Origin of the sequence: Streptomyces sp. NPDC091377 (assembly GCF_044757045.1) — a bacterium.
Taxonomy (GTDB): Bacteria; Actinomycetota; Actinomycetes; order Streptomycetales; family Streptomycetaceae; genus Streptomyces.
In genome coordinates this window covers 476,288-589,447 of sequence record NZ_JBIVUE010000003.1, presented here as the reverse complement: position 1 = coordinate 589,447, position 113,160 = coordinate 476,288, and the positions used below count along the sequence as shown (strand labels likewise).

The 113,160-nt window shown below is 72.0% G+C and carries 95 protein-coding genes and 3 pseudogenes (1 of these 98 running past the window's edge); 44 read left to right on the top strand and 54 right to left on the bottom strand.

Features of this window, described 5'->3' with window-relative positions:
* Positions 1–456: the 3' portion of a VapC toxin family PIN domain ribonuclease gene (locus ACIQNG_RS10320; RefSeq protein WP_401483819.1), read on the top strand. Its footprint begins 48 nt before the window's first position; only the last 456 of its 504 coding nucleotides appear in the window; its start codon lies off the left edge, out of view; the stop codon is at positions 454–456.
* A gap of 82 nt (positions 457–538) precedes the next feature.
* Here the strand turns inward: ACIQNG_RS10320 and ACIQNG_RS10315 are convergent, their stop codons facing one another.
* On the bottom strand, positions 539–1,438 hold the full coding sequence (locus tag ACIQNG_RS10315) for an aminoglycoside phosphotransferase family protein (protein ID WP_401483817.1): 900 nt from the start codon (positions 1,436–1,438) through the stop codon (positions 539–541).
* Positions 1,439–1,740: 302 nt separating this feature from the next.
* Here ACIQNG_RS10315 and ACIQNG_RS10310 point away from each other — a divergent pair, with 302 nt between their 5' ends.
* Complete coding sequence (locus ACIQNG_RS10310; RefSeq protein ID WP_401483815.1) at positions 1,741–3,249, top strand: alkaline phosphatase family protein; 1,509 nt, start codon at positions 1,741–1,743, stop codon at positions 3,247–3,249.
* Positions 3,250–3,351: 102 nt separating this feature from the next.
* Here the strand turns inward: ACIQNG_RS10310 and ACIQNG_RS10305 are convergent, their stop codons facing one another.
* Positions 3,352–5,724: an RICIN domain-containing protein gene (locus ACIQNG_RS10305; protein ID WP_401483813.1), complete on the bottom strand. Its 2,373-nt coding sequence runs from the start codon at positions 5,722–5,724 to the stop codon at positions 3,352–3,354.
* A gap of 320 nt (positions 5,725–6,044) precedes the next feature.
* Complete coding sequence (locus ACIQNG_RS10300; RefSeq protein ID WP_401483811.1) at positions 6,045–7,490, bottom strand: RICIN domain-containing protein; 1,446 nt, start codon at positions 7,488–7,490, stop codon at positions 6,045–6,047.
* A 386-nt stretch (positions 7,491–7,876) separates the two neighbouring features.
* Between ACIQNG_RS10300 and ACIQNG_RS10295 the strand changes: the two genes are divergently transcribed.
* Complete coding sequence (locus ACIQNG_RS10295; protein ID WP_401483809.1) at positions 7,877–8,872, top strand: LacI family DNA-binding transcriptional regulator; 996 nt, start codon at positions 7,877–7,879, stop codon at positions 8,870–8,872.
* 184 nt (positions 8,873–9,056) lie between these two features.
* On the opposite strand, the gene ACIQNG_RS10290 is transcribed toward ACIQNG_RS10295, so the two are convergent.
* From ACIQNG_RS10290 to ACIQNG_RS10275, 4 genes are all read right to left on the bottom strand, one after another.
* The gene (locus ACIQNG_RS10290; protein ID WP_401432021.1) at positions 9,057–10,388 is read right to left on the bottom strand and encodes an ABC transporter substrate-binding protein; all 1,332 of its coding nucleotides are present in this window, start codon (positions 10,386–10,388) and stop codon (positions 9,057–9,059) included.
* 82 nt (positions 10,389–10,470) lie between these two features.
* On the bottom strand, positions 10,471–11,460 hold the full coding sequence (locus tag ACIQNG_RS10285; RefSeq protein WP_401483806.1) for a carbohydrate ABC transporter permease: 990 nt from the start codon (positions 11,458–11,460) through the stop codon (positions 10,471–10,473).
* Positions 11,457–12,389: a carbohydrate ABC transporter permease gene (locus ACIQNG_RS10280; RefSeq protein ID WP_401432017.1), complete on the bottom strand. Its 933-nt coding sequence runs from the start codon at positions 12,387–12,389 to the stop codon at positions 11,457–11,459. The genes ACIQNG_RS10285 and ACIQNG_RS10280 overlap by 4 nt, the downstream gene beginning before the upstream one ends.
* Before the next feature lie 969 nt (positions 12,390–13,358).
* Positions 13,359–15,110, bottom strand: a complete 1,752-nt coding sequence (locus ACIQNG_RS10275; protein WP_401483805.1) for a glycoside hydrolase family 35 protein — start codon at positions 15,108–15,110, stop codon at positions 13,359–13,361.
* Positions 15,111–15,613: 503 nt separating this feature from the next.
* Between ACIQNG_RS10275 and ACIQNG_RS10270 the strand changes: the two genes are divergently transcribed.
* From ACIQNG_RS10270 to ACIQNG_RS10260, 3 genes are all read left to right on the top strand, one after another.
* Positions 15,614–18,172 (top strand): NPCBM/NEW2 domain-containing protein, encoded by a 2,559-nt coding sequence (locus ACIQNG_RS10270; protein ID WP_401483803.1) that lies wholly within the window; start codon positions 15,614–15,616, stop codon positions 18,170–18,172.
* 93 nt (positions 18,173–18,265) lie between these two features.
* Positions 18,266–21,025, top strand: a complete 2,760-nt coding sequence (locus ACIQNG_RS10265) for a beta-galactosidase (protein ID WP_401483801.1) — start codon at positions 18,266–18,268, stop codon at positions 21,023–21,025.
* Between the two features lie 119 nt (positions 21,026–21,144).
* On the top strand, positions 21,145–24,000 hold the full coding sequence (locus tag ACIQNG_RS10260) for a glycosyl hydrolase family 95 catalytic domain-containing protein (protein ID WP_401483799.1): 2,856 nt from the start codon (positions 21,145–21,147) through the stop codon (positions 23,998–24,000).
* A gap of 267 nt (positions 24,001–24,267) precedes the next feature.
* Here ACIQNG_RS10260 and ACIQNG_RS10255 read toward each other — a convergent pair whose 3' ends face one another.
* The 4 genes and pseudogenes from ACIQNG_RS10255 to ACIQNG_RS10240 all read right to left on the bottom strand — a co-directional run bounded on the left by ACIQNG_RS10255 (position 24,268) and on the right by ACIQNG_RS10240 (position 26,354).
* Positions 24,268–24,903 carry a class I SAM-dependent methyltransferase gene (locus ACIQNG_RS10255; protein ID WP_401432000.1) on the bottom strand — a complete coding sequence of 212 codons (636 nt, stop codon included), beginning with the start codon at positions 24,901–24,903 and terminating at the stop codon, positions 24,268–24,270.
* Positions 24,904–25,098: 195 nt separating this feature from the next.
* Complete coding sequence (locus tag ACIQNG_RS10250) at positions 25,099–25,224, bottom strand: hypothetical protein (protein ID WP_401483797.1); 126 nt, start codon at positions 25,222–25,224, stop codon at positions 25,099–25,101.
* Positions 25,225–25,265: 41 nt separating this feature from the next.
* Positions 25,266–25,475 (bottom strand): annotated as a pseudogene (locus ACIQNG_RS10245) (MerR family transcriptional regulator); the annotation flags it as partial.
* A 24-nt stretch (positions 25,476–25,499) separates the two neighbouring features.
* Positions 25,500–26,354: an alpha/beta fold hydrolase gene (locus tag ACIQNG_RS10240; protein WP_401483796.1), complete on the bottom strand. Its 855-nt coding sequence runs from the start codon at positions 26,352–26,354 to the stop codon at positions 25,500–25,502.
* Between the two features lie 347 nt (positions 26,355–26,701).
* Here ACIQNG_RS10240 and ACIQNG_RS10235 point away from each other — a divergent pair, with 347 nt between their 5' ends.
* Positions 26,702–27,208, top strand: a complete 507-nt coding sequence (locus tag ACIQNG_RS10235; protein ID WP_401431992.1) for a DUF6624 domain-containing protein — start codon at positions 26,702–26,704, stop codon at positions 27,206–27,208.
* 19 nt (positions 27,209–27,227) lie between these two features.
* Here the strand turns inward: ACIQNG_RS10235 and ACIQNG_RS10230 are convergent, their stop codons facing one another.
* On the bottom strand, positions 27,228–27,638 hold the full coding sequence (locus ACIQNG_RS10230) for a VOC family protein (RefSeq protein WP_401483793.1): 411 nt from the start codon (positions 27,636–27,638) through the stop codon (positions 27,228–27,230).
* Positions 27,639–27,750: 112 nt separating this feature from the next.
* Positions 27,751–28,110, bottom strand: a complete 360-nt coding sequence (locus tag ACIQNG_RS10225; protein ID WP_401483892.1) for a helix-turn-helix domain-containing protein — start codon at positions 28,108–28,110, stop codon at positions 27,751–27,753.
* A gap of 243 nt (positions 28,111–28,353) precedes the next feature.
* Between ACIQNG_RS10225 and ACIQNG_RS10220 the strand changes: the two genes are divergently transcribed.
* Positions 28,354–29,205 (top strand): alpha/beta fold hydrolase, encoded by an 852-nt coding sequence (locus ACIQNG_RS10220; protein WP_401483791.1) that lies wholly within the window; start codon positions 28,354–28,356, stop codon positions 29,203–29,205.
* A gap of 170 nt (positions 29,206–29,375) precedes the next feature.
* Entirely contained in the window at positions 29,376–30,002 is a 627-nt protein-coding gene (locus ACIQNG_RS10215) for a GntR family transcriptional regulator (protein ID WP_401483890.1), read from the top strand.
* 135 nt (positions 30,003–30,137) lie between these two features.
* Here ACIQNG_RS10215 and ACIQNG_RS10210 read toward each other — a convergent pair whose 3' ends face one another.
* Both ACIQNG_RS10210 and ACIQNG_RS10205 read right to left on the bottom strand, forming a co-directional pair.
* Positions 30,138–30,929, bottom strand: a complete 792-nt coding sequence (locus ACIQNG_RS10210; RefSeq protein WP_401483789.1) for a carbon-nitrogen hydrolase family protein — start codon at positions 30,927–30,929, stop codon at positions 30,138–30,140.
* Positions 30,930–30,984: 55 nt separating this feature from the next.
* A complete protein-coding gene (locus tag ACIQNG_RS10205) occupies positions 30,985–32,340 on the bottom strand; it encodes an MFS transporter (RefSeq protein WP_401483787.1) in 1,356 nt (451 codons plus the stop codon).
* A gap of 143 nt (positions 32,341–32,483) precedes the next feature.
* Here ACIQNG_RS10205 and ACIQNG_RS10200 point away from each other — a divergent pair, with 143 nt between their 5' ends.
* A complete protein-coding gene (locus tag ACIQNG_RS10200; protein WP_401483785.1) occupies positions 32,484–33,170 on the top strand; it encodes a DUF2848 domain-containing protein in 687 nt (228 codons plus the stop codon).
* 493 nt (positions 33,171–33,663) lie between these two features.
* Here the strand turns inward: ACIQNG_RS10200 and ACIQNG_RS10195 are convergent, their stop codons facing one another.
* Positions 33,664–34,497: an aldo/keto reductase gene (locus ACIQNG_RS10195; RefSeq protein ID WP_401431977.1), complete on the bottom strand. Its 834-nt coding sequence runs from the start codon at positions 34,495–34,497 to the stop codon at positions 33,664–33,666.
* Positions 34,498–34,715: 218 nt separating this feature from the next.
* Between ACIQNG_RS10195 and ACIQNG_RS10190 the strand changes: the two genes are divergently transcribed.
* Together ACIQNG_RS10190 and mgrA are read left to right on the top strand one after the other, a co-directional pair.
* Entirely contained in the window at positions 34,716–36,695 is a 1,980-nt protein-coding gene (locus tag ACIQNG_RS10190) for an ATP-binding protein (protein ID WP_401483782.1), read from the top strand.
* A gap of 111 nt (positions 36,696–36,806) precedes the next feature.
* A complete protein-coding gene (gene mgrA / locus ACIQNG_RS10185) occupies positions 36,807–37,850 on the top strand; it encodes an L-glyceraldehyde 3-phosphate reductase (protein WP_401483780.1) in 1,044 nt (347 codons plus the stop codon).
* 90 nt (positions 37,851–37,940) lie between these two features.
* Here the strand turns inward: mgrA and ACIQNG_RS10180 are convergent, their stop codons facing one another.
* From ACIQNG_RS10180 to ACIQNG_RS10160, 5 genes and pseudogenes are all read right to left on the bottom strand, one after another.
* Positions 37,941–40,850: a hypothetical protein gene (locus tag ACIQNG_RS10180; protein WP_401483778.1), complete on the bottom strand. Its 2,910-nt coding sequence runs from the start codon at positions 40,848–40,850 to the stop codon at positions 37,941–37,943.
* 32 nt (positions 40,851–40,882) lie between these two features.
* Complete coding sequence (locus ACIQNG_RS10175) at positions 40,883–42,013, bottom strand: AAA family ATPase (RefSeq protein ID WP_401431968.1); 1,131 nt, start codon at positions 42,011–42,013, stop codon at positions 40,883–40,885.
* A 98-nt stretch (positions 42,014–42,111) separates the two neighbouring features.
* The gene (locus ACIQNG_RS10170; RefSeq protein WP_401483775.1) at positions 42,112–43,683 is read right to left on the bottom strand and encodes a VWA domain-containing protein; all 1,572 of its coding nucleotides are present in this window, start codon (positions 43,681–43,683) and stop codon (positions 42,112–42,114) included.
* A complete protein-coding gene (locus ACIQNG_RS10165; protein WP_401483888.1) occupies positions 43,680–45,071 on the bottom strand; it encodes a hypothetical protein in 1,392 nt (463 codons plus the stop codon). Before ACIQNG_RS10165 ends, ACIQNG_RS10170 begins: the two co-directional genes overlap by 4 nt.
* Before the next feature lie 129 nt (positions 45,072–45,200).
* A pseudogene (locus ACIQNG_RS10160) lies at positions 45,201–45,707 on the bottom strand (hypothetical protein); the annotation flags it as partial.
* A 307-nt stretch (positions 45,708–46,014) separates the two neighbouring features.
* Here ACIQNG_RS10160 and ACIQNG_RS10155 point away from each other — a divergent pair.
* Entirely contained in the window at positions 46,015–46,650 is a 636-nt protein-coding gene (locus ACIQNG_RS10155; protein WP_401483773.1) for a hypothetical protein, read from the top strand.
* Positions 46,651–46,719: 69 nt separating this feature from the next.
* Here the strand turns inward: ACIQNG_RS10155 and ACIQNG_RS10150 are convergent, their stop codons facing one another.
* The 5 genes from ACIQNG_RS10150 to ACIQNG_RS10130 form a co-directional block, all read right to left on the bottom strand.
* Complete coding sequence (locus ACIQNG_RS10150) at positions 46,720–47,178, bottom strand: SRPBCC family protein (RefSeq protein ID WP_401483770.1); 459 nt, start codon at positions 47,176–47,178, stop codon at positions 46,720–46,722.
* 30 nt (positions 47,179–47,208) lie between these two features.
* A complete protein-coding gene (locus ACIQNG_RS10145) occupies positions 47,209–48,420 on the bottom strand; it encodes a serine hydrolase domain-containing protein (RefSeq protein WP_401483768.1) in 1,212 nt (403 codons plus the stop codon).
* A 357-nt stretch (positions 48,421–48,777) separates the two neighbouring features.
* On the bottom strand, positions 48,778–50,274 hold the full coding sequence (locus tag ACIQNG_RS10140) for a tripartite tricarboxylate transporter permease (RefSeq protein WP_401431955.1): 1,497 nt from the start codon (positions 50,272–50,274) through the stop codon (positions 48,778–48,780).
* A 1-nt stretch (position 50,275) separates the two neighbouring features.
* Positions 50,276–50,815 carry a tripartite tricarboxylate transporter TctB family protein gene (locus ACIQNG_RS10135; RefSeq protein ID WP_401431952.1) on the bottom strand — a complete coding sequence of 180 codons (540 nt, stop codon included), beginning with the start codon at positions 50,813–50,815 and terminating at the stop codon, positions 50,276–50,278.
* The gene (locus ACIQNG_RS10130; protein ID WP_401432116.1) at positions 50,812–51,795 is read right to left on the bottom strand and encodes a Bug family tripartite tricarboxylate transporter substrate binding protein; all 984 of its coding nucleotides are present in this window, start codon (positions 51,793–51,795) and stop codon (positions 50,812–50,814) included. The genes ACIQNG_RS10135 and ACIQNG_RS10130 overlap by 4 nt, the downstream gene beginning before the upstream one ends.
* Before the next feature lie 593 nt (positions 51,796–52,388).
* On the opposite strand from ACIQNG_RS10130, the gene ACIQNG_RS10125 reads away from it, so the two are divergent.
* Positions 52,389–54,044 (top strand): ATP-binding protein, encoded by a 1,656-nt coding sequence (locus tag ACIQNG_RS10125; protein WP_401483766.1) that lies wholly within the window; start codon positions 52,389–52,391, stop codon positions 54,042–54,044.
* Entirely contained in the window at positions 54,041–54,748 is a 708-nt protein-coding gene (locus tag ACIQNG_RS10120) for a response regulator (protein WP_401431947.1), read from the top strand. The genes ACIQNG_RS10125 and ACIQNG_RS10120 overlap by 4 nt, the downstream gene beginning before the upstream one ends.
* 39 nt (positions 54,749–54,787) lie before the next feature.
* Here ACIQNG_RS10120 and ACIQNG_RS10115 read toward each other — a convergent pair whose 3' ends face one another.
* Positions 54,788–55,240 carry a flavodoxin family protein gene (locus tag ACIQNG_RS10115; protein ID WP_401431945.1) on the bottom strand — a complete coding sequence of 151 codons (453 nt, stop codon included), beginning with the start codon at positions 55,238–55,240 and terminating at the stop codon, positions 54,788–54,790.
* 128 nt (positions 55,241–55,368) lie between these two features.
* Here ACIQNG_RS10115 and ACIQNG_RS10110 point away from each other — a divergent pair, with 128 nt between their 5' ends.
* Entirely contained in the window at positions 55,369–56,007 is a 639-nt protein-coding gene (locus ACIQNG_RS10110) for a class I SAM-dependent methyltransferase (RefSeq protein WP_401483763.1), read from the top strand.
* A gap of 23 nt (positions 56,008–56,030) precedes the next feature.
* On the opposite strand, the gene ACIQNG_RS10105 is transcribed toward ACIQNG_RS10110, so the two are convergent.
* Positions 56,031–56,759, bottom strand: coding sequence for a lipoprotein (locus ACIQNG_RS10105; RefSeq protein ID WP_401483761.1), 729 nt, complete (start codon positions 56,757–56,759; stop codon positions 56,031–56,033).
* A gap of 315 nt (positions 56,760–57,074) precedes the next feature.
* Between ACIQNG_RS10105 and ACIQNG_RS10100 the strand changes: the two genes are divergently transcribed.
* Both ACIQNG_RS10100 and ACIQNG_RS10095 read left to right on the top strand, forming a co-directional pair.
* Positions 57,075–58,634 carry an APC family permease gene (locus ACIQNG_RS10100; RefSeq protein ID WP_401431938.1) on the top strand — a complete coding sequence of 520 codons (1,560 nt, stop codon included), beginning with the start codon at positions 57,075–57,077 and terminating at the stop codon, positions 58,632–58,634.
* Between the two features lie 73 nt (positions 58,635–58,707).
* Positions 58,708–59,637, top strand: coding sequence for a GNAT family N-acetyltransferase (locus ACIQNG_RS10095; RefSeq protein ID WP_401483758.1), 930 nt, complete (start codon positions 58,708–58,710; stop codon positions 59,635–59,637).
* Between the two features lie 152 nt (positions 59,638–59,789).
* Here ACIQNG_RS10095 and ACIQNG_RS10090 read toward each other — a convergent pair whose 3' ends face one another.
* The 3 genes from ACIQNG_RS10090 to ACIQNG_RS10080 form a co-directional block, all read right to left on the bottom strand.
* Complete coding sequence (locus ACIQNG_RS10090; protein WP_401483756.1) at positions 59,790–61,031, bottom strand: MFS transporter; 1,242 nt, start codon at positions 61,029–61,031, stop codon at positions 59,790–59,792.
* A 25-nt stretch (positions 61,032–61,056) separates the two neighbouring features.
* A complete protein-coding gene (locus ACIQNG_RS10085; RefSeq protein ID WP_401483754.1) occupies positions 61,057–61,818 on the bottom strand; it encodes a hypothetical protein in 762 nt (253 codons plus the stop codon).
* Positions 61,819–61,879: 61 nt separating this feature from the next.
* Positions 61,880–62,437: a hypothetical protein gene (locus ACIQNG_RS10080; RefSeq protein WP_401483752.1), complete on the bottom strand. Its 558-nt coding sequence runs from the start codon at positions 62,435–62,437 to the stop codon at positions 61,880–61,882.
* A gap of 394 nt (positions 62,438–62,831) precedes the next feature.
* Between ACIQNG_RS10080 and ACIQNG_RS10075 the strand changes: the two genes are divergently transcribed.
* The 4 genes from ACIQNG_RS10075 to tgmB all read left to right on the top strand — a co-directional run bounded on the left by ACIQNG_RS10075 (position 62,832) and on the right by tgmB (position 67,567).
* On the top strand, positions 62,832–64,196 hold the full coding sequence (locus ACIQNG_RS10075; RefSeq protein WP_401483750.1) for an FAD-dependent oxidoreductase: 1,365 nt from the start codon (positions 62,832–62,834) through the stop codon (positions 64,194–64,196).
* Positions 64,197–64,523: 327 nt separating this feature from the next.
* The gene (locus ACIQNG_RS10070) at positions 64,524–65,678 is read left to right on the top strand and encodes a hypothetical protein (protein WP_401483748.1); all 1,155 of its coding nucleotides are present in this window, start codon (positions 64,524–64,526) and stop codon (positions 65,676–65,678) included.
* Positions 65,679–66,377: 699 nt separating this feature from the next.
* Positions 66,378–66,569, top strand: a complete 192-nt coding sequence (gene tgmA / locus ACIQNG_RS10065; RefSeq protein WP_401431920.1) for a putative ATP-grasp-modified RiPP — start codon at positions 66,378–66,380, stop codon at positions 66,567–66,569.
* 17 nt (positions 66,570–66,586) lie between these two features.
* Positions 66,587–67,567 (top strand): ATP-grasp ribosomal peptide maturase, encoded by a 981-nt coding sequence (gene tgmB, locus ACIQNG_RS10060; RefSeq protein ID WP_401483746.1) that lies wholly within the window; start codon positions 66,587–66,589, stop codon positions 67,565–67,567.
* Between the two features lie 4 nt (positions 67,568–67,571).
* On the opposite strand, the gene ACIQNG_RS10055 is transcribed toward tgmB, so the two are convergent.
* Together ACIQNG_RS10055 and ACIQNG_RS10050 are read right to left on the bottom strand one after the other, a co-directional pair.
* On the bottom strand, positions 67,572–67,820 hold the full coding sequence (locus ACIQNG_RS10055; protein WP_401431915.1) for a DUF5133 domain-containing protein: 249 nt from the start codon (positions 67,818–67,820) through the stop codon (positions 67,572–67,574).
* Positions 67,821–68,062: 242 nt separating this feature from the next.
* A pseudogene (locus tag ACIQNG_RS10050) lies at positions 68,063–68,389 on the bottom strand (ATP-binding cassette domain-containing protein); the annotation flags it as partial.
* Between the two features lie 268 nt (positions 68,390–68,657).
* Between ACIQNG_RS10050 and ACIQNG_RS10045 the strand changes: the two are divergent.
* Positions 68,658–69,545, top strand: coding sequence for a Gfo/Idh/MocA family protein (locus ACIQNG_RS10045; RefSeq protein ID WP_401483743.1), 888 nt, complete (start codon positions 68,658–68,660; stop codon positions 69,543–69,545).
* A 244-nt stretch (positions 69,546–69,789) separates the two neighbouring features.
* Here ACIQNG_RS10045 and ACIQNG_RS10040 read toward each other — a convergent pair whose 3' ends face one another.
* A complete protein-coding gene (locus ACIQNG_RS10040) occupies positions 69,790–70,692 on the bottom strand; it encodes a GNAT family N-acetyltransferase (RefSeq protein ID WP_401483740.1) in 903 nt (300 codons plus the stop codon).
* A 485-nt stretch (positions 70,693–71,177) separates the two neighbouring features.
* Here ACIQNG_RS10040 and ACIQNG_RS10035 point away from each other — a divergent pair, with 485 nt between their 5' ends.
* The 5 genes from ACIQNG_RS10035 to ACIQNG_RS10015 all read left to right on the top strand — a co-directional run bounded on the left by ACIQNG_RS10035 (position 71,178) and on the right by ACIQNG_RS10015 (position 76,458).
* Positions 71,178–71,384 (top strand): hypothetical protein, encoded by a 207-nt coding sequence (locus tag ACIQNG_RS10035; RefSeq protein ID WP_401483738.1) that lies wholly within the window; start codon positions 71,178–71,180, stop codon positions 71,382–71,384.
* 81 nt (positions 71,385–71,465) lie between these two features.
* On the top strand, positions 71,466–72,869 hold the full coding sequence (gene sthA / locus ACIQNG_RS10030; RefSeq protein ID WP_401483736.1) for a Si-specific NAD(P)(+) transhydrogenase: 1,404 nt from the start codon (positions 71,466–71,468) through the stop codon (positions 72,867–72,869).
* Between the two features lie 414 nt (positions 72,870–73,283).
* Positions 73,284–74,756: an APC family permease gene (locus tag ACIQNG_RS10025; protein ID WP_401431864.1), complete on the top strand. Its 1,473-nt coding sequence runs from the start codon at positions 73,284–73,286 to the stop codon at positions 74,754–74,756.
* Positions 74,757–74,767: 11 nt separating this feature from the next.
* Complete coding sequence (locus ACIQNG_RS10020; RefSeq protein WP_401431861.1) at positions 74,768–75,721, top strand: hypothetical protein; 954 nt, start codon at positions 74,768–74,770, stop codon at positions 75,719–75,721.
* Positions 75,722–75,741: 20 nt separating this feature from the next.
* Positions 75,742–76,458, top strand: coding sequence for a Type 1 glutamine amidotransferase-like domain-containing protein (locus ACIQNG_RS10015; protein WP_401431858.1), 717 nt, complete (start codon positions 75,742–75,744; stop codon positions 76,456–76,458).
* Between the two features lie 18 nt (positions 76,459–76,476).
* Here ACIQNG_RS10015 and prcB read toward each other — a convergent pair whose 3' ends face one another.
* Positions 76,477–77,334, bottom strand: a complete 858-nt coding sequence (prcB, locus tag ACIQNG_RS10010; protein WP_401431856.1) for a proteasome subunit beta — start codon at positions 77,332–77,334, stop codon at positions 76,477–76,479.
* Between the two features lie 89 nt (positions 77,335–77,423).
* Positions 77,424–78,440: a lysylphosphatidylglycerol synthase domain-containing protein gene (locus tag ACIQNG_RS10005; RefSeq protein WP_401483732.1), complete on the bottom strand. Its 1,017-nt coding sequence runs from the start codon at positions 78,438–78,440 to the stop codon at positions 77,424–77,426.
* Between the two features lie 166 nt (positions 78,441–78,606).
* Here ACIQNG_RS10005 and ACIQNG_RS10000 point away from each other — a divergent pair, with 166 nt between their 5' ends.
* Positions 78,607–79,008: an NUDIX domain-containing protein gene (locus tag ACIQNG_RS10000; RefSeq protein ID WP_401431852.1), complete on the top strand. Its 402-nt coding sequence runs from the start codon at positions 78,607–78,609 to the stop codon at positions 79,006–79,008.
* A 27-nt stretch (positions 79,009–79,035) separates the two neighbouring features.
* Here ACIQNG_RS10000 and ACIQNG_RS09995 read toward each other — a convergent pair whose 3' ends face one another.
* The 3 genes from ACIQNG_RS09995 to ACIQNG_RS09985 all read right to left on the bottom strand — a co-directional run bounded on the left by ACIQNG_RS09995 (position 79,036) and on the right by ACIQNG_RS09985 (position 83,124).
* On the bottom strand, positions 79,036–81,378 hold the full coding sequence (locus ACIQNG_RS09995) for a glycoside hydrolase family 65 protein (protein ID WP_401483730.1): 2,343 nt from the start codon (positions 81,376–81,378) through the stop codon (positions 79,036–79,038).
* Entirely contained in the window at positions 81,375–82,172 is a 798-nt protein-coding gene (locus tag ACIQNG_RS09990; RefSeq protein WP_401483728.1) for a beta-phosphoglucomutase family hydrolase, read from the bottom strand. The genes ACIQNG_RS09995 and ACIQNG_RS09990 overlap by 4 nt, the downstream gene beginning before the upstream one ends.
* Before the next feature lie 217 nt (positions 82,173–82,389).
* Entirely contained in the window at positions 82,390–83,124 is a 735-nt protein-coding gene (locus ACIQNG_RS09985; protein ID WP_401483726.1) for a TetR family transcriptional regulator, read from the bottom strand.
* Between the two features lie 81 nt (positions 83,125–83,205).
* Between ACIQNG_RS09985 and ACIQNG_RS09980 the strand changes: the two genes are divergently transcribed.
* The 3 genes from ACIQNG_RS09980 to ACIQNG_RS09970 all read left to right on the top strand — a co-directional run bounded on the left by ACIQNG_RS09980 (position 83,206) and on the right by ACIQNG_RS09970 (position 85,925).
* A complete protein-coding gene (locus tag ACIQNG_RS09980) occupies positions 83,206–84,108 on the top strand; it encodes an SDR family NAD(P)-dependent oxidoreductase (protein ID WP_401483724.1) in 903 nt (300 codons plus the stop codon).
* 166 nt (positions 84,109–84,274) lie between these two features.
* On the top strand, positions 84,275–85,189 hold the full coding sequence (locus tag ACIQNG_RS09975) for a MurR/RpiR family transcriptional regulator (RefSeq protein WP_401483722.1): 915 nt from the start codon (positions 84,275–84,277) through the stop codon (positions 85,187–85,189).
* A 358-nt stretch (positions 85,190–85,547) separates the two neighbouring features.
* The gene (locus ACIQNG_RS09970) at positions 85,548–85,925 is read left to right on the top strand and encodes a hypothetical protein (RefSeq protein ID WP_401431832.1); all 378 of its coding nucleotides are present in this window, start codon (positions 85,548–85,550) and stop codon (positions 85,923–85,925) included.
* 64 nt (positions 85,926–85,989) lie between these two features.
* Here ACIQNG_RS09970 and ACIQNG_RS09965 read toward each other — a convergent pair whose 3' ends face one another.
* Positions 85,990–86,817: a hypothetical protein gene (locus ACIQNG_RS09965; RefSeq protein ID WP_401483719.1), complete on the bottom strand. Its 828-nt coding sequence runs from the start codon at positions 86,815–86,817 to the stop codon at positions 85,990–85,992.
* 144 nt (positions 86,818–86,961) lie between these two features.
* On the opposite strand from ACIQNG_RS09965, the gene ACIQNG_RS09960 reads away from it, so the two are divergent.
* Both ACIQNG_RS09960 and ACIQNG_RS09955 read left to right on the top strand, forming a co-directional pair.
* Entirely contained in the window at positions 86,962–87,699 is a 738-nt protein-coding gene (locus ACIQNG_RS09960) for a TetR family transcriptional regulator (RefSeq protein ID WP_401483717.1), read from the top strand.
* Between the two features lie 266 nt (positions 87,700–87,965).
* Positions 87,966–88,379, top strand: coding sequence for a Zn-ribbon domain-containing OB-fold protein (locus ACIQNG_RS09955; RefSeq protein WP_401431823.1), 414 nt, complete (start codon positions 87,966–87,968; stop codon positions 88,377–88,379).
* A 7-nt stretch (positions 88,380–88,386) separates the two neighbouring features.
* On the opposite strand, the gene ACIQNG_RS09950 is transcribed toward ACIQNG_RS09955, so the two are convergent.
* Positions 88,387–88,776 (bottom strand): PPOX class F420-dependent oxidoreductase, encoded by a 390-nt coding sequence (locus tag ACIQNG_RS09950; RefSeq protein ID WP_401483715.1) that lies wholly within the window; start codon positions 88,774–88,776, stop codon positions 88,387–88,389.
* 53 nt (positions 88,777–88,829) lie between these two features.
* The gene (locus ACIQNG_RS09945; protein ID WP_401483713.1) at positions 88,830–90,026 is read right to left on the bottom strand and encodes a MalY/PatB family protein; all 1,197 of its coding nucleotides are present in this window, start codon (positions 90,024–90,026) and stop codon (positions 88,830–88,832) included.
* Positions 90,027–90,227: 201 nt separating this feature from the next.
* Here ACIQNG_RS09945 and ACIQNG_RS09940 point away from each other — a divergent pair, with 201 nt between their 5' ends.
* Positions 90,228–91,598: an alpha-lytic protease prodomain-containing protein gene (locus ACIQNG_RS09940; RefSeq protein ID WP_401483711.1), complete on the top strand. Its 1,371-nt coding sequence runs from the start codon at positions 90,228–90,230 to the stop codon at positions 91,596–91,598.
* Between the two features lie 133 nt (positions 91,599–91,731).
* Here ACIQNG_RS09940 and ACIQNG_RS09935 read toward each other — a convergent pair whose 3' ends face one another.
* The 3 genes from ACIQNG_RS09935 to ACIQNG_RS09925 all read right to left on the bottom strand — a co-directional run bounded on the left by ACIQNG_RS09935 (position 91,732) and on the right by ACIQNG_RS09925 (position 93,707).
* Positions 91,732–91,917: a hypothetical protein gene (locus ACIQNG_RS09935; protein WP_401431811.1), complete on the bottom strand. Its 186-nt coding sequence runs from the start codon at positions 91,915–91,917 to the stop codon at positions 91,732–91,734.
* 142 nt (positions 91,918–92,059) lie between these two features.
* Entirely contained in the window at positions 92,060–92,755 is a 696-nt protein-coding gene (locus ACIQNG_RS09930) for a L,D-transpeptidase (RefSeq protein ID WP_401431808.1), read from the bottom strand.
* Positions 92,756–92,909: 154 nt separating this feature from the next.
* Positions 92,910–93,707 carry an SDR family NAD(P)-dependent oxidoreductase gene (locus ACIQNG_RS09925; protein ID WP_401483709.1) on the bottom strand — a complete coding sequence of 266 codons (798 nt, stop codon included), beginning with the start codon at positions 93,705–93,707 and terminating at the stop codon, positions 92,910–92,912.
* 50 nt (positions 93,708–93,757) lie between these two features.
* On the opposite strand from ACIQNG_RS09925, the gene ACIQNG_RS09920 reads away from it, so the two are divergent.
* Positions 93,758–94,306 (top strand): hypothetical protein, encoded by a 549-nt coding sequence (locus tag ACIQNG_RS09920; protein WP_401431802.1) that lies wholly within the window; start codon positions 93,758–93,760, stop codon positions 94,304–94,306.
* Between the two features lie 85 nt (positions 94,307–94,391).
* Here the strand turns inward: ACIQNG_RS09920 and ACIQNG_RS09915 are convergent, their stop codons facing one another.
* The 3 genes from ACIQNG_RS09915 to ACIQNG_RS09905 all read right to left on the bottom strand — a co-directional run bounded on the left by ACIQNG_RS09915 (position 94,392) and on the right by ACIQNG_RS09905 (position 97,345).
* Positions 94,392–95,306 (bottom strand): SDR family oxidoreductase, encoded by a 915-nt coding sequence (locus ACIQNG_RS09915; protein WP_401483706.1) that lies wholly within the window; start codon positions 95,304–95,306, stop codon positions 94,392–94,394.
* A gap of 324 nt (positions 95,307–95,630) precedes the next feature.
* Positions 95,631–96,260 (bottom strand): MBL fold metallo-hydrolase, encoded by a 630-nt coding sequence (locus ACIQNG_RS09910; protein WP_401483704.1) that lies wholly within the window; start codon positions 96,258–96,260, stop codon positions 95,631–95,633.
* Positions 96,260–97,345 carry an S-(hydroxymethyl)mycothiol dehydrogenase gene (locus ACIQNG_RS09905; RefSeq protein ID WP_401431793.1) on the bottom strand — a complete coding sequence of 362 codons (1,086 nt, stop codon included), beginning with the start codon at positions 97,343–97,345 and terminating at the stop codon, positions 96,260–96,262. Before ACIQNG_RS09905 ends, ACIQNG_RS09910 begins: the two co-directional genes overlap by 1 nt.
* Positions 97,346–97,568: 223 nt before the next feature.
* Here ACIQNG_RS09905 and ACIQNG_RS09900 point away from each other — a divergent pair, with 223 nt between their 5' ends.
* Positions 97,569–98,975 carry a rhodanese-like domain-containing protein gene (locus ACIQNG_RS09900; protein ID WP_401483702.1) on the top strand — a complete coding sequence of 469 codons (1,407 nt, stop codon included), beginning with the start codon at positions 97,569–97,571 and terminating at the stop codon, positions 98,973–98,975.
* Positions 98,972–99,721, top strand: coding sequence for a sulfite exporter TauE/SafE family protein (locus tag ACIQNG_RS09895; RefSeq protein WP_401483700.1), 750 nt, complete (start codon positions 98,972–98,974; stop codon positions 99,719–99,721). Before ACIQNG_RS09900 ends, ACIQNG_RS09895 begins: the two co-directional genes overlap by 4 nt.
* 41 nt (positions 99,722–99,762) lie before the next feature.
* Here the strand turns inward: ACIQNG_RS09895 and ACIQNG_RS09890 are convergent, their stop codons facing one another.
* Positions 99,763–100,050 carry a metal-sensitive transcriptional regulator gene (locus ACIQNG_RS09890; RefSeq protein WP_401483698.1) on the bottom strand — a complete coding sequence of 96 codons (288 nt, stop codon included), beginning with the start codon at positions 100,048–100,050 and terminating at the stop codon, positions 99,763–99,765.
* Positions 100,051–100,129: 79 nt separating this feature from the next.
* Between ACIQNG_RS09890 and ACIQNG_RS09885 the strand changes: the two genes are divergently transcribed.
* A complete protein-coding gene (locus ACIQNG_RS09885; RefSeq protein WP_401483696.1) occupies positions 100,130–100,720 on the top strand; it encodes a rhodanese-like domain-containing protein in 591 nt (196 codons plus the stop codon).
* 182 nt (positions 100,721–100,902) lie between these two features.
* Positions 100,903–102,693 (top strand): ABC transporter ATP-binding protein, encoded by a 1,791-nt coding sequence (locus ACIQNG_RS09880; RefSeq protein WP_401483885.1) that lies wholly within the window; start codon positions 100,903–100,905, stop codon positions 102,691–102,693.
* A 9-nt stretch (positions 102,694–102,702) separates the two neighbouring features.
* On the opposite strand, the gene ACIQNG_RS09875 is transcribed toward ACIQNG_RS09880, so the two are convergent.
* Complete coding sequence (locus tag ACIQNG_RS09875) at positions 102,703–103,005, bottom strand: hypothetical protein (RefSeq protein WP_401483694.1); 303 nt, start codon at positions 103,003–103,005, stop codon at positions 102,703–102,705.
* A gap of 200 nt (positions 103,006–103,205) precedes the next feature.
* Between ACIQNG_RS09875 and ACIQNG_RS09870 the strand changes: the two genes are divergently transcribed.
* Both ACIQNG_RS09870 and ACIQNG_RS09865 read left to right on the top strand, forming a co-directional pair.
* Complete coding sequence (locus tag ACIQNG_RS09870) at positions 103,206–103,580, top strand: nuclear transport factor 2 family protein (protein ID WP_401431776.1); 375 nt, start codon at positions 103,206–103,208, stop codon at positions 103,578–103,580.
* A gap of 146 nt (positions 103,581–103,726) precedes the next feature.
* A complete protein-coding gene (locus ACIQNG_RS09865) occupies positions 103,727–103,849 on the top strand; it encodes a hypothetical protein (RefSeq protein ID WP_401483693.1) in 123 nt (40 codons plus the stop codon).
* Positions 103,850–103,941: 92 nt separating this feature from the next.
* On the opposite strand, the gene ACIQNG_RS09860 is transcribed toward ACIQNG_RS09865, so the two are convergent.
* Positions 103,942–105,912, bottom strand: a complete 1,971-nt coding sequence (locus ACIQNG_RS09860) for a GTP-binding protein (RefSeq protein WP_401483691.1) — start codon at positions 105,910–105,912, stop codon at positions 103,942–103,944.
* Positions 105,913–106,132: 220 nt separating this feature from the next.
* Between ACIQNG_RS09860 and ACIQNG_RS09855 the strand changes: the two genes are divergently transcribed.
* Positions 106,133–107,257 (top strand): XdhC family protein, encoded by a 1,125-nt coding sequence (locus tag ACIQNG_RS09855; protein ID WP_401483689.1) that lies wholly within the window; start codon positions 106,133–106,135, stop codon positions 107,255–107,257.
* A gap of 105 nt (positions 107,258–107,362) precedes the next feature.
* Here the strand turns inward: ACIQNG_RS09855 and ACIQNG_RS09850 are convergent, their stop codons facing one another.
* The 3 genes from ACIQNG_RS09850 to ACIQNG_RS09840 form a co-directional block, all read right to left on the bottom strand.
* On the bottom strand, positions 107,363–108,166 hold the full coding sequence (locus ACIQNG_RS09850; RefSeq protein WP_401431766.1) for a class I SAM-dependent methyltransferase: 804 nt from the start codon (positions 108,164–108,166) through the stop codon (positions 107,363–107,365).
* A 100-nt stretch (positions 108,167–108,266) separates the two neighbouring features.
* A complete protein-coding gene (gene rfbB, locus ACIQNG_RS09845) occupies positions 108,267–109,235 on the bottom strand; it encodes a dTDP-glucose 4,6-dehydratase (RefSeq protein WP_401431764.1) in 969 nt (322 codons plus the stop codon).
* An 87-nt stretch (positions 109,236–109,322) separates the two neighbouring features.
* On the bottom strand, positions 109,323–110,390 hold the full coding sequence (locus ACIQNG_RS09840; protein ID WP_401431762.1) for a glucose-1-phosphate thymidylyltransferase: 1,068 nt from the start codon (positions 110,388–110,390) through the stop codon (positions 109,323–109,325).
* Between the two features lie 417 nt (positions 110,391–110,807).
* Here ACIQNG_RS09840 and ACIQNG_RS09835 point away from each other — a divergent pair, with 417 nt between their 5' ends.
* A complete protein-coding gene (locus tag ACIQNG_RS09835) occupies positions 110,808–112,934 on the top strand; it encodes a SpoIIE family protein phosphatase (RefSeq protein ID WP_401483686.1) in 2,127 nt (708 codons plus the stop codon).
* The last annotated feature ends 226 nt before the right edge of the window (positions 112,935–113,160 follow it).

The window sequence follows — 113,160 nt, the reverse complement described above, 5'->3', positions numbered from 1 at the left end:
CTGCTCTGGCGGTTGCTGTTCGGCACGGTCGGGGATCCTTGGCCCGCCCGGGTCGCCGAAGGGCTCGTGACCATCTGCCCCGTGGCCCACGCCGAACTCCGGCACGGGCTGCGCCCCGGTGTCGCCCCCGCGCCCTTCCATCTGGCGCTCGACCGGGCCTTCGGCTCGGTTCCGCTGAAGCACTGGGACCGGCAGCCGGAGGCCGCCGACGTGCACAAGCGGCTGCGTGCGCTGGGCGTCCGGCAGGTGCCGTCCCTCATGGACATCGTGACCGTGCTCACCGCCCGGGACCACGGTCTGACCGTCGTCCACACCGACGACCGCTTCGAGGTCATCGGCCGGGTGTGCCCGGGCATCCCCATGATCAAGGTGGTGGCGGACCGCCCGCCGCGCCCCGCGCCCGACCCGAACACCCACCGGAGGCGGGGCCTGCTCCGCCGTCTCCTGGACGACTGAGCCCGCTCCGTCCGGTCACGACCGGCCAGGCCGATCACATGGGCGGGCCACAAGGGGCCCACCACGTCCCGGAGCCGGTGGCTCAGCCGATCAGAGCCTCGTTGATCTGGCGGGTGGTCTGCTCGGCGACCCGGGGACTGACGGCGGCGTAGGCGGTGTAGGCGTTCAGGCCGGTGGCCAGGGCCCAGCCCCGGCCCCGGGTCCAGGTCGCGGCGTCGACGCCGAGCGTGGCGCGGAAGGCGGCCCGGCTGCTGGCGGACATCAGGGTGAAGGCGATGGTCAGATCGCGGGCCGGGTCGCCGATGCCCAGTTCGCCGAAGTCGATGACCGCGCTGACCCGGCCGGCGAGGGTCAGCAGGTTGCCGGTGTGGAAGTCGCCGTGGAACCAGACCGGCGGGCGATCCCATCCGGGGGCACTCAGCGCCGCTTCCCACAGTTCGGTCATGGCTGCGGCGTCGAACACTCCGTCGGTCTCCGCGATGGCGGCCCGCGTCGCCCGGTCCCGGTCGGCCAGCGGTCGGCCCGTGAGGCTTTCGCGGGTGTCCTCGACCGGCACGTCCCGGGACGGGAAGGCTTGCAGGGCGCGGAGGAACTCCGCCAGTTGCACGGCGACCCCGGACGAGCCGCCCAGCGACTCGGCGGTCGCCACTTCGCCGTCCAGCCAGCGGGACACCGCCCAGGGCCACGGGTAGCCGAGGGCCGGCTCACCCACCCGGACCGGTACGGGGATGGCCAATGGCAGGTGCGGGGCGAGCCTCGGCAGCCACTCGGACTCTTTGACGGCCTGTCCGATGGCCCCCGCGTGGCGCGGCAGCCGGACGGACAGGTCCTCGCCGAGCCGGTAGATCACATGGTCCGAACCGGCCGGGTCGACCCGTTGGAGAGGCAGCCCGGCCCACTGCGGAAACTGCGCGTCGACCAGGCGCCTGGCCAGTGCGGCGTCGATCACGGGGCGGGGCTCCGCGGCACTACCGGTGGCCAAGAGCAACTCCTGTGGTGGGCCCGCTGCACGCGGCGGGCGGTCGGGACCATCACAGTGCCTCGCGGGCGCGTCTGTCGATCGGTTTTCCGACGTCGCTCCGTCAGGTCCGCAGGCTCTCCCCTCGCATGACCGAACCCACACTTGAAATAACGACATCATAACGGGTCTAGCCCAGAATCTTTCAGGTGTTCACTCATGTGGGGTCCTGTGGTCAGCTGTTGGAGCCCCCGCGCCGCGCATCATCACCGCACGGCCGCGCTCGGCGCGGCGCGAGCAACTCCCCCACCCCCACGGGAGGAAACGTGCACCGTTCCCGATCCCTCCGCAGCACCCTGGCCGCCGTTCTCGCCCTCACCGCCCTGCCGTTCCTGTCCGCGGTGAGCGCGGACGCCGCGACGGGCGGCGAGTCCGTCACCGCGGCTCCCCAGCGCCCCAAGTCACTGGTGATCGGCATCGACGGCGCGACCTTCGCCACGTTCGGCAAGGCGCGCATGCCCCACCTCAAGTCCCTGATGGCCCAGGGGATGACAGCGACGAGCAACTACTACGCCCAGCCCATGGCACCCACGTCCTCGGGACCCGGCTGGTCCTCGATCGCCACCGGTGTGTGGCCGGACAAGCACGGCGTCGTGGACAACTCCTTCGACGGCGCGAACTACGACCAGTACCCGGACTACGCCACCCGCGTCGAAGCCTCCTCCTCCCCGCTGGACACACTGGTCGTGGGCACCTGGAGCCCGATCCCCGACACCGTGTTCGGCCCGGCGACCGACACCCGGCTCCGCGGCGTCGACGACGCCGACACCACCGCCACCGCCGCGTCCAGGCTCGCCCGCACCCGGGCGGACGCCACCTTCGTCCAGCTCGACGAGGTCGACAGCGCCGGTCACCACTCCGGTGCCGGGTCCCAGCGGTACCTCGACGCCCTGAGCACCGCCGACGCCCAGGTCGGCCGGCTCCTCCAGGCCGTCGCCTCGCGTGCCGACTACGCCGACGAGAACTGGCAGATCATCGTCACGACCGACCACGGCCACACCGACAGCGGAGGCCACGGCGGCAACACCCCGCAGGAACGGCAGACCTTCGTCATCGCCAAGGGGTCCGGCTTCTCCCCCGGGTCGGTCCGCCATGATGTCAAGGTCACCGACATCGCACCCACCGTCCTGACGCACCTCGGGATATCCGTCGACCCGGCATGGCACCTGGACGGCCGGGCCGTCTCCGCGAGCGTTCCCGACAGCTTCGACCCCCTGCGCTCCTCGCTGCGCCCCGCGGTGGACGAGACGGGCCTGCCGAGCACCCTCAAGGGCTGGACGAACACGGCACCGTCCGGCTGGAGCATCGACAACTCGGCCATGCCCGCCGGTGGCGTGACCGAGTGGCGCGGCTGGGCGTTCGCCACGGACGAGTTCTGGACCAACACCCAGACCGGCCAGGGACGCGAGACCAATGTGCGGGCCCGTGACGTGTTCGCCGTGGCGGACTCCGACGAGTGGGACGACAAGGCGCACGGTGCCGGGCCGTTCGACTCGACCCTGACCAGCCCCGCGTTCCCGGTGCCGGGCGGAGCGACGGCCCACGTCTCGTTCGTCTCGTACTACCGGACGGACGGCCCCCAGAGCGGCGACGTGCTCGTCTCCTACGACGGTGGCGCTCCCCGGCCGCTGACGTCCTACCGGACCCCTCACCACCGTACCGAGAAGCTCTCCGTCGACGTGCCGGCCGATGTCACCTCGCTGCGTCTGCACTTCCGCTACACCGGCACCAACAGCGCCTTCTGGACGGTCGACCAGGTCACCGTGACCCGCTGACACGTCCGTGGGCCGGGGCCCGGAGCGCGCGTCGGCTCCGGGCCCCGACCCCTGCCCACCGCAGCGCGGGAATCCGGCTGGGCGGAGTCCGGTCCTACGGCGTCAGCCCAGCCGGAAGCGTTGAGCTGAGGCGCCGTCGCAGGTGCCCTGCACCACGCGCGCGCTGTCCGCCGCGGCGGCGCCGCTCACTTCCAGGCACTTGGCACTGTGCCGGGCCATCAGTGTCACCCCGCCGTCACCGGAGTCACGTACGGCCCACTCCTGGTTCCGGCCTCCGTTGCAGGTGTACGGGAAGACCTCGGCCCCGTCGGCGGTGGACAGCCCGCTCACGTCCAGGCACTTGCCGCTGTGGCGGGCGACCATGTTCACGTAACCACCGCCGGTGGAGCGCAGCGACCACTGCTGGTTCGTGCCGCCGTTGCAGCCGAACTGGCCGACGGCCGCGCCGTCGCCGGTGTCGGCGCCGCTCACGTCCAGGCACTTGCCGCTGTGCTGGGCGGTGAGTGTCACCCAGGTGTCGGGGGCGCTGCTGGGCAGGGTCCATGACTGGTTGCCGCCGGTCGTCGGCTGATGGACCCCGACGGGGGCGCCGTCGCCAGTGGACGCGTCCAGGACGTCGAGGAGCTTGCCGCTCGCGCTGTTGATCAGTGTGTTGTGGCCGTCGCCCCTGGTCGAGCGCATCCACCGCTGCGCGGCGGACGCTCCCGGTGGGGCGAAGGTCAGGGTGCCGCCGGAGACGGAGAGGGCCTTGCCGGTCCTGGCGTTGGTGATGCGGTAGGTCGCCGTGCTGCCCCAGTCGGTGGGGGACAGTTTGGTGAAGTTCCACTGCTGTGCGGGGTCCGCCGGGTCCGGGGTGCGCTGGACGGGTGTGCTCCTGCCGTCGGAGGTGGCCACGGCGAGGGCTTTTCCGCTGTTGTCGTTGAGCAGTTGCCGTGGTGCCCCGGTCGGCGCGGTGGTCGCCGTCGGCTTCGTTCCGTGGACGGAGGGCATGACGAAGGTGGTGACGGAGTGGGCCCCCACGGTGGCCTTGACGGTGCGTCCGGTCACGGCCGCGTCGCTGTCGCGCCGTAGGTCCTTGGAGCCGTCGGTCGTCCAGCGCTCGACCGGGCCGTCCGCGGCCGTCCCGAAGCCGTCCAGGTCGAGGGTGATGTCACGGGCGGATCCGGTGGGGTTGGTGTGCACGACGACCACGCCCCCGTCCTGGGGCCTGACGGCGGCCAGGGTCTGGGGGTCGTCCGTGTTCATGATCCGCGCGCCGGGCCGGACGAAGCGGCTGTAGTTCGCCATGGCCCAGTACTTCTTGTTCTTGCGCAGCGGCTCGGTCGCCGCGTCGCCGGGGGTGAAGTCCGTCTGGATGAGGCCCCAGTTCGAGTTCTCGTGGGCCGGGGTCATGTTCTCGTAGTCCTCGACCGCCTGCCACAGGACCCAGGCGCGGGGCTCCAGCTCACGTATGTCGTCGTTGATGCGCTGGGCGAGGTCGAGGGCGGGGCTCATGTCGGTGAAGCTCTGCGGGACGCTGCCGCCGAGGTCGACCTCGGACATCCACAGCGGCTTGGTCTCCCCCTTGGCGATGTCGCGGACCCCGGTGCGTCCGTTGGTGCCGTAGGTGTGGGTGTTGAGTCGCCTGACCGCGTCGCGGGCGGTGGGGCCGTACGCCTCCCAGTTGGACCGGAACGTGTCGGGGTTGGTCTCGTCCATGGCGGCGATCGGCGTCCTGACGCCCTGGGCGTCGAGTGCCGCGCGCAGTGTGGTGATCATGCGGGCCTGGGAGGCGGGGTCCCAGTGCGAACCCTCCTGGCGTCCGCCGGCCCGCCAGTAGTCGGTGTCGGGTTCGTTGACCGGGGAGATGGAGTCGAAGGTGACCCCCGCGGCGGACTGGGCGCGCTGGAGCGAACCGGTGAGGTAGGCGGCGAAGCGCTCGTACTGGTCCGAGCGGAGGTTGTCCTCCCAGGCGTTGACGGCTCCGGAGGCCAGGCCGCTGCGGGTCATGAAGTACGGGGCGGAGTTGGAGAACGCCTCGAAGGTCTTCGCCCCGCGTCTCTTGGCGGCCTTGAGCCACCAGCGTTGATGGGCGTCGGCCTGGGGGTTCCAGTGGTCCGGGCGCGCCGGGTCCCACCAGTCGGGGGCTTCCGGGCCGGGCCGGTTCCAGTAGCCGGGGACGGCTCCTCCGGCGCGCATGTAGGGGGTGGTCTCCGGGCTGTCGCCGCCGCCGATGTTGTAGCGGGCGATGGTGAAGCCGAGGCCGTCCGCGCCGTAGAGGGCGTCCGCCAGGCGGTTGCGCTGTGCGTCGGGCCATCCGCCGGTGACGTTGGCGAACCAGGCCAGCGCGGTGCCCCAGCCCTGGAAGGACGGGTGCTGGTAGCTGGGGTCGAGGCGTACGGTCAGCGTGGCGGTGGGCTCCTCGGCCGCGCCGGCGGTGGCGGGGAAGGGCTCGACGGCTGTGAGCGCGGTGGCCGCGAGGAGGGCGGCGACCACGGCCGCCGTGGTCCTTCGGGCCGGCCGTGCGGGTCCGGGTCCGGGTCCGGAGACAGGGGGAACGGAGACGGGGGTTGCCGATCGACTGGGGCTGGGGGGCACGACCTGCTCCTTGGCGGGAGGGACGAGGGGTGGGGGAACCGACCGGCGCCGCATCGCCCGCCCGGTGGTGGTCGGACGATGCGGAGGGCCCGGGGAGGGGGTGGTCCTGCGGGGGTCTCCTGGCGGCCGGTCATGCTGGTCGTACGGCCGGCCATGGACGCGGGGTGTCGGCCGCGTCCATGGCGTGGCTGCCGGTCGCTGTGTGGCGGAGCGGGGCTTCAGGCTGCCGCGCGCCGCCACTTCTGGTTGTCACCCGCGTTGCAGGTCCACTGTTCGAGCGCGGTGCCGTCGGACGACGACTGGTTGACGACGTCGAGACACTTGCCGCTGTGCCGGGCGACGAACTGGACGTGGTCGCTCACGTCCGTCGTGCGGATCCGCCACTGCTGGGACGCCGACCCGTCGCAGGTGTTCTGCACGGCGTACGCGCCGTCGGCGGTCGAGGCGTCGGCGACCGCGAGGCACTTGCCGCTGTGCCGGGCCATGATCTGTGCGTAGCCGGAGCCCAGCTTCTTGATCCAGAAGTGCTGGTTGACGCCGGTGCCGCAGCCCCACTGGACCAGTTGCGCACCGTTTCGGGTGTCGAAGTTCGACACATCGGCGCACTTGCCGCTGTTGCGGACGGTCAGGGTCTCCCACAGGCCGTTCATGCCGGTCACCGTGCCTCTGGCGGTGTCGATGGTGATGCTCGGGGAGTAGCTCATGGTCATGGTGGTGCTGGTGGGGAAGGTCAGCGGAAGCCAGACGTACTGGGAGTCGTTGACGGTGCCGCCCATGGAGTTGCCCCAGCGGTCGCCCATGTAGAGGTAGCCGGTGCCGCGGGTGCCCTGGACCGGGAGGACGTACGCGGTCTGGCTCCGGTAGGTGACGGAGTCGCCGATGTCCTTCAGATCGCTCCAGGTGCCGGTGATGCTGGTGGCGGTGGCGTACTTCTGCTGGTTGGGGGACCATCCGGTGGCCCCGGAGGTGAGGAGGAAGTAGACGCCGTCGCGCTTGAACATGGCGGGCGCCTCGCGCCATTGGCCCGGCCACAGCTTCTGGACCTGCTTCTCCACCGCCGTGTAGTCGGCGGTCAGCCGGTACACGTGCAGGTCGGCGTTCTCGTTGGCGGCGGAGATCATGTAGCCGGTGCCGTCGGTGTCGACGAAGGTGGTGATGTCCCGGGACATGTGGTCGAGGGGCCGGGAGCTGCCCCGCCAGGTGTAGTCGCCGTCCACCGTGGAGGACACGGCGACCGCGGCGCGGGCCTCCCCGTAGTCGGAGCCGTTCTCCTTGTGCATCCACATCACGAACTGCTTGGTGGTGCTGTTGTAGATGACCTTGGGTCGTTCGATGTTGGCCCAGTCCAGCTCCGGGTCGGATGCCTCGGTCAGGACGTGGTTGCGGAACTCCCAGGTCTTGAGGTCGGTGGAGCGGTAGGCGGAGACGTACCGGAACGTGTTGTCGGGGTTGCGGTTCTCCCCGAACCAGTAGTAGTAGCGGTCGACCTTGATCACACCACCACCGTGGGCGTGCACCGGGTTGCCCTGCGGGTCGGTGAACTGGATGCCGTTGTCGGTGGTGGCGGGAGCGGCCTGGGCGGTGCCCACGGCGGTGAGGAGGGAGAGCAGCAGGGAGGCGAGGGCGGCGAAGAGTGCCGTTCTCCCGAAGGTCTTGAGTCGCATGGAGCGATACCTCGTGGTCGTCGCCGGATGGGCGCTCGGTGCGAGCGCGGGGCAGATGAACGCCGCATCGGACGGGCGGGGAAGGTGGGTGGGGGCCGGTGTCCTGAACGCCCGGGGTGACCGGTGGTTTCAGGACTCGGGTGGACCGGGCTGCGTTATGTTTACGTAAACACCACGTTGCGGGAAGTTTCCGAGCGAGGCGGGTTCATGTCAAGGACTTGAGCGCAGACTGCCGAAGTTTTTGACCGAGGGTTATGTTTGCGTCAACATGGCTGGGGGGCCGCACCACGCACGCGCCTGTCATGAACCTCGGGGAAGGATGGTCGACGGTGGCGGACAAGCGAAAGGGAATGACGCGCACACGCCCTGCCCGCACGTGGCCGTCCATGGCGGAAGTCGCGGCGAAGGCGGGCGTCTCGTCGCAGACCGTCTCACGGGTCGCCAACAACCGCGACAACGTGGACGAGGCCACCCGGGAGAAGGTGCTGGCAGCCATGCAGGCCCTGGGCTACCGGCCCAACGCGGCGGCACGCGCGCTGGTCACGGGCAAGTTCGGCGCCCTGGGCGTGGTCAGCTTCGACGTCGGCGCACACGGGAACGCGCGGACCCTGGCGGCCATCGCGGAGGCCGCGCGCGAGGCCGGGTTCTCGGTGAATTTCATGGGCGTCCGCGCCCAGACCGAGGCGGCCGTGCGGCAGGCGTTCCGCCATCTCACGTTGCAGTCCGTCGACGGCATCGTGCTGATCGAATCGCAGATGCTGGACACCTCGTCACTGCATCTGCCGGCGAACATGCCGGTGGTCGTCGCCGACGGGGACACCGGGCATCAGTACCCCAACGTCGACTTCGACCAGGCCCGCGGCACCCGGAGCGTCGTGCGTCATCTGCTGGAGCTGGGGCACCGGACCGTCTATCACCTCAGCGGCCCGCACGACTCCTTCGCGGCGCAGCGCCGCGCAGCGGCGTGGGAGCACACCCTCGTCGCGGCCGGGGCGCCGGTGCGCCCGGTCCTGTACGGAGACTGGACGGCCGAATCCGGGTACCTGGCCGGTCGGACCCTGGCCCAGATCCCCGACGTCACGGCGGTCTTCGCGGCCAACGACCAGATGGCGCTCGGGGTGCTGCGGGCCCTGCACGAGGCGGGGCGGACGGTACCGGACGAGATCAGCGTGGCCGGCTTCGACGATGTCCCCGAGGCACGCTTCTTCGAGCCTCCGCTGACCACCGTCCATCAGGACTTCGACATCGTGGGCCGACACTGCGTCACCCTGCTGCTGGAACAGATCGAGCGGCGCAGCGGCGGTCCGGGCAAGCTCACCGTGGAGCCGACCCTCGTGGTGCGGGCCAGCACCGCGCCGCCGTCCGGCGCCGGGGAGCGATGAGCGTCCGGCACCAGCGGCGCGTGCGGGATCGAACGGCCCTGTCGCGTCGCGGGCCGCAGCCCCGGACGGTGGAACGGCCGGGGCTGCGGTCTCGCCGGCGGCCGTGGCGTGGGGGTTCCCGGCGGCCGGCGAAGGGAGAGGCCGGGGCAGCGGTGGGGCTGCCGTCACCGGACCTCGGTGCGGGTCACTTGTTGACCGTGAACCCCTGGTCGTTCCCGTACTTCACACTGGTGTCCTGCCATGCCTTCAGACCGTCCGCGAGCGGCTTCGAGGAGACGTAGGACTTGCCGACCGTGTCGTTGAAGACCGAGTTGGCGTACACCTGGTAGGGCAGATACGACCAGTCGGAGCCGACGTTGCGCGCGGAGTCGGCGAAGATCTCGTTGGCCCGCTGGCCGCCGAAGTACGGGAACGCGGTCTTGAGGAACGTGTCCGACTCCAGGTCGGCACGGGTGGCGGGGAAGGCGCCCTCGGCGACGCGGCCACTCGCTCCGGGGCCCGTCGTGGCGTACTCCATGAAGGCGTAGGCCAGATCCTTGTTCCCGGCCGCCTTCGGCATCGCCAGTGAACTGCCGCCGTTCTCCGCGCTGGCGGTGCTGCCCTTCGACCACTGGGGCAGCGGGGCCACCCGCCAGTCGCCGGAGGCCCCGGGGACCCCGGTGGTGAAGTTGGCCGGCATCCAGGCGCCGATGGCGAGGGTGGCGATCGAGCCGTCGGACAGGCCCTTGTACCAGTCGTCGCTCCAGGAGCTGATGGGCGCGACCAGGTCCTCGTCGAGGAGCTTCTGCCAGGTGGCCGTGTACTTCTCGGTACCGGCGTCGCCGAAGTCGACGGTGACATCGGCCCCGTCGGCCTGGTAGGGGCGACCGCCGGCCTGCCAGATCAGGCTGGTCGTCGCACCCGCGTCGCCGGTGTCGTTGGTGATGAAGCTCTTGGGGTCGGCCTTGTGCAGCTTCCGCCCGGCGTCCACGTACTCGTCCCAGGTGGTCGGCACCTCGATGTCGTGCTTGTCGAAGACCCGCTTGTTGTAGAACAACGCCATCGGCCCGGAGTCCATCGGCAGCGCGTGCACCGACTTGTCCGAGGACACGGCGTTCCACGGGCCGGGAGTGAACGTCTTGCCGAACTTCCGCGCCCCGTAGGCGGACAAGTCCTGCACCGCGTCGGAGATGGAGAACTGGCCCAGGGCGTAGTACTCGATCTGCGCCACGTCGGGGACTCCGGAGTCGGCCGCGATCGCATTCTGCAATGCGGTGTACTGCTTGTCCCCGGTGCCCGCGTTGACCAGTTCCACATCGACCTCGGGGTACTTCTTCTCGAAGTCCGCGGCGGCCTTCTTCAAGGTGGGCTCCCAGGCCCACACGGTGATCTTGCCGCCCTCGGCCAGCGCGGCCTTGATGTCGCCGGGCCCGTCGGAGGAGTTGTCGTCGGAGGATCCGCAGGCGGTCGCGGCGAGGGTGAGGGCCGAGGCCATGGCGAGCGCGCTGAACAGTCTGCGGGTGGAGTGGGTTCTCATAGGGCTGTGCTCCTGGTCGGGTGTGCGGGTGGGACGGGCACGGAGCGGGCGGGGAGAGGGGGGAGAAGGGGCGGGAAGGCGGTCATTCCTTGACGCTCCCTGCGGCCAGGCCGGACTGCCAGTACCGCTGGAGCAGCAGGAACGCGGCGACGATCGGCACGATGGTGAGCAGTGAGCCGGTGATGATCAGGTCGAAGACGGCTTCACCGCCGGCGGTCTGGGCCTGGGCGTTCCAGGTGTTCAGGCCGAGGGTGAGGGGGTACCAGTCGGGGTCCTTCAGCATGATCAGCGGCAGGAAGTAGTTGTTCCAGGTGGCCACCATGGAGAAGAGCAGCACGGTGACGGTGCCGGGCATGAGCAGCGGCAGGACGATCCGGAAGAAGATCCTGACCTCGCCGGAGCCGTCGATGCGGGCGGCCTCCAGCAGTTCCGTGGGGACCGCCTCGCCGGCGAAGACCCACATCAGGTAGAGCCCGAACGGCGAGATCAGGGACGGGACGATCACCGCCCAGGGCGTGTTGGTCAAGCCCATCGAGCTGAACATCAGGAAGGTGGGGACGGCGAGGGCCGTGCCGGGTACGGCGACGGCGCCGATCACCACGGCGAAGACCGCCCGACGCCCGGGGAAGTCGAACTTGGCCAGCGCGTAACCGCCGAGCACGGCCAGTACGGTGGAGCCGCCCGCGCCGAGAGCGACGTACAGCAGGGTGTTCGCGAGCCATCGCAGGAAGACGCCGTCGTCGTAGGAGAGGGTGCGGGTGATGTTGTCCCAGAGGTTGAAGTCGTCGGCGAACCACAGCCCGAAGGAGTCCTGCAGACCGGTCTGTGTCTTGGTCGCGCTGATCACCAGCCAGGCCAGTGGCAGCAGGGTGTAGAGGAGGACCAGTCCGGTCAGCAGGGTGAGCGGCACACTGCGGCGGGGTGCCAGGGGGCTGCGGGGGGTGCGGGAGCGGCGGTGCGGCGTCGCGCGGGTGGTCGCGTCGGGCCGCCGTCGTGGGGCCGGCCGGGTGGAGGCGTCGGTGGTGGACACGGCGGTGGTGCCGTCCGCGAGGTCAGGGGGGTAGGAGGTCATCGCTCAGCCTTCCGCATCCCGCGCAGCTGGACCGCGTAGGCGACCACCGCCGTGATGACGCCCATCACCATGGCGACGGTCGCCGCGTAGTTGTGCTGCTGACCGGAGAACGACAGCGAGTAGGTGTAGAGGTTGGGGGTGAAGTCGGTGGTGATGGCGTTCGGCGCGAGCTTCTGGAGAATGCTCGGTTCGTTGAAGAGCTGGTAACTGCCGATGATCGAGAAGATGGTCGCGATCAGCAGGGCGCCGCGGATGGCGGGCAGCTTCACCGAGGTCACGATCCGCCACTCACCGGCACCGTCGATGGCAGCCGCCTCGTACAGCGAACGGGGTACGACCTTCAGGGCCGAGTAGAAGATCAGCATGTTGTAACCGACGAACTCCCAGGTCACGATGTTGCCGATGGAGGCGAGCACCAGTGACGGGTCGAGCGGGTCGGGCAGCGTGACACCGAAGGCGTCGTTGATGTTGCCGACCAGACCGAAGCGCGTGCCGTACATGAAGCCCCACAGGAGGCTGGCGACGACGGCGGGGACCGCGTAGGGCAGGAAGATCGCCACGCGGAAGAAGCTCTTGCCGTAGAGCCGGCCGCTGTCGATGGCGAGTGCCGCCAGCAGTGCGATGCCCAGCATCACGGGGACCTGGATCACCAGGAAGAGCGACACCCGGAACAGGCCGTCCCAGAACCGGGGGTCGGTCAGGGCCTCACGGTAGTTGTCCAGCCCGACGAACGACGTGCCTCCGATCAGTCGGTCCTGGAAGAGGCTGAGGTAGATCGCATAGCCGATCGGGGCGAGGAAAACGAGTGCGAAGACGGCGACGAACGGGCCGGCGAAGCCCCAGCCCGCCCATGCCTCCTTGCGGAGACCGCGTCGGGGGCGACTGCGGGGCGGTGGTGTCGCCTTGGCGGGCGTCGACTGGAGCGTCATGGGTGGTCCTTGTGTCGTGTGACCGTCCGGTTGAAGCGGAGGGACCGATGTCCGAAGACTGATGACCGGCCCGGCGGAGAGTGGCGGCCGATGGTCCATGTTTACGTAATCATCAGGTGACGTGATGGTGGCATTCCCTGTGTGGGGCGTCAAGCACGAGGACGCGCTGAAGCAACGGGGTTGAGGTGGTCGGGAGGGGTCGGAGTGGGGGCCGGAACAGCCCGGCCCGACCGCGGGGGCGACGGGAACGGGGGGTTCCAGAGGGGGCGATGGGAACGGGGGGCTTCCGGCGGGGGCCAGGGGAACGGGGGCTCCCAGCGGGGGCGAGGGGCGGGAGGCGGGTCGTATACGTGGGCGGCCTGGTCGGTGGGGGGCGAGCGGCCAACTCGGGGGGCGCCGGGGAGGTGTCGGTGCGGGGGGCGGTGCCGGCGCGGCGATGCCGGGGGCGCGTCGGTGTGCCGGTGGCGGTGCCGGTGCCGGGGCGCGTCCCAGCCGAGGTCGGTGCCGGGGCGCGTCGATGCGGAGGCCGGTGTCGGAGCGCGCCGACGCCGAGGCCGGTGCCGAGGGCGTCCTGGTGGGACGTGCCGTTCGGCCGGCCCGGGGCCGTCTCCCGCTGGTCATGCGGGGGTTCGGCGGGTAGGTCTGCCTTCGTCGGTCTGCGGTTCGGGGGTGAGGCCGCCGTCGGGGCGATCGTTGAGGAGCCGCCCTGACACCCCGACACCGGGACGGTTGACCGCTGCGGGGGCCGTCCGCCCCACTCCGAGACCCCACCCGACTCCGGGACGTTCGCCCCGCTGCGGGGCGCCCGCCCAACTGCGGAGCCCCTCCGCCCGGCCCCGGGCCCGTCCCTGCGGCGGGCCCGTTCGGCGAGGCGCGGCGACCGTAGGGGCGGGCGTCGGAGGTGCCCGGCCGTTCGGGCCGGGGTCCCCCGGTCGCCCCGCCCGCCGCAGCTCAGCCGCCGGCGCCCCCTCACTCCTCGGTGGGTCCGAGGTCCGCGGTCTCGCGGAGCGAGACCGTGCGCGACAACAGGGCCGCGTGCAGTTCCAGCAGCACGACGTCGTTGGTACCGGTGCGCAGTACCGGGGCCGGTACGTACAGGGACCGCTGCGGGCCCCGTGACCAGTAGCGGCCCAGGGCGAACCCGTTGATCCAGGCGTTGCCCTTCGTCCAGCCGTCGAGATGGAGGAAGGTGTCGGCCGTCCCGGTCAGCTCGAACGTGCCCCGGTACAGGGCCGGGCCGGTGGGGGTGGCGGTGATCGGGGCGAACGGCACCTCCGCCAGGGACGTCAGGGGCAGCGGGCGGCAGGTCCAGCCGGTGAGTTCCACCCCGTTGAGCAGGACCCGGCCCGGCAGCCCCTTGCGGTCGTGGATGCCGGGGCCGTAGTTCACCCGCCCCTGGTTCTCCACCAGTACGGTCAGCCGGGTGCGGCTCCGCGGCACGGTGAAGGCGAGGGCGTGTTCGTGGTTCTCGCGCTCCAGAACGCCGACCGGCTGCCCGTCCAGGAAGACCTGGGCGCGGTCGCGCACCTGGTCGATCTCCAGGAGTGCCGGTCCCGCGTCCCGCAGGACGGTCTCGTAGAGGACGAACCCGAAGTCCTGGCCGAGCCGCTCCATCGTCAGCGGCCGATCCGACACGACCCCCTCACCGAGTACCTCGGCGCAGTCCAGCAGCGGCGCGCTGTCCGTCATCCGTACGGCGTCCACGGCGAGTTTGGGGGCGGGCGGGGGCACCGGTTCGGCGCGTACGGGGGCGTACTTGGCGATGATCTCGCGGAAGGCGGCGAACTTCTCGGTGGGGTCGCCGGCCTCGTCCAGCGGGGCGTCGTAGTCGTAGGAGGTGACGGTGGGACGGTAGGTGTGCTTGTCGTTGGCGCCGTTGGTGAAGCCGAAGTTGGTGCCGCCGTGGAACATGTAGAAGTTCACCGAGGCGCCGGTGGCGAGCAGTTCGTCCAGTTCCCGGGCGGCCTGGTCGGCGTCGCGCACCACATGGGTGCCGCCCCAGCGGTCGAACCAGCCGATCCAGAACTCGGTGGACATCAGGGGTGACTCGGGGCGCTGGGCGCTCAGTACGGCGAGGTGGTGGGCGGCGCGGCTGCCGAAGTTGGCGGTGGCCAGGACGTCGGGCAGCGCGCCGCGGCTCAGGTCGGCCGACTGGTCGCAGGTGAACAGCGGTACGTCGACTCCGCAGCGGTGGAGCGTCGCGGCGAGGTGTTCCAGGTAGGCGGTGTCCTCGCCGTACGCGCCGTACTCGTTCTCCACCTGGACGGCGAGCACGGGGCCGCCCCGGGTCGCGAGATGGCGGCGCAGCGGGGTGAACAGGCGGGTGAAGTAGGCGTCGACGGCGGTGAGGAACCGGGGGTCGCGTGAGCGCAGCCGGATGTCGGGCTCGGCGAGCAGCCAGGAGGGGAGTCCGCCGCCCTCCCACTCGGCGCAGATGTAGGGGCCGGGCCGCAGCAGGACGTACAGGCCCTCGGCGGCGGCCAGGTCGAGGAAGCGCGCCAGGTCGAGCGGGCCGTCCAGGTCGAATCGGTCCGGGCGGGGTTGGTGGAGGTTCCAGGGTACGTAGGTCTCCACGGTGTTGAGGCCCATCAGGCGTGCCTTGTGCAACCGGTCGGCCCACTGCTCGGGATGGACACGGAAGTAGTGCAGCCCGCCGGACAGGAGGCGGAACGGCTCTCCGTCGAGCAGGAAACCGGTGTGGTCTATCTGAAGTACGGACATGGGCTGCGCGCTCCTGACAGGTCAAGGGGTGCCTGCGGCAATGCCGCACCGGTTTAATGTTTGCGTAAACATCCAGCGGGAGCAAGCCCTGGATCACCGCTTGTGCCCAGCTCAAGGGGAGCGCGCCCGCAGGGGCGTCGACATGACCTTGCCCCGGGGGGAGCGACCGCCCGCGGTGCGACCACAGCCCGACCGGCTTCGGCACCCCATCACCCCTCCGGCGCGGCGGACGTGAGGGAGAGTCACCTTCTCGCACTTGTTGATTCTTGTTGTTTCTCTTGCTCTTTTGATTGATGCCTCCTAGTTTCTCGGCCATCGAGGCACTGGCTCGGGCGCCGTGTCTCCCTTTCCCGGAGGTACCTCTCATGAGAGCTGCGTGGCCACGGGTGGCTTGGGTGCACCGAAGGACGCGGGTCGGCACCGGCCTTCTGGCAGCCGCAGGTGTCCTGGCCTTACTGGCTCCGCTGCCCACGGCTTCGGCCGGGGAGCGGACCCTCAGGCCGGTGGCCGACGTCGACAGCACCGGACGCACGGTGGTCGATGTCACCGCCTTCGGTGCCGATCGCACAGGTCAGAAGGATTCGGCGGCGGCGGTCGCGCAGGCGGTCGCCCATGCGAAGAAGGTGGGGGGACCCACCACGATCCACTTCCCGAAGGGCACCTACCACCTGTGGCCGGAGCAGGCTCCCAAGCGTGAGCTGTATGTCAGCAACACCGCGGGCACCGATCAGGCGCTCAGGACCAAGAACATAGGGATCCTCCTGGAGGACATGCGGGACGTCGTGGTCGACGGCGGCGGGTCGAAGATCGTCAACCATGGGCAGCAGACCGTCTTCGCCGCGATCCGCTCCAGCGATGTGCGCTTCACCAACTTCTCCCAGGACTGGGTCGCCCCGAGGACCGTCGACATCACGGTCACCGACACCGGTGTCGCCGACGGTCGCGCCTACCGCGTCATCGACATACCCGAGACCTACCGCTACACGGTCGACGGCACCTCGGTGCGCTGGTCGGGCGAGCGAAGTCCGGTGACGGGTGAGCCGTACTGGACCGGGGAGAACGCCCTCGGCTACACACAGGTCCACGACCCGGCGTCGAAGCGGACCTGGCGGACGTCGAACCCCGTCTTCCAGAACGTCGCCGGGATCAACGACCTGGGCGACGGCCTGCTGCGCATCAGCTACTCACAGGGAGACCCGCCCAAGGACCGGGGGCACGTCTACCAGATGCGCGAGACGACGAGGGACACCCCGGGTGCGCTGTTCTGGGAGTCGGCGCGGGTCACGGTGGACCATGTCCAGCTCGGCTACCTGCATGGATTCGGCATCGTGGGCCAGTTCAGCGAGGACATCACGATCGACACCGTGACCTTCCGGGCCGACCGCGCCACGGGCCGTGTCACCTCCGGCTTCGCCGACCACATCCAGATGTCCGGCGTCAAAGGCACCGTGCGCGTCAAGAACAGCGTCTTCGACAACCCGCAGGACGACCCCATCAACATCCACGGCACCTACCTCCAGGTGACCGCCGCGGAACCGAGGAAGCTGCGGCTGCGCTACATGCACCACGAGACGGCCGGCTTCCCGCAGTTCTATCCGGGTGACAAGGTCGAGCTGGTCGACAAGCGCACCATGCTCGCGGTGCCGGGCGTGACGGCGAAGGTGGTCTCGGTGGAGGGCCCGTCGGGGACGGGGGTGCCCGGCGGCGCGGACCCGGACACCCATCTGCGGAACATGACGGTGACCCTCGACCGGCCGGTGCCCGCCTCGGTGCTCGCGAACCCCGGTGACCACGTCGCCGAGAACATCACGTACACACCCACCGTCGAGATCACCGGGAACACCTTCCAGTCCGTCCCCACCCGGGGGATCCTGGTGACGACGCGCAAGCCGGTCCTGATCGAGAACAACCGCTTCGACGGTATGAGCATGGCCAGCATCTACGTCTCGTCCGACGCCTACCAGTGGTACGAGTCGGGTCCCGTGCAGGACGTCGTCATCCGCGGGAACGTCTTCGACCGCCCGGCGAGCCCCGTCATCTTCTTCGACCCCACGAACCGCGACACCGTGGCCGGACGGCCGGTGCACCGCAACGTCCTCATCGAGGGCAACACCTTCAACCTCACCGGCGGGACGGTGATCTCCGGTCGCAGCGTGGGCGACCTGACCTTCCGCAACAACAAGATCGAGCGGTACGCGCAACTGCGCCTCGAAGGTCCCGGGCAGTCGCTCGACACCGGTGACACCGCCACCCTGTCCACGGACGCGCCCCCCGCGAGCCACACCTCCGCGCTGTTCGCGTTCGACGGCGCCGACGACGTCGTCATCGCGCGCAACACCTACGATCCCGGCTTCAACATGCGGATCGACACCGCCGGTATGGCCACCTCCGAGGTCACGGTCCGCCGGGACCCCCTCACCCTCAACTCCGACAACATCACGACAGCGCCCGTGAACCCCACCTACACCAGCTCCGCCCCGGCCGTGGCGGCCGTGGACCCGAAGGGTGTCGTGACCGCGCTGCGCACGGGCACGGCCGTCGTCACCGCCCGGGCCACCATCGGCGGCGAACAGGTCACGTCCAACCCCGTCACGATCTCCGTGGCGGACGGCGCCGCACCACTGTCGGGACGGCCCTACGTCAGCGACCTGCCCTTCGTGACGCAGTCCAACGGCTGGGGGCCCGTCGAGCGGGACCGCAGCAACGGCGAGCAGGCCGCCGGGGACGGCCGGCCGCTGATGGTCGGCGGCGTCACCCACGCCAAGGGCCTCGGTGTGCACGCCGCCTCCGACCTCGGGTTCCACCTCGGCGAGCGGTGCACCCGACTGACCGCGGCGGTCGGTGTCGACGACGAGGTCGCGGCCGAGGGAAGCGTCGTCTTCGAGGTGTGGGCCGATGGCAGGCAGCTGTGGAAGAGCCCGGTCCTCACCGGCGCCGACCCCGCCCACCCCGTCGATCTCGACGTCACGGGCGTCACCTCGCTGCGTCTGCGCGCCGACGACGGCGGGAACGGCGGCGAGTACGACCACGCCGACTGGGCCGACGCCCGCCTGTCCTGCTGACCTTCGCAGTTCCGAACATGTTCCCGGGTTCCGCGCGCGGCCGGCTCCGCCCCGGCGCCCACCCGGAGAAGAAGCACCGAAAGGGAAGCAGAGATGGACATCACGCACGACCAGACCCGGTCGACCTGCGACGCGCCGAGCCGCCGGGGTGCGATGAAGATACTGGGCGCCGGCGCGCTCGCCGTCGGCTCCGGTCTCGGCGGCGGCATGCTGTGGCCGTCCGTGGCCCACGCCGACGGAGCCGTCGGTGAGCCCTTCGCTCTCGTGAACGTCAAGAGCCGGTACCTGCTCGACGTCCACGGGGGGTCCGGCGCCGCCGGCGCCCATGTCATCCAATGGCGGGCGACCGGCGCCGCCAACCAGGAGTGGGTGACCACGGAACTGGCCGACGGCTGGGTGACGATCGCCTGCAAGGGATCCGGCAAGGTCCTCGATGTGCAGGGGGCCTCGACCGACGACGGCAGTCAGGTGATCCAATGGGACGGCACCGGCGCCACCAACCAGCAGTGGCGCCTGGAGGACGCGGGCGCGGGCCGGGTGCGGGTCGTGAGCCGGGCCAGCGGGAAGGTGCTGACGGTGCGCGATGCCTCCGCCGAGGCCGGGGCCACCGTCGAGATCCGGGCCGGCTCGGGTGACGAGGGCCAGTTGTGGACCGTCGTCCCGACGACCGGCTACCGGCTGGACGCGAGCGACACCGAGAAACGCTCCGACGCCCCGCTGGCCGGGGCCGGCGCCGCCGCGGGCGGCGTGGTCTACGGGGTGACGCGCAACGGCTGGTCACGCGACGGCCGCGCCTGGTACCCGGTGAGCGGCGAGTTCCACTACGTCCGCTACCCCGCCCACCGTTGGGAGTCCGAGCTGGGCAAGATGCGCGCGGCCGGAGTCGACATCGTGGCCACCTATGTCTTCTGGAACCATCACGAACAGCGGCAGGGCACCTGGGACTGGACCGGCCGCAGGGACCTGCGGGCGTTCGTGCAGGCGGCACGGCGGCAGGGCCTGCTGGTCTGGCTGCGCGTCGGTCCGTACGTCAACGCCGAGGCCGAGAACGGGGGCATCCCGTCCTTCGCCCTGCCGGGCTCCCGCACGAACGACGCCGGTTACCTCGCACAGGTCGGTTCGTACTACTCCCAGATCGCCACCCAGATGCAGGGGATGTTCGTCGGCGACGGCGGCCCTGTCGTCGGGATCCAGTTGGAGAACGAGTTCGCCACCGGCGACCCCGACCACATCTCCACCCTGCGGCGCATGTGCGTCGAGCGCGCCATGGTCGTGCCGTACTACACGGTCACCGCCAACTCCAACTTCCACAAGGACGCCGCCATCCCCCTCCAGGGCGCCTACTGCTACCGCGGCTGGGAGAGGGACGGCGGCACGTCGGCCGTCTCCGGCTTCATCTACGGCACGGACGAGTGGACGGCGAACAGCGACATCGGGGGCCCCCGGTACGACACCCTCGACTACCCGCGCGGATTCTGCGAACTCGGCACGGGCAGCCCGATGGAAGGCACCAACCGGTTCCGGGTGGAGCGCCAACACGTCATCGCGCATGCCTACGACAGTGTCGGCCGGGGCGCCAACTACCTCGGCTACTACATGTTCCACGGCGGCACCCAGATCCCGGGCCTGTCGAAGCACTGGCCGCTCACCTACGACTTCCAGGCGCCCCTGGGAGAGTTCGGCCAGACCCGCGACGCGTACCGGTACTACCGGCGGCTGCACACGTTCGTCACCACCTGGGCGGACGAACTGGTCAGAACACGGGTCACCCGCGACCCCCTGCACATCATGAACCCCGAGCAGACCGGCCGCCTGCGTCACATCGGCCGGTTCGACTCCGCCGGCCGCGGGTTCGTCTTCGTCAACAACACACAGCGCAACGTCACCTTGCCCAGCAGGGACGACATGCAGATCCGGGTCAGCACGGCACGCGGGACGGTCACCCTGCCGGACCGCCCGCTGACCATGCCGCCGGACCGCTGCAACGCCTTCCCCGTCATGACCGACCTCGGCGGCGTCGACCTGCGCTGGGCCACGGTCGAGCCGTTCGCCCGGCTCTCCGGCGAGGACGTCCCCACGTACGTCTACACGGCTCCGGACTGGACGGACCGGTCCCTCGCCTTCGACAAGGCCACCGTCGTCACCGGCGAGCTGGGCAGGTCCACCCGGCGCACCACCGGCGACGAACTCATCGTCACCGTGCCGTCCGGCCGCCGGGTGTCGCTGCTGGTGCACAAGGCGGCCGGCACCCCACCGTGCGCGAGAGTCATCGTCCTTCCCGAGAGCGACACCCTGAACGCCGCCGTCGTCCCGCTCGACGGACGTGACCGGCTCGTCGTGACCGACGGGGCCCAGCTCTCCGGCCTGGCGCCGACCGCCCGCTTCACCGCCGCGGCGGGCGCCCGGATCACGGCGGACATCTTTCCCGCCGCCGGTCTCAGTCCGGGCACGGGCTGGCGGATGGCGCAGAGAGCCACCCCCTTCACCCGCTACACCTACCGACTGGCCGCGGCCCCCGCCGCCCCGAAGGTCACCCCGGACGGCACGGGCCGGTGGCGGATCACCAGTGACTCCGCCGCACTCGGCGGACTGGCCGCGGCCCAGTTGGTGTTCCAGTACCGGGGAGGTGACGCCACGCTCCGGAGCGCGGGGACACCTCTCACGAACGACCTCTACCACGGCGAGCCGTGGACGATCGACCTGCTCCACTTCGGCGCCGAGACCCGCGCCGACCTCGTCCTCCAGGTGTCGGCGTGGGACGACGCCATCCACGGCATCCCTCGCCCCACCGACGCGATGCCCGCTCTCGCCGAATGGGCCTTCAAGCCGCTGCGCGAAGCCGCCTGGAAGTAGGCCCGACGGTCCCGACGCGGCGCGGGCCCCGGCCGTCCCCCAGGACGCCGCCCTCCGGTCCGCGCCCGCCTCGAACAGGTACACCGCACCCCCCTCAGTCGCGAAGGAGTACCTCCCCCATGTCTGAGCCCAGCCCGCGACCGTCCTCGGCCGACGGTGCGTACGAGCCGTCCCGCCGGGGCGTGCTCAGAGCGGTCACCGCTCTCGGCGCGGCGTTCGTGATGTCGTCGCTGCCGGAGTTCACAGCCACCGCCACGGCGATCACCCGGCCGGCCGGCCCGGCGCTCGTACCGGAAGGCGAGGCGATCACCCTCCGGTACGACGCGCCGGGACGAGAGGCCCGGATCGTCGAAGAGGGGCTGCCCGTCGGCAACGGGCGGCTCGGCGCCCTCGTGTCCGGCGACCCGGGCCGTGACGTGCTCGTCCTCACGGACGCCACGCTGTGGACGGGGCACTCCAACGCCGTGCTCCAGCCCGACGGCCAGTTCCCCTACGACACGGCCGACTTCGGCACCTTCGGCATGCTGGCCAAGGTCTTCCTGGAGATGCCGGCCCACACCGGGGCGGCGGTCAGTGACTACAGCCGGCGCCTCGACCTGAGCAACGGCCTGGTCACCGCCGCCTACCGGTTCGGCGGCGTGACGTACCGGCGCGAGGTGTTCTCCAGCCATCCCGACGACGTGATCGTCGTACGCCTGACGCAGAGCGGCGGCGGTTCCTGCACGGGGTCGCTGACGCTCGCCGGCACACGGGACGAGAAGGTGACGCCGACGGCCGGAGCGGCCGAGGTCTCCTTCACGGCGGCGCTGCCCAACGCCCTGAAGTACGCGGCGCTCGCCAGGGTGGTCGGCGTGGGCGGCAGCGTGTCGGCGACGGGCACGAAGGTGACGTTCACGGACTGCACCGAGGTCGTGCTGATCATCTCCGGCGGCACCACCTACAAGGCCGACGCCTCCGTCGGCTACAAGGACCCCGCGCTGGTGCCGCTGAACGTGGCCCGGAAGAAGGCCGGGGACGCGGCGGCGGCGACCGGTGCGGCGCTGCTGGCGACCCATGTCGCCGACTTCCACCGGCTGCAACAACGGATGTCGGTGAACCTCGGGGCCTCGTCCGCGGAGCAGCGGGCCCTGGACACCCCGGCACGTCTGGCGGCACGTTCCGCGTCAGGTGCCGCGCCCGACCCCGAACTGGAGGCCGCCTACCTGGAGTTCGGGCGCTATCTGACGATCACCGGCTCCCGGGACAGCCTCCCGACGAACCTCCAGGGGCTGTGGATCGACAGCAACACACCCGACTGGATGAGCGACTACCACACCGACATCAACGTGCAGATGAACTACTGGCTGCCCGACCGGGCGGGCCTGGCGGAGTGCTTCGACGCGTTCACCGACTACTGCGTCGCGCAACTGCCCGGCTGGCAGGCCAGGACGAAGAGCCTCTTCCAGGACTCCCGCAACCGGTTCCGCAACACCTCGGGCCGGGTGGCGGGGTGGACGGTGGCGATCTCCACGAACGTGTGGGGCGGCAACGGCTGGTGGTGGCATCCGGCCGGCAGCGCCTGGATCTGCAACGCGCTCTACGAGCACTACGAGTACACCCAGGACACCACCCATCTCGCCCGGATCTATCCCCTGCTCAAGGGTGCCTGCCAGTTCTGGCAGGCACGGCTGGTCACGACGACCGTGACCGACCCCGTGACCGGGGCGCAGCGCCGGGTCCTCGTCGACGACCACGACTGGTCCCCGGAGCACGGCCCCGAGGACGCCCGGGGCATCACCTACGCCCAGGAGCTGGTCTGGCAGTTGTTCGCGAACTACCGGACCGCGGCGGCCAAGCTCGGGAAGGACGCCGCCTACGCCTCCACCGTGGCCCGGCTCCAGGGCAGGCTCCATCTCCCCGAGGTCAGTGCCACCAGCGGATGGCTCAAGGAGTGGATGAGCGACGACAACCTCGGTGAGACCACCCACCGCCACCTCTCGGCCCACATGGGCCTGTTCCCCGGCGACCGCATCAACCTCCAGGACTCCCCCGCCGCCCTCGTCGCGGGCGCCACCAAGCTCCTCGAAGCGCGGGGGATGGAGAGCTTCGGCTGGGCCACCGCGTGGCGCGCCATCTGCTGGGCCCATCTCAAGCGCCCCGACAAGGCGTACCAGTGCTTCACCAACGTGCTGAGACCCTCCGTCGACTTCAGCAACGGCTCCGCCATCAACTTCTTCGACATGTACAACCTCGGCAACAGATCGGTCTTCCAGATCGACGCCAACTTCGGGACCCCCGTGGCGATGCTCGACATGCTGGTCCAGTCCCGCCCCGGACGCGTCGAACTGCTGCCCGCGCTCCCCGACGCGTGGGCCGCCGCCGGTTCGGTCACCGGGGTCGGCGTACGAGGCGGTCTCACCGTCGATGTCGCCTGGGCGTCCGGTCAGGTCACCAGCGCCACGCTCCACGGTCCGGCCGGGCGGTCGACCACCGTCGTCTTCGGGGACTGGAGCAAGAAGGTCACCCTCCCCTCCAGCGGATCGGTCACCGTCGGACCACCCGCCCGGCACACCGTCTTCCAGCTGATCAACCGGCACAGCGGAAAGGCCGTCGACGTCCCCGACGCTTCCACCGGCCCCGGCACCGGACTGATTCAGTTCACGCCGAGCGCGGCGGCCAACCAACGATTCCGTTTCCTCCCCATGGGCGGCGGCCTCCACGAGATCCGCACCACCCACGGCGGCGCCTCCCTGTCCTGGGACGTCAGCGGGGGCGGCACCGCCGACGGCGCGAAGGTGGTCACCTGGCACCCCACCTACGCGAGCAACCAGCAGTGGCGGATCACCGAGACCGGCGGTGGCCACATCACCCTCACCTGCGCCCGCAGCGGCAAGCTGCTCGGCGTCACCGACGGCTCCTCCGCCGACGGCGCCACGCTCGAACAGCAGACACCGGACGGCAGCCCCCGCCAGCAATGGCGTCGCGTCGTCCCGTAGCCCGTGGGCCGTCGCCCGCGCACCCGTTGCCCTCGTGAAAGGGAAGCGGGACGGTCCCCGGTCGGCGAACCGGACCGGGGACCGCGTCGGTTGCGGGAACCCAGGGGGATCCGCCTCAGGAGGCGACTCGCGGGCCCCAGGCGTGCCGGTCGTTCAGAGCCGGTTTCCTGCCGTCGATGTCGAAGGACAGGTAGACCGCCTTGGCGTCTGCCGTCGTGGAGCGGCCGACTCCACGGGCCGGGTGCTTACGGACGTCCGCCGGGCGGGTCAGCCCGCTCGGCGGATCCGCCAGACGTTGTCGTCCCGGTGCCCCCGCTCGCCCTCGGGTGACACGCTGGGCCTGCTGACCCGCTCCAGCGTCCGCACCGTCCACTCCCCCTCCGCCAGCGCGAGGCGTTCGAGCACCCCGTCCAGCGTGGGGAACTCGGCGTCGAAGGGCGGCCGGGTCTGCCAGGTGGGCCAGGCGGCGTGCATCACGACGAGCAGGGTCCCGCCCGGCGCCACGGCCGCGGCGGCGGCGCGCAGCACCCTGTCCTGGTCCAGGGCCACCGGGGACTGGAGGTAGTGCGCGCAGACCATGTCGTAGGAACCCTCGGGGAATGTCACCCCCAGTTCATGGCGTTCAAAGTCGATCCGGTCGGCGACGCCCGCGTCACGTGCGTGATCGGCGGCCCGGGACAGGGCCGTCGCCGAGATGTCCGTCGCGGTGACCCGCCAGCCGCGCGAGGCGAGCCAGACGGCGTCGGCGCCCTCACCGCAGCCGAGGTCGAGCGCGCTGCCGGGAGGCAGGTCGGAGACCTCACGCACGAGCAGTTCGTTCGGCTTGCCGCTCCAGACCGGCCCGTTGTCGCGGTAGCGGGCCTCCCAGAACGCGGCGGGTTCGGTCGCGGGGATCTCGGTCATGACGCCTCCTGGCAGGCACGGCAACGGCAACGGCAAACGGGGCACAGCGACGGGCGGGCGGCGTTGGAGGGACGGGAACACGCCCTGGGCCGCCACCGGACAGCTTCCGACGCGCCCTCCCCCACCTCAAAACAATCTTGCCGATCCGGCAAGAACGGACCCGGACGCGTCGGCGGTGCACGCGGGGGTACGGGGTCAGGGGGCCGTCCTCCGAGGCGGGGCTGTGCGTCGTAGCCGGGTCCAGCCGGTCCAGCCCCGTTCCCCGAGCAGTTCGGTCAGGCGGCGGGCCACGGGGAGGGTGTCGTAGGCAAGGTTGTCCATCACCTGCACGAGCGGGCGCTCCAGGGTGGAGTCGTCCACATAGCCCGGAGCAGCTCGCGCACCCGGGCCAGCGGCACCCCCGCCCCGGCGAGGGTCCGGATCCTGATCAGCTCGACCACCGCCGCGGCGTCGTAGCGCCGGTACCCGGAGTGGTCGCGCGCGGGCTCGGGCGGCAGTCCCTTGGCGTGGTAGTGCCGTACCGCGCGCACGGTCACCCCGGCGTACGACGCCAGCTCGCCGATGGTCAGCACGGGCCCAGTCTCCCAGGAGCCCGTCTATGCCGACATCCTGGTGAGACTGGCGCGGACGGTCTGCGCGATCTGCCGGGCATGGGTGAACACCAGCCGGTGATCGGCGTCGAGCCAGTTCACGGAGGTGCCCGGTCGCTCGCGGACGAGCCGTGCGACGCCGGTGCGCCAGAGGTGGTTGTAGTGCGGTGCCCTGCCCTCGGTCCTGTCTCCGGCCAGCGTGGTGGACATGATCAGGCTGACCGGGTGCTCGATCTCGCGGTACCGGTCGAGGAGCACGGCCCGGACCCGGTCCGTCTCGCGTTGCAGTTCGAGGATGTCCTCCGTGGTGAGCAGGACGCGTCGCGGGGTCCCCCGGAACCGCTCCGCCTCCTGCCGGGTGGCGTCGGCCATCGCGCGGAAGTCGGCCAGGTCGGCCTCGGTGACGAAGGGTCCGGGCACCGGGTTCGCGCCGTCGACGATGACGAGTCCCGCGACGGAGCCGGGCCAGGCGGCGGTGTGGTGGACGGCGAGATCGGCGCCCAGGGAGTAGCCGACGAGGACGGGTGGCTCGGCGGGGCGCGGGTGCTCCGGCACGGTCATGACCGCGGCCATGACCGCGGTGAAGTCACCCAGGAAGGCGTCGAAGGTGTAGCCGCCGCCCGCGGAGGTGAGGCCGTGTCCCCGGTGGTCGAAGGTGACCACGTCGTGGTCGTGTCGCAGCAGGGTGATCAGTTCGTGCAGGTCCGCCTGGGTGGAGCAGAGTCCCGGGCACAGGACGAGGGTCCGCCCCCGGCCGCCGCCCCGGGTCACGGGGATCGTGACGCCGTCGTGGTGGACGGTGAAGTGCTGTAGCTGCTCGCCGGGGGTGGGCGGGGCAGCGTCCGGCGGGGGTGGTGTCACCGGTGCCGGGATCCGAGTCGCCGCTACGGGGGACTGTTTCGCCGGTGCCGGAACCTGCGTCGCCGGCTTGTGTGTCGCCGGCTTCTGCGTGGCCCGTTTCTGTTTCGCCATGCCGGTCATGCTCGGGGGTTGCCCCTGCGTCAGGGTCAACCGGCGGTGCGGCGGTGTGGTCCGGCAGCGCGTGCCGCGGGCGTTCGCTCCGTGGATCTGTCCGTGTCTCCGCCCGCCGTGTATCCATTATCGCCGGGCGCGAGGCCGCTTGTCACCGTCCTCAAGAAGGATCATTACCGGTGAAACACACCCATAGGCTTGCGGGCGATATGCCGTTCCCACCGAGGAGTTGAGAAATGGCGCACGTCATCGCCGCGCTGGCCGAGGAACTCACCGCCATGGCCGCCGACGACCACCGGCTGGCGGTCCACGGGTACAGCGACGACCCCGCCGCCCAGTTGGCGTGGCGGCGGCTGACCGCACGGCACGGGGACCGGCTCGGCGAGATCATGGACACCTACGGGTGGCCGACGGCGGAGCTGGTCGGCGAGGAGGCCGCCCGCGCGGCCTGGCTGATCGCCCAGCACGCCGACCGGCAGCTCGATGTGCAGAGACGCGCGTTGCGGCTGCTCGGACAGGCCGTGACGGACGGCGCCGCCAGCCCTCGCGACCTGGCGTTCCTTCAGGACCGCACCTTGGTCAACGAGGGCCGCGAGCAGATCTACGGCACCCAGATCGCCGGAGTGAAGGACGGGGCGCCGGTCCCCTGGCCCTGTGAGGAGCCCGAGCACCTGGACGAGCGCCGGGCGCGGGTCGGTATCGAGCCCTTCGACGCGTACGTCGCCCAGCACTCCCCCGGCTGACGCTACGCCCCGGCTGACGCTACGCCTTCGGCTGGGTGAAGCGGATGCTGTTGCCGAACGGGTCCCGCAGGCCGCAGTCGATGCCGTAGGGGCGCTCGGTGGGCTCCTCCACGAACTCGACGCCCCGGGACCGCAGGGTCTCGTACGTCGTGCGGCAGTCGTCCGTGCTGAAGATCAGCGAGCCGCCGGTGGCGCCCTTGGTGACCAGTTCGCGGACCTGCCGCGCGGTCTCCTCGGACATGTTCGGCCCGCCCGGCACCTCCAGCATGATCTGGCGGTCCGGGTGTCCGGGGAGGGTGACGGTGAGCCAGCGCATGAAGCCGAGGTCGGCGTCGGTGTGGATCTCCAGACCGAGCTTGCCGACGTAGAAGTCGAGCGCCTCGTCCTGGTCGAGTACGAAGATCTGCGAGTGTGTGATTCCGGTGAACATGGACATCACGCTAGTCGCCGCGGTCCGCGAGAACTTATCCAAAACTGCTCTCTCACAGCGGAACCGCCCTGTCACAGCGGCCGGCCCCTGCCCGCCTGTTCCGGGTGGGGTGTCAGCGGTGAGGGCGCATCCACGCCATCGTGAAGCAGGTCGGGGCGTCCACGGGCGTCGCCTGTTTGCGGTACTCGCGCGGGGAGCGGCCGACGATCTCCCGAAAGGTGCGGCTGAACGTACCCGGGCTGGCGAAACCGACCTTGAAGCAGATGTCCGTGGCAGTGAGGCCGGTCTCGCGCAGCAGGAACATCGCGCGTTCGACGCGGCGGCGCTGGAGGTAGCGGTGCGGGGTCTCACCGAAGGTGGCGCGGAACGTCCGGGTGAAGTGTGCCGGTGACACATGGGCGATCCGGGCCAGCGTGGGGACGTCCAGGGGTTCGGCGTAGGCGCGGTCCATCGCGTCCCGGGCCCTGAGCATCCGGCGGTTGGTGTCCTCGGTCGGGGTGCGCACGGCGCCATCTCACCACAGGTCGGCACGGTGCCGGGAGGGTCGATCCGTTCGGGGCGGGGCACCAGTGCCGTGGTCTGGGCCCGGGCCCGCGCCTGATACCGACTCCGGTCCCGACTCCGGTCCCGGCCCGGGGCTGCCATGGGGCCCCACCCCACCGACATTATGACAACCTAGTTGCCATAGGTCTCTGGTGATGACACCCTTGTTGTCATGCCCGAGCACAATGATCAGTCTCACTCGCATCTCTCCTTCTTCTCCACCTCCGACGGCTCCCTCGCCTACCGGGACGAGGGCACGGGGCCGATCGTCGCGCTGCTGCACGGCGGCTTCCTCGATCACTCCCTGTGGGACCGGCAGGTCGACGTCCTCGCCCGGGAGCACGGGGTCCGGGTCATCGCCCCGGACGCCCGGGGGCACGGCGCCTCCGCCAACGCCTCGGGGCCGTACCGCGACACCGACGATCTGGCCGCGCTGCTGCGCCACGTCGGCGTCGGCCCGCAGACTCCCGCCGTCCTGGTCGGGATCTCGATGGGCGGGGCCCTCGCGGTCGACACCGCGCTGGAGCATCCCGAACTGGTGCGCGCGGTCGTGGTCAGCGGGGTGGGCACCAGTGAGCCCTCCTTCGTGGACCCCTGGAGCCTCGACGTCCTCGCGGCTCAGCAGCGGGCGCTGGCCGCCGGTGACATCGAGGGGTGGGTCGACGCCTTCCAGCGCTACACCGTGGGGCCGCACCGGTCGGCGGACGACGTGGATCCCGAGGTGCTACGACGGGTGCGGGCGATGGCCCTCAGCACCCTGGCCAAGCACACCGCCGACGAAACCGACCACCGCGTGCCCGTCACCGACACCTGGAAACGGGCCACGGAGATCGCCGTACCGGTCCTGGCGATCAACGGAGCGATCGACTCCCCCGACCACTTGGGGATGGCCGAGCGACTGGTCTCCCTCGTCCCGGACGGCCGGGCTGTGAGCGTGCCGGGCAGCGCCCATTACCCCGCTATGGAGAACCCGGACGCCTTCGAGGCGGAACTGACCCGGTTCCTGGACGGCCTGCCCGGCTGACGCACACCGGGGGCCCGTGCCCGTGACACGGTCCGTGCAGTTCGTGCAGTCCGTGCAGCCCGTGAAGCCCTCACGGTCCGTGCAGTCCGTACGGTCCGTACGGGGATAGGTCCGCATCCACCCGTGGTAGCTTCCGTATACAAGGTGTATGCGACCTCATGGGGGTAGCGGTGGTGTCCGGGCGGCAGATGGCCTACACGTATCTCAAGGAGACGGTACTGACGGATCCGGAGATGCAGGGGGTGTTCCTGTCGGAACAGGAGATCGCCGACCGCATCGGGGTGTCCCGTACGCCGATCCGCGAGGCGCTGCTGATGCTCGCCGCCGAGGAACTGGTCGAGCTGGTGCCGAAGCGGGGCGCCCGGGTGTCCCCGCTGACCGGGCGCGAGATCACCGAACTGATGGAGCTGCGCGGGATCGTGGAGCGGTACGCGGCCCGGGAGGTGATCGCCGGGGACCGTGCTCCGCTGCGGGAGCTGCGTGAACTCCTCGGCCGTCAGCGCGATCTCACCGGCGCCGACCAGGCCCGCGAGTTCATCGCCGTCGATCATCTCTTCCACGCGTCCATGATCTCGGCCGTGGGCAACGGTCTGCTCGAACGGCACTACGACGGACTGCGCAGCCGGCAGGTCCGGGCGGGCGTCACAGCCCTGTTCGCCCAGCAGGGTCGACAGAAAGCCGTGCTGGACGAGCACTTGGCGATCCTCGACGCGATCGCGGCCGGCGACGCCGAAGCCGCCTGCACCGCGATCGACGAGCATCTCGCGTCCACCCTGAAGGTGCTCCTGGCGGGCTGACCGCCCGACGGCGACCCGGCCGAGCCCGCTTCGCCGCCGCGTTCATGCTCGACGCCCGTGACCGGTTCCGGAAGGAACGGGGTCACGGGCGTCGGCGTTCAGCGGGGGCCAGGCCCCCGCCGGTCCGGGTCCGGCTCAGGGCCACAGCTCCGGACGCCGGTTGGCGAGGACGGAGATGCGCTGCCGGGTCGACTCGACCTCGCTCACATCGACGTCGGTCACCAGCAGTTCCGGGCCCGCGTCGAGCCGTTCCCGTACGGTGCCGTCCGGGCCGACGACCCGGCTGTGGCCGATACCGGTGGGGGCCGTGCCCGGCGGGGTGCCGGGGTCGGCCTGATCCACGGCGGCGACCCACAGCGTGGCGTCCAGGGCCCGCGCCCGGATCAGCAGTTCCCACTGATCGAGCTTGCCGGGACCGGCGCCCCAGGACGCCGCCAGCAGGGTCGCCACCGCGCCGGCGTCGGCGTGCGCCCGGAACAGCTCGGGGAAGCGCACGTCGTAGCAGGTGGCGAGGCCGAACCGGACACCGTCCACGTCGAGGGTGACGATCCGTGCACCGGCGGCGACGCCCTCGGACTCGCGGAAGCCGAAGGCGTCGTAGAGATGGATCTTGTCGTACGACGCCTCCACGCCGGGTCCGGTCGCGAGCAGGGTGTTGGTCACCCGGCCGTCCTCGGCGGGTGTGAACATCCCGGCGACGACGACCGTGCCGGTCGCGCGGGCGATCTCCCGGACGCGGTCGGCCCACGGTCCGTCCAGGGGCTGGGCGAGCGGGGCGAGCGGAGTGCCGAAGCAGGCCATCGACGCCTCGGGGAAGACGACCAGCCGGGCTCCCGCGTCGGCCGCCCGGCGGGTCCACTCCTCGATCAGGAGCAGGTTCTTGTCGGGCTCGGGGCCCGTGGTGAGCTGGCTCAGGGCGATGCGCACGGGGCGATTCTCCTTCGGTCAGCGAGATGCTGGGTCAAGTGTGCCGGGGCGGGGGTCAGCCGGTCTTGGCGGGCACGCCCTCGGCGATCTGGCCCGCGAGCTGCTCGTCCTCCTCGATGGCGTGCCCGGCGTCGCGACCGAGGTAGACACCGACGAGGGTGACGACGACCGTCAGGGCGATGTACAGCGCGAGCGGCACCCAGCTGTCGTACGCGCTGAGCAGGGCCGTGAACAGCAGCGGGGCGACGGCGCCACCGATGATGCCGGCCAGGGTGTAGGCGAGGGACGAGCCGGTGTAGCGCAGCCGGGGCGAGAACTGCTCGGCGATGAACGCGGCCTGCGGGCCGTAGAGGAACGAGTGGATGAGGAGGCCGACGACGACACCGGCCGCCAGCGCGAACCAGCCCGCGTCCGCCATCGGGAAGAAGACGAACGGCCAGACACCGGCGGCGACCGCGCTGACGCCGTAGAGCAGTCGGCGGTTGACCCGGTCGGAGACCGCGCCCGCGAGCGGGATGAGGAAGATCTGGAGGCTGGAGCCGATGAGCACGGCGGTGAGCGCCGAGCCGCGCGACATGTCGAGTTCCTCGGTCGCGTAGGTCAGCACGAAGACGGTGAACATCGCGTACAGCACATCGGGGGCGACACGGCTGAGGATGGCGGCGGTCAGGGCGCGGGGCTGGGTGGTGAAGACCTCGCGGATCGGGGCCTCGGGACGGTTCTCCTCGGCCGCCATGGCCTTGAAGACCGGGGTCTCCTCCAGCTTGGCGCGGATCCACAGGCCGAAGCCGACCAGGGCGCCGGAGAGCAGGAAGGCCACGCGCCAGCCCCAGGACTCGAACTGCTCCTCGGTGAGGGCGAGACCGAGCGCGGCGAGGACACCGTTGGCCAGCAGGTTGCCCGCGGGCGGACCGACCTGGGCGGCGGAGGCGTAGAAGCCCCTGCGGCGTGGGTCGGCGAACTCGCTGGAGAGCAGGACCGCGCCGCCCCACTCGCCGCCGACGCCGACGCCCTGCGCGAAGCGCAGCAGGACCAGGACGATCGGGGCGGCGATGCCCATGGTGTCGTAGGTCGGGAGCAGACCGATGACGAAGGTCGCGGCGCCGATCAGCACGAGGGTGGCGATCAGCACCTTCTTGCGGCCGATGACATCGCCGAGCCGGCCGAAGACGAACCCGCCGAGCGGGCGGGAGAGGTAACCGACCGCATAGGTCGAGAAGGCGAGCAGAGTGCCGGTGAGCGGGTCCTCCGACGGGAAGAACAGATCGCCGAAGACCAGGGCCGCGGCGGCCGAGTAGACGGCGAAGTCGTACCACTCCAGCGCCGTGCCGGTGAGGCTGGCGGCGAAGGCCCGGCGGGCGCCCGAGCGCCGCTCGGCGGCTGCCGTGGCGCCCTGCGGGGAGTCGTGCATGTTTCTCATCCTTGCGTCGAGGGGACATCGACCTCTGGGCATACTTCTTGTATACAGGTCGTATGCGCAACCCTTGCGCAGGAAGTTAACGGCTGGGAAATCCGTCCAGCCGCTGCCCGACCCCGATCTCTGGGAGTGCCTCCATGGCCGTGCTGAAGTTCGAACTGCCCGACGGGACGACGCGTGAGGTGTCCGTCACACAGGTGCTCAACGCCGGGTATGCCGGGCGCAGCCAGGACGATGTCGCCGCCCATGTCGCCGAACTCGCCGAGCTGGGGGTGCCCGCGCCCTCGGTGATCCCGGCGCTCTACCCGATCTCGCCCTATCTGGCCCAGCAGACCGAGACGGTCGCCGCGCAGCACGGGCGTACCTCGGGCGAGGCCGAGTGGGCGCTGGTCGTCGCCGACGACGGCGAGCTGCTGCTCACCGCCGCCTGCGACCATACCGACCGTGAGCTGGAGGTGCACGGGGTGGCCTGGAGCAAGAACGCCGGTCCCGATGTCCTCGCCCGCCGCGCCTGGCGCCTCGCGGACGTCGCCCCGCGCGTCGACGAGCTGACCCTGCGCGCCTGGGTCACCCATGGCGACCGGGAGACCGTGATCCAGGACGGCACCCTCGCCGAGCTGCTCACCCCCGCCTACTGGGTCGACGTCCTCCGCGCCCGCGAGGCCCTCCTCCCGGGCACCGTCCTCATCTCCGGCACGATCCCCATGAGCCACGGCGTGGACCAGTTCGCGGACGCGTGGCGCGTCGAACTGGGCGACCCGGCGACGGGCGAGACGATCGACCTGGCGTACGCGGTACGGCGACTTCCGGAGCCGATCGGCTAGCCCGAAGCGCGAACCGGACCGACGGGCCAGGGCGGACCGACCCCGCTACCCGGGCCGACCGGGCCAACCCCACCGACCCCACCGACCTCGCTGCCCGGGCCGACCGGGCCGACCGGGCCGACCGGGCCGACCGGGCCGACCGGGCCGACCGGGCCGACCGGGCCGACCCCGCCGACCGGGCCGACCGGGCCGACCGGGCCGACCGAAGCCAACGGGCGCGGCCCGGTCGGCGGAACGGGCACGGTCGACGGGCGGGCCCGTCGGGGCGCCGGGGGCCACAGCCGGAGCCACCGGGAGCGGGGCGAGCCCATTGAGGCGCCGGGGCATACACCCGCAGCCACCGGAAGCGGGGCGAACCCATCGGGGCGCCGGGGCCACAGCCGCAGCCACCGAGACCCACCCGGCCAGCGGGGCGAACCCATCAAGGCGCCGGTGGCACAGCCGCAGCCACCAGGACCGACCCGGTCGGCGGGCGTCCCGGCGCGAGGGTGTGTCAGTCCTCCGCCGTCAGCCAGTCCAGTCGGTCCCGTTGCTCCGGTGTCAGCCGGATCTCGGTCGCCGCCACGTTCTCCTCCAGGTGCTCGATGCGGGCCGTGCCCGGGATCGGGAGGATGACGGGTGAGTGGCCGAGCAGCCAGGCGAGGGCGATCTGGGTCGGCGTGGCGCCCGTCTCCGCGGCGACGGCCGCGATCTCGGCGTGGGCCCCGGTCGCGCCCCAGGCGACCGGACGCCACGGCAGGAACGCGATGCCCGCCTCCTCACACGCCGCGAGGACGGGCTCGTACTCGCGATCGAGCAGGTTGTACCGGTTCTGCACACTGGCGATCTCGGTCACCGCGCGCGCCTCGGCCAGTTCGGCGACGCTCACCTCGGACAGACCGATCCGGCCGATCTTGCCCTCGGTGCGCAGCTCCCGCAGCGCGCCGATCTGGTCGGTGAGCGGGACCTGTGGATCGACGCGATGGAGCTGGAGCAGTTCGACGCGTTCCGTGCGCAGCCGTCGCAACGCCTGCTCGACCTGCTCGCGCAGTGCCTCGGGGCGTCCGTCGAGCGCCCACTCGCCCGCGGGGCGGGCGACACCGACCTTGGTCGTCACGAGCAGCCCGTCCGGGTAGGGGTGGAGGGCCTCGGCGAGGAGTTCCTCGTTGGCGCCCCAGCCGTACAGGTACGCCGTGTCGATCAGGGTGACGCCCAGTTCGACGGCCCGTCTCGCCACCGCCAGCGCGTTCTCGCGGTCCGCCGCCGGTTCGGTCGGCAGATGCATCGCTCCGAAGCCGAGCCGGTCCACCCGTAGATCCCCGCCGATGCGAAATGTAGTCGTCGTCATGCTTGATCGCCCCCTTGGCCCGGTCGGCACGCTAGCAGCCGGGATGCGGGCGAGGTGCCGGTACGGGCGTTCGAGCGTTCGTCGCGTGGTGTGATCCGGCGCGCACCGGCGCCACCCCGCGCACCGGCGGCGCGTTGAGCTTGCCGTGACCTCGTTGCAGTGACGGTTCTGCGCACCAACGAGCGGGGCACACACGGACGTACGACGGGGAGCGGGCAGTGTGGGCGAGCGGTGGTGACGACGGGCCGCCCCTGTCCCCGGGCGGGGCGGACGGCGAGCTGATCGGCCGGGAGCGGGAGGCCGCGGACCTGCGGCTGCTGCTGGCCCGGCACCGTCTGGTGACCCTGGCGGGCGGGGCGGGCGTCGGCAAGAGCGCGCTGGCCGCCGCGGTCCCCGGCACGGTGCCGGACCCGCCGTGGGAGCGGGTGGTACGGCTGCGGTGGATCGGGGACGGTACGGCCGTGGACGGAAGTCTGAGCGCCGCGGCCTCCCAGGCGCTGGGCATCGCCTGTCCGTCGGCCCGCCCGGAGCCCGAGGTGTCGTCGCGTACGACGGACCAGGCAGCGCCGTTCACGGCCGGCGAAACCCCGCTGCACCCGCTGCCCGTGCTGCTGCTCCTCGACGGGGTCGACGCCGTCCACGGTGAGTGTGTCCGGCTGGTCCAGCGGCTGCTGACGGCCGTCCCGGCGCTGCGCGTCCTCGTCACCTCCCGCCGCCCCCTCGGTCTCGGTGCCGAACAGGTGCTGCGGCCCGGTCCGCTCGCCGTCGACTCCCCCGAGGGCGCACCGGGTGGCGGCCCCGCGGTCGAGTTGTTCGTGGCGCGGGCCCGCCCGAGCATCGGCACGGACAGCGATCTGCGGACCGTAGCCGGGATCTGCGCGGCCCTGGACGGCAATCCCCTCGCCATCGAACTCGCCGCCCACCAGACCACCCGCCACCCTCTCGCCGAGTTGGCCGAACTGATCGCGCACGGCCAGTGCTGGCTCGACGCGCCCGTTCCCGGTCGGCGACGCAAGCGGTCGTTGCGCGATTCGGTCGGCGCGGGATACGAGCTGTGCGAGCGCGCGGAGCGAATGGTGTGGGCGCGGGTGAGCATGTTCGCGGGCGCGTTCGCCGAGGACGCGGCGGTGTTCCTGTGCGCGGGCGGCGGTGTCGAACCGGTGCGGGTGCCGGCCGCTCTCGCCCGACTCGCGGCGCTCGGGGTCCTTGAGCCCGTCGAGCCGGCGGGCGGGGTGCGCGGGCCGCGTTACCGGATGAACCGGGCGGCCCGCGAGTTCGGTCTGGATCGGCTGCGCGCGGTCGGTGAGTTCGCGGTGGCGGCCGAGCGCCGGATGGTGCACTGCCGCAGCGTCGCCACCGTCGCCGGGGAACTGTGGGACCGCGGTGACCAGAGCGGTGCCGCGCGGGTGGTGCTGGACGACGAGGCCGACGTCACGGCCATGATCCGGCACGCCTTCAGCCAGCCCGCGCACGCGGAGACCGCGCTGGAGGCCGTCGTCCGGCTGTGGTTCTGGTGGGTGGTCTACGGCCGTGGCACGGAGGGCCGGTCCTATGTGCTGAGGCTGCTGCCGCTGTGCGAGCCGGAGGGGCCGGCGGCGGTACGGGCGCGGGTGCTCGCGGCCTGGCTGTGCGCGGCCGAGGACCCCGACACCGCCCGTACCCTGCTCGGCCATGCCTGGCCCCGGGCGGTACGGCTCGGGGATGCCGCGTCCGTCGGGCGGATCTCGCACGTCGAGGGCCTGCTGGCGCTGCGCGAGGGGGATCCCCTCACGGCCGCCCGGCACTTCGAGGCGGCGGCCGAGGTGGTCCCGGCCGGTGCGCCGGACGGGCCGCCGGGTGCGGTCAGCCGGGCCGCCGCCGCGATCGCGCTGGCCGGACGCGATCCGGGCGCGGCCCGTCGGGCGGCGCGGCGCGCCCTCGCGGCGCCCGGCATCCGCGACGACGCGTGGGCCCGTCTCGTGGCCCGGCACGCCCGGGCCCTGGTGGACCGCAGACTGGGCCGCACCGCCCGGGCCCGGCAGCGCGCCCGGCGGGCGCTCGCCGGGCTGGACGCCGGACTCCCCGAACCCCTGGGCGGCCGGGCGTTGCGCCAGTTGGTCACCGACATCGAGCGGGGCCGGGCGGGCTCGGCGCGGGACGATGCCTCTTCGTCGTGTTCACCCACCTCGCACCCCCGGATTCAGAAACCGTGTCGCTGAATACGATGAGCGGGAACGGTTGGACTTCACGATCACGTGAAGGCACTGTGAGCACACGCCCCTCGATCCCGGCGGGGCCTCCCGCACGGCACCACCCCCGGAGACCTTCCGATGAACCATGTCGCCGACCCCGGCCGCTACGACGGCACCATGCGCTACCGCCGCACCGGCCGTTCCGGGCTCGATCTGCCCCTGCTCTCCCTGGGCTACTGGCACAACTTCGGGGACGACACGTCCTTCGAGTCCCAGCGGGCGCTCGCCCTGCGCGCCTTCGACCTCGGGATCACCCACCACGACCTGGCCAACAACTACGGGCCGCCCTACGGCGCCGCGGAGCTGAACTTCGGCCGGCTGATGCGGCAGGACCTCGCGCCCTACCGGGACGAACTGGTGATCTCCACCAAGGCCGGCTGGGACATGTGGCCCGGCCCTTACGGTCAGGGCGGCGGCTCCCGCAAGTACCTGCTCGCCTCGCTCGACCAGTCCCTCGGCCGGATGGGCGTGGACTACGTCGACATCTTCTACTCCCACCGCCTCGACGCGACCACGCCGCTGGAGGAGACGATGGGCGCGCTCGACACCGCCGTCCGCCAGGGCAAGGCGCTCTACGTCGGCATCTCCTCCTACGACGCCCAGCGCACCCGCGAGGCCGTGGCGATCCTGCGTGAGCTGGGCACCCCGCTGCTCATCCACCAGCCGTCGTACAACATGCTGAACCGCTGGATCGAGACCGACGGGCTGCTCGACACCGCGCAGGAGGAGGGCTTCGGGGTGATCGGTTTCACCGCGCTGGCCCAGGGGCTGCTGACCGGCCGCTATCTCGACGGCATCCCCCAGGACTCGCGTGCCGCGCAGGACAAGTCCTTCGACACCGGCTGGCTGACCGAGGACATGCGGCGCCGGCTGCGCGCGCTCGACGACCTCGCCACCCGCCGGGGCCAGACCCTCGCCCAGATGGCCCTGGCCTGGGCGCTGCGCGACGAGCGGGTCACCTCGCTGGTGATCGGCGCCTCGCGGGTCGAGCAGTTGGAGCAGAACGTGGCCGCGCTGGAGAACCTCGACTTCAGCGCCGAGGAACTGGCCGAGATCGACCAGTACGCGACGGACGGCGGCGTCGACCTGTGGCAGGAGGCCCGCCTCGGCACCCTGGGCTGAGCCCGGCCCTTGCGCCGTACGTACCGCTCCAGGCGCACCGACCGGCCGCCCCGGAACCATGGAGGTCGGTTCCCGGGCGGCCGTCGTGGGTCAGGCGCGGGCCAGCAGCGCCGCCACGCTCTCGGCGGTCTCCGGGTGGCGGGTCAGCAGCACCGCGCCGGGTGCCGCCGGGGCCGGGGTCACCCAGGGGTCGTCGCAGCCCAGGAGCGCCGCGACCGCGTCGCAGGCCGCCGGGTGGGCCGTGAGAAGTGCCGCCGCGCCGGTGGCCGGTCCCGCCGCGCGGTTCGCGGTGCTCTGCCGCCGCTCCTCCCGCCATGGCGGCACCCAGGTGTCCAGGGCTCCCAGCCGGCCCGGGAAGATCCGGCCCGCCTCCTTGATCAGCAGGGGCGCGAACTCGGCGCCGTCCGCGCGCAGGGTGGTGATCAGGCTCGGCAGCCAGGGCAGCAGGACGGGGTCGGGCAGCCGCGCGAACGCGTTGGACACCGCCTCCACGACGAAGTCGGTCAGCGCCGGGACCGGCTCCAGGGCGTGCAGGAAACCGCTGAGGTAGCGGGGGTAGGAGGGCACGACCAGCGGGTTGGCGAGAAGTGCCTCCACGCGGGCGCGCAGTTCCTCACGGCCGAGGGTGCCGAGCTGGGTCTGGGCGGCCCACAGCAGGGCCGTCTTCGGCTGGTCCTCGGGGTGGGACTGGGCGACGGCCAGTTCGAGCTGGGCGCGGTCGCAGCCCAGGGACAGGGCCAGGCTCTCCATGCTGAACAGGAAGCCCAGCATCGCGGCGACCTGGCGGACACCCGCCTCCTCGTCGGTGAACGCGGTCGGCAGCAGGGTGCAGTAGTGCGCGTACCCCGTCTTGGCGAACGACTCGATCCAGGTCGGCAGCACCGGCTCACTGGTGCGGTAGTACGCGAGGAGTCGGCGCACCCGGCGCAGCACCTCCGGCGCCCCGTCCACACTGCGCTCGCCCGACAGCACCTCCAGCGCGCGGGTGCCCAGTTCGTCGGCGAGGCGGCGGCTGCGCAGGAAGCGGGTGGCGTCCTCGACGGCTTCGAGGACGGTCGCCGCCGTCGCCCGGGGGTTGTAGGCCCGGCGCCGCAGCCGCTGTTCGAGGACCTGCTCGATGCTCACGCCCTCGTAGCCCAGCTCGATGAGCGCGCGCTGGTGGGTGCCGAGGGCCAGGTCCCAGGACTCCTGGATGGGTTCCTCGCCCAGTCCGCGCTCGCCCATGATGGGGCGGGCCGCGCCCTGCGGCATCAGATGGCTCAGCATCCACAGCACGTCGGAGCAGCCGCGCAGCTCCGGCCGGGACGCGATGTCCAGCAGTGCCCGTTTGACACCGCGTTGCTGCAGGGGCAGGCCGAGCGGTTCGAGCCGGTCGTGCACCTCACGGGCGAGCGGTGGCAGGGCGTCGTAGCCGACCTGCCCGATCCGGTCGCCGCCCATCATGATCTCGACGAGCCGGCGCACATCGCGCCGCCCGGGGACGGCCTCCTTCTCGATGCAGGTGACGGCGGCGTCCTGGAAGTCGTACGGCGTCGGCCTGGCCCGGTCGCGCATCCCGGCCAGCAGGATCGACGTCTCGAAGACGGCGATGGCGTCGGCGGTGGAGGCGAGGTAGCCGTTGCGGCGGGCGGCGCGCACGATGTCCACGGACCAGCCGAGGAGTTCGGCCTCGTCCAGGCGGTCCAGGACGGGCGGGCGCTGGAGGAAGCCGGTCAGCCGGTCCGCCGCCCGGGTCTGCGGCACCGGGGCGGGGGCCGCCGTCTTCCTGGCCCTGCCGGGTTTCTTGGTGCCGGCCTGGCCCTCCAGCCGGAAGGGCTTGATCCCGGTCCGCTTCAGGTTCTTCGCCCAGACCGTCGCGGCGATCGACACCGAGCCGCCGGCCAGGCCGAACTGTGCCTCGATCGCCGTGTGGCTGGAGGGGATCAGCCCGTGCCGCCAGGTGGTGGCCGTACGGGGGCTGATCTCGAAGGTGTCCGAGCCGTCCACGCCGAACTCCGCGACGCGGCTGGCCGCGTGGAACGCGCCGCACACATAGAGGCATTCGGCGGGGTCCGTGCCGCTCGCGGCGAGGTGCTCGCGCATCCTGGTCCACATGTAGCGCTCGCGGTCCTCGTCCACGTGGACACGGTGCGGGTCGCCGGGGGCCAGGCGCCGGAAGAGGCTGCCGATCAGCAGCATGACCTGCCGGTAGGTGTCGTGGTCGCTGTCGCCCAGGGGCAGTTCCACGTACTGGTGCCACCACTCGGACCAGTGCCGTACCCGGCCGTGGCGCAGCAGATGCTCCTCCAGTTCGGCGAAGCGCGGGCGCAGGTCGCCGATCTCGACGCCGACGGCGTCCCCGTGGAGCTTGGCGTCGCTCTGCGCGTCCGGTGGGTCCTGCGTCTGCGGGGTCTGCTGTGCCTCGGGGGTGTCCGGGGCGCCGTTCTCCCGTCGGTCCCACTGGAAGACGTGGTCCGAGGAACGGTCGACCAGGACGAGTTCGACACCGGGGGTGTCCAGCGCGTAGGCGATCGCCTGGTACTCGGCGGACGCCTCGGTGATCGGGGCGACCACCGACAGCGGCGACCAGTCGGCGGGGAAGCCGTCGACCTCGCTGGCGAACGCCTGGACGGCCACCGGGAGCTTGCAGTTGCGCAGCTCGGTCAGGAGCGGGGCCATGTCCTCGCACAGCTCCAGGTAGACCACCTTCGGCTGCTTCTCGCGCAGTCTGCGGGCCATGGCGACGGCCGAGGCGGGCGAGTGGTGGCAGACCGGGAAGATCTCCAGCGGTTCGCGGACCGCGCGGTCGACGTCGTCCACGATGCCGAGCAGGATCCGCTCCAGCGCGTCGGGGCCGTCGGCGAAGGCGGTGGCGGCCTCCTGGAGTTGGCCGCGCAGCGCGGTGAAGGTGCTGTCGCCGCTCGGGGGTGCGGAGTGGTGGCGCCGGTCGCCGTGGGTCGGGCCGGTGTCCGGGGTGGTGTTCTGCTGGGTGGCGTCTTGGTGGGTCGTGGCTTGGTTCATGGGGTGGTCCCTGTTCTCCTCCTCGGCGGTGGTCAGGAGAGGGTGGCGATCGTGTCGCGTCCGCCCTCCAGGAACTCCGGCCAGGAGCCGCCCTCTTCCTTGCTGCGCGGCTCGACCACCCCGTGGAGGTACTTGTTGAGGATGGCCAGGTCCTCCGGCGCGCGCCGGGCCAGCGATCCGACGAGCGAGGACGCGAGGGCGTGGGCGGTCAGGGCGCGCTCACCGAAGAAGTTGCTGTGCAGGATGGCGTCCTCCAGGACGCCGATCTGCTCGGCGGTGGAGAGCGCGGACTCCAGCTTCTCGTCGTCGCTGCCGGCCGCGGCGGCGGAGGCGCGCAGGTCGGCGAAGCTCTGGAGCAGCACGTCGAGCAGGGTCGGCGGCACGTCCAGCTCTATCTGATGGCGGCGCAGCAGTTCCTCGGTGCGGAAGCGGACGATCTCCGCCTCGCTCTTCTTGTTCGTGACGACCGGGATGCGGACGAAGTTGAAGCGGCGCTTGAGCGCGGACGACAGGTCGTTGACCCCCCGGTCGCGGCTGTTGGCGGTGGCGATGATGGAGAAGCCGGGCTTGGCGAACACGATGTTGTCGCTGTTGTCGCTCGTGTCGCTGCCGAGTTCGGGCACGGAGATGTACTTCTCCGACAGGATCGAGATGAGCGCGTCCTGGACATCGCTGGTGGAGCGGGTCAGCTCCTCGAAGCGGCCGATGACCCCGGCCTCCATCGCGGTCATGATCGGCGAGGGGATCATCGACTCCCGGGACTGACCCTTCGCGATCACCATCGACACATTCCAGGAGTACTTGATCTGGTCCTCCGTGGTACCCGCCGTGCCCTGCACCACCAGGGTGGAGTTGCGGCAGATCGCGGCGGAGAGCAGCTCGGCCAGCCAGCTCTTGCCGGTGCCCGGGTCGCCGATCAGCAGCAGTCCCCGGTCGGAGGCGAGGGTGACGATGGAGCGCTCGACGAAGCTGCGGTCGCCGAACCACTTCTGCGAGATCTTCCGGTCGAGCCCGTCGGCGCGCTCCGAGCCGAGGATGAACAGCCGGACCATCTTCGGCGACAGCCGCCACGAGAACGGTTTGGGGTTGTCGTCCACGGACTCCAGCCAGTCCAGCTCCTCGGCGAACTTGATCTCGGCGGGAGCGCGCAGCAGGTCGGACATGGCATGCCTTTCTGAAGGAAGTGCTGGGGACGGGAAGTGCTGAAGCAAGAGAGATACGGGCGGAGGAATGTGGCTGTCGCCCCGGGGAGCGGGGTCGCTCAGGTGAGGAACGACTTCAGCTCCTGGACCAGCTTGCGGATGTGCCCGGATATCACCGGCGTCCCGAGGTCCTTGAACCGCTCACGGAACCAGGGGTTCACGCTGCCGCGCCCGGAACTGGTCACCGAGCCGACCGGGATGAACTTCGCCCCGGAGCGATGGATCGCCGCCATGGACTCGAAGAGCTGCTCGGTGCGCCATTCGTAGAAGTCGGAGATCCACACCACCACGGTGTTGCGCGGCTCGGCGATCTTCGGCTGGGCCAGCGCCATGGCGACCGTGCCGTCGGTGCCGCCGCCGAGGTTGGTGCGCAGCAGGGTCTCGAAGGGGTCGCTCACCCAGGGGGTGAGGTCGAGTGCCTGGGTGTCGTAGGCGATGAGGTGGACGTCGACCTTGGGCAGTCCGGCGAAGACGGAGGCGAGGATGGTGCAGTTGACCATCGAGTCGACCATCGAGCCCGACTGGTCCACCACCACGATCAGCCGCTGCGGTGTCGTCTTGCGCGCGGTGTGCCGGTAGTAGAGCCGGTCGACGTAGAGCCGCTCCTCCTCCGGGCTCCAGTTGGTGAGGTTCTTCCAGATGGTGCGGTCGAGGTCGAGGTTGCGGAAGACCCGCTTGGGCGGGACCGACCGGTCGATGGTGCCGACCGTGGCCTTCTCGACCTGGGTGCGCAGCACCTGCGCGACCTCGTCCACGAAGCGGCGGATCAGGTCCTTGGCGTTGGCGAGGGCCACACCGGACAGATTGCCCTTGTCCCGCAGCAACTGCTCGATGAGGGACATGCTGGGGGTGAGCTGTGCGGCGAGCTGGGGGTCGGCGAGGACCTCGCGCAGGCGCATCCGCTTGACCAGGTCGGCCTCCAGCGCGCCCAGTTCGGGGCCGATGGCGGGGACGAGGTTGCTCAGGTCGGGCGTGGCACCGCCGAAGCCCGTGCCGGTCGGGCTCACCCCGGGGCCCGCGGCGCTCCCTCCGGACGTCCGTCCGCCGCGCAGTTGGCCGGGGCGGCAGCCCAGCGCCCGCTCCAGCCAGCCGACGTCGGCCTGCCAGCGGGCGAGCTGTCCGGCGGTGACCGTACCGGCGCCGGTGGCGAAGACGTTGAGCAGCACCTTGGAGACCAGGGCCGCGCGCCGCACCTCGGCCGCGCGATCGCGCCCGTCACCGGCTCCGTCCCCGGACGGGTCATGGGCTCCGTCCTCCGCGAGGTCCGCCTCGGCTCCCGCTCCCGGCACCATGAGTCCGTCGAATTCGTCCGCCAGGTCCGGGTGCCGTTGGACGATCGAGTCGACGGACGCCTGGGGGTCCAGCAGTGCGGGCGGCAGTCCGATGTCCTCGACCACGGCGAGGCTCGCCGACTCCAGCGTGGCCTGCTCGTCATGGTCGAGGAGACGGGCGAGGAGCCGCCAGTAGAGCACCTGTCGTCGGTTGTCGTGGAGGTCTGCGCCGCCTGTGTTGTCCGTGGCGTCTACGGCGCCTGTGCCGTCCGTGCCGGCGGCGTGGACGTGGGCGTGGGCATGGGCATGGGCGTCCGGGCCCGGTCCGCCGGTCGCGGCGGTGTCGATGGGGTCGCTCATTTCCGCAGCAGCCTTCCCGCGCGCTCGCGCAGCGCCGCCACGGAGTCGGTCGCGGCCTTCTCGGCCTTGACCCCGTTGCGGTCGGTGGTGCCGCCCGCCCATCCTCCGGCGTGCACGGCGACGTTCTTCCGCCGTACGGTCGCCTCCACCGCGAGCGGCTGGACGCGGAACGCCCCGGCGTCCCAGCGCAGCAGCGCGATGCACGCCTTGGAGGCGGCGACGGCCTCCGGGGTGAGCGGGCCCGCCGTCGGGATGCGGTCGGTGTCCACGCCGAGCGGGGTACCGGCCACGGTGAAGGTCAGTTCCTCCTCGCCGCCGCCCGCGGTGCCGTACCCCTCCAGAAAGACAGGGACGGCGATGCGGGCCGGATGCCGGTCCAGGGCCGCCGTGGGCGCGACGGCGGCGGTCGGCAGGGCGACGCGGGCGGTCGCGAAGGCGTCGGCGGGCGCACCGGCGCTCGCGTGCTCGTCGCTCCAGATCAGGTCGCCCTCGGCGGTGACCGGCATGTCGGTCAGCTGCATCGACCGGCCCTCGCTCACGGCGGCCAGCAGTGACATGTGGGGGCGCATCAACTGCCAGACGCCTGCGCCGACGACCGTGTCCGGCCTGGGCACCGAGACCGCGGCCCGCACCAGCCGGGGCGGGGAGCCGTCGGCGGGTTCGAGGACGGCGTGCACCTGGGCCTGAGCGGCCGTGGAGTGTTCATGGACGTCGACTCCGAGGGGCAGCAGCCGTCCCGTCGCGGTGCCGGTCAGCGCGGGCTCGGCGGCGCCGGGCACGGTCAGGAGCATGGCGCGGGACCAGAGGTCGCCCCAGCGGCGGGCCGGGACGCGCTCCAGGGTGGCGCCGGGGCAGGACGCGGCGAGTTCGGCGGCGAAGCCGTCCAGGAGGGTGGCGAGGCGGCGCAGTTCCGGGTTCGGGAGCATCGCGGAGACCACTTGGGCGGCCCCGGAGATCATCTCGTGGTCGATGCCCTGCCAGCCGGCACGCACCAGGTCGCCGAGCCAGGAGCGGGCGGCGGCGAGCACAGGGACCGCGGCGGCCCCGGTGGCCTCCGCCGTGGTGTCCGCGTCGGTGCGCGAACGGCCCGCGATCTCGTCGGCGCGCAGGAGGACCGCGTCGTGGACGGCGCCGAGGAGCGCGGTGCGGGCGGCGGCGAGGGTCAGGAAGTGGTCCTCGCTCGCGGCACCGGCCGCCGCCTTCTCGGCCGCCTCGGCGACCCGGGTGGCCAGCGGGGTGCCGGTGAGGGACGCGGCGAACGCGGTGAGGGCGTCGGCCTCGTCGGGGCGGGGCCTGAGCAGTCCGCCGCACAGGGCCCGGTCGAAGGCGTCGACGGCGGCGAGTGCCTCGTCCAGCCCGTCGATCGGGTCACCGTGCGCTCCGGTCACCGCCCCGGGCACCGCGCCCGCGACCGTTCCCGCCCCCGGAACCGTTCCCGCCCCCGCGGCTGTCGCCGTCCCCGCAGCCGTCGCCGTCCCTGCGGTCGTCTCCGCGTTGTCGCTCGGTCCCGCCGTCTGGGAGCGGGTCGGCGGGAACCACTGCATCTCGGGCAACGGCCTGGTCGCGGGGGCGAGTTCGAGGTAGGCGAGGTGGCGCAGGAACCGGCTGAAGACGGCCGCGGCGGCCTTGGCGTCGGCCTGTCCGGGCCGGGTGCGGGTCATGACGTACCCGAGGTGGGCCGCGTCGATCTCGCTCGGGTCGGTGCCCTTCACCGGTTCGACCCGCAGATAGCGGGCGACACGGTCGACTCCGTACTGGCGCACGGCCTCGTCGATGAGCGCCCCGATGTGCTTGCAGAACGAGCCCCGGGCGCCGCCGCACGGACGGTTGTTGTTGGTGCTGCACGCGAACGCGTACGTCCCTGTCTCGATCGAGGACACATACACCCGCCCGATGTCCGATCCGCTGGACACCACCCCCTGGAGACGTCCGTCGGCGAGTTCGACGAACGGGACCTTCGCGAGCTTGCGTGGCCGCGCGGGCGGGATCACCCTGGCGGTGCTCGACTTCTCCCAGGCCGACAACGCACCATCTCCTTTACGCACACGGGGATGTATCTCGCCGGATCGGCGGGAACGTCAAAGAATCTATCGAGGGCCACTGACAACGCCCCTGACCTGCGACGCTCCACCCCAGGACACACTTTCATCACGACGTGCCCACATGCCCTCCAACGCAGGGGATCATGGCCCTTTCCGCACCACCCCTGGGGGGACCATGAGTTACGACGGCACGCACCATCCACAGCACCAGCCACAGCCACAGCCACACCCTCATCAGCACCCGCACCCGCACCCGCAGTCCCAGCAACACCCCCACCACCAGCCCCCCATGCCGGGCTTCCCGCCGCAGCCGCCGGGATCGCAGCCGCCGAAGAAGAGCCGGACGAACGCCGTCATCATCGGATCGGCCGCCGCGGTCGTCGCGGCGGTCGTCATCACGGGCGTCGCCCTCAGCGCGGGCGGGGACGGCGAGGCGAAGGCCGCGCCGACGGTCACCGTCACCAAGACGGTCGGCGCCGAGGACGCGGCGGAGGGGGCCGACGAGGGCTCGGAGCCGGCCGCCGAGAGCACCGACGACGGCGTACTCTCGCTCGACGACACCATGACGTACGACAGCGACGTCCAGATCAGTCTGTCGTCGTTCCAGCGCGAGGTCTCCGGCGAGTACGCCTCGCCGGAGAACACCCCGTACATCAAATTCACGGTGAAGATCGTGAATTCGTCCGACAGCACGCTCGATCCGACCTCGATGACGGTGAGCTGCGCCTACGGCCAGGACGGGAAGGAGAGCGAGATCGTCTTCGACGAGGGGATCGACGGGTTCCCCGACACGCAGGTTCTCGCGGGCCGGTCCCTCTCCGTGACCTGGGGCTGCGAACTGCCGAAGAAGGAGTCGCTGCTCCAGGTGGAGGTGTCCCCCGACTACGAGATGGACACGGCGATCTTCACGGGGAAGGTGAAGTAGCCGCGGGACGTGCGCGAAGGCACAGCCCGCGAAGGCGCGGGGACGCGAAGGCCGTGGACCGGGCGGGCGCTACGCCGATTCCACCAGCCGGGCCAGTCGGTCGAGCGCCATGCGCGTGCCCGTCTCGTTGTCGGCGACAGGCACCGCGTCGGGCAGCCCTTCATGCAGGACGACCACCTCGGTCCCGTCGCCCGCGGGAACCAGCGTGGTCGTCATCGTCATCGCACCACGCACAGCGGGGTCGTCGGACGCGAACTCGATGACCTCGACCACCCGCTCGTCCGGTACGAGCCGGACGAAACGACCGTGATACGTGTCCCTGCGCGCGCCGGACTTGCCCGTCGCGGCCGGGCTGTCGTACGTCAGTGAGACCCGGAACCTGCCACCCTCGCGCGCCTCGAACGCGTGCACCTCGCTGCGCATGCCGTCCGGCACCCGCCAGCGTGCGACGGCCTCCGGGTCGAGCAGCGCGCGGTAGACGACCGCGGGCGCGGCGTTCATGTGACGGGACACCCGCGTCGTCCGCATGAGGCCACCCCAGGCCGAAGCCGCCGGTCATCACCCCTTCCCCTCCGCTGTCCCGTCACCGAGCAGCGCGCAGACGAAGTCCTCCTGGACGTCCCGCAGCTCGCGCAGCCGCTCGGGGGCGAGGCTCTGGTTGATCTGGGAACTGACGGAGAAGGTCAGGGAGCGCTGTCCGTCCGGGGTGGCGGCGATCAGCTGGGTGTAGCCGGGGAAGTTGCCGGTGTGCCCCAGGACCACCCCGCAGCGGGTGGAGTACCGGTACAGGGCGAGGCCCGCCGTGTTGTCGCCCGGCCCGGCGGGCTCGGACGCACCGGCGATCCACGCGTGCTGTTCCCGCACCAGACGCTGGTCGTACAGCGCTCCCGACACATAACCCCGGATGAAGCGGGTCAGGTCGGCCGGGGTGGAGACCATACCGCCGGACGCCCACACCCCGGAGGCACCGAGCGCCTCGCTGATGTCGGCCGGGGGCTGCGGTGGGTTCACGTCGTAGCCGTGGAGGTAGGGCTCGGGCAACCGGTACCCGGACGGCAGGCTGGTGTTGCGCAGCCCGAGCGGCCGGTACACCAGATCACGCAGCAGTTGCTCGTACGGTGTCCCGGTCGCCGCCTCCGCCATCAGGGCGACGGCGATGTTGTCGGAGTTGGAGTACCGGTAGCGGGCGCCGGGCCGGAAGCGGAGCCGTTCCTCGGCGACGAAGTCGAGGAGTCGGCGTGAGTCGAAGCGGTGGTGGGGATCCTCGGTGAGGATCTCCCTCAGCCGGGGCGACTCGGTGTAGTCGGGGAGCCCGCTGGTGTGGTGGAGCATCTGCCGCAGGGTCACCGACCCCCAGTGGCGGGGCAGTTGGGGCAGCCGGTCGCGCAGCATGTCGTCGAGGCCGAGGACACCCCGGTCCACCAGGGAGAGGGCCACGGCCCCGCTGAACGCCTTGGCCGTGCTGGCGATCCTCATGTGGTCACCCGGCCAGGGTGGCCGGCCGGACCTGACGTCGGCGATCCCGGCCCGCACGACGCGGGTCTCCCGTCCGCGCTGGAGGACGGCGATCGCGCCGGGCGGCCCGCCGGGGGCGCGGACCAGTTCCTCCAGCCGGCGCTGCAACGCGCCGTCGTCACCGCGCGACGGGGAGGTGGCCGCGACGGCGGGCGTGGCCGGGACCAGCACGGTCAGACAGACGGCGAGAAGGCGGGCCGTCCGCAGCCGCGGCCGGAACCGGGCGCGGGAGGTCGGCAGGGATCGAGAGGGCATCGGCGCTCCTGGAGATGGGCTGCACAAGCGGCTCCAGCCTTTCTGGCACCCGGGGCGTGGGCCGCCCGAACTGCTGCATCCGGGCCAGCGAACCCCACGGTCGGGTCACCCCGGAACCCGACCGGCCCCGCCCCCTCCCCCGCCCCGACGCCGAGCACCGCGTACCGCGCACCACCCACCACGCACCCGGCCAGGTTCCACCCCTGCGGCCGGGTGCGACGGACGGCACGGTCTCCTCCGCGTTGCCATCGCCGCGCCGGTGTGGTCGAGCACAAGCGCCGGCCACTGTCACCACCCACGACGGGGTGACAGTGGCCGGCAGGCCAGGGGCGTGGCATGGGAGGTCGCACCCTGGAGTCAGGAACGCGCCGCCCTTCCGCGGAAGAGGAACCGCTTCAGCAGGGGCCAGGCCAGCAGCACGACGACGATCGCGTAGACGGTCACCGAGAACCAGGTGTTCACCAGCCCGTTCACGCTGCCGTCACTGATCTGGAGCGCGCGCCGGAGCTGTTGCTCGGCGTTGGGGCCGAGGATCACTCCGATGACGGCGGGCAGGATCGGCAGCCCGTAGCGGCGCATACCGAAGCCGATCAGACCGATGACCAGCAGGATCACCAGGTCGATGACCTCGCCGCCGACCGCGTACGCACCGATCGACGCGAAGAACATGATGCCCGCGTACAGATACGGCCGGGGGATGCGCAGCAGCTTCGCCCAGACCGGGGCGAGCGGCAGGTTGAGCAGGAGGAGCAGGACCATGCCGACGAACAGTGAGGCGATGAGGCCCCACACCAGGTCCGGCTCCCGCTCGAAGAGGAGCGGGCCGGGCTGGATGCCGTACTGCTGGAACGCGGCCAGCATGACGGCGGCGACGGCCGTGGTGGGCAGACCGAGGGTCAGCATGGAGACGAGGGTGCCCGCCGCCGAGGCGGAGGCGGCCGACTCGGGTCCGGCGACGCCCTCGATGGCGCCCTTGCCCCACTCGTCCTTGTGCTTGGAGAGCCGCTTCTCGGTGACGTAGGAGAGGAAGGTGGGTATCTCGGCGCCGCCGGCGGGGATGGCACCGAAGGGGAAGCCGATGAACGGTCCGCGCGCCCAGGCTTTCCAGGTGCGTCGTACGTCCTTCTTGCCGAGCCAGGGCCGGCCGACCGGGATCGGCTCGTGCGGGCGGCGCCGCAGATGGGCGGCGACCCACAGGGCCTCGCCGATGGCGAAGAGACCCACGGCGACGATGACGACGTCGATGCCGTCGGCGAGCTGGAGCGAGCCGAAGGTGAGGCGCTGCTGGCCGGTCATCTGGTCGAGCCCGACGAGGCCGATGGTGAGACCGATGAGCAGGGAGGCGAGGCCGCGGATCCGGGAGGAGCCGAGGACCGAGGTCACCGCGATGAACGCGAGGACCATGATGGCGAAGTAGTCCGGGGCGCCGATGTCGACGGCGAGTTCCGCGACGATCGGGGCCAGCGCGACCAGCAGCATGGTGCCGACGATGCCGCCGGTGAAGTGTCCGATCGCGGCGGCGGCCAGGGCCTGGGCGCCGCGCCCGGACTTGGCCATGGGGTTGCCCTCCATGGCGGCGACCACGGCCGCGCTCTCACCTGGTGTGTTCAGCAGGATCGAGGTGGTGGATCCACCGAACATGGCACCGTAGTAGATACCGGCGAACATGATGAACGCGCCGGTCGGGTCGAGGCCGTACGTCACCGGCAGCAGCAGCGCCACCGCCATGGCCGGGCCGATGCCGGGCAGGACGCCGATGGCGGTGCCGAGCAGCACGCCGATGGCGGCCCAGAGGAGGTTCATCGGCGTCAGGGCGGTCCCGAAGCCGTCGATCAGGGAGTTCAGGGCGTTCATCTCACAGGACTCCCATCAACGGACCACCGGGCAGCGGCACTCCGAGAAGATTGTTGAACAGGACGTACGTCACGAGGGACAGCCCGGCCGCGATGAGTGGATCGCGGTCGAAGCGGCGGCTGCCGAGGGCGAAGGCCGCGCCCCAGAAGAGCAGGGCTCCTGCGATGGGGAAGCCGACCGGCTCGATGAGGACGGCGGAGCCCAGGAACACCCCGCCGAGCAGCAGCACGGTCTTCCAGTCGGAGGGCTCCGACAGGTCGATGTCCTCGCCGCCCTCGGCCTCGCCCCGGCCGCCGCGGATCACGTCGACGGCGAGCAGGGCGGCGATGACCAGCAGCCCGATGCCGACGGCGATGGGGACCGTCTTCGGGCCGACGGGTCCGCGCTGGGCGATGTCGACGTCCATGGTGAGGGCGTCGGTGAGGACGAGGACGCCGAGGGCGAGCAGCAGGGCGCAGACGCCGAGTTCGGAGTGGTCGCGCCACCAGGAGCGGCGGTCCTGGGCGGGTCCCTGGGCGGTGTCGGTGGTCTGTGTCGTCACAGTCCCAGCTCCTTCAGCACGGAGACCACGCGCTTGTCCTGAGCCTCCAGGAACTCGCCGAACTCGTCACCGACGAGGAAGGCGTCGTCCCAGCCGTTCTGTTTCATGGACTTCTGCCACTCCGGTGAGTCGTGCAGCTCCTCGACCAGCCGGACGAGCTTGTCGCGTTCGGCGTCGGAGAGGCCGGGCGGGGCGACGATGCCGCGCCAGTTGGTGAAGTTCACGTCGTAGCCCGCCTCCATGAGGGTGGGGGCGTCCAGCCCCTCCACCGGCTCGGGCCCGGTGACCGCGAGCAGTCGCAGCTCGCCCGCCTTGATCTGGTCGAGGTACTCGCCGACGCCGGAGACGCCGAAGGCGACCTTGTTGCCGAGGATGGAGGCGAGGAGTTCGCCGCCGCCGTCGAAGGGGATGTAGTTGACGTCCTTCGGCTGGATGCCGGCGGCCTGGGCCATCAGCATCGGGGCGAGGTGGTCGGGGCCGCCGGGCGAGGACCCGCCGCCGACGGGAAGCTTGCCGGGGTCGGCCTTCCAGGCGTCGACGAGGTCGTCGATGGTCTTGTACGGCGAGTCCTTGGAGACCACGACGACGTCCTGCTCCTCGGTGAGCCGGGCGATCGGAGTGGTGTCGGCGAGCGTCTTGGGGGCGTCGTTGGAGCGGACGGCGCCGACGACGCCGAGCCCCATCGACATGGCGAGCTTGCCGTTGCCGTGCTCGCTCACCAGCCGGGTCAGTCCGACGGTACCGCCGGCTCCGGGCAGGTTGAACACCTCGATGCCGGAGGTGAGTCCGGCGTCCTCGGCGTTCTTCGCCGCGGTGCGGGCGGTGATGTCGTAGCCGCCTCCGGGGGTGTTGGGGACCATGAAGCGCAGGCCCGGGATCTGTGTGCCGGTCTCGGCGCCGCTGCCGGTGGTCAGCAGCGGCGGCCCGAAGAGGACGAGCACGGCGGCCCCGAGCAGGGCGAGGGGAGTGCGCAGACGCACGAGTGCCACCACCTGTCGGTTATGGAGTACGGGGCACCGCGTGCGAGGCACTGGGTACGCCGTACGGAGTCAAAAGACAATGAATGGACGGAAAGGGAGGAATGCGTAATTCGAAAGGCGAAATGAACAGCAACTGAACTGAAGGAGAACGTTACGAGAACTCACGCGAACGACCCGGTGGGGGCGGGTGACGTGGGCCACATGTTGCCCCCACGTAAACGCGGTGTCTCGCTTCCGGAACCAACGGAGGTTTTGGTCTTTGTGACCACGAGCGCATCCGGCCCGGACCCACCCCCGGGCCCGACCTCCGCCCCGACCCCGCACCGATCTCCGACCCGGCCCCGGACCGACCCCGGAACCGCCCTCGGCCCACGCCTGGCCGACCTCCGGTCCGGCCTCCTGCCCGGCCTCCCGCCCGGCCTCCCGCCCGACCTCCCGCCCGACCTCCCGCCTGGCCTCCGCCCCCCGTCACACCCCGTTACCGATCGGTGCTTCTGCCTGGCGCGATTGGCGGCCATCATGGGGCAACCCCGCAGATGACGCCCCGTCGAGCCCATCCCGCCCACCGTCCCGTGCAAGAGGTTGAGACCGCCATGGCCGCCACGTTCCGACGTCAGACCCTCGCGGGCGAGATGCTGGTGCTGCAGCTCGCCATCGTCGTGATGGTGCTGCTGGCGGTCGCCGCCGTCTCGCTCGCCCAGTCCGAGGCGACCTTCAACCGGGTCGAGGGGCGCCGGGTCACCGCGCTGGCCGAGCAACTCGCCGCCACCCCGCTGGTCCGCGGTCAGCTGGAGGAGCCGCTGCTGCCGCGCGAGGCGCTGGCACCGCTGGTGAACTCCACGCAGACCCAGTCCGGGGTGACCTCGGTGACCATCGCCGACGGCGGCGGCCTGATCGTCAGCTCCACCGACCCCACGGCCATCGGCCGCCCGCTGCCGCGCGGGAACCGCGCCGAGCCGGACCGCGGCTGGTCGGGCGAGCTGAGCCTGGGCGACGGCCGGGAGCGGGTGGCACAGGTACCGGTGCTCGACGAGCGGGAGGCCACCCTCGGCCGGGTGCTGGGCACGGTCATGATCGGCGAGAAGGCGCCCACCGTCTGGGAACGGCTGAGCAACGCTTCCTCCTACCTCATCGCCTATCTCGGCGTCGCCAGCGGGCTGGGGCTGGCCGGGTCCTGGCTGCTGGCCCGGCGGGTCAAACGGCAGACGCTGGGCCTGGAGCCCCGGGAGATAGCCGGGCTGGCCGAGCACCGGGAGGCCATGCTGTACGGCATCGCCGAGGGCGTGGTCGCGCTGGATCCCCAGCACCGGCTGACGCTGGTCAACGCGGTGGGCCGGCGGCTGCTCGATCTGCCCGAGGACTGCGAGGGGCGGGGGCTCGACGCGCTCGGTATCGACGGGCGGCTGCGCGATGTGCTCACCGGCGGCCGGGAGGGCCCCGGGGACCGGCGCGACGAGGTCGTCATCCGGGGCGGCCGGGTCCTGGTCATGAACCGGATGACGGTCACCAAGGACGGCCGTCACCTCGGCTCGGTCACCACCCTGCGTGACCGCACCGAACTGGCCCGTCTGGAACAGGAACTGGGCTCCTTCCGCAGTTCCTCGGAGCTGCTGCGGGCCCAGGCGCACGAATTCGCCAACCAGTTGCACACCATCTCCGGCCTCATCCAGATCGGCGAGCAGGACGAGGTGGTGCACTACATCCGCGCCCTCACCCGGCGCCGCCAGTCCCTCGACATCACCCTGAGCCGCCGGGTCCGAGACACGGCCGTGGCCGCGCTGCTGATGGCCAAGGTTTCACTAGCCGCCGAGCGCCGGGTCAGTCTGCGGATCTCCGACGGCACCGCGCTCGGCCGGCTCACCCCCGAGGACGCCGCCGACGTGGCGACCGTGGTGGGCAACCTGGTCGACAACGCGGTGGACGCCGCCACCCCGACGGGCGGGGCCGAGGACCGGGACGCCTGGGTCGAGGTCGACATCCGCCAGGACGCGTCCAGCGTGGAGATCGTCGTACGGGACTCAGGGCCCGGGATCGCCCCCGAGCTGGCCCGCGAGGTCTTCGAGCACGGGTTCACCACCAAGGTCGCCCGCGAGGGCGAGCGCGGTATCGGGCTGGCCCTGACCCGGCTGGTCTGTGAGCGCCACGGCGGGGAGGTCGCGGTGAACAACACCCCCGAGGGTGCCGAGTTCACCGCGCGCATGACGGTCAGCCATCTCACGGACGCGGTGGCGGAAGGAGCCAGACGATGAGCGGGGCACATGGGGAGAGCGGCGCGAAGGAGACTCTGGACGTCCTGGTGGTGGACGACGACTTCATGGTGGCCCGGGTGCACCGGGCCTTCGTCGAGCGGGTGCCGCCCTTCCGGGTCGTCGGTGTCGCCAGCACCGGCGAGCAGGCGGTGGCGGCGGCCGACGAGCACCGCCCCGACCTGGTGCTGCTGGACCTCTACCTCCCGGACGGGTTCGGCCTCGACGTCATCCCCCGGCTGCGCGCGGCCGGACACGACTGCGACGTGATGGTGATCAGCGCGGCCCGGGAGGCGGACACCGTGCGCGGCGCCGTCCGCCACGGCGTGGTCGACTACCTCCTCAAACCCTTCGAGTTCGAGGACCTCCAGTCCCGGCTGGAGCGGTACGCGGCGCAGCGCGGGCGGCTGCTGACCACGGTGGTGCGCAGCCAGGCCGATGTGGACCGGGTGCTGTCGGGCGGCTCGGTCCCGGCCTCCGGCGGGCTGCCCAAGGGCATGAGCGTGGAGACGGCCGATCTGATCGAGCGCACCCTGCGCGACACCGAGGGCACCCTCTCCGCGACCGAGTGCGCGACCCTCACCGGCGTCTCGCGGGTCAGCGCCCGCCGCTATCTGGAGTACTTCCACACCACGGGCAGCGCGGAGGTGGCGCTGCGGTACGGGGTGGCGGGACGGCCGGAGCGGCGCTACCGCTGGCGGGGCTGAGACCGGCCCCACGGGGAGCCCCGGGACCGGATCAGGCGCTCAGCCCATGAGTCCCGCGGCCACCGTGGCGCCCAGTTCCCAGCACGCCTCCAGATCTCCCTTGGCGGGCTCACCGGTGACGGTGACCGGCTCGGCGGCCCGCCGCCAGTCCAGCCCCGTGGTGATCGACTCGATGGCGCGCACCGCGCCGGTGACGTCGTTGCCGCCGTGCACCCAGTAGCCGAAGGGACGGCCCCGGGTGCTGTCCAGGCAGGGGTAGTAGATCTGGTCGAGGAAATGCTTCAGCGCACCGGACATGTACCCGAGGTTGGCGGGCGTGCCGAGGAGCAGTCCGTCGGCCTCCAGCACGTCGGAGGCGGTGGCGGACAGGGCGGGGCGCCGTACGACCTTGACGTTCTCGATGTCGGGGTCCGTGGCGCCCGACACGACGGCCTCGAAGAGGGCCTGGCAGTGGGGCGAGGGGGTGTGATGCACGATCAGGAGGGTGGCCACGCAAGGCACCTTCCCCCGCGGCGGGGCTCCCGCGCAAACGGTGCTCCCCCGGCCGGGGCCGTTGTCGATCACCCCGCGCGCTGGGACGATACGCAGTGCCCGTATGCCCGGACGAAGGGAACCGCGACGTGACCGATGCACCGCACAGGGCGCCCGCCGCCGTGACGTTCGACGCGATCGGCGCCGCCTACCAGGAGGCGTTCGCCGCGTCGGAACCGCACCGCAGGTCGCTGGCGTGGCTGCTCGACCGGCTGGCACCGGGCAGCCGGGTGCTGGACGTGGGCAGCGGCACGGGCCGCCCGACGGCCGAGACCCTTGTCGCCGCGGGGCACGAGGTGCACGGTCTTGACATCTCCCCCGTGATGGTCGACCTCGCCACCCGCCAGGTGCCCGGGGCGACCTTCGAGTGCGCCGACGCACGCGAGGTCTCCCTCCCCCAGGGGCGCTTCGACGCGGTCTGCTCCTACTTCGCCATGCTCCAGATGGACCGCTCCGAACAGACCGACCTGGTCCGCCGCATGGCCACGGCGGTACGGCCGTCGGGGCATGTGGTGCTCGCCACCGTCGCCCTGGAGGTGGAGGACGTCGAGGTGGAGTTCCTGGGGCAGCCGGTGCGCGCGACGAGCTTCTCCACCGAGGGGTTCGTGGAGCTGGCGGCGTCGGCGGGACTGGTCGTGCTGGACCGGCAGGAGGTGCTGTTCACCCCCGCCCTCCCGGAGGCGGGCCCGGAGCCGCAGCTCTTCCTGTACTGCCGCCGGGAGGGCTGAGGGCGCGGGCCTCTCTCCAAGGCTCAGTCGGCGACCTTCAGTGTCTTCTTGGCCAGCTCGTACGCCGGGATCATCGCGTCGTGCTCCGCCGAGTCCATCCCGCCGAGGTGGACGACGACGGGTCCGTCCGGGGTGGTCACGGCGAAGGCCCGCTCCTTCTTGGTCTCGTCGAGAAACTCGATCGTCAGGAGATACGCGACCTCGGCTCCACTGCCCCCGTCCCCGCTGAAGGTGCTGTACCGCTCCTTGCTCACGCCGTCCTCACCGGCGAGGAACTCCGTGAGGACGGCACGCGGGTCGGCCTCGCCCTTCTCACCGGTCCAGACCCGGAGGAAGCCGACATGACCGGCGGGCTTGGCGTCGATCTCGCACACGAGGGTGACGGGCCCCTGCTGGAGCAGACCGGCGAGTTCGGGCGCGACGTCAGGGGCCGCCCCGCCGGTCTCACCGGGGTCACCGCCCTCCGTCCCGCCGGAGTCACCGCCCTCCGTCCCGCCGGAGTCACCGCCCCCCGGCCCGTCACCGACGGCTTCCGCCGTCCACTTCTCGGCGGTGTCGAAGGTCAGGGGCAGTTCACACGCCGAGCCGGGTCCGCCGACGGTGCCGCCGCTCTTCGCCTCCGCCTTCTCGGCGGCGTTCGCGGCCGACGCCGCTCCCTCGCCGTCCGGCTCGGAGTCGCCCGAGCACCCCGTCAGCACGATCGCCGCCACCGCCATCGCGGCCGGCCATCTCTTCCCCGCTCTTGCCCGCACGGTCGCCTCTCCCCAGTCGATCTTGGCCGGTCACTGTAGCCGCAGGCGGGACGGGCTGTACCGGGGGGATGACCGCACGAAGTGTGACGCGGACCACATGGGAAAATTTCGGGCAGTGAAATGCGCGCCCCGGTGCGATAACCGAATATCGGACACCCCTTGACCGTCCTGGGAACACAGAACCACCCGCGCGCCATCACCTTCAAATCGCAGGAACATAGCCGTACAGACCCAGGAATCACCCATTCACCTGCCTACTGTGAGTGATCACCACGGCTCGTCACCACGGAAATCGCAGGACTTAACGTCCTGTTCATGACTCAGCTGGACGTACGGCCCCAGGCCACCGACAAAGGCGACGGGGCCTCCGCCGACGGCATCCGCGCCAAGGGCCTGAACGGGAACTCCGTCGGCCTGCTGGGCAGCGCGGTCATCGGTATCTCCACCGTGGCCCCGGTCTACTGCCTCACCTCGACCCTCGGCTCCACGGCGGGGGAGGTCGGCGTCCAGATGCCGGCCGTCTTCCTCGCCGGCTTTCTGCCGATGCTCCTGGTGGCCTTCGCCTACCGGGAGCTGAACCGGGTCATGCCCGACTGCGGCACCTCCTTCACCTGGACCGTGAAGGCGTTCGGCCCGAAGGTCGGCTGGATGTGCGGCTGGGGTCTGGTGATCGCCACGATCATCGTGCTGTCGAATCTGGCGGGCGTGGCGACCTCGTACTTCTGGCTGCTCGCGGGCGAGATCACCGGCAGTGCCGAGGTGGCCGCGCTCGACGACAGCAAGGCGGTGCACATCGTCACCTGCCTGGCGCTGATCGCGATCGCCACCGTGATCAGTTACCGCGGGATGACCGCCACGAAGGGCGTGCAGTACGCGCTGGTGGGCCTCCAGCTCGTGGTCCTCGCGGTGTTCGTGGCGATGGCCTTCGGCAAGGCGGGCAGCGCGGACTTCCCGACCTCCCTGGACTTCTCCTGGTCCTGGCTGAACCCGTTCGCCGTGCAGTCCTTCGCCGCGTTCACGGCGGGCCTGTCGCTGTCGATCTTCATGTACTGGGGCTGGGACGCCTGTCTCACCGCCAACGAGGAGACCAGCGGCAGCGACCGCACCCCGGGCCGGGCCGCGCTCATCGCGATGGTCGTCCTGGTCGGCTCGTACCTGGCCACCGGCGTCGCCGCGCAGATGGTGGTCGGCTCCGGCGACCAGGGCCTCGGCCTCGCCAACCCCGAGACCTCCGACAACGTCTTCGCCGCCCTCGCCGGACCGGTGATGGGCCCCGGCCTCGGTGTGCTGCTCTTCGTCGCGGTCCTCGCCTCGGCCGCCGCGAGCCTGCAGACCACGTTCATCCCGGTCGCCCGTACGGTCCTCGCCATGTCGGCGTACGAGGCGCTCCCCGCGTCCTACGCGCGCGTGCACGAGCGTTTCCGCACCCCGGGCAGGGCGACCGTCACGGCGGGTGTCGCGACCGGCGTGTTCTACACCCTGATGACGCTGGTCAGTGAGCACGTCCTGGTCGACACGATCTACGCGCTGGGCCTGATGATCTGCTTCTACTACGCGCTGACGGCCTTCGCGTGCGCCTGGTACTTCCGCGCCGACCTGCTGAAGTCCGGCCGCGACCTGCTGTTCAAGGGGCTCTTCCCGCTGGTCGGCGGGCTGCTGCTCGCGGCCGTCTTCGGGAAGACCCTGGCCGACATGTGGGACCCGGCCTACGGCAGCGGCTCGTCCGTGTTCGGCGTGGGCTCGGTCTTCGTGATCGGCGTGGGGCTGCTGGCGCTCGGCCTGGTCATCATGGCCGTGATGCGCTGGCGGAGCCCGGCCTTCTTCCGGGGCGAGGTGCTCACCAGGTCGACCCCGTCCCTGGTGGTCGAGGACTGAGCGGGTCCGGTCCGGCTCCGCGGGCGCGGAAATTCCGTTGCGGTCCGCGCGACGCGTCACGGAACCTGACCCCATGCCCACCCCCACCGTGCGCCCCGCCGCGCTCCGCGACGCCCCGGCCATCACCGACCTGCTCAACGCGGTCGACCGGATCGAGATCGGCCACCCCGAGACCGACCTGCACGCCGTCGAGTCGGATCTGAAGCACCCCGAGACGGAGCTGAAGACCGACTCGTGGCTGGCCTTCGACGGCGACCGGCCGGTGGCGTACGGGCTGCTCTGGGACGACTCGGGCGGCGAGCGCATCGACATCGAGCACGTCGTGCTGCCGGGCCACCAGGAGACGGGGCAACGCGTCCTCAGGGCCATGGAGGCGCGGGCCCTGGAGAAGGCCCGCTCCAACGGTGCCGAGCGCGCCGTGATCCACCTCGGCCTCAACACCCGCTCCACGACCGACACCGCCCTGCTCACCGGGCGCGGCTGGGCCCCGGTGCGGCGCTATCACAATCTGACCCGGTCGCTGGACCCGGCGCGGGACCCGATGCCGGAGGCTCCGGAGGGGGTGCGGGTACGGCCCTGTCTCACGGAGGAGGACCGGGTCCGCGCCCACGCGCTGGACCAGCTGACCTTCGTCGACCACTTCGACCACCAGCCGCGGACGTACGAGCAGTGGCTGGCCGACCTCGACCCCGAGCTGATCGACTGGTCGCTGGTCTGGATCCTGTCGGTCGACGGCCTCGGGGACGCCGGATTCCTGCTGGGGCGCGACGACCTCAGCAGCATGGCGTGGATCGGCGGGCTCGGCATGGTGCGCGAGGTCCGCGGCCGGGGCCTCGGCGGCTTCCTCCTGCGCCGCGCCTTCGCCGAGTTCGCCGCCCGGGGCCGGGACAAGGTGGGCCTGGGCGTCGACACCGCCAACGACACCGGCGCGCCCCAGTTGTACGGCCGTAACGGCATGTCGGTGTACTACGCCGTCGACACCTGGGAGACGGTCGTCGCCTGACCGGACGGGCCGCCGGGCGGTGGGTGGGGCGCCGGGGTGGAGACGGTCGTCCCCGCGAGCAGTTCTCCGGTGGAGACGGTGGACCTGGTCCTGAGGGCGTCCGGGCCGGCGTGTCCCGGGCCGGGCGCGGGCGGGGTCCGTGGACCGGCGGTTCAGGCCGACTGACGGGCCGCCGGGGAGGGTTCCCGATCGTGCCGGGGCAGGAGGAGCGGGGTCGCGAGGAGCAGGAGACCGGCCAGGGCCAGGGCGGTGCGGAGGCCCGCGGCGGCGGCCAGCAGGCCCCAGAGCGCGGTCAGGACGGCGGTTCCGGCCTTCCCGGCGACCGACCAGGCGGACAGCGTACGGGCCACCCGGTCCGGCGGGGTCAGCTCCAGACGGCGGGTGGCGAGGACCGGGTTGAAGACGCCCGCGCAGGTGATGAGGGCGAGTTCGACGCCCATGACGAGCAGCAGTCCCGCGGTGCCGGGGCCGACGAAGGCGAGCCCGGTCGACCAGCAGGCCCGGAGGGTCCCGGAGACCCACAGCACCCGGTGGCCGCCGTACCGGTCGACCAGCGGGCGGGCCAGCCGGGCGCCGATCAGCCCGCCCGCACAGGGCGCGGCGAAAGCGAGGCCGTAGACCCAGGGGGCGAAGCCGAGGCGGCCGAGCATCAGCACGGCGAGGAGCGGTACGGAGGCCATGATCAGGCCGTTGACCAGGACCGTGTTCAGCAACAGGGGGCGCAGGACCGGATGGCCGAGGATGTGCCGCCAGCCGTCGACCAGGTCGCCGGGGCGCAGTCCCTTGGAGCGGGCGGCCGGTGCGGGTTCCTTCCCGGGGATCGCGCGGATGCCCAGCGCGGAGAGCAGATAGCTGACGGCGTCCGCGACCACCGTGGTCATCGGGCCGAGGAGGCCGACCGAGGCCCCGCCCAGGGGTGGTCCGAGCATGGTCGCGGTCCAGGCGGTGGACTCCAAGCGCCCGTTGGCGCACAGCAGGTCCTCGGGCGGGACCAGGACCTTCACACAGGCGCCCGCCGCCGCGCCGAAGGCGATGTCGGCGGCGGCGACGGCCACGGAGACCAGCAGGAGCTGGGCGAAGCTGAGCAGGCCGAAGGCGAAGGCGGCGGGGACGGTCAGCAGGGCCGCACAGCGCACCAGGTCCATGGTGATCATCACGGGCCGCTTGTACCGGAACTCCACCCAGGGTCCGAGCGGCACGGCCACCACCGCGCCGACCGCCGCGCCCGCCGCCGCGAGGGCCGCCACCTTGCCCGGACCGGCGTGCAGCACCAGCACCGCGATCATCGGGAAGGCGTCGAAGGCCAGCCGGGTGCCGAAGGCGCTGACGGCGTACGCCGCCCACAGCCGCCCGAACGCGGGCCCCAGGGACCGTCGCCGCTTGCGCACCCTCACGCCCCTGCCGTTCGCGGGCGGGCTGTCATGCGACCGTCGCGTAGAGGTCCCGGAGGGGCTGTGCGGAGTCGGCGCCCGAGTGGCCGAAGGGCGCGTCGAAGCTCCACACCAGGAAGAGCAGGAAGACGACGAGCGCGCTGAAGGCACTGGCGAGCATCAACTCGCGGGTGGAGCGGCGGATCTGGAGCGTGAACAGCAGCCCGAGTGTCACGGCCCCGCCCGCCACGAGCCCGAACCAGACCACGCCCGGCAGGGTGGTCCCGGCGCTGTCGAGCCGCTCGTGCCGGGCCACGTCGGCGGCGGCCACCTCGTCCAGGAGCGGCTGGTACGCCTGGGCCTGGAGCTCGTCGGTGGGGGTGCGGTGGGCGAGGTCGGTGCGGATGCGGTTCAGCAACTCGGCGCCCGCGGGCCCCGGTTCCTCGTTCCGCTCCATGGCGGGCCACTCGGCGGTCACGGCGTGCCGCGCGTACTCGTCGATGCGGTCGCGGACCTGGGCGCGGTAGGCGGCGGGGTAGACGTCGAGGCGCCGGTCGATCTCGTGGAGGGCCAGGGCTTCGCGCCGTACGGTGTCCTCGGCCGCGCCCCGGGCCTCCCACACCCCGGCGATGGCCAGGCCCAGCACGATGGCGTACACGACGCCGACCATCATGACCATGTACTCCAGGACGTCCGGGGTCTCGGACGTGTCCTCGTCGTCGGCCACCCGCCGGTGCCTCATGACGATGGCCATGACGACGAAGGCGCAGACCAGGAGGGAGGCCAGGGAGTAGATCAGCCATTCCGGCACGGTGGAACTCCAGGAGCGGTGTCAGGGGTGGACGAGGGGGGGAGCGGTGGTCGCGGGGGCGTCAGGACCGGCGGCGCCGCGATCCGGGCCGCAGGGCGGCGGCGGCGAGGATCGCGGGCGTGGTGATCACGGTCATGGTGGTGAGGACGGAGAACCCGCCGGGCACGGACCGTTCACCCGCCCCGCCCCGATACGGCCGGGGCACCCAGCGGAACGCGGCCGGCATCTCACGGGCAACGGGCGCGGCGACGGCCTCCGGCGGTTCGGGCACGGCCGCCGGTACGGGAGCGGCGGAAGGCGCCGAAGTCACTGCCGGAGCCGGTGCCGGAGCCACCGCCTCGGCCACGGCGGGCGCGGCCTCCATGGCGGCCTCCGTGGCGGGCTCCGTGGGCGCGACCGGCGGGGAGGGCCCCACCGCCCGCTCCTCCCCGGTCACTCGCCCCGGCTCCTCGACCGGCGTCGGCGCCGAGGCGCCGATCTCGATCCAGGCGTCCGGCGCGCACACCACCACATGTGCCGCGCCCGCGTGCGAGTCGACCACGACGCCCGCTCCGCTGTCCGGGGACAGCGGGCACATCGCGGCGACGGCGCCCCACCCGACGGTGATCCAGCCACCCATCGTCGACCGTGCCTCCGTTCCGGGTCCCGCATGAGGTTGCCCGGGGCCCGCGATCGTGGCCCCGCCCGGAATGAACGATCTTCCTCACCACCGGTCACGCCCCCGACCTACGAGAACCGGCCGCCGAACGAGCCCCTGGTCCACCTCACCGCGCAGCTACTCGCCCGAGCCCGCGCCGGAGGTGGCGGGGCAGCGGCGACTGACGATCACCGAGGGGTTTCTCTGCGCTACATTGCTGCCGACGAGCGAGATCCGACGGTCGTATAACCTGGTCAAGGAGACGTCATAAGGTCGCCTTATGAGTCCATAGACCGGACCCGCGTACCTACTTAGGCTTGCCTTAGTTTAGGCTTCCTGATCGAGTCGTCATTCATCGCTCGAAGGGAACCTGATCATGCCCCGCCCCCTGCGGGTAGCCATCGTCGGAGCCGGTCCGGCCGGTATCTACGCCGCCGATGCACTGCTCAAGTCCGACGTGGCCGCCGATCCCGGTGTGTCCATCGACCTCTTCGAGCGCATGCCGGCCCCGTTCGGGCTGATCCGCTACGGCGTCGCCCCCGACCACCCCCGGATCAAGGGCATCATCACCGCCCTGCACCAGGTGCTGGACAAGCCCCAGGTCAGGCTCTTCGGCAATGTCGACTACCCGACCGACATCAGCCTGGACGATCTGCGGTCGTTCTACGACGGCGTGATCTTCTCCACGGGCGCCATGGCCGACCGCGCCCTGTCGATCCCCGGTGTCGAGCTGGACGGTTCGTACGGCGCCGCGGACTTCGTGTCCTGGTACGACGGGCACCCGGATGTGCCGCGGACCTGGCCGCTGGAGGCCGAGAAGGTCGCCGTGCTCGGCGTCGGCAACGTCGCCCTGGACATCGCGCGCGTCCTCGCCAAGACCGGCGACGAACTGCTGCCCACCGAGATCCCGCCCAACGTGTACGAGGGGCTCAAGGCCAACAAGGCGCTGGAGGTGCACGTCTTCGGGCGCCGCGGTCCCGCGCAGGCCAAGTTCAGCCCGCTGGAGCTGCGCGAGCTGGACCACTCCCCCACCATCGAGGTCATCGTCAACCCCGAGGACATCGACTACGACGACGGCTCGATCCAGGCGCGGCGCGGCAGCAAGCAGGTCGACATGGTCGCCAAGACCCTGGAGAACTGGGCGATCCGCGACACCGGCGACCGGCCGCACAAGCTCTTCCTGCACTTCTTCGAGTCGCCCACGGAGATCCTCGGCGAGGACGGCAAGGTCGTCGGTCTGCGCACCGAGCGCACCGCCCTGGACGGCTCCGGCAACGTCAAGGGGACCGGCGAGTTCAAGGACTGGGACGTCACCGCCGTGTACCGCGCGGTCGGCTACCTCTCCGACAAGCTGCCCAAGCTGCCGTGGGACATCGACTCGGGCACGGTGCCGGACGAGGGCGGCCGGGTCATCGAGGAGAGCGGCGCGCACCTCCAGTCGGTCTACGTCACCGGTTGGATCCGGCGCGGCCCGGTCGGCCTGATCGGTCACACCAAGGGCGACGCCAACGAGACCGTCTCCCACCTCCTGGACGACTTCGCGCACAGCCGGCTGCACACCCCCTCGGCTCCCGAGCCGGAGGCCGTGGGCGCCTTCCTCGCCGAGCGCGAGGTCCGCTTCACCACCTGGGAGGGCTGGTACGCGCTGGACGCCGCCGAGAAGGCGCTGGGCGAGCCGCAGGGCCGTGAGCGCGTGAAGATCGTCGAGCGTGAGGACATGCTCCGCGCGAGCGGCGCGTAGCCACCACGCGCGGCACATCGGAGGAAAGACGGGCGGAACCACCCTCTTGCGGATGGTGGACGGTTCCGCCCGCCCACCGGATTGCGGTGGGACCGCGCCTCCGGGGCGACGGGCGCGCGCAGGCCACCCGGTGCGCCCGGTGCGCACCCTGTTCGCGCCGTGCACTCCCCGTGTGCGGCGCGTATGTGTTTCTGATCACTTCGGCGGGGGTTCACGCATTCCCCGGGCCGGTCGCGGCGATGTTTCCCAGGGATTACGGCGATACTGGACGGATACGTCGCACGTCGCCCTCGCTTGCCCCGCTCGCCCCTCCTGACCGATGGATCCATGCCCAGCTCCCTCACGACTCCCCCGACCGTGTGGCTGGCTCGCGGCCACCACACCGCCCCCGGCGCCGCGGATCTCCTCCGGCGTACGCTCCGGCGGCACAAGGACGCCGGCACGCTCGACGACTTCCATGAGCATCCCGAGGCCGGGACCGCCGGTGTCCGCGGCTTCGAGGCCCGCTGGCGGGTGGCCGGCCCGGTGACCGTGCGGGCCCGTCTCGATCTCGCCGACACCGGCCGCTGGTCGCTCGCCGCGGAGGCCGAGGGCGCCTGGGAGCTGCGCTGGCCGTCGCCCGCGACGATGTTCTGGCCGGCGGACGAGGACACCTGGGCCTCGGAGCCCGCCACGGGGCTGCGGCTCCAGGACATCAATCCGCTGCCGTCGGACGAGCGGGAACTGCGGCGGATCCTGAAGAGCGCCGCGCAGGACTCCTGGGCGGTGCATGTCGTCGTCCACGAGGCGATGACCCCCGACGAGCGCGGGCTGCGCCCCTTGGCCGCCGTGCTGCCGCCGGGCCTGCGCCACCGGGTGGTGGAGCACCGCGCCGCCCCGCAGCAGCTCAGGAGCGTCAACTGGGCGCTGCGGGACACGGGGGTGGAGGTGCCGCGCGGCGGCGCCGCCGTCCTGCCGGGCGACCCCGCCCCGCCGGGTCACGGCGCCGAGGACTTCACCGTACGCAGCGTGTTCCTCGACGGGACGGAACCGGCCGAGCTGATCACCGCCGTGACGCGGTTCGCGGCGCTCGACCGACCGTTGCCGGAGGGGGCCGACGCGCTGCTGACCACGCTGCGTGAGGACTGGCATCTGCTCACCGTGCGGGAGGAACTCGACCGGGAGCGACGGCTGGTGGCGATGTACGCCGACGCGCTGGACGCCATGACGAAGTCCCGGGACCTGTACCGGGAGGCCGCGGAGGCCGCCCATGAGGCACTCGCCGTGTACCGGGAGACGTACGGCGCGCTGGCCGAGCCCGTACGGCCCGCGGAACCGGTGGCCTCCCCGTTCCGTCAGCTCACGCAGAGCTTCGGCCGGCTGAGGATCCCCGGCCGCCGCACCGAGGACGACGGCACCAGCGGCACCAGCCGGAAGGACGCGGCCGGGAAGCCGGACGCGCGGGAGGCTCACGCGGACGACGGGGACCGCGCGCCCCGATGACCGGGGCCGTTCGGCCGTGGAGCGGCACGGGAGCCCGGCACGGAGCCCCGCGACGAGCGACAACAGGACATTCTCCGGACCGGACCAGGCCCGTATCGGCCCGGCCGCACCGCATTCGTGACTGTTTCGCACCACCCACTGACCCGTTCCGGGCCCTACGGCGCCGATTTCACATGTGACTTGTGTCGCGATTCAGCAATACCACCCCCGTTAGCGGGAATTCATGGAGTGCGAACGCATTTCGGCGTGCAACCGGGGAGGGCTTGTGAAGACGACCAGCGTGTTCTTGATCACTTTCACCCTCGCCCGTACGGCGCTCCCGGGCGGCTTCCGGGGGCGCGGTCCGGTTCCTCACCTCACCCGGCGAACCGCTGTCCGACCCGTGCACCTCGATGACATAGGCGTCCGGCCGCTTGCCCCGTACCGGGACCGGGGGCAGGTCAGGGGCGCCCGGCCGGGCGTTCCCGACTGAGATCCGGACCACACAGCCCACACACAAGTCGTCCATGGATCAACCGATCGGGCTTCCCGACCGTCTCAGGGTTCAGAGCGGCTCAACGCGCCTGTGGCCACGGAGCGTGAGGAAACCAACCACCCGTTCGATTCGTATAAGTGCATGGGGCCCTGGAGATCCATGGGCGAAGCAATGAAGCGGCCTGCCGACAGCTTGCTCGGAGCGGCACCGACGAGGGAGAGACGATGCAACCGTTCACGCTCAACTACGCACGACCGGCTGCGGAGTTGGACGTCACCACTCCGTACGCCTACGACTGCGGACTGCAGTTGAACGTACTCATGGATGGCCGAATCGCCGCGTCGGACATGGCGTTGCTCAGAGAGCTGGGGACGACGACCTCCACCGCGGGTTCGAAGACGCACTTCGACGACTGACCCACGGACCATCGACGATGACGGTGCTGATCCTGACCTCCGAGCAGGATGTGACGGCGGACATGGTGGTCGTCCACCTCAACGCCTCGGGGGTGCCGGTGGTGCGCCTCGACCCCGCCGACCTGACCGGCGGGGTCGCCCTCTCCGGCGAGTATGTGCACGGCGCGTTCCGCGGCCATCTGTGGTCCGCGGGCCGGCTCGTCGGCATGGACGGACTCAGATCCATCTGGGTCCGCAGACCCGGCACCCCGGCCACCCGGGTGCCCCACCCCTCCGACTGGCTGACCGAGGAGTCCTCGCAGGCCCTGTACGGCATGCTGCGCGGCCTGGACGTGCGGTGGATGAACCATCCCGACGCGGCGCGCCGCGCCCGGCACAAACCCTGGCAACTGCGGCTCGCCCAACGCAGCGGGCTGCCCGTGCCGGCCACTCTGATCACCACTTTCCCGCAGGCCGCCCGTGACTTCGCGGAGCGCTTCCCGGATCTGGTGGTCAAACCGGTCTCGGGCGCCCATCCGCAGGAACCGCCGCGCGCGGTGCCCACCAGCCGGGTGGCGCCCGGTACCGACTTCGCCGCCGTGGCGTTCGGGCCGACGCTGCTCCAGCGCAGGGTCACCAAGCGGGCGGACATCCGGCTGACCGTCGTCGGCGACCGGATGCTGGCGGCCCGCAAGCCGACGGCGGCGGACGCCGACCCGGACGAGGTGGACGTGCGGTTCGCCACCTCCGCCGCCCTTTGGGAGGAGGCGCCGGTGCCGCCGCGGATCGCGGACGGCGTACGGACCTATCTGCGCGAGGCGGAACTGGCCTACGGCGCCTTCGACTTCGCGGAGGACGGGGACGGCACCTGGTGGTTCCTGGAGTGCAACCAGTCGGGGCAGTTCGGCTTCGTGGAGGTGGACACCGGGCAGCCCATCGCCCGCACCATCGCGGAATGGCTGGCCCGTCCGGCGCGCCTCCCCCATCAGGTGCGGGGCGCCGACTCGACCGTGCACTGACATGTCATACGGCAACGGGGAGGCCGTTGCCTTCCTCCGCGCCCCGGCGTACGCCCTCGCCGGAGGTCAGTTGCCCGTCCGCCTTGGCAATGGCCTCCGGCAGGTCGGCGGTGCCCATCAGCTCGCACAGCCGTCCGGTCACGTCCGCCAACTCCCGTTTCACGGCCGGGCGTTCCCGTTCCGCCTGCGCGATCCGCAACGCGGCGTAACGGGTCAGAAGCTCTCTGACGGCCTTCGGATCCGGAACTGGCACGTGTATGCCCCTCTCTCAGGTTGTGTGCTGCGTATGCCCGGATGATGGCGAACCATTCATCCCACTCTCCTCCCACCGCCTCATTGGCCGAATCCGCCCCCGATGTCACGGGCTGTGACCCGCCGGCTCCGGACCGGGCGCCCGGCGGACCTCGGGCTCTCCCGCCACCAACCTCTGGCCAAAGCTTGGTCCGGACTTGGCTGATCCACGGCGGGTCGACGGCCCGCCCCCTGGGGGAGGTGTCACGCCGCCTCGATGACACGGCCGTCGTCCAGGGTGAGGCGGCTGCCGGTGAAGCGGGAGCGCGTGCGGCGGTCGTGGGTGACGACGACCACGGCGCCCCGGTACTCCAGCAGGGCCTGTTCCAACTCCTCGACCAGGACGGGGGTGACATGGTTGGTCGGCTCGTCCAGCAGCAGCAGGTCCGTCGGGTCGCTGACCAGCCGGGCGATCTCGATGCGGCGCCGCTGCCCGTACGACAGGTCCCCGGCCCGTCGGTGCAGATCGGGCGGGCTGAACAGGCCCAGGGACAGCAGCTTCTCGGCGTGGTCCGCCGGATGGCCGGCCCGGAGGCGCTGCGGAGGGCCTCCGCCGGGCCTCCGCCGAGCCCTCTCCCGGGGTGTCCTGGCGTGGCGCGGGCGCTGTGCGGCGCGTGCGGGCGGAACAGGGGTGTGCGCGGGGGGTGCCGGGGTGTGCGCGGTGGGTGTGGGGGCGCGTGCCCCGGCCGGTACCGGTCCTGACGTGCACCGGGCTTGCGCGGGTCACCGGGTCGTGTGACACGCTCCCCCTGGCCGGTGGACCCGGCCGTTCGGGGCTCGGCACTGGAGAGGCGGCAGGATGCGCATCGGTCTGCTCGGAACCGGCCCGTGGGCACAGATGGCCCACGCGCCCGCACTGGACGCACACAGCGGTCTCGACTTCGTCGGCGTGTGGGGACGCCGTCCCGAAGCGACCAAGGAACTGGCCGGTCAGCACGGAGTACGGGCCTACGACGATGTGGACACCCTGCTCGCCGACGTGGACGCCGTCGCCGTGGCCCTCCCCCCGCGCGTGCAGGCCGAACTGGCGGTGCGGGCGGCGCGGGCGGGCCGCCATCTGCTGCTCGACAAGCCGCTCGCGGCGACCGTCCCGGAGGCCCGCGCCGTGGCCGAGGCGGCGCGGGAGGCCCGGGTCGCCTCCGTCGTGTTCTTCACCGCCCGGTTCCAGACCGAGACGGACGCGTGGATCGCCGAACAGGCCGCCACCGAGGGCTGGTTCCTCGCGCGGGCCCAGTGGCTCGGGTCGGTCTTCAGCAGCGACAGCCCGTTCGCCGCGTCGGCCTGGCGGCGGGAGAAGGGCGCGCTGTGGGACGTCGGCCCGCACGCCCTGTCCGTGCTGCTGCCTGTCCTCGGGGACGCGCTGCGGGTCACGTCCGCCACCCACGGGCCGGGCGACACCGTCCTGCTCGTCCTCGACCACGCCGACGGCGCGTCCAGCACCCTGACCCTGAGCCTGACCGCTCCGCCCGCCGCCGCGGGCGCCGAGGTCGAGCTGCGCGGCACGGCCGGGGTGACGCGGCTGCCGGACAGCTCCGAGAGCGCGGTCGCGGCGCTGGCCCGTGCCGCCGACGCCCTGCTCTCCGCCGCCGCGACGGGGCGACCGCACCCCTGCGACGCCTCCTTCGGCCTGCGCGTCACGGAGATCCTCGCGGAGGCGGAGGTGATGCTGGGCGAGCGGGCGGGCTGAAGGACCTGGGGATGCCCTGGGGGCGCCCGGGTCCCTGGAGCGCCTGGGGCGGTGCCCCCTCAGCCGTCCGCCCTTCGGCGCTCCCGGGACTCCCGGCGCTCCCGGCGTCGTCCCCGGCGTCCTCGTCGTCGAAGGGCTCGTCGCTCCACCGGAACCACGCCCGCTCCCCCTCGATGTGCAGCAGGAACCGGGTCGGATCCGATCACGTCGTGGCCGTGGCCGGGTCAGATGGGGCCGGGCGGGTTCACGGCCTCGGGGACGGCGGCGTGAAGTTCACGCGTTCCTTGGTCACCGGGTAGCCGGCCCTGTGGAAGTTCGCGGCCATGGGGACGTTCCCCCGGTCCGTGGCGGCGGCGATGAACCCGGCTCCCCGCGCCGCGAGGAAATGGGTGCACTCGGCGAGGAGGTCGTACGCGTAGCCGTGTCCGCGCCGCTCGGGCAGGACACCGATGAAGCCGACGCACGGCCCGGACGGATTGTGCGCCGGGATGTGGATCCCGACCGGCTCGCCCCCGGGGGTGTACGCGACCTGCCACCACTCCCTTGGGGACGGCAGCCAGTGGAAGAACTCCAGTTCCTCCCGCGCGGCCCGGTCGACATCACCGGTCTCCCCCATGGCCCGGCGGGCGTGCGCGTCGAGCGTGCCCGACTGGATGCGGCGCAGGGCGTCGAGGAACACAGCGTCGTCCGGCGTGCCGCGGAAGACCAGCCGGCCGGGCCGCTCGGGCAGACCGAGGTCCGGGGTCCAGCGGTACAGGTAGCGGTCGGCCAGATGCTCGTAGCCGGCCTGCTCGGCCGCCGCGAAACGGGTCTCGACCGCCGCGCGCCGGGCCGGGTGCTCGCGCCAGTCGCTCGGCAGGGTCAGTTCCAGTTCGACCTGCCAGGGCGCGGTGCGCAGCAGGGCGGCGCCGGCCGCCTCCTCGCCCTCGGCCACGTCGAACCAGTTGAGGTTGAGCGGCTCGGTGTCGTCGGGGCCGCCCCACCAGGCGCCTCGGGCGACCACCCGGCCCTCGCGCAGGGCCACCCGCTTCCAGGCGGGCCGGTGGACGGTACGGATGTGGGTGTCGGCGGCGCCGAGCGGGTCGGGCAGGGCGTCGAAGAGGTGGACGGTCCGCTCGTCAAGGGTGCGGATGACCGGATCGGTCATGGGATTCCTCCGGGAAACGTGCTGCGGTGAGCGCTCCCGGTCGGATCAGACGTCGCACGCCGGGGCGACAGGAAGGGAGCGCTGTGGTCGGGCGATCTGCACGGCACTCACCTCCTTCGGCCTTCTCCTGGCGTGCCGGGACACGGTAACGGGCCGCTCTCGATCATGTCCACCGACTTCTCGCGGCGGCCGGGGCGGACCCGGATCTCCGGGGGCGGGTCGGCGGGGGGGCCGCTCGGGATGCACACCGCGTCCCGGCGGTGAATGGTGAGAGGGAGAGCGCACCCAGGTGCACCGGTGCACCCGCCGTGTCCATGTCCGTGCTCGCCCCCGGAATCCATGCCCGTCCCCATCCTCGTCCTCGTCCCCATCCCCGTCTCCATCCCCGTCCCCGTCCCCGTCCCCGTGCCGGTGTCCGTGTCCGATGCACCTGTCGTGTTCACGCGGGGGCGTCCCTCCGCCCCCGGACCCGAGGAGCCGCCATCATGTCCACATCAGAGTCCGAGGCATCCCGGCCGTCCCAGGACCGCGCCACCCCCGACCGTCTGCTGCGTGCCCGCACCGGCACCGACGTCTCGCCCGAGGATCTGGTCCTCGCCGCGGGCAAGGACGTCACCCCGCTCACCCTGGACTGGGCGCGGCGCAAGCTGGCGCAGGAAGGTCCCGCGGCCGTCGACAAGCTGCTCCCCTGACGCCCGTTCCGACCGCGGGCGCCGGGCCCGTTCCCGGTTTTCCCTTCCGCGCGGCCCGTTCGGGCTGACAGACTCCGGAGGATGCCCGACTTCGACATACTCGTCATCGGTTCAGGTCCCGGCGGTCAGAAGGCCGCCATCGCCGCCGCCAAGCTCGGCCGCCGGGTCGCCGTCATCGACCGCCCCGACCGGGTCGGCGGTGTCTCCCTGCACACCGGCACCATCCCCTCCAAGACCCTGCGCGAGGCGGTCCTCTACCTCACCGGCCTCTCCCAGCGCGATCTGTACGGCCAGAGCTACCGGGTGAAGGAGGACATCACCGTCGCCGATCTGACCGCCCGCACCCAGCATGTGGTCAGCCGCGAGGTCGATGTCATCCGCAACCAGCTCACCCGCAACCAGGTGTCCCTGTACGCGGGCACCGGACGCTTCGCCGACCCCCACACGCTCGCGCTGACCGAGACGAACGGTCAGGAGCGGCTGCTCACCGCCGAGCACATCGTGCTCGCTCCCGGGACCCGGCCGGCCCGCCCGGGCAGCGTCGAGTTCGACGGCCGTACGATCATGGACTCCGACGACGTGCTGTCGCTGGAGCGGGTGCCCCGGTCCATGGTGATCGTCGGGGCCGGCGTGATCGGCATGGAGTACGCGTCGATGTTCGCCGCGCTCGGCAGCAAGGTCACCGTCGTGGAGCGGCGGCCCGCGATGCTCGACATGTGTGATGTGGAGGTCGTGGAGTCACTCAAGTACCACCTGCGGGATCTGGCGGTGACCTTCCGGTTCGGGGAGACCGTGGCGGCCGTCGAGCGGCATGCGCGCGGCGCGCTGACCGTGCTGGAGAGCGGCAAGAAGATCCCGGCGGACGCCGTGATGTACTCGGCCGGACGCCAGGGCATGACCGACGACCTGGACCTTGAGAAGGCGGGGCTCTCGGCGGACCCGCGCGGCCGGATCACGGTGGACGAGAACTACCGGACCGAGGTGCCGCACATCTACGCCGTCGGCGATGTCATCGGCTTCCCGGCACTCGCCGCGACCTCGATGGAACAGGGGCGGGTGGCCGCTTACCACGCGTGCGGGGAGCCCGTCGGGCCGATGCACAACCTCCAGCCGATCGGTATCTACACCATCCCGGAGATCAGCTTCGTCGGCCGCACCGAGGACCAGCTGACCGAGGACCGGGTGCCGTTCGAGGTCGGTGTCTCGCGCTATCGGGAGCTGGCGCGCGGGCAGATCATCGGGGACGCGCACGGCATGCTGAAGCTGCTGGTGTCCCCGGAGGACCGCACCCTGCTCGGGGTGCACTGCTTCGGCTCCGGTGCCACCGAGCTGATTCATATCGGCCAGTCGGTGATGGGCTGCGGCGGCACGGTCGACTATCTGGTGGACGCGGTCTTCAACTACCCGACGCTCGCGGAGTCCTACAAGGTCGCCGCCCTCGACGCCACCAACAAACTGCGCCAGATCGACCACATCGCCGACTGAGCCCCACCACCAACACATCACGCATCGGCACCGTACGACCACAACAGCACCGTACGACGTCACCCCACGGGCAAAAGCGCGCTCATGACGCCGTCGTACGGTCAAAAAATGACCGTGCCATATCCCCGAACGGGCCTTTCCGAAGAGCGGAATCTGGTGCTCCGCCAGGTGTTTCGCGCAGGGCGGACATTATCCGCTGGTCAATCTTGAAAGGTCCGCGTCGAGGGCTATCATCACTCGCACACACGGCGTGACCGGCCGCCCACACGGTGGCAGGACGCACCCTCCACGCCTCCCGCCACCCTGCCCCGGAGGTCAACCCTCCCTGGCCGACGGCGGATTCACACCCCCCACCCCCCTACGCCGCCAGGGCCAGGCCGCCCTTGCGTCGTGCAAGTCGGAAAGCAGCGCTACATGAGCAAGAGCAGTGGCAGAGGGCTGCAGCCCGGCGCCCTCGGCATGTTCGACACCGTGGTCATGGCCGTCGCCGGCAGTGCACCGGCGTACTCGCTCGCCGCGACCACGGCCGTACTGGTCGGGGCGGTCGGACTGGCAAGCCCGGCGGCGCTGTTGTACTGCGCGATCCCGATGCTGGGCATCGCCCTCGCGTTCAGCCAGCTCAACCGGATCGATGTGAACGCGGGCGCGAGCTACTCCTGGGTGGGCCGCACGCTCCATCCGTTCCTGGGCTTCCTCAGCGGCTGGGCGCTCGTGGTGTCGGCGACGATCTTCATGGTGGCCGGCTCACTGCCCGCCGGGGCGCTGACGCTGGCGCTCTTCGACGACTCCCTCGCGCAGAACACCGCACTGGCCACCGCGGTCGGCGCGGGCTGGTTCCTCGTCATGCTGCTGGTGGTGCTGGGCGGTGCCCGGCTCACCGTACGGGCACAACTGCTCATGTCGGGTGTGGAGTTGGCGATCCTGGCCCTGTTCCTGGTGCTCGCCCTCTTCCACACCGACCACGCCCGTTCCTTCGACTGGTCCTGGCTGGGCTTCTCGCACTTCGACGGGTCCGCGGGCTTCGCGGCGGGCGCGCTGGTGGCCGCCTTCTACTACTGGGGCTGGGACGTCGCCAGCAACCTCAGCGAGGAGACCCGCGACAGCCGCCGCACCACCGGGCTCGCCGGGATCATCGCACTGGGCGTCGTCTTCCTGCTGTTCGTGTCGTTCACCGTCATGGTGAACATCGTGCTGACCGAGCGGCAGATCGCCGACAACGGCGCCAATGTGCTGGGCGTCCTGGGCGAGGAGATCTGGCCGGGGCCGGGCGGCAAACTGCTGATCGTCGCCGTGATGCTGTCCACCATCGCCACCCTGGAGACCACACTCATCCAGGTCACCCGCTCGCTGTTCGCGATGGGCCGGGACCGTACGATGCCCGCCGTGCTCGGCCGGGTGCACCGGCGCTGGAACACCCCCTGGGTGGCCGTCGTCGTGGTCGGCACGGTCGCGCTGGTCCTGCTCGTCGCGTCCAACGCGCTCGGCTCGGTCGGTGAGATCCTGGGCGACGCCATCTCCGCGATGGGGCTCCAGATCGCCGTCTACTACGGGCTCGCGGGCCTCGCCGCGGTCGTCGCGTACCGCAGGACACTGCTCACCTCTCCCAAGCGGTTCGTGCTGGGCGGACTGTGGCCGCTGCTCGGTTCGCTCTTTATGTTCTGGATCTTCGTCGAGTCGCTGGGTGAGCTGAGCGCCCCGGCGATCGCGATGGGTGTCGGCGGGCTCGCGGTGGGGCTGGTGCCGATGTTCTGGTACTGGAGCCGGGGCAGCGACTACTACCGGCCGGCCGCGCTGGACGCCAGCCGCGCCGTGCGCTCCGACTACGTCCCCGGGGGGCGTAGCGCGGTCCCCTCCGGTGTCCATGAGGGCCACCCCACCGACTTCTGAGCGAGCGCCCGATGGCCCGAGACCGTTTCACCCCCGACTTCGACCCCGACTGCGGGGACGCCGAACTCACCGCCGCCCGCCATGACATCGCCATCGGCCGCTGGCAGGGGCTGCGTGAGCTGCTGCGCTCGACCGGCCCCGACTGGGCCGTGCGCGGGCACCGGATCCGCACCCTGGCACAGGCGGGCGCGGGCAGTTCCACCGTCGAGTCGTGGCTCGCCGCCGAACCGCACTCCGGCGACGCGCTGGTGCTGCACGCCGCGACCGACACCGCCCGCGCCTTCAATCTGGCGATCGCCGCCGGGCGGGGCGTGCCGATCGACCAGACCCGGATCGACACCGCCGTCACCGCCTGTCTGACCGCGGCCGAGGCGTGCCCGCAGGACCCGACGCCCTGGATCTCCCTGATCTCCGTCGCCCGGCTCTACCCCAGCGGGGTGCGCCGCCGTGAACTGGCCCGCTGGTGGGACGAACTGCACCGGCGCGATCCGTACAGCGTGGAGGGCCACCTCCAGGTGCTGCACTACTACTCGTCCCGCTGGCACGGTTCCCACGGCCTGATGTACGACTTCGCCCGCGACGCCGCCGGAATCGCCCCGCCGGGCTGCGCGCTGCCGGTGCTGGTGCAGTACGCGCGCGTGGAGGAGTTCCGCTCCGTCCTCGGGGGCACGCACGGGCAGCGGTCCGCGATCGGGGTCGGGCAGCACTGGGACCACGACGGCGCGGTGAGCGACGTACGGCGCACCTGGCACCGCTGGATCCTCGGCCGCACGGACCACGCCATCGCGCCCTGCGAACTGCGTGACCTCAACTACCTGGCCCACGCCGCCTGTCTGGCCGGGACCCCGGAGATCGCCGTGGCGCTGCTGAGCATGATGGGCCGCCGGTCCACCCGAACCCCCTGGTCCTACATCGGTGATCCGGCCCATGAGATTGTGAGATGGCGCAGTCATCTGCGTCTGTGACCGCTCCGAGGAGGCCGCCTGTGACCGTCACCGCCCCGCGCCGTATCGCCCTGCTGGGCGGAGGCTTCTCACGGGACGACGACATGCTCCTCGACGACTGGCTGCTCGCCATGGCCGGGCCCCGGCCCCGGGTCTGCTTCCTGCCGACGGCCAGCGGCGACCCGGCGGGCTACGGCGAGAGGTTCCTGGAGTGCTTCGGGCCGCGTGACTGCGAGCCGACCGTGCTGTCGCTGTTCAAGCGCGAGTTGGACGACGCCGGGTTGCGGGCGTACCTCCTCGCCCAGGACATCGTGTACGTCGGGGGCGGCAACACCGCCAACATGCTCGCCGTGTGGCGGACGCACGGCGTGGACACCCTGCTGGCCGAGGCGTACGAGCGGGGCGCGCTGCTGTGCGGGATCAGCGCGGGCGCCAACTGCTGGGCCGAGGGCTCGCACACCGACTCCTTCGGCCCGCTGACCTTCCTCCCCGACGGTCTGGGCCTGCTGTCCGGCTCGGTGTGTCCGCACTACGACAGCGAGCCGGGCCGCCGCCCGTCCTACCGCCGTGCCGTGGCCGGAGGCGACCTCCCGGCGGGCTGGGCCCTGGACGACGGCGTGGGCGCGCTGTTCACGGACGGGGTGTTCACCGAGGCGGTGACCCGGTTGCCGGGGGCCAACGTGTACCACGTGGAGCCCGACGGGCGGGGCGGGGTCGAGGAGCGGGCGATGGAGATCCGGCTGCTCAAGCAGGGCTGACGCCGGACACCCGCCGGGTCACTCCGTGGCGGGCGGCCCGTCCGGGCGGATCCCGCGCTGGTCGACCATCTCCTGGCTCAGCCCGGCCGTCTCGTCCTCCGCGACCCGTTCGAAGCCGTCCGCCGTGAGCAGGGAGACGACCGGGAAGATCCGGCGCCCGAGGTCGGGGCCGCCGGTCGCGGAGTCGTCGTCGGCCGCGTCGAACAGGGCGTGCAGCGCGACCAGGACCGCCTCGCGCCGGGCCAGCGCGGGCCGGTACAGCTTCTTCAGCGCGCCGCGCGCGTAGGGCGACCCGGAGCCCTCGGCGTAGAAGTCGGTCTTCTCGTAGACGCCGCCGGCCACGTCGAAGCCGAAGATCCGGCCCCTGCGGTCCTCCGGGGCGTGGACGTCGTAGCCCGCGAGCAGGGGGACCACGGCGAGGCCCTGCATGGCCTGGCCGAGGTTCTGGCGGAGCATTCCGGCGAGCCGTCTCGCCTTCGCGTCGAGGGTCATGGGCGTGCCCTCGACCTTCTCGAAGTGGGTCAGCTCGACCTGGTAGAGCTTCACCATGTCGGCGGCCAGCCCCACGGTGCCCGCGAAGGCGATGGCCGTGTGGTCGTCGGCCGGGTGGACCTTCTCCAGGTCGCGCTGGGCGATGACATGGCCCATGGTGGCCCTGCGGTCACCGGCGATCAGGACGCCGTCGGCGTAGGTGAGGGCCAGGACGGTCGTGCCGTGCGGGAAGCGGTCGGGCGGCACCCGCATGCCGTCCGGGAGGGGCGGGGTGGTCGGGAGGAGTTCCGGACGGTGGGCGGCGAGGAACCCGCTGAACGACGACCCCGTGGTGAAGAACTCCTCCCCCAGACGACCCGCACTGCTCCGGCTGCTGCCCCGCATCTGGCCTCCCCCTCGCACGACGCTGTGACGGGCGATGTCACAAGGCACTCCTACCAGAGGGGGCCCGGCGGGAAACGCCGGGTTCGCGCTCACACCGCTTTCCGCCGCATCAGTATCCCCAGTACCAGCAGCCCCGGAAGCAGCGGCAGCCACACGGTCAGCAGGCGGTAGCCGAGGACGGCGGTGGCGGCGAGGGCGGCGGTCGCTCCGGCGAGGGTGAGCCCGAGGAGCAGGGCCGCGTCGAGGGAGCCGAGGCCGCCGGGCGTGGGGAGCAGCGCGGCGGCGACGCTGGCGGCCAGGTAGAGCAGCGCCACGCGGGCCGGGGGCAGGGGCAGTTCGACGGCCTGGGTGACGGCGATGAGGACGAGCGCGTGCAGCGCGGCGAAGGCGAGCGAGCCGCCCCACAGGGCCGCCGCGCGCCGGGGGCGGGTGTGGACGGCCCTGATGTCGGCGGCGGTCGCCGCGAGCGCCCGGCGGCAGCGCGCCCACAGCGGGGTGAAGGGTACGGCGGCCAGCAGCGCCGTCAGCACGAGGGCGACGGCCACGGCGGTGGCGGGGATCTGCGGGGTGCGTACGTGCAGCAGTCCGGGGAGGCCGGGGGCGAGGGCGCAGATCAGGGCGGCGCGGCCGACACCGCCCGCGGTGGCCTTGACGGCGATGGCGGAGACGGAACGGGCGGCCGGGAGTCCGCAGCGCATCAGGAAGCGCAGAATGACCGCGCCCGCGCCGAGCCCCGCGGGCAGGATCTGGTTGGCGGCGGAGGCGGCGAACTGGGCGGCCACCAGGCGCCGCGCGGGCAGGCTCTGGGGCACCGCGCCCTGCTGGGCGAGGGCCGCGCACATCCAGGTGCCGAGGGTGGCGGTGGCGCCGACCAGCAGCCAGCCGCGGTCGGCGCCGGCGAGCCGGACCGCGCCGCGCTCCAGCACCGGCCAGTGCCGCCAGGCGACCCAGGCCGCGGCGAGGAGAACGACCAGGCTGAGCGCGGTGTGCCAGGAGGCGGGGCGCAGGGCGGGCGGGGCGGGTGGCCGCGGGAGTGCGGGAGGTGCCGGGCCGGGTGGGACCGTGGGCGCTTCGGGGATCGCCGGGTGCGGGACGGGTTCGGCCATCGTCTCGCCCTCCGCCGCGCTCGCCGGGTCATGGAAAAGCTAACCCGCCCCGGCGCGTCGCGCAGATCCCGTACGGCCGTCCGCCTGACGGCGCCCCGGGCGGGCGGGTCCTGCGGTCCGGCACCCTCCTGACGGGTACCGGAGCGGGGCTGGGAGACTCGGGGGCATGACTGTTACCCCTCTGGCGGTGGTGGCCGCGGCGATCGTGCGGGAGCGGCGGCTGCTGGTCGTGAGCAAGCGGGCCGCGCCGGACGTGTTCTATCTGCCGGGCGGCAAGCCGGACGCGGGCGAACCGCCGGAGGTCACGCTGGAGCGTGAGCTGGCCGAGGAGTTGGGGGTGCGGCCGGTGGCGCCGCGGCTGCTCGCGGAGGTCGATTCGGTGGCGGCGCTGGAGGGCGTGCCGATGCGTCTGACGCTGTACGCCGCCGACGTCGACGGGGTGCCCCGCCCGGCCGCCGAGCTGGCCCGGATGCGCTGGATCTCGGGCCGCGAGAGCGACGTACGGCTCGCTCCGGCGGTGCACGACCATGTGCTGCCGATGCTGCGGGCCGACGGCGCTCTCGACTGACCCGGGGCGCGCCCCGGCCCCGGTCCCTCAGTGGGCGCCGGGGGCGCGGTGGCGGGGCTGGCCGGGGGCCGGGCGGTCGGGTACGGCGGGCACCGGGCGGACGGCGGGGCCGTCGGTGCTGAGGGTGACCGCCTCGCCGTGGTGGGCGATCCGCAGCGGCTCCCCGGACTGCAGCGCGTAGGTCGCCTTCTCGTGGGTGATCTCCACGCGCAGCCGGCGGCCGAGGACCTGGAGGCTGAAGGCGAGCCGGCTGAACCGTTCGGGCAGCCGGGGTGCGAACCGCAGGGTGCCGTTGCCGGAGCGCAGTCCGCCGAACCCGGCGACGAGGGCCATCCAGGTACCGGCCAGGGACGCGATGTGCAGTCCGTCGCGGGTGTTGTGCTCCAGGTCGTGCAGGTCCATCAGCGCGGCCTCGGCCGTGTAGGCGTAGGCGAGATCGAGATGGCCGGCGCGGGCGGCGATGACGGCCTGGGTGCAGGCGGACAGGGACGAGTCGCGCACGGTGAGCGGCTCGTAGTAGGCGAAGTTGCGGGCGATGTGCGCCTCGTCGAAGTAGCCGTCGCAGGTGTACATGGCGAGGACCAGGTCGGCCTGTTTGACGACCTGTTTGCGGTAGAGGTCGAAGTACGGGAAGTTCAGCAGCAGCGGGTACTGGTCGGGGCGGGTGTTGTCGAAGTCCCAGCGCTGGTAGCGGGTGAAGCCCTCGTGCTGCTCGTGCACGCCGAGCGCCCTGTTGTACGGGATGTGCACCGACTCGGCGGCGTCCCGCCAGGCGGCGCCCTCCTCGGCGTCGACGCCGAGCCGCGCGGCCTGTTCGGGGTGGCGTTCCACCACCTCGGCGGCGGCGCGCAGGTTCGCCCGGGCCATGAGGTTGGTGTACGTGTTGTCGTCGGCGACCGCGCTGTACTCGTCGGGTCCGGTGACCCCGTCGATGTGGAAGGCGCCGTGCGCGTCGTGGTGGCCGAGCGAGCGCCACAGACGGGCGGTCTCCACCAGCAGTTCCACGCCAGTGTCCCGCTCGAAGGCGGTGTCGCCGGTGGCGGCCACGTACCGTACGACGGCGTCGGCGATGTCGGCGTTGACATGGAAGGCGGCGGTGCCCGCGGGCCAGTAGGCGGAGCCCTCCGAGCCCTCGATGGTGCGCCAGGGGAAGGAGGCGCCGCGCAGTCCGAGCTGGGCGGCGCGTTCCCGGGCGGCGGGCAGGGTGTTCTGCCGCCAGCGCAGCGCCTCGGCGACGGCGTCGGGCTCGGTGTAGGTGAGCAGGGGCAGGACGAAGGTCTCGGTGTCCCAGAAGGCGTGGCCGTCGTAGCCGGAGCCGGTGAGGCCCTTGGCGGGGATGGCGCGCTGTTCGGCGCGGGCACCGGCCTGCATGACGTGGAAGAGGGCGAACCGTACGGCCTGCTGGATCTCCTCGTCACCGTCGACCTCGACGTCCGCGCGGTCCCAGAAGTCGTCCAGGTGGGCGCGCTGTTCCTCGATGAGGCCGGTCCAGCCGCTGTGGGCCGCGGCGGCGAGGGCGGCCTCGACCTGGGCGCTCATGGCGGGGCGGGAGCGGGTGCCGGACCAGCCGTGCGCGACGGTCTTCTCCAGCCGCAGCCGCTGGCCGGGCTCCAGGACGGAGGTGACGGTCAGCCGGGCCACGTCGATGTCGCTCTCGCTGTGTGTGGCGGTGCCCTCGGGGCCGGTCACCACATGGTCGGCGGCGACGGCGACCCGCAGGCCGCTGTTGCGGGTGCGGTGCACCAGCCGCAGCCGGTTCCCGGAGGCGAAGTGCTCCTCCTGCGCGAGGGGCGACTTGAGGGTGATCGCGGCCCGGGGGTCGCCGTCGGCCGCCGGGAGGCTCTCATTGGCGACCAGCTCGGACTGGATCACCACCCGGACCCTGCTGTCGACGGGCTCGATCTCGTAGGCGACGGCGGCGATGGCCCGCTGGGTGAGCGAGACGAGCCGGGTGGAGCGCACGAGGATCGTGGAGCCGGCCGGGCTGGTCCACTCGCAGATCCGCTCCAGGACGCCCCGGCGCAGATCGAGGGTGCGTTCATGGGCGACGAGGCGGCCGTAGCGGAGGTCGAACGGTTCGTCGTCCACCAGCAGCCGTACGACCTTGCCGTTGGTGACGTTGATGACGGTCTGGCCGGACTCCGGGTAGCCGTAGCCCGCCTCGGCGTAGGGCAGTGGGTGCACCTCGTGGACGCCGTTGAGGTAGGAGCCGGGCAGTCCGTGCGGCTCGCCCTCGTCCAGGTTGCCGCGCCAGCCGACATGGCCGTTGGAGAGGGCGAACACGGACTCGCTCTGCGCGAGCACGTCGAGTCCGAGCGAGGTCTCCCGCACGGTCCACGGTTCCACGGTGTACGACCGGTTGCTTATCACGTGTGGTCCCCCTCGTCCTCGTCCTGTGCCGCACTGCCCGGTGCCGTTCTGTCCTGTGCCGCCCCGCCCAGGTCGGCGAGGTCTTCGACCACGATGTCCGCGCCGTGCGCGTAGAGGGCCTCACCCTGTCCGACCCGGTCCAGGCCGACGACGTACCCGAAGTGCCCGGAGCGGCCCGCGTCCATCCCCGCGAGGGCGTCCTCGAACACGGCCGCCTGTTTCGGTTCGGCTCCCAGGTCGGCCGCGGCGGCGAGGAAGGTGTCGGGCCGCGGCTTGCCCGGCAGGCCCCGCTCGGCGGCCACCACTCCGTCGATCCGGACGTCGAAGAGGGCCTCGGCGCCGATGGCGCGCAGCACGTCGCGGGCGTTGGCGCTGGAGGAGACGATCGCGGTGCGCAGCCCTTGGGCGCGGGCCGCCTCGATGTAGCGCAGGGTGCCGTCGTAGGGCTCGATGCCGCCGGTGCGGATCTTCTCCAGGACCAGCTCGTTCTTGCGGTTGCCGACTCCGTTGACGGTCTGCGCGTCGGGCGGGTCGCCCGGGTCCCCCTCGGGCAGTTCGATGCCGCGCGAGGCGAGGAAGGTGCGGACGCCGTCGGCGCGCGGACGGCCGTCCACGTACTCGCCGTAGTCGGCGTGCGCGTCGAAGGGCCGAAAGCCGGCGCCGTCGCGTTCGCGCAGGAAGGCGTCGAAGGTCTCCTTCCACGCGGCGGCGTGCACGACCGCCGTCTTGGTGACGACGCCGTCTAGATCGAAGAGGCAGACCTGGATGGTTTCGGGAAGACCGAGCTGCGTCATGGTCACATCGTCCCCGCTACGGGCCGTCCGATGCGGGCACGACGGGCCACAACGGGTGTACTTCATGGACTTGGGGGGTGGTCCGGGGTGCGGTGAGGGTGGTACGGGGAGGCCGCTGGGCGGCTCAGGGCCGTGACGGCCGGCGCGGTGGCACGGTCCTTTCCTCGCGGTGGGCTCCTTCCCCCCCTCGGCCGACGGAGTCGGGAGGGGCGCTCCCTCAGCTTCGCATTCCCGTCAGCAGCGCGGTCAGGATCCGGGTCAGCTGGGGCTCCACCTCGACCACCGCGTGGGCGAGTTCGGGGTGGGTCTCGTACAGCTCGCGCAGTCGGCTGCCGGGCGCGGCCATCTGCCAGAGGGCGCCCGCCATGCCGGTGGCCGTGGAGATCACGTCGACGGCCTGCCGCTCGGTGACGCCGAGCAGGTCGCACAGGACGGTCCGCACCTCGGCGACCTCGGCGAGGACGACCTTCTTGAAGGCGGTGGCGGCGTCGAGGGAGACATTGCGCTCCAGGTTCAGCGGCGCCTGGGCCAGCAGGTCGCAGAAGAACGGCCGGTCCACGAGCGAGCGGGCGAGTACGGCGGCGACGGCCCCGGGGGCGGGACCGGGTGCGGGGGCGGGCGCGGCTGTGGGTGCGGGGGCGGGACCAGGTGCGGGGGCGGGACCGGGCGCGGGCTCAGGTGTGGGTTCGGCCGGTGCTTCGAGGGCGCCGCGCAGCGCGGCCGACCACTCCCGCCAGCCCTCGGCGGTGAGCGCGAGGAAGATCTGCTCGCGAGTCTCGAAGTAGCGCAGCATCGCGGACTTGTGCAGGCCGACGGCCGCCGCGATGTCCGTGAGCGTCACCTCGCGCACGCTGCGCTCGGTGCCGAGGGCGCGGGCGGCGTCGAGGATCGCCCGCTCCCGCTCCTGCTTGGCGGCCACGCTGCGGGCGCGCCGGGGACCTGCTGCCTCCATGGCCGCGACGGTAGCACAACCCTGTTTTCTTAATAGCACAACGGGGTTGCGGTATTAGCGCAACCGTGTTTCGCTAGAACTATGACAGCACAGTCGCAGACTCCCACCCAGACGCACTCCCCGACCGAGCCGCAGACCTGGTTCATCACGGGGTCCTCCCGCGGCTTCGGCCGCAGTCTCGCGGTCGCCGCCCTGGAGGCCGGTGACCACGTCGCGGCCACGGCCCGCCGGCCGGAACAGCTCGCCGACCTCGTGCGGCAGTACGGAGAGCGGGTGCTCCCCGTCGCCCTGGACGTGACCGACCGGGCCGCGGCGGTGACGGCCCTGCGGGCGGCGACCGACCGGTTCGGCCGGGTGGACGTCGTGGTCAACAACGCCGGATACGCGAATCTCGCCGCGGTCGAGACCACCCCCGAGGACGACTTCCGCCGACAGTTCGACACCAACTTCTGGGGCGTCTACAACGTCTCGGTCTCCGCCCTCCCCGTGCTCCGGGCCCAGGGCGGCGGCACCATCGTGCAGTTCTCCTCCATCGGCGGCCGGGTCGGCGGCACCCCCGGTCTCGGCTCGTACCAGGCGGCCAAGTTCGCGGTGGACGGCTTCACCCGGGTCCTGGCCGCCGAGACCGCGCCGTTCGGGATCAGGTACCTGGTCGTGGAACCGGGCGGCTTCGCCACCGACTGGGCCGGATCCTCGATGCGGGTCCCGGAGGTGCCGTCGGAGTACGAGGCCACGGTCGGCGAGATGGTCCGCTTCCTCGGCGGATCGGTCGCCACCGAGGGTGACCCCGACCGGGCGGGCGAGATCCTGGTCCGGGTCGTCAAGGACCCGGCCCCGCCCACGCACCTGATCCTCGGGGCCGGCGCCGCCGAGATGGCGCGGACGTACTCACAGGGGCAGCTCGCCGAGGCCGCCGTCTGGGAGCCGGTCAGCGTCTCGGCCGACTTCGGCCGGGACTACCCGGCCGAACCGGCCCGCCCGTAGCCCGGACCGGCGCCCGCCCGCGGTCGGTGAAGGGGGCCCCGCCAGGCGGCCGTACGCCCTCCTGGCGCCCTCCTCCCCCACCCGTCCCGGCCCCCTCCGCACCCGCCTGACCGCCACGTTCCGTGAGCTATGTTGAACGTCCGGCGGTAGCGAAGGAGGCGTACCGGTGCCCACGCCCCAGCAGGCACGCGCACAGGCATCCGCGATCACCTCGGGGAAGGCGGGGCCGGAGGCCGAGGCGGCGCCGGTCTCCCAGCTCAGGACGCTCTTCGAACGCCACCGGCTCTCCCCCGGACACCGCCGGATCGCCCAGTATCTGATCGAGCACCTCCCCGAGGCGGCCTTCCTGTCCATCACGGATCTCGCCGACCGGGTGGGCGTCAGCCAGCCCTCGGTGACCCGGTTCGCCGCCGCCGTCGGCTTCACCGGTTACCCGGCGCTACGGGAGAAGCTCCAGGCGATCGCCCTCGGCAGCATCTCCGGCGGCGCCGAGGAGAACCGGGGCAATGAACTCCAGTCCGCGGTGGACGCCGAGATCGAGAACCTGGAGAACCTGCGCCGCGACTTCGCCGACCCGGACCAGGTGATCCACGTGGGCCGCGAACTGTCCGCGTCGACCCCGCTGACCGTCCTCGGACTGCGGATCTCCGCCTCCCTCGCCGAGTACTTCGCCTATGCCGCGCGCCGGATCCACCCGGATGTGCGGCTGGTGACCCGGGGCGGCAGCACGGCGTACGACGCGCTGCTCCAGTCGTACGAGGCCGGCGGCTCCTGGGTGCTGGCCTTCTCGATGCCCCGGCACGCGCAGGAGACCCTCGCGGCGGTCCGGGTGGCGCGCGGCGCCGGGCTGCGGGTCGCGCTGATCACCGATCTCGCGCTCGGCGCGGTGGCCGACGAGGCCGATGTCACCTTCGCCACCGGCACCGGGTCACGGCTGGTCTTCGACTCGTACGCGGCGCCCGGGCTGCTGGCCGCCGCGGTGCTCCAGGCGATGACGGACGCGGACCCGGAGCGCACCCAGGCCCGGCTCGACGAGTACGAGCAGATCTCCGACCAGCACCAGTTCTTCCTGCGGGACTGACGGCGGACCGTTTCTCCTCACCAGGAATACACAGCACAGATGAATGTTTTCATACGCCTTGAAAACCGATCGGCATATATAAATACTTCTTGCGGATCCCACACCGGCGGATCCCACACCGCCCGCAGAGAGCAGACGTTCCGCCCATGCGCACATGCCTGAACCGTCGCGCGGGCCACGCCAGCCCTTCAAGGGCTCCATCTCGGACATCCTGGACCGGCGTTCCCTACCCACGCCGGGACCCGGGATGTTCGGTCGGGCGTCACCTGCGCGTGCGCCCGCGGCGGCCCCGGTCATCCCCTAGGCCGGGGCCGCCCAACCGTCGGACCGATCCTGAGCCGCCGTCCACCCGGAAGCGATGACCATGTCACTGACGTACCCGCGAACCCATCCGGACTGGCCGCGCCAGGTCAAGATCCCCGGCAGCTACGACTGGGAGCGCTCGGCAGCCCGGTGGCTGCGCGATCTGGTGCCCGCGCGGTACGCCGGATATCCGGCGCTGATCCGCCACCCGGTGCTGCTCGCCCGGCACGCGGAGCTTCAGGTGCAGCAGGAGGTGCGGGTGGTGCGTACGGCGTTGCAGACCGCGCGGGCCGATCTGCCGCGCCTCGGGGTGCCGGAGTCGGTCATCGAGCACACCATCAGGCTGTACGCCGCCGAGATCCTCCAGTTGCAGCACATCGCGCGCAGCATCCGCGCGGTGAGCCGGGCGCTGGCCGAGCACAACCTCCGCTGACCCCAGGGCACGGTCGGGGCAGCACCTCACCGTCCCAGCAGCACCTCACCGCCCCCGGCGCCGCTCATGCGGAGAGCAGTCGGCGCAGCGAGGCCCTCATCGCCGTGATGAACTCCTCCTGCCGGGCGGCGGGCAGGGCGTCCAGCGACAGATACGGGTTGAGGTCCTCCAACTCGACCAGCAGCAGTTCGCCGTCGGGCGCCCGGCAGGCGTCCACCCGCTGGATGCCGTGCTCGACGGTGTTCCAGTCGATGAAGCGGCGGGCGAACTCCAGGTCCCGGGGGGTGGGTTCGTAGCGGGTGAGTTCCCAGCGCCGGGCGGGGTCGGGGGCGTGGAGGGCGTACTGGAAGTCGGTGTCCACGTAGTAGAAGGACACCTCGTAGGCGAAGTCGATGTGCGGCTGGACCAGGACGGTGCCGTCGGCCACCCCGTCCAGCGCGTCGGGGCCGACGATCCGCAGCCCTATGGAGTCGGCGCCCAGCACCGGCTTCACGACATACCGGTCCGCCGCCGGGAGCCGTCCCAGGTCCCGCGCGCGGTCGACGGTCGGGATGACCGGGAACCCGGCCGCGCTCAGCTCCACCAGATACCCCTTCCCCGCCATGTCGGCCCGCCCGGTGAGCTGGTTGTAGACGCGGGCGCCGGTCGCCAGCGCGTGGGCGCGGAAGGTGCCGTAGGCGCTCCGGTACCCGAGCACGGGACCGCTGTTGCGGAGGACGACCGCGTCGAAGGCGTCCATGAGGGCGACGGTGTCACGCGGGTGGCACAGTGCCAGGTCGAAGTCCTCGCGGAGCCGTGCGGTGAGCCGGATGTCCTCGTCGCCGTACCGTCGCCCGCGTGCCTCGTAGGCCAGATCTGTCACATAGAGCAGTCGGGGCCGGGCACCGGACATTCTGGACTCCTCACGCTGCTGCCTGGGGCTTTGTGCCGCAGGGAAGCAAGACTAGCCCGAACGACCGTACGACGAATGCACTCAGTTCCCTGTTTCCACAGCACTGAGTGCCATGCGCGCGGATCTGGTGCTACGTTCCCGTCCATGAGCTCCAGCACTGCCGATCACGGCGAGCAGGCCGAGGCCGCCGCCACGAAGCCGCCCATGCGGGACGCCCTGGTCGCCGCGGCCTTCCAGCTCTTCCTGGAGCGGGGGTACGAGGAGACCACGGTCGACGACATCGTGGCGCTCGCCGGGGTCGGGCGGCGCTCCTTCTTCCGCTACTTCCCGTCGAAACTGGACGTGGTCTTCCCCGACCACGAGCGCTGCCTGGCCGACATGACGGAGTTCCTGGCCGCGAGCGACCCCGGGGACGAGCCGGTGCGGCGGGTGTGCGACGCGGCCCGTCTGGTGCTGCGGATGTACGCCGAGAACCCGACCTTCTCGGTGCAGCGCTACCGGCTCACCAAGCAGGTGCCCGGACTGCGCACCTACGAACTGTCGGTGGTGTGGCGCTACGAGCGGGCCCTGGCCGACTATCTGCGCGACCGCTTCGCCCGCCGGCGGGACGGCACCCTGCGGGCCGACGTGATCGCGGCGGCGGTGGTCGCGGCGCACAACAACGCGCTGCGGTCCTGGCTGCGTGCGGACGGGCGGTCCGACGCCGACGCGGCGGTGGATCACGCGCTGGGGCTGGTGCAGTCGGCGTTCGGGACGCCCGCGGGGCAGCCGGTGGACGAGGGGCCGGAGGACGTGGTGGTCGTGGTGTCCCGGCGCGGGGCGCCGCTGTGGCGGGTGGTGCAGGAGATCGAGACGACACTCGCCACTGACGTCCGTCGCTGACGCCCGCCGCCCACAGCCGTCACTGGCACGCGCCACGCACACCCGCCCCTGACGCCGGCCACTCACAGCCGCCCCTGATACCCGTCGCCGGCGGCCGTTCCGGACGGCAGGGAAGTCGTCCACGTTCAGGGTACGCAGTACCTTTACGACTGACACTGAGTGCCATACCCTGATGCCCGTGCACGGTGGCACGACGGACCGCGCACGAGCGGGCGCGGTGAGCCGCGCACGCGGGATTTCCGGCCGAGCGCAGGGAGTTGACCAGCGTGTACCACCACTCAGGAAGCCTCGCGCAGCAGACCACGGGCTTCGCGGCGGGGACTCTCGACCCGCAGGCCCCGGAGGGGGAGGCGATCCTCTTCCAGCGCTGCGACTGGTGCGGGACCGCGATGTACCACCGTCTGCTGTGCCCGGTCTGCCAGGGCAGCGATCTGCGCACCGAGCGCAGCACGGGCACCGGCACGGTCCGGCACACCACGGTGGTGCACCGCAACTCGCCCGCCGCGCGCAATGTGTCGCTGATCGAGATGGCGGAGGGGTTCGTCGTCCGCGGCCGGGTGATCGGGCCGCCCATCGGCATCCACAGCGGCGACCGGGTACGGCTGTCCACGGCGAAGGACCCGGTCCGCGGTGAGCCCGTCTTCCAGTTGGTGGACGAGCCCTACCGGGCCTGGACCTGATGCCCCCTCAGCCGCCGGAGGTCAAGGTGATCCTGATGCCGACCGTGCCGTCGGCCCCGCGCCGCAGCCTGCTGCCGAGCAGAACGAGCCGGCCCATGACGCCGTACTTGCGCGCGAGCAGCCGCCGATAGCGGGCAGTGGTCTCCGCGTCGCAGATCTCCGCGGTCGCCGGGGCCTGCTCGCCCTTCGGGTTGCCGCGCACATCGCACGCGCCGACCAGCACGTCGGCACGGTTGCGGATCCGCTTGACCTTCCAGGAGTCGCTGACCGTCCACGCGCCCAGGGCGTCGCCGTCCCCCACCACCCACACCGGTGTGGCCACCGACGTGCCGTTCTTCCGATAGCTGGTGATCAGCAGGTACTGGCCCTCGGCCAGGCGGGCGGTCGTGGTGTCCATGGCGGGCAGTGTAGACGGGCGGGGTGGTGGTGGGGCCGCGGGCGCGGCCGGGCTCAGCGCACCGCGCTCGCCATCCTCCGTACCGCCTCCCCCAGCACCTCCGGCGAGGTCGCCAGATTGAGCCGTACGTGTCCCGCGCCGCCCGTGCCGAACGGGATGCCGGAGCTGAGGGCCACCCTGCCGCGCTCCAGGAAGACCTCGGCGGGATCGTCGCCGAGGCCCAGCGCCCGGCAGTCCAGCCACGCCAGATACGTGGCCCGGCCCGGCCGGTACCGCACCTCGGGCACCTCCTCGGCCAGCAGGGCGGCGAGCAGCCGGCGGTTGTCGTCCAGACCGGTCAGCAGGGCGTCCAGCCAGGCGGTGCCGTCGCGCAGCGCGGCGGTGTGCGCGATGACCCCGAGGTGGCTCGGCCCATGGCTCACCTCCTCGGGCAGCCGGGCCAGATCGGCGGCGGCACCCGGCCCGGCGAGCGCGAGGGCGGCCTTCAGTCCGGCGAGGTTCCACGCCTTGGAGGCGGACATCAACGACAGCCCGCGTTCGGCGCCCGGCACGCTCAGATACGGCACGAAGTCCGTGCCGCCCGCCACGACCGGGGCGTGGATCTCGTCGGCGACCACCCGCACCCCGTACCGCTCGGCGAGCGCGGCGACGGCGGAGAGTTCGGCGGCGGTGTGCACGGTCCCGGTCGGGTTGTGCGGGCTGCACAGCAGATAGGCGGCGCGTGCCCCGCCCACGACGGCCTGCTGAAACGCTTCTTCCAGGACGCCGAGGTCGATCCGCAGTCCCTCCCCCGCCCCCTCCCCCTCCCCCAACGGGGCCTCGACGATCCGCCGGTCCATGTGCTGCACGAACTGGTAGAACGGCGGGTACACCGGGGGGTTGACCACCACCGCGTCCCCCGGGCCGGTCACCAGCCTGAGCATCTCGACCACGCCCAGCATCACATCGGGCACGATCGCGCTGCGCTCGACCGCGAGTCCGTCCCAGCCCCACCGCTTCTCCGCGAACGCGCCGAGCGCCCGCGCGTACGCGCTCCCCGCCGGATATCCGGTGTCGCCGAGCGCGAGGGCGTCGGTGAGCGCGCGGACGACGGGTTCGGCGAGCGGCACGTCCATCTCGGCCACCCACAGCGGCAGCACATCCTCCGGGTAGGTGCGCCATTTCATGCTCGTACGACATCGGAGCCGGTCCAGGGTGAGGGCGCGCAAGGGGTTCGGCTCACCGGACGGTGCGTGCGGGTTCCTGGTCATGAGGCCCAAGATAGGCGGCCGACCCGCCACCCGGAACGGGACGCAGGGGGCGAACGGGGCGGGAGCGCGGTCGGCCGGTCCGGGGCGTCTGAACGTCCTCGCCCGATGCCGCGTATGGAGGGAGGGCACTCGCCTCGCACGGCGTGCCTCGCGCGGCCGGTGCCGCGCGGTCGGGAGCGGGAGCGGGAGCGGGAGCCACGGATGAGGCACGCACGACGACGGATCACCCGCCGGGCGGCACGGCTGACGGCCGTCGGCGGACTCCTTCTCGGAGGAGCGATGATCACTCAGGCCGTGGCGGGCGAGCCGCCCGGCGCCGCGGCCCGCGACACCACGGTGGCCGGCACCGGCGCGGCCCTCGTGGAGCGGCTCGGCACCGACCGTACGGCGGGCGACTGGGTCGGCGCCGATGGTCGGCCCGTGGTCGCGGTCACGGACGAACGGGCCGCCGCCGAGGTGCGCCGCGCGGGCGCCGAGCCCCGGCGGGTGCGGCACAGCAGCCGGGACCTCGCCTCGGCCGTGACCGCGCTGCGCGAGGCACCCCGGGTGCCCGGTACGGCGTGGTCGGTGGACCGGCGCGGCAACGCGGTGGTGGTCCGCGGTGACCGTACGGTCTCCCGCGCCGACTGGGCACGGCTGACCGAGGTCGCCGAGAGGGCCGGCGGCTCCGTACGGATGGAACGGGTGGAGGGCGTCTACACCACCCGGCTGAACGGCGCCCGGCCGATCGTGTCCACGACGGGGCGCTGCTCGGCCGGGTTCAATGTGACCGACGGCGACCGGGACTTCATCCTGACGGCGGGGCACTGCGGGCCGGTCGGGTCGGAGTGGTCCGCGGAGGGTGCGGGTGCCGGGGGCGGCGGGCCGATCGGCCGGACCGTGCGCGGCAGCTTCCCGGGGGACGACTACTCGCTGGTCGCGTACGCCGACGGCAGGGCGGGCGACGGCGCGGAGGTGGTCGCGGTGGGCGGCGGCCGGGGCGTACGCATCACCGGCGTGGCCGATCCGGCCGTGGGCCAGCGGGTGTTCCGCAGCGGCAGTACGACCGGGCTGCGCGACGGCCGGGTCACCGCGCTGGACGCCACGGTCAACTACCCCGAGGGCACGGTCACCGGGCTGATCGAGACGGATGTGTGCGCGGAGCCCGGTGACAGCGGCGGCCCGTTGTTCTCCGAGGGCGTCGCGCTGGGCATCACCTCGGGCGGCGACGGTGACTGCGCCGCGGGCGGTACGACGTTCTTCGAGCCGCTGACGCGGGCGCTGGAGGAACTGGGCGTACGGCTCATCGCGGCGCCGCCGGCACCGGGTGGGGAGCGGGGCGCGGGCTCCGCGGGGGCCCAGGGCTCCGCAGGGGCTCAGGGTTCGACGGCTCCGGGCTCGACGGCTCCCGGTCCGGCGGCTCCCGGCGCCCCGGCGGCGTCGCTGCCGGACCGGTTGACGGATCCGCGGAACGTGGGCCCGGGGCTGCTGATCATCGCGGGCAGTCTGGTGGCTCTGGCGGCCACCCGGTACCTCCGTACGGAACAGGACCGCAAGACGTACCGCCGCCGCTACGCGGCGACCTGGGGATGACGGGGGGAGACAGCCGGGCGCTGCGAGGCACCCGGCGGCGTACGGCAGAGGTCTTCCGAAGAAGCGGGTCCGGCCGAGGTCTCCGAAGAAAGGGCTCCCTCGCGGGAGCCCGGGCGGGTCGCGAAAGCGGCGCTCAGGCCGCGTTCGACGACTGAGGGGGCGCGGTCGCCCACTCCATGACGAGCCGCTGGTACTCCTCGCGCTGCTCGACGCTCAGTGTCCCGCCCGACCGGCGCCAGAGCGCCCGGATCTCCTCGTTGACCTCGGCAGCCGATCGCTCGGAGACGGGTTCAACACTGGTGGACATGCTGTGAAGCATACGGTGCCGAACGTGAAGGCCATGTGAGCAATCACCCATCATTCGGGCATATCGGACCGTGTTGCTGATCACGTCCATCTGGTCGGAAGCCGTGCGGAATTCAACATTCCCCCTCCCGTGTCGGCTCCGCGGGCGGACCGGCTCAGGTGCCGGGCTTACGGCCGTACACGTACACGTCGTCGCCCTTCTTCAGCAGCGACCAGTACTTCTTCGCCGCGGTCTTGGTCATGTTGACGCAGCCGTGCGAACCGGGCGGGTTCCACATGCTGACCCCGACGGAGTGGAACGCCTGACCGCCGTCGAAGAACTGGGCGTAGGGCATCGGCACGTCGTAGATGGAGGAGACGTGGTCGATGTTGCGCCAGTAGACCTTCTTCAGGCCGGTACGGGTCTCGTAGCCGTCGCGGCCGGTGCGCACCGGGACGGGGCCGTAGACGAGCCGCTCGCCGTCCTGGATCCAGCTGATCTGCAGGCTCAGGTTCACACAGGCGATCCGGCCCTTGTTCACCGGGCACTTGCCCGCCTTGTTCGGCTTGTTGCCCACGGCCTTCTGCTTGTTCATCAGATCCATGACGCCCCAGGTCACCGATCCCGCGTAACCGATGTTCGGGCGGATGCCGTGCTTGTTCTGGAACGCCTGGATGGCCTTGCAGTCCTTCGTCGACTGCTTGCCGTCGACCGGCCGGCCGAGGAACTTCTCGACCTGCTTCTGGTACGGCCCCACCGAGGTCGTACAGCTCGCGGCCTGCGCCGGAGCTGCCCCCAACCCGACGACGAGCGGTGCCACCAGCGCCGTCGCCCCGATGGCTATGGCGCCTCGTCTGCGCATGTCCCCCATACCCCCACCTTTCAACCGCTCTGCGCGCACATCGCGCGATTCTGCCCAGCTAGACAGGTGCTGGGCCCGTTCGGTTGTAGCAGGGCGGGCCCTGAGACGGAACGGTGACATTTGAGCCGCCGGCCCCGCGCCACCCGGCCCCGGGGAGCGTCGGTCAGTCCCGCTCCCGTCCCCTCCACACCGAGCGGAACCCCGAGTCCACGGCGGTCAGTCCGCCGTCGACCACCAGGGAGGTGCCGGTGATCCAGGCGGCGTCGCGGGAGGCGAGGAAGGCGATGGCGGCGGCGATGTCCTCCGGTTCCCCGACGCGGCCGAGCGGATAGAGGGGGCCCGCGGAGTCGAGCTTGCCGCCCCGGCCCTCCCACGCGGTGGTCCGTACGGTGCCCGGTACCACCAGATTGACCCGTACGCCCCGGTCGGCGGCGTGACCGGCCAGCGTGCGGGTCAGGGAGGCGAGTCCGGCCTTGGCGGCGCTGTAGGCGTGGTTGCCGAAGTCGCGCAGCCCGTTGACCGAGCCGACACTGACGATCGCCCCGCGTCCGGAGGCGGCGAGATGCGGCAGCGCGGCACGGCTGCACCGGTAGGCGCCGGTCAGGGTGATGTCGAGGTCGCGGGCCCAGGACTCGTCCTGGTCGTCCTCGAAGAGGGGGGTGTCCAGGGAGCAGTGGTAGGCGTTGTTGACCAGCACGTCGAGCGAGCCGAACACGTCCACGGCACGGGCGACGGCCGCCCTCACCGACTCCCGGTCCGCCACGTCGCAGCGGAACGCCTCGGCGGTGAGCCCCTGTTCGCGCAGGTCCGCGGCGGTGCGCTCGGCGGCCGGCAGGTCGATGTCGGTGACCAGGACGCCTGCGCCCTCCTGCGCGAACCTGCGGACGGTGGCCGCGCCGATGCCCCGGGCCGCCGCGGTGACAAGAACGCCGTGCTGTTCAAAACGTGTGCTGTCCGTCATCCCGCAGAACCTAGTGCCGCGGAGATCATCCCGACAGATAGCGTGCGCCCATGTCTGAGTTCCTGCGGCAACTCCCCGCACTCATAGGCGTCGTGGTCGGCGCGCTCGGCTCGTACGTGGTGGTCATGCGCGGCGAGCAGGTCCGGTTCCGCCGTGAGCAGGCGGCCCGGTGGGAGGAGCGCCTGCTCGGGGTGTACGCCGACTACGCGCGGGCGCTGAAGCGGTCCGTCACCCTCGCCTACCGGGTGGCCTCGCACCTCGGCAACGACCCGCATCCGCACCCGCTCTCCCCCGAGGAGGCCGAGCCGTTGCTGGCGGAGGCGACGGTGGCCCGCGACCCCTCCGGTGAGGCGCTGCTCCTGCTGGGCAGCCCCGAGGTGGTGGAAAGGGCGCGGGCGTGGGTGGTGGCCGTGATGGACATGGAGGCGTTCCTGCGGGCCGGGACGCGTGACCCGCAGGCGTGGCAGGCGCTGATGCAGCGGCAGCGCGCGGAGCGCGAGGCGTACTACGCGGCCGTGCGCGGCGATCTCGCGCTCCCGCCGGGCCATGGCGGACGCTGGGGGCTGCCGGTCCCCGGGACGGCGGAGCCCCGGCGCTAGGGTCTCAGCCCGGGCCCGGCGTCCCCGGCGTCCCCGGCGTCCTCGGTGTCCTCGGTGTCCCCGGGTCAGCCGCCGCCCGGAAGGCTCACCGGTAGCCGGTGGTGTCCGCGGGCTTGCCCGGGTCCTGGATCTCGACCAGATAGCGCCAGGAGTCGGGGCGGCTGCCGTCCAGGTCGGTGAAGCCGTACTCCTGGGCGAGGCCGCCGCCCGAGAGGGACTGTCCGTTGAACCGGGCCACGTCGGGGTCGGCGGCCAGCGCGGCGACGGCGCGGCCGACGTAGCGCGGGGTCTCGGAGATGGCGAAGTGGGGTTCCTTGGTGAGGGCGTCGCGCCAGTTGTCCTCGCGGACGCCGAAGTGCTCCAGCATGATCTCGGAGCGCAGCCAGCCCGGGGTGAGGGCGACGGCGGTGGCGCCGCGCGGGCCGACCTCGTGGCCGAGTGCGAACGCCATCCGCAGGACGGCGGATTTCGCGAGGTCGTAGAAGAAGCTGACCCGGTAGTGGTCGCGGTTGTACGCGGCGGTGCCGTCGGTCATCTCGACCACGAGCCCGCCGGGCCGGCGCAGCAGCAGGGGCAGGGCGTGGTGGCTGGTGATGGCGTGGGTGTCGACGGCGAGCCGCAGCAGCCGCAGCCCGTTGTCGAGGTCGTGCTCCCAGACGGGGGCTTCCCAATCGAAGAGCTTCTCGCCGCCCCAGATGTCGTTGACCAGGACGTCGAGCCGCCCCTGTTCGTCGTCGACGCGGTCGATCAGCGTCTTGACCTGCGCGGGGTCGAGATGGTCGGTGGGGACCGCGATGCCCCGGCCGCCCGCCTCGGTGACGAGGTCGGCGGTGTCCTCCAGGGTCTCGGGGCGGTCGTACTCGGAGCGGCGGGCGCGGGTGCTGCGGCCGGTGACGTAGACGGTGGCGCCCGCCGCCCCCAGTTCCACGGCGATCCCGCGCCCGGCTCCGCGCGTCGCCCCCGCGACGAGTGCGACCTTGCCCTGCAACGGCTGTGACATGTCCGGCCTCCAGTGCCCGTACGACGGTGTGCGGGACGAGACTTCCGTGGAAGCCGGACATCTTCTGTCAGGATTTCCGGGTGATCACCCGGGCGGCGCAGCTCACCGCCCCGATATCCGCACGGCCGGTCCGGGGCGGGCCCGTCGAGGGTGGTCCGGGTCGGGCCGAACGGTCTGGGCCGGCCGTTCGATCCGAGGCGGGTCCGTCGGGGCGGTCAGGGGCAGTCCCGTCCGGGGCGGGCCGAGGCAGTCCCGTCCGGGGCGGTCCGGGGCGGTCCCGTCCGGGGCGGGCCCGTCGGGGGCGGGCCCGTCCGGGCGGGCCGCTCAGTGGCCGCGTGCGATCCACTCCTCCAGGTGCGGGGCCTCGGCGCCGATGGTCGTCTCGTCGCCGTGTCCGGTGAGGACCCGGGTCCCGGGCGGGAGGGTGAGCAGCCGGTCGCGGATCGAGTCGACGATGGTCGGGAAGTGGGAGTACGACCGCCCGGTGGCGCCGGGACCTCCGGCGAACAGGGTGTCGCCGGTGAAGACCGCGCCGAGGCCGGGGTCGTGGAGGCAGACGGCTCCGGGGGCGTGGCCGGGGGTGTGCAGGACCCTCAGGTCGGCGCCGGCGGCCTCGATCACCTGGCCGTCGGCGAGGTGCGCGTCGGGCTCGCGGTGCGGGTGGGTCAGCTTCCACAGCGGGAGGTCGTCGGGGTGCAGCCAGATGAGGGCCCCGGTGCGTTCGGCGAGCGCGGGGGCGGCGTTCACATGGTCGTTGTGGGCGTGGGTGCAGACGATCGCGGTCAGCCTGCGGTCGCCAACGGCCTCGGCGATGGCGTCGGCGTCATGGGCGGCGTCGATGACCACCACCTCGTGGTCGTCGCCGACCAGCCAGACGTTGTTGTCGACGTCCCAGGTGCCGCCGTCGAGCGTGAACTGCCCGGAGGTGACGACCCGTTCGATGCGGGCGGTCATCAGAGCACCACCACCGAGCGCAGCACGTCGCCGTGGTGCATCCGTTCGAACGCCTGCTCCACCTCGTCCAGCCGGATGGTCTCGGTGACGAACGCCCCGAGGTCAAGGCGGCCCTGGAGGTGCAGGTCGATCAGCATGGGGAAGTCCCGGGAGGGCAGGCAGTCGCCGTACCAGGAGGACTTGAGGGCGCCGCCGCGGCCGAAGAAGTCCAGGAGGGGCAGTTCGAGCTTCATCTCGGGGGTGGGGACCCCGACGAGGACGACCGTGCCGGCCAGGTCACGGGCGTAGAACGCCTGCTTGTACGTCTCGGGGCGGCCGACCGCGTCGATGACGACGTCCGCGCCGAAGCCGCCGGTCAGTTCGCGGATCGCCTCGACCGGGTCCGTCTCCTTGGAGTTCACGGTGTGGGTGGCGCCCATCGCGCGGGCGGTCTCCAGCTTCCGTTCGTCGATGTCCACGGCGATGATCCGGGCGGCCCCGGCCAGCCGGGACCCGGCGATCGCCGCGTCCCCGACCCCGCCGCAGCCGATGACGGCGACGGAGTCGCCCCGGCCGACCTCGCCGGTGTTGATGGCGGCGCCGATGCCGGCCATCACCCCGCAGCCGAGCAGTCCGGCGACGGCGGGTGACACGGCGGGGTCGACCTTGGTGCACTGCCCGGCCGCGACCAGTGTCTTCTCGGCGAAGGCGCCGATGCCGAGGGCCGGGGAGAGTTCCGTGCCGTCGGTGAGGGTCATCCTCTGGCGGGCGTTGTGGGTGTCGAAGCAGTACCAGGGGCGTCCGCGCAGACAGGCCCGGCAGCGCCCGCACACCGCGCGCCAGTTGAGGACGACGAAGTCGCCGGGGGCCACGTCCGTGACGTCGTCGCCGACGGACTCCACGACGCCGGCGGCCTCGTGCCCGAGCAGGAACGGGAAGTCGTCGTTGATGCCGCCCTGCTTGTAGTGCAGGTCGGTGTGGCAGACCCCGCACGCCTGGATGCGTACGACGGCCTCGCCCGGGCCGGGGTCGGGCACCACGATCGTCTCGATCCTGACCGGCTCGTTCTTGCCCGGAGCGATCACTCCGCGCACTTCCTGCGCCATGGCGCTGTCCCCTTCCATCGGTCCCGCCGCCGACCCTACGCGTGATCGTCCGGCAGCGGCAGCACCGGTCGGGCGACGCCCGGTCCCCGTCGGTCGGCAGGGGCGCCCTTGAATACCCCCCGGGGTACTCTGCTACCGTGCGAATATACCCCCAGGGGTACTTTCACCACGGGTTTCCCTGACATCACCCTCGGTGGGTGAGGAGAGCGGAAGGAGTGCTGCCGTGTACTTCGTCGACACCCTCGACGTGCCCGGTCTGGGCAACCGCGGCTATCTGGCGGGCGGTGCCGACACCGCCGTGGTGGTCGACCCACCGCGCGAACCGGACCGGGTGATCGCCGCCGCGGCCCGCCGGGGTGTGCGCATCACCCATGTCGCCGAGACCCATGTCCACAACGACTACGTCTCCGGCGGCCTGGAGCTGGCCCGGATCACCGGCGCCGCGTATCTGGTGCCCGCGCGGGCACGGGTCTCCTACGCGCGCGTCCCGGTGCGCGACGGGGACCGCACGCCCGTCGACACGGGCCTCGCCCTGCGCGCCCTGGCCACCCCCGGCCACACTCCGCACCACACCTCGTACGTCCTGGAGGACGACGGCACGGCGGTGGCCGTCTTCACCGGCGGTTCCCTGCTCATCGGCACGGTCGGCCGCCCCGACCTGGTGGAGCCCCGGCTGACCCGGCAACTCGCCGAGGCCCAGTACGACTCCGCGCACCGGCTGGCCACCGCGCTTCCGGACGCCACTGCGGTGCTGCCCACCCATGGATTCGGCAGCCTCTGTGCCGCCTCCCCGTCCGGCGGGACGGACGGGCCCACCACCATCGGACAGGAGCGCCTCGCCAACGAGGCCCTGGTCAAGGATGTCGACACCTTCGTGGCCGACCTGCTGGCCGGGCTGGACGACATCCCGGCCCACTACGCCCGCATGGGCCCCGTCAACGCCGAGGGGCCGGCCCCCGTGGACCTGACGCCACCGCGCCGCGCGGACGGCCAGGAGATCGCGGCCCGGCTCGCCGCCGGGGAGTGGGTCGTGGATCTGCGGCACCGCGTCGCGTTCGCGCGGGGCCATGTCGCCGGGACGCTGAACTTCGAGGCGGCCGGTCAGTTCGCGGTGCATCTGGCCTGGCTGCTGCCGTGGGGCAAGCCGGTCACGCTGCTCGCCGAGTCGGCCGAACAACTCGCCGCCGTCCAGCGCGAACTGGTCCGGGTCGGCATCGACCGCCCCGCCGCCGCCTCCACCGGCACACCGGCCGACTGGCTGCCGCCGGGCGGGGTGACCCGTACGTTTCCCCGCGCCACGTTCACGGAACTGGCCGGTGCGCTGCGGGCGGACGCCGCCACCGGCGCCCGGCCCAGTGTCGTGGTGCTCGATGTACGACGCGACCGGGAGCGCGCGGACGGGCACATACCGGGCTCGCTGCACCTTCCGTTGCATCAGCTGCGCGACCGGCTCGGGGAGATCCCGGACGGCACGGTGTGGGTGCACTGCGCCGGGGGCACGCGGGCGGCGATCGCGGCGTCGGTCCTCGACGCGGCGGGGCGCGAGGTGGTCGCGGTGGACGACGGCTTCGACGCGGCGCGGGCGGCCGGACTGACCGAGGCGGACCGGGATCCGGCCCGCACCCCGTGAGTACGGTGGTCCTCGCCCTGGTCGCCGGTGCGCTGACCGGGCTGGCGCTCGGGGCGCTGGGCGGCGGCGGCAGTGTGCTATCCGTGCCCGCGCTGATCTACCTCCTGGGCTTCGACCCGGCGGCGGCGACGACGGCCAGCCTCGTCGTGGTCGTCCTCACCTCGCTGACGGCTCTCGTCGGGCACGCGCGCGAGGGGAGGGTCGACTGGCGCACGGGAGCGCTGTTCGCGGTCGCCGGACTGGGGCCGGCCGTCCTCGGCGGGATGCTCTCCGCGCGGCTGCCCGCCGCCCTGCTCACCGGCGCCTTCGCGGTCGTGGCGGCCGTCGCAGCGCTGCGGATGCTGCGGTCCTCCGCGACGGAACCGACCGGGACGACGGTCCGCGCGGGCCGGGTCGCCACGGCCGGGGCCGGACTCGGCGCGGTCACCGGGGTGCTCGGGGTGGGCGGCGGCTTTCTCGCCGTACCGGCGCTGGTGCACACGGTGGGGCTGCGGATGCGGATCGCCGTCGGCACCAGTCTGCTGGTCATCACCGTCAACTCGCTGGTCGCGCTGGTGGGCCGGGCGGGTGCGGAGGTGATAGTCGACTGGGCGCGGGTCGCGCCGTTCGCCGCGGCGGCCGTGCTCGGCGCGTGGGACGGCCGCCGACTGGCGGAGAAGCTGTCCACCGAGGCCCTTCAGCGGATCTTCGCCTGGGCGCTGCTGGGGGTGGCCGTGTTCATGCTGGCCGACGCGGTGCCGCTGTGACGGTGGCAGCGGCGGCGGCGTCTCGTGCGGGGTGGTGCGGGTCAGGCCAGCGAGAGGAACAGCTTCTCCAGCCGGGCCTTCATCTCCTCGGCGCTCTCCCCGTCGCTCCTGCCCTGCTCCAGATCGGTCACGCACTGCTGAAGCCCGGTCGCGATGATCGCGAAGCCGGCCCGGTCCAGGGCACGGGAGGCGGCGGCGAGCTGTGTGATCACATCCTCGCAGTCACGTCCCTCCTCGATCATCCGGATCACTCCGGAGATCTGCCCCTGCGCCCGGCGCAGCCGGTTCAGCACCGACTTGAGCTCATCACCTTCGAACCGAAGCTCCACGATCACTCCTCCATATACCCTTGGGGGTATTTTACCTCCCCCTCGGACCATCCCTCCGCAAGAAGGAACCCATCCCGTCATGAGCACTCACCTCGCCCTCGACGCCGACCAGGCCCACACCCGGCTCGCCGAGCTGACCGTCCTCGACGTCCGCACGCCCGGCGAGTACGCCTCCGGCCATCTGCCCGGCGCCCTCAACGTCCCCCTGGACCAGCTCGACCGCGCGCTCCCCGCGCTTCGCGCGCTCCGTGGCGACCTCCTCGTCGTCTGCGCCTCCGGGGCCCGCTCGGCGAACGCCTGCGCCACCCTGGCCGGAGCGGGCATCCGGGCCATGACCCTGACCGGCGGCACCGCCGACTGGTCCCGGCGCGGCCTCGCGCTCGGCCGCCCCGCCTCGGGCGGTCCCGGGGTGTGGCCCATGGACCGTCAGGTCCGCTTCACCGCCGGCACCCTGGTCCTGGCCGGGCTCGGGCTGAGCCTCGCGCACCCGGCCTGGCTGCTGCTCTCCGCGGGCGTCGCGGGCGGTCTGGTCTTCTCCGCGGTCTCGGGCACCTGCGGCATGGCCGCGCTGCTCTCGAAGCTGCCGCACAACCGGCCGCGCCCCGCCGACCTGGAGGCCACGCTGGAGGCCCTGGCGGCACGCGCGTCGGCGCCGGAGAGCACACGGTGACGCCGGGTACCCGACCGGGCAGGCGGCGCAACGGCCGGCCGCGAGGGCGGGTCCCGGCCGGCGGGCAGAAAGCGACGGCCCGTTGTCAGTGGCTCCCCGTACGCTGACAAGCACCGTCGGACCTGTTCGAAGGAGCACCGTTGAGCAGCGCGCAGACCGAGACAGCCACACCCCCGTGGCGGATGCTCATGGGCTATGTACGGCCGCATCGATGGACACTGCTCGGCGGCGCGCTGCTCTCGCTCGTGACGGGGGCGACCGGGCTGATGCTGCCGCTGGTCGCCCGGGAACTGATCGACGACCTCTCCCACGACCGGGCGATCACGGGCGCGTTGATCGCCATGTCCGCCCTGGTCGTCGCCAACGCGGCGCTGGGAGCGCTGGGTTCGTACGTGCTCCAGCGCACCGCGGAGTCGGTGGTGCTGGGCGCCCGGCGCACCCTGTCCTCGTATCTGCTGCGGCTGCGGATATCGGCGGTCGACCGCAGCGAGCCCGGCGATCTGATGGCCCGCATCACCTCCGACACCACCTTGCTGCGCCAGGTCACCACGGACTCCCTCGTCGGTCTCGGCACGGGCGGTCTCACCCTGGTCGCGACGGTGGTGATGATGGGGGTGGTCGATCCGGTGCTGCTCGGGGTCACCCTGGCCGTGATCCTCGGCGCGGGTGTGGTGCTCGGGGTGATCGTGCCGCACATCAACCGGGCCAGCAGACGGGCCCAGGACGCCGTCGGGGTGATGGGCGCCTCGCTGGAGCGGGTGCTGGGCGCGCTGCGCACGGTGAAGGCGTCCGGCGCGGAGCACCGCGAGGAGGAGACCCTGCACCGGGCGGCCGAGGAGTCCTGGCAGCAGAGCGTGCGCGCGGCCAAGTGGTCGGCCGCGGCGGGGAACACGGCCGGGCTGGCGATGCAGATCGCCTTCATCACCGTGCTCGCGGTGGGCGGGGCGCGCGTGGCGACCGGCGCGGTGGACGTGGGCACGCTGGTGGCGTTCCTGCTCTTCGTCTTCTATCTGATGGCGCCGATCCAGGACGTGGTCAGCGCGATCACCCAGTACCAGACGGGCTCAGCCGCCCTGGCCCGGATCCAGGAGGCCCTGAGCCTGCCCGCCGAACCCCGCTCCACGGCCTCCTCGTCCCCGGTTCCCGGCACGGAGCCCGCCGCCGTGTCCTTCCAGGACGTCCGCTTCCGCTACGCCGACGATCTGCCCCCGGTCCACCACGGGGTGAGCTTCGAGGTGCCGGCCCAGGGCATGACGGCGTTCGTCGGTCCGTCGGGAGCGGGGAAGACCACGGTGTTCTCGCTGATCGAGCGGTTCTACGACCCCGAGGCGGGGGTGATCCTGCTGGACGGTCTGGATGTGGCGCAGTGGGATCTGCCCCGGCTGCGTTCCTCGATCGGCTATGTCGAACAGGACGCGCCCGTGCTGTCGGGGTCTCTGCGGGAGAATCTGCTGCTGGGCAATCCGGAGGCGGACGACGGGCGGCTGGCGCAGGTGCTGAGGACGACCCGCCTGGACGGGCTGGTGGGCCGGCTGCCGGAGGGCCTGGAGACGCTGGTGGGGCATCGCGGGACGAAGCTGTCCGGCGGGGAGCGTCAGCGGGTCGCGATCGCCCGCGCGTTGCTGCGCAGCCCGAGGCTGCTGCTTCTGGACGAGGCGACCTCGCAGCTGGACGCGGTGAACGAGGCGGCGCTGCGGGACACGGTCGCGGAGGTGGCCCGGACGACGACGGTGCTGGTGGTGGCCCATCGGCTGTCGACGGTGACGATGGCGGACCGGATCGTGGTGATGGACGCGGGCCGGGTCCGCGCGGTGGGCACCCACCAAGAGCTGGTGGCCGCCGATCCGCTGTACGCGGAGCTGGCGGCCACCCAGTTCCTCGCGTCGACGGAGCCGACGGTCCCCGACGGAGACGGTGTCCCGGGCCCGGTCGCCCCCGACGGCGGTCTCCGGGGGGCGATAGCGGCGCCGTGAGCGCCCCGGTCAGCTGACGGAGGGCACCAGACCGGTCAGCGGGGCGACCAGATCGGTGAGCTGGTACAGCTCGCTGAACTGGTTGAGGTCGGACAGTTTGTTCAGCTCGGAGAGCTGTTCTGAGGGGCGCGGGACGGCGGCCTGGTGCTCGGCCGGAATGTCACTCACGGTCAGCGAGTCGAGCACGGTGACCGGGTTCAGCTTGCCATCGCTCTGGGTGTCCGCGCCGGCCGCGCTCGCCTGCGGTACGGCGAGACCGGCGGCCCCCACGGCGAGACAGGCGGCGGCGAGGATACGACGAGTTGAGATCATGTCATCAGCAACGCGCACGGCCCGGTCCGGACACGGCCGCCGCGCCCTCCTCACCCGACAGGCGCACCCCCCGGACCAGTGTCCCGGCCCCTCTCCCGCCCGGCCGCGTTTGCCGAGCCCCGGTACGCGGGGGAGGCTCGTAGGAGAGGCCCGCCGTGGCCCGTCCCCCCGCCGGGCCGCGGTTCCCGAAGGAGGTCACGATGGGTACCGCGCCAAGCCCCGTCTTCGACGCCGAGACACTGCGCCGGGGTATCGAGGGCCATCCGAACACCCTGCTCGCGCTGTACGCCGACGACGCGGAGGTCCGTGTCGTGGACCGGGTGAGCCAGCCCAGCCACCCCAAGGTGCTGCACGGCCGGGACGAGATCAGCGCGATGCTGGACGACGTCTATCACCGCGACATGACCCACAAGCTGGAGGAGTGTGTCGTACAGGGCGACCGGGCCGCGTTCACCGAGTCGTGCGAGTACGCCGACGGTGTGCGGGTGCTGTCCGAGTCGATGCTGCTGCTGGAGGACGGCAGGATCACCGCCCAGACCATGGTCCAGGCTTGGGACGAGGAGACACAGAGGTAGGTGGTGGGCGGCGGTGTGCCGCGGCAGGTGGAGGAAAGTCGAGGAAAGTGGAGGAAGGGAGAAGCATGCCCCATTTCCGCGTTGACACCCGTCTGACCTGGAGTTTCTCGACCCGGGCCGGGATCGGGCACCCTCACCGCTCCCCCGTGGCGAACCGTCTGGTCCGGGCGGCCGTGCTGCGCGCGCTGGTCCGGGCGGCGGCCCGCCGCGGCACCCCGCGGACGGTCCCGGCGCGGCGCCGTCGGCATCTGCGGTGCCACGGCAGGTGAGCGGGGCGGCCTGACGACCGGGCTGCGGCGGCGAGGACGGGCGCCCGTCGGCTACCCGCCCTCGGTGCCCAGGTGCTCGGCCGGTCGGCTGCTCAGCCGCCGACCCGTCGCATGACGCTCAGCAGGTACTCCTTCCGGTTCAGCGGGTTGTGGTCCGTGCGCGGCCGTCGCGGGACGGTTCCGTGGAGGACGGCGGCGTAGTGGTCGAAGGCGCTCTCCCACTCGGCCTCGCCCCGGGTGAGGCCAGGCAGTTGCTGTTCCAGCGCGTGGACGCGGGCCGCCGGGACGACACCTTCCACGTGGGCGAGGGGGCCTCGGGTGTCGGTGCTCTCGGGCACGGCCCGCTGGGCGGTGAGGGCCGGGAGCAGCGCGCCCAGGGTGTCGGCGGGAACCTCCAGGTGGAAGCGGTGCATCGGTTCGTGGACCTGGGTGCCCGCGCGGCGCAGGGCGTCGGCGAGGACCAGCGGGGTGAGACCGCGGAAGTCGTAGCCGGTGCTGGACATGCTCTTGTCGAAGCCCTGGTGGGCGTGGCTCTGCCGGGGGTAGTAGCCGGAGTGGGTCATGGTGACCGTCAGGTCGGTGACCGCCCAGCCGCACAGTCCCTGCCCGAGGCTCTCGCGGACGGTGTCCTCGACCGCCCGGAAGAAGGCGTACGGCATCGAGCCCAGCTCGACCTCCAGGCGGAAGGCGACGCCGCTGCCGACGGGTGCCGGGTCGACCCGCAGGCCGACCGTGGCGAGGAAGGGGTTGGGGTCCTTGTCGATCAGTTCGAAGGCGGCTCCCGAGCCGGACGGGCGCTCGATGCACAGCGGGGTCGTCCCGCGGAAGGTGACGTCGAGGCCGTACTCGGCGGCGAGGGTCGCCTGGAGCACCTCCTTCTGTACCTCGCCGTAGAGCGAGACGGAGGTCTCCCGGCGGGTCTCGTCGTGGCGCAGGCCGATCAGGGGGTCCTGCTCGGCGAGTTGGGTGAGGGCCTGGTGGAGGTGGCGCCGGTCGGTGTCCCGGCCGGGGACGACGACGGTCTCCAGCGTGGGCGGGGCGAACTGGTGGCCCCGGGTGGTGCGCGGGGTGCCGATGGAGTCGCCGACACGGATGTCGGGCAGTCCCCGGAGCAGGGCGATCCGGCCCGCCTCCACCTCGTCGCGGCGGGTGTCCGTGCCGCCGTCGAAGACGCTGATGGCGGTGACCTTGCCGTGCTGTCCGGTGGTGCCGAAGGGGATCCGGTCGCGGGTGCGCAGGGTGCCGGAGAAGAACCGGGCGTACGCCACCTTCTCCCCGGCCGGGCCGCGCTCGACCTTGAAGACGGTGCCCGAGACGGGGCCTGTCGGATCGCCGTCGGCGGCGGGGAGCAGTTCCTCGATGCCCCGGACGAGGGCGTCCACCCCGGCGCCAGTGACGGCCGACCCGGCGTAGACCGGGTGGACGCTGCCCTGCCGGGTGCGGTCGATGAGGGCCTTGCGGAGCCGGGCGGGGTGGACCTCGCCGTCGACGTAGGCGGCGAGGAGGTCGTCGTCGTACCGGGTGAGCACGTCGAGGGCGGCCGGGCGGAGGCCCGGGCTGAAGGAGGCGTCGGGGGTGCCGAGGCCGGTGGTCGTGCCCATGGGCACCACGGACGCGGTCAGCCGTTCGGCGACGGCCCGTACGACGTCGTCGTAGCGCGCGCCCCTGCGGTCGATCTTGTTGACGAAGATCAGGGTGGGGATGCCGAGGCGGCGCAGGGTGCGCATGAGGACGCGGGTCTGGGCCTGGACGCCCTCGACCGCGGAGACGACGAGGACGGCGCCGTCGAGCACGCCGAGGACGCGTTCGACCTCGGCGATGAAGTCCGGGTGGCCCGGGGTGTCGATGAGGTTGACCGTGATCTCGCCGACCGGGAACGAGACGACGGCGGCCTTGATGGTGATGCCGCGCTGCCGTTCCAGGGCGAGCGTGTCGGTCCGGGTGCTGCCGGCGTCGACGCTGCCGACGGTGTCGATCACTCCGGCGGAGTGCAGCAGCCGTTCGGTGAGGCTGGTCTTACCTGCGTCGACGTGCGCGAGAATCCCGAGATTGAGCAAGTGCACCGAGGTCCATGTCCTTCACGAAGGGGGCGATTTCAGCCTGGGGGGACATGAACGGTGCTCGCATGAGGGCTCCTGCGCGGGAGGGGTCGTGGACTCCGGCAGTCGATCAGAGACCCGGCTCACCCGGCAATGGATTAACGTTCAACCACTGCTGCTCCGGAGCGCTCGCCGTCCTCGGGATGGCGTCCTAGAGTCACAGACGTGGACGAGGGGAGCAGGGGTGCGTGAGATTCTCCCGGCGCTCAGCCGTTGGTACGCGGACGGAGCGCCGTTCGGGCTGGCCACGGTGGTCGGGGTGAGCGGCAGCGCGCCGCGCGATCCGGGTGCGGCGCTGGCGGTGGGCCCCGGCGACGTGGTCGTGGGCAGTGTGTCCGGGGGGTGTGTGGAGGGGGCGGTGTTCGAGCTGGCGCGGGAGGTGGTGGCGCGCGGCGAGGCCCGCCTGGAGACCTTCGGGTACAGCGACGACGACGCGTTCGCGGTGGGGCTGACCTGCGGGGGTGAGATCACGGTGCTGGTCCGGCCGGTGACGCGGGAGCGGGATCCCGGCTTCGGGGCGGTGGCCCGGTCCGTCGCCGAGGGGCGGCCGGTGACCGTGGCGACGGTGACCGGGGGCCCGGCGCCGCGCGGGGCGGCGCTCGCGGTGTGGCCGGACGCGGTCGCCGGGTCGCTGGGCACGCCGGGGCTGGACGTGGCGGTGACCGCCGACGCGCGCGGGGAACTCGCCCTGGGCGCCACGGGCGTACGGCGTTACGGGCCGCGCGGGGAGCGGCGTGAGGACTCCGTGGTGGTGTCTCTGCACTCGTTCGCGCCGCCGCCGCGGATGCTGGTGTTCGGCGCGATCGACTACGCGGCGGCGGTGGCCCGGCTCGGGGCCTTCCTGGGCTACCGGGTGACGGTGTGCGACGCACGGGCGGTGTTCGCGACTCCGGAGCGGTTCCCGGCGGGGGTCGAGGTGGTCGTGGACTGGCCGCACCGCTATCTGCGCGGCACCGACACCGATGAGCGGACGGTGATCTGTGTGCTGACCCATGAGCCGAAGTTCGACGTGCCGCTGCTGGAGGAGGCGTTGCGCCGCCCGGCGGCCTACGTCGGGGCGATGGGCAGCCGCCGTACCCACGACGACCGGACCGCGCGCCTGGTCGAGGCCGGGCTGACGCCCGCCGCACTGGCCCGCCTGCGCTCACCGGTCGGGCTCGACCTGGGCGCCCGTACCCCCGAGGAGGTCGCGGTGTCCGTCGCGGCCGAGATCATCGCCCTGCGCTGGGGCGGTACGGGCACCCCACTGACGGCGACGGGGGGCACCATCCACCACCTGGAGCGGGGCGGGGGGCCGGGGGCCGGGTGAGGCGAGGAGCGGACCGGTGCGAGGGGTCGGTGCCCGGGCGCGGCAGTCCGGAGGTGCGGGCCGTCCGGTCTGCCGCGTCCGACGGGCCTCGGAGGGCGGCCTCGGTCAGCGGTTGACCGCGAACTCCTCCAGGGCGCGGCGCAGCGGGGGCAGGCCGCGGGTGCGGCCGGCGCCGATGTTGCGGGCGCGGGCGAGGGGGCCCCAGAAGCGGGCGGAGAGCAGATCCTCGGCACGGACCGCGTGGACCCGGTCCAGGATCGACTCGGGCACCTTCTGCGGGTCGGGCACCTCGAACTCCGCCATGATCTCGTCGTACTTGTCGTGCAGCACGGTGTTCTCGGGGTCGGCGCCGAAGACCATGAGCTGACCGGTGGGCTGGGTGTCGACCAGGACCATCACCAGGTCGGGGCGGTGCCGGGCGAGGATCTCCACGATCTTGTAGACATCGCCGGTCCAGGCGTTGGTGTGCCGGTCGCGGGCGGCCTCGTCGATGCTGCGCGGCAGCATGTCGTCCAGCACGATGACGCTGGCCCAGTCCGAGTGCTTCTCGACGTTCATGAAGTCACGCAGGGCATATTCGAACAGGTGCATGCCGTCGATGAAGGAGAGGTCGAGCGTCGTCCGGCGCCAGTGACCGATCGGGCTGCGGCCCCGGGCGAGGTTGCGCAGCGGGTGCCGGCCGCCCTTGAGGTGGCCGAGCGGATTGTCCCTGGCGAAGAAGGCGTCGCTGGTGGCGCGGACCAGGTGGACGTCGGCCCTGATCTCCGTGACCACCTTGAAGGCGGGGTCGATGGCGATGCTGGGCACCCTCGACAGCGTGAGGCTGCGGCCGTCGTTGACGCCGATCTCCAGGTAGTTGCGGTTGGCGGTGGCCTTGTGCAGGCCCCGCAGGAACTCGTGGCGGTTCACGCGGTGCACTCCTCGCGGATCGTTGGCGGTTCTTCCGGGCATGCGCGGGGCCGAGGGCGGTAGCGCCCCCGGTCCTGCGCGGGGACAGTGATGGGGCGGTTCACGGCTGCCCCACGCGTTCCTTGAGGGGGCGCCACCAGGTGCGGTGGGTGCGGTACCAGGCGGCTGTGGTGGCGAGGCCGGTCTCGAAGTCGTGGAGGGGGCGGTAGCCGAGTTCGGTGCGGGCCTTGGTCCAGTCGACGCTGTAGCGCAGGTCGTGGCCCTTGCGGTCGGCGACGTTCTCGACCATGTCCCAGCCCTCCCCGCAGATCTCCAGTATCACGGAGGTCAGTTCCCTGTTGGTCAGCTCGGTGCCGCCGCCGATGTTGTAGATCTCGCCGGGGCGTCCCTTGGTGCGCACCAGGTCGATGCCGTGGCAGTGGTCCTCGACGTGCAGCCAGTCGCGGACGTTGAGGCCCTCGCCGTACAGCGGGACCTTCTTGCCTTCCAGCAGATTGGTGATGAACAGCGGGATGACCTTCTCCGGGTACTGGTGCGGCCCGTAGTTGTTGGAGCAGCGGGTGATGCGTACGTCCAGGCCGTGGGTGTGATGGTAGGCCAGGGCGAGCAGATCGGCCGAGGCTTTGGACGCGGAATACGGTGAGCTGGGCCGCAGCGGGTGTTCCTCGGGCCAGGAACCGGTCTTGATGGAGCCGTAGACCTCGTCGGTGGAGACCTGGACGAAGGTGTCCACCCGGTGCCGCAGGGCCGCGTCGAGCAGGGTCTGGGTGCCCATCACATTGGTGCGGACGAACGCGCCGGCGCCGTGTATCGACCGGTCCACATGGGACTCGGCGGCGAAGTGGACGACCTGGTCGGCGCGGGCCGTCAAGGTGTCGACCAGGGGCGCGTCGCAGATGTCGCCGTGGACGAACTCCAGCCGGGGGTGGCTGTCGGGCAGGTTCTCCCGGTTCCCGGCGTAGGTGAGGGAGTCGAGCACCGTGACCCGCGGCCCGCCGCGCCGGGCCAGCAGCCCGCGGACGTACGTGGAGCCGACGAACCCGGCGGCGCCGGTGACGAGGAGGTTCATGGAGGGGTCTGCACCTTGGTGAGGTATGGCTGGGACTGCGGGTGGTTCCGGCCTGCGCGGACGTCGGCAGCACAAGGGGGGCGGGCCTCAGGCGCGGATCTGCACCTTGCTGTGGTCGCCGAGCACGAGCCGGTGGGCGCTGGGCACGGCCGGGGCCGGGGTGACCTCGACGTGCCGGCCGATCAGGGAGCTCTCTATCCGGCCGACCCCGGATATGGAGGAGTCGCGCAGCACGATGGAGAACTCCAGCTCGCTGTCCTTGATCCGGCAGTTCTCGGCGACGGAGGTGAACGGGCCGACGTAGGAGTTCTCCACGAGGGTGCCGCGGCCGATCACCGCCGGGCCCACCACCCGGGAGTCGACCACCTTCGCGCCCTCCTCGACGACGACCCTGCCCACGGTCTCGGAGGTCGCGTCCACCTCGCCGTCGATCCGCCGCTCCAGGCCCTCCAGGACGGTCCGGTTGACCTCCAGCATGTCCGCGACGTTGCCGGTGTCCTTCCAGTAGCCGTGGATGACGGTGGAGCGGACGTCGGCGCGGCTGTCGAGGAGGTGCTGGAGGGCGTGGGTGATCTCCAGTTCGCCGCGCCAGGAGGGGGCGATGGCCCGTACCGCCTCATGGATCAGCGGGGTGAACAGGTACACGCCGACGAGGGCGAGATCGCTCTTGGGGTGTTCGGGCTTCTCCTCCAGGCGCACGACCTGCCCGGAGGGCCCGAGTTCGGCCACACCGAAGGCACGGGGGTCGGCGACCCGGGTGAGCAGGATCTGGGCGTCGGGGCGGTGGGTGCGGAACTCGTCCACGAGATCGGTGATGCCGCCGATGACGAAGTTGTCCCCGAGGTACATCACGAAGTCGTCGTCACCGAGGAAGTCCCGGGCGATCAGCACCGCGTGGGCCAGTCCGAGCGGGCGCTCCTGCGGGATGTAGGTGATCCGCAGGCCGAATGTCGACCCGTCGCCGACGGCGTCCTGGATCTCCTCCGCCGTGTCGCCGACGACCACGCCCGCCTCGGTGATCCCGGCCTCCGCGAGGGATTCCAGGCCGTAGAACAGCACGGCCTTGTTGGCGACCGGGACGAGTTGCTTGGCCGAGGTGTGCGTGATGGGCCGCAGGCGTGTTCCGGCGCCGCCGGACAGCACAAGTGCCTTCATCTGGCACACCATAGCCGCCGAACGGCCGGAATGGAGAGGCTCCGTTGTGGTTCCGTATCACTCCATTCCGACTGCTGTTTCCCGTATCGTCACCTTCAGGAAGCGGCTGACAGGCGGGATTCCGCTTCGGTCCGCGACCGGGCCCGCGGGCCTCGCGGCGACGGGGTCGCTCCGGGGAGCCAGGTTGACGCGGGGGCGTCCGCCCGACGCGCGGACGTACCCCAATAGGAACGTCTGTTCGATAATGTCGATCATAGGGGTTCGTGGCTCGGTTCAGCTCCTCTCCGCAGGGCACGACCACTGCCGTACCGCCGCCGCACCCGGTGCCCTGTCCGCTCGCCGTGCGCCGCGGACCTCCTCGGGAGAGATTTGTTTCCTGGGGACCCGTTAAGCGACCGGTCGAGGGAGGTGGTCGGCATGTCCGACGGGCAGCCTTCCGGACGGCCGGGAGGCCCGGCCGGACGGCCGCCGCTGTCGCTCGCCCTCATCGAGATGATGGAGGGCACCGAGGCGCACTCCGGCGCGGTGTATCTGCTCGCGGAGGACCAGCCGGTGCTGGAGATGGCGGTGATGGCGGGGCTGCCGCGAGACTTCGCGGCACCGTGGGAGCGGGTCGGGCTGAGCGCGCCGATCCCGGTCGCGGACGCGGTGCGCGAACGCCGACTGGTGTGGGTGAGCGGCGAGGAGGACATGGCCAGCCGCTACCCCCGGATCTCGGTGGTGCTGCCGTACCCCTTCGCGGTGGCGGCGCTGCCGGTCGCCACCGACACCGCGGTGTACGGGGCGGTGTTCGTGGCCTGGCCGGGGTCGCGCACCCAGGGGCCCTCCGAGCGGGAGCGGGACCACCTCACGCGGGCCTGCGGACGGCTCGCGCTGCACCTGGAGCGGCTCGCCGCCGAGGGCCGGCCCGTGGTGCCCGAACCCGATCTGTGGGGCACCCAGCTCCTGGACGGAGCCACCGGAACGCCCCGCCCGGTGGAGGCGGAGCGGATGGCGTCACGGCTGCCCTACGGTCTGTGCTCGCTGGATCTGCACGGCCGGGTCGACTTCGCCAACGCGGCGGCGGCCGAGCTGATCGGGGTGCCGGTGCCCCGCCTGCTGGGCACCCCGTTGTGGGCGTCGGTGCCCTGGCTCAACGACCCGGTGTACGAGGACCGCTACCGGGCGGCGCTGATCAGTCAGCGCAGCACCTCGTTCGCCGCGCTGCGCCCGCCCCAGGACTGGCTGTCGTTCCAGCTGTATCCGGACCGCAGCGGGCTGAGTGTGCGGATCAGCCGGGCGCACGAGGCGGCGGAGGCGTCGCGCTCCGGGGCCGGCGAGCAGGGCACCCCGCCCCGGCTGGTCTCCATCTCGCAGGTGCTCAGCCTGGCCGGATCCCTGACGGAGGCGGCGACCGTGCGGGACATGCTGCAACTGGTGGCGGACGAGGTGGTCCCGGCCGTGGGCGCCCAGGCCGTCGTCCTGCTCACCGCGCGCGCGGGCCGGATGCGGGTGCTGGGTCATCGCGGCTACCGCAACGCGCACATCGTGGAGCGCTTCGACGGGACCCCGCTGTCCGAGCCGACCCCGGGCGTGCAGGCGCTCAACAGCGCGGTGCCCGCGTTCTTCGAGTCCCGCGAGCAGTTGGAGCGGCTGTACCCGGCACGGCAGTACACCCCCGACGGCTTCGCGGCCTGGGCCTATCTCCCGCTGATCGCCTCCGGCCGCCCGGTGGGCACCTGTGTGCTGGCGTACGCCGAACCGCACCAGTTCCAAGCCGAGGAGCGGACCGTGCTGACCAGCCTGAGCGGAATGATCGCGCTCGCGCTGGAACGGGCCCAGCTCTACGACGCCAAGCACCAGCTCGCGCACGGACTCCAGGCCGCGCTCCTGCCGCACTCGCTGCCGCCGCTGCCCGGTGTCGACGCAGCGGCCCGCTACCTGCCGGGCACCCGGGGGATGGACATCGGCGGCGACTTCTACGACCTGGTCCCGGCGGCGGGCGCGGCGGCGGCCGTGATCGGTGACGTACAGGGGCACAACGTGACGGCGGCGGGGCTGATGGGGCAGATCCGGACCGCCGTACGCGCCTACACGACGGTCGGGCAGCCGCCGCACGAGGTGATGCGCAGCACCAACCGGCTGCTGATCGAGCTGGGCTCGGACCTGTTCGCGAGCTGTCTGTATCTGCGGCTCGACCCGGTGAGCGGGCGGGCCGTGATGGCGCGGGCCGGTCATCCGCCGCCGCTGCTCAGACACCCCGACGGCCAGGTGGAGGTGCTGAATGTGCCGGGCGGTCCGCTGCTCGGCGTCGACGCCGAGGCGGTCTATCCGACGACGGAGGTCGAACTGGCCCCGGGTTCGGTGCTGGTGCTCTACACGGACGGGCTGGTCGAGTCCCCGGAGGTAGACATCGAGGACGCCCTCGCCGATCTGGGCGACCGGCTCGGCCGCGCGGGCGCTCTGCCGCTGGACGAACTGGCCGAGGTGCTGATGGGGCGGGGCGGGTACGAGGGGGAGCGGCCGGACGATGTGGCGTTGCTCCTGCTGCGGGCCACCGGCTGACCCGGCCCGCGGGACCGGGCAGACGGTGAGTGGCCCGGCCCTTCCGCCGAAGGGCCGGACCGGACCGGTCCACCGACCCGCGGTGGGGCGCGGGTCGGTGGCTGCGCGTCAGTGGGGTGCGCGTCAGGGGGACCGGGTCAAGGGGACCGGGTCCGTGCGACCGGGTCGGGGGGAACGGGTCCGTGGGACCGGGGCCGGGGGGACCAGGTCCGTGGGACCGGGGCCG

What these genes read in the sequence shown, in the direction of transcription:
- ACIQNG_RS09970 (WP_401431832.1), top strand. Translation starts at nt 85,548, where the DNA reads ATGACCATGTCACTGACGTACCCGCGAACCCATCCGGACTGGCCGCGC.
- ACIQNG_RS10100 (WP_401431938.1), top strand. Translation starts at nt 57,075, where the DNA reads ATGACTCAGCTGGACGTACGGCCCCAGGCCACCGACAAAGGCGACGGG.
- ACIQNG_RS10150 (WP_401483770.1), bottom strand. Translation starts at nt 47,178, where the DNA reads ATGCGGACGACGCGGGTGTCCCGTCACATGAACGCCGCGCCCGCGGTC.
- ACIQNG_RS10025 (WP_401431864.1), top strand. Translation starts at nt 73,284, where the DNA reads ATGAGCAAGAGCAGTGGCAGAGGGCTGCAGCCCGGCGCCCTCGGCATG.
- ACIQNG_RS09940 (WP_401483711.1), top strand. Translation starts at nt 90,228, where the DNA reads ATGAGGCACGCACGACGACGGATCACCCGCCGGGCGGCACGGCTGACG.
- ACIQNG_RS09960 (WP_401483717.1), top strand. Translation starts at nt 86,962, where the DNA reads ATGAGCTCCAGCACTGCCGATCACGGCGAGCAGGCCGAGGCCGCCGCC.
- ACIQNG_RS10205 (WP_401483787.1), bottom strand. Translation starts at nt 32,340, where the DNA reads ATGCACGACTCCCCGCAGGGCGCCACGGCAGCCGCCGAGCGGCGCTCG.
- ACIQNG_RS10235 (WP_401431992.1), top strand. Translation starts at nt 26,702, where the DNA reads ATGGCGCACGTCATCGCCGCGCTGGCCGAGGAACTCACCGCCATGGCC.
- ACIQNG_RS10225 (WP_401483892.1), bottom strand. Translation starts at nt 28,110, where the DNA reads ATGCTCAGGGCCCGGGACGCGATGGACCGCGCCTACGCCGAACCCCTG.
- ACIQNG_RS10295 (WP_401483809.1), top strand. Translation starts at nt 7,877, where the DNA reads ATGGCGGAAGTCGCGGCGAAGGCGGGCGTCTCGTCGCAGACCGTCTCA.
- ACIQNG_RS10005 (WP_401483732.1), bottom strand. Translation starts at nt 78,440, where the DNA reads ATGGCCGAACCCGTCCCGCACCCGGCGATCCCCGAAGCGCCCACGGTC.
- ACIQNG_RS10070 (WP_401483748.1), top strand. Translation starts at nt 64,524, where the DNA reads ATGCCCAGCTCCCTCACGACTCCCCCGACCGTGTGGCTGGCTCGCGGC.
- ACIQNG_RS10125 (WP_401483766.1), top strand. Translation starts at nt 52,389, where the DNA reads ATGGCCGCCACGTTCCGACGTCAGACCCTCGCGGGCGAGATGCTGGTG.
- ACIQNG_RS10000 (WP_401431852.1), top strand. Translation starts at nt 78,607, where the DNA reads ATGACTGTTACCCCTCTGGCGGTGGTGGCCGCGGCGATCGTGCGGGAG.
- ACIQNG_RS10080 (WP_401483752.1), bottom strand. Translation starts at nt 62,437, where the DNA reads ATGGGTGGCTGGATCACCGTCGGGTGGGGCGCCGTCGCCGCGATGTGC.
- ACIQNG_RS10145 (WP_401483768.1), bottom strand. Translation starts at nt 48,420, where the DNA reads ATGCCCTCTCGATCCCTGCCGACCTCCCGCGCCCGGTTCCGGCCGCGG.
- ACIQNG_RS10170 (WP_401483775.1), bottom strand. Translation starts at nt 43,683, where the DNA reads ATGAGCGACCCCATCGACACCGCCGCGACCGGCGGACCGGGCCCGGAC.
- ACIQNG_RS09835 (WP_401483686.1), top strand. Translation starts at nt 110,808, where the DNA reads ATGTCCGACGGGCAGCCTTCCGGACGGCCGGGAGGCCCGGCCGGACGG.
- ACIQNG_RS09985 (WP_401483726.1), bottom strand. Translation starts at nt 83,124, where the DNA reads ATGGAGGCAGCAGGTCCCCGGCGCGCCCGCAGCGTGGCCGCCAAGCAG.
- ACIQNG_RS10250 (WP_401483797.1), bottom strand. Translation starts at nt 25,224, where the DNA reads ATGGACAACCTTGCCTACGACACCCTCCCCGTGGCCCGCCGCCTGACC.
- sthA (WP_401483736.1), top strand. Translation starts at nt 71,466, where the DNA reads ATGCCCGACTTCGACATACTCGTCATCGGTTCAGGTCCCGGCGGTCAG.
- ACIQNG_RS09990 (WP_401483728.1), bottom strand. Translation starts at nt 82,172, where the DNA reads ATGACGCAGCTCGGTCTTCCCGAAACCATCCAGGTCTGCCTCTTCGAT.
- ACIQNG_RS10300 (WP_401483811.1), bottom strand. Translation starts at nt 7,490, where the DNA reads ATGCGACTCAAGACCTTCGGGAGAACGGCACTCTTCGCCGCCCTCGCC.
- ACIQNG_RS10040 (WP_401483740.1), bottom strand. Translation starts at nt 70,692, where the DNA reads ATGACCGATCCGGTCATCCGCACCCTTGACGAGCGGACCGTCCACCTC.
- ACIQNG_RS09945 (WP_401483713.1), bottom strand. Translation starts at nt 90,026, where the DNA reads ATGACCAGGAACCCGCACGCACCGTCCGGTGAGCCGAACCCCTTGCGC.
- ACIQNG_RS09875 (WP_401483694.1), bottom strand. Translation starts at nt 103,005, where the DNA reads ATGATCTCAACTCGTCGTATCCTCGCCGCCGCCTGTCTCGCCGTGGGG.
- ACIQNG_RS10140 (WP_401431955.1), bottom strand. Translation starts at nt 50,274, where the DNA reads ATGAACGCCCTGAACTCCCTGATCGACGGCTTCGGGACCGCCCTGACG.
- ACIQNG_RS10260 (WP_401483799.1), top strand. Translation starts at nt 21,145, where the DNA reads ATGTCTGAGCCCAGCCCGCGACCGTCCTCGGCCGACGGTGCGTACGAG.
- rfbB (WP_401431764.1), bottom strand. Translation starts at nt 109,235, where the DNA reads ATGAACCTCCTCGTCACCGGCGCCGCCGGGTTCGTCGGCTCCACGTAC.
- prcB (WP_401431856.1), bottom strand. Translation starts at nt 77,334, where the DNA reads ATGCGGGGCAGCAGCCGGAGCAGTGCGGGTCGTCTGGGGGAGGAGTTC.
- ACIQNG_RS09915 (WP_401483706.1), bottom strand. Translation starts at nt 95,306, where the DNA reads ATGTCACAGCCGTTGCAGGGCAAGGTCGCACTCGTCGCGGGGGCGACG.
- ACIQNG_RS10290 (WP_401432021.1), bottom strand. Translation starts at nt 10,388, where the DNA reads ATGAGAACCCACTCCACCCGCAGACTGTTCAGCGCGCTCGCCATGGCC.
- ACIQNG_RS10020 (WP_401431861.1), top strand. Translation starts at nt 74,768, where the DNA reads ATGGCCCGAGACCGTTTCACCCCCGACTTCGACCCCGACTGCGGGGAC.
- ACIQNG_RS09885 (WP_401483696.1), top strand. Translation starts at nt 100,130, where the DNA reads ATGAGCACTCACCTCGCCCTCGACGCCGACCAGGCCCACACCCGGCTC.
- ACIQNG_RS10255 (WP_401432000.1), bottom strand. Translation starts at nt 24,903, where the DNA reads ATGACCGAGATCCCCGCGACCGAACCCGCCGCGTTCTGGGAGGCCCGC.
- ACIQNG_RS10180 (WP_401483778.1), bottom strand. Translation starts at nt 40,850, where the DNA reads ATGAACCAAGCCACGACCCACCAAGACGCCACCCAGCAGAACACCACC.
- ACIQNG_RS10195 (WP_401431977.1), bottom strand. Translation starts at nt 34,497, where the DNA reads ATGACGACGACTACATTTCGCATCGGCGGGGATCTACGGGTGGACCGG.
- ACIQNG_RS09840 (WP_401431762.1), bottom strand. Translation starts at nt 110,390, where the DNA reads ATGAAGGCACTTGTGCTGTCCGGCGGCGCCGGAACACGCCTGCGGCCC.
- ACIQNG_RS10280 (WP_401432017.1), bottom strand. Translation starts at nt 12,389, where the DNA reads ATGACGCTCCAGTCGACGCCCGCCAAGGCGACACCACCGCCCCGCAGT.
- ACIQNG_RS10175 (WP_401431968.1), bottom strand. Translation starts at nt 42,013, where the DNA reads ATGTCCGACCTGCTGCGCGCTCCCGCCGAGATCAAGTTCGCCGAGGAG.
- ACIQNG_RS09930 (WP_401431808.1), bottom strand. Translation starts at nt 92,755, where the DNA reads ATGGGGGACATGCGCAGACGAGGCGCCATAGCCATCGGGGCGACGGCG.
- mgrA (WP_401483780.1), top strand. Translation starts at nt 36,807, where the DNA reads ATGAACCATGTCGCCGACCCCGGCCGCTACGACGGCACCATGCGCTAC.
- ACIQNG_RS10275 (WP_401483805.1), bottom strand. Translation starts at nt 15,110, where the DNA reads ATGTCCGTACTTCAGATAGACCACACCGGTTTCCTGCTCGACGGAGAG.
- ACIQNG_RS09950 (WP_401483715.1), bottom strand. Translation starts at nt 88,776, where the DNA reads ATGGACACCACGACCGCCCGCCTGGCCGAGGGCCAGTACCTGCTGATC.
- ACIQNG_RS10035 (WP_401483738.1), top strand. Translation starts at nt 71,178, where the DNA reads ATGTCCACATCAGAGTCCGAGGCATCCCGGCCGTCCCAGGACCGCGCC.
- ACIQNG_RS10155 (WP_401483773.1), top strand. Translation starts at nt 46,015, where the DNA reads ATGCCGGGCTTCCCGCCGCAGCCGCCGGGATCGCAGCCGCCGAAGAAG.
- ACIQNG_RS09905 (WP_401431793.1), bottom strand. Translation starts at nt 97,345, where the DNA reads ATGGCGCAGGAAGTGCGCGGAGTGATCGCTCCGGGCAAGAACGAGCCG.
- ACIQNG_RS10120 (WP_401431947.1), top strand. Translation starts at nt 54,041, where the DNA reads ATGAGCGGGGCACATGGGGAGAGCGGCGCGAAGGAGACTCTGGACGTC.
- ACIQNG_RS09935 (WP_401431811.1), bottom strand. Translation starts at nt 91,917, where the DNA reads ATGCTTCACAGCATGTCCACCAGTGTTGAACCCGTCTCCGAGCGATCG.
- ACIQNG_RS09980 (WP_401483724.1), top strand. Translation starts at nt 83,206, where the DNA reads ATGACAGCACAGTCGCAGACTCCCACCCAGACGCACTCCCCGACCGAG.
- ACIQNG_RS09920 (WP_401431802.1), top strand. Translation starts at nt 93,758, where the DNA reads ATGTCTGAGTTCCTGCGGCAACTCCCCGCACTCATAGGCGTCGTGGTC.
- tgmA (WP_401431920.1), top strand. Translation starts at nt 66,378, where the DNA reads ATGCAACCGTTCACGCTCAACTACGCACGACCGGCTGCGGAGTTGGAC.
- ACIQNG_RS10230 (WP_401483793.1), bottom strand. Translation starts at nt 27,638, where the DNA reads ATGTTCACCGGAATCACACACTCGCAGATCTTCGTACTCGACCAGGAC.
- ACIQNG_RS09910 (WP_401483704.1), bottom strand. Translation starts at nt 96,260, where the DNA reads ATGACCGCCCGCATCGAACGGGTCGTCACCTCCGGGCAGTTCACGCTC.
- ACIQNG_RS09870 (WP_401431776.1), top strand. Translation starts at nt 103,206, where the DNA reads ATGGGTACCGCGCCAAGCCCCGTCTTCGACGCCGAGACACTGCGCCGG.
- ACIQNG_RS10045 (WP_401483743.1), top strand. Translation starts at nt 68,658, where the DNA reads ATGCGCATCGGTCTGCTCGGAACCGGCCCGTGGGCACAGATGGCCCAC.
- ACIQNG_RS10265 (WP_401483801.1), top strand. Translation starts at nt 18,266, where the DNA reads ATGGACATCACGCACGACCAGACCCGGTCGACCTGCGACGCGCCGAGC.
- ACIQNG_RS09925 (WP_401483709.1), bottom strand. Translation starts at nt 93,707, where the DNA reads ATGACGGACAGCACACGTTTTGAACAGCACGGCGTTCTTGTCACCGCG.
- ACIQNG_RS09880 (WP_401483885.1), top strand. Translation starts at nt 100,903, where the DNA reads ATGCTCATGGGCTATGTACGGCCGCATCGATGGACACTGCTCGGCGGC.
- ACIQNG_RS10285 (WP_401483806.1), bottom strand. Translation starts at nt 11,460, where the DNA reads ATGACCTCCTACCCCCCTGACCTCGCGGACGGCACCACCGCCGTGTCC.
- ACIQNG_RS10200 (WP_401483785.1), top strand. Translation starts at nt 32,484, where the DNA reads ATGGCCGTGCTGAAGTTCGAACTGCCCGACGGGACGACGCGTGAGGTG.
- ACIQNG_RS10220 (WP_401483791.1), top strand. Translation starts at nt 28,354, where the DNA reads ATGCCCGAGCACAATGATCAGTCTCACTCGCATCTCTCCTTCTTCTCC.
- ACIQNG_RS09965 (WP_401483719.1), bottom strand. Translation starts at nt 86,817, where the DNA reads ATGTCCGGTGCCCGGCCCCGACTGCTCTATGTGACAGATCTGGCCTAC.
- ACIQNG_RS10075 (WP_401483750.1), top strand. Translation starts at nt 62,832, where the DNA reads ATGCCCCGCCCCCTGCGGGTAGCCATCGTCGGAGCCGGTCCGGCCGGT.
- ACIQNG_RS10095 (WP_401483758.1), top strand. Translation starts at nt 58,708, where the DNA reads ATGCCCACCCCCACCGTGCGCCCCGCCGCGCTCCGCGACGCCCCGGCC.
- tgmB (WP_401483746.1), top strand. Translation starts at nt 66,587, where the DNA reads ATGACGGTGCTGATCCTGACCTCCGAGCAGGATGTGACGGCGGACATG.